Annotated in this window: 121 protein-coding genes, 2 pseudogenes and 1 riboswitch (2 of these 124 cut by a window edge); of the genes and pseudogenes, 6 read left to right on the top strand and 117 right to left on the bottom strand. The window is 47.7% G+C overall.

Features of this window, described 5'->3' with window-relative positions:
- The 61 genes from rseP to smc all read right to left on the bottom strand — a co-directional run.
- Positions 1-119: the start of an RIP metalloprotease RseP gene (gene rseP, locus BW42_RS02610; RefSeq protein WP_035407059.1), read on the bottom strand. Its footprint begins 1123 nt before the window's first position; 119 of the gene's 1242 nt are visible here — the first part of the coding sequence; its start codon is at positions 117-119; its stop codon lies beyond the left edge, outside the window.
- A gap of 14 nt (positions 120-133) precedes the next feature.
- Positions 134-1288, bottom strand: a complete 1155-nt coding sequence (locus BW42_RS02605; RefSeq protein ID WP_035407056.1) for a 1-deoxy-D-xylulose-5-phosphate reductoisomerase — start codon at positions 1286-1288, stop codon at positions 134-136.
- Between the two features lie 14 nt (positions 1289-1302).
- Positions 1303-2103, bottom strand: coding sequence for a phosphatidate cytidylyltransferase (locus BW42_RS02600; protein ID WP_035407053.1), 801 nt, complete (start codon positions 2101-2103; stop codon positions 1303-1305).
- Between the two features lie 19 nt (positions 2104-2122).
- Entirely contained in the window at positions 2123-2863 is a 741-nt protein-coding gene (locus BW42_RS02595) for an isoprenyl transferase (protein WP_035407050.1), read from the bottom strand.
- A gap of 79 nt (positions 2864-2942) precedes the next feature.
- A complete protein-coding gene (gene frr, locus BW42_RS02590) occupies positions 2943-3500 on the bottom strand; it encodes a ribosome recycling factor (protein ID WP_023468691.1) in 558 nt (185 codons plus the stop codon).
- Position 3501: 1 nt separating this feature from the next.
- Positions 3502-4221: a UMP kinase gene (gene pyrH / locus BW42_RS02585; RefSeq protein WP_029342047.1), complete on the bottom strand. Its 720-nt coding sequence runs from the start codon at positions 4219-4221 to the stop codon at positions 3502-3504.
- 111 nt (positions 4222-4332) lie between these two features.
- Entirely contained in the window at positions 4333-5214 is an 882-nt protein-coding gene (gene tsf / locus BW42_RS02580; protein ID WP_023468693.1) for a translation elongation factor Ts, read from the bottom strand.
- An 82-nt stretch (positions 5215-5296) separates the two neighbouring features.
- Positions 5297-6031: a 30S ribosomal protein S2 gene (gene rpsB / locus BW42_RS02575; RefSeq protein WP_012370721.1), complete on the bottom strand. Its 735-nt coding sequence runs from the start codon at positions 6029-6031 to the stop codon at positions 5297-5299.
- 129 nt (positions 6032-6160) lie between these two features.
- Positions 6161-6589 carry a hypothetical protein gene (locus tag BW42_RS02570; RefSeq protein ID WP_035407047.1) on the bottom strand — a complete coding sequence of 143 codons (429 nt, stop codon included), beginning with the start codon at positions 6587-6589 and terminating at the stop codon, positions 6161-6163.
- A gap of 11 nt (positions 6590-6600) precedes the next feature.
- The gene (locus BW42_RS02565) at positions 6601-7374 is read right to left on the bottom strand and encodes a FliA/WhiG family RNA polymerase sigma factor (RefSeq protein ID WP_035407044.1); all 774 of its coding nucleotides are present in this window, start codon (positions 7372-7374) and stop codon (positions 6601-6603) included.
- A gap of 13 nt (positions 7375-7387) precedes the next feature.
- Positions 7388-7870, bottom strand: coding sequence for a chemotaxis protein CheD (locus BW42_RS02560; RefSeq protein ID WP_035407042.1), 483 nt, complete (start codon positions 7868-7870; stop codon positions 7388-7390).
- Complete coding sequence (locus BW42_RS02555) at positions 7863-8471, bottom strand: chemotaxis protein CheC (RefSeq protein WP_035407039.1); 609 nt, start codon at positions 8469-8471, stop codon at positions 7863-7865. Before BW42_RS02555 ends, BW42_RS02560 begins: the two co-directional genes overlap by 8 nt.
- Positions 8464-8892: a chemotaxis protein CheW gene (locus tag BW42_RS02550; protein WP_035407036.1), complete on the bottom strand. Its 429-nt coding sequence runs from the start codon at positions 8890-8892 to the stop codon at positions 8464-8466. Before BW42_RS02550 ends, BW42_RS02555 begins: the two co-directional genes overlap by 8 nt.
- An 11-nt stretch (positions 8893-8903) precedes the next feature.
- A complete protein-coding gene (locus tag BW42_RS02545; protein WP_035407033.1) occupies positions 8904-10907 on the bottom strand; it encodes a chemotaxis protein CheA in 2004 nt (667 codons plus the stop codon).
- A 21-nt stretch (positions 10908-10928) separates the two neighbouring features.
- Complete coding sequence (locus BW42_RS02540; RefSeq protein ID WP_052018993.1) at positions 10929-11783, bottom strand: MinD/ParA family protein; 855 nt, start codon at positions 11781-11783, stop codon at positions 10929-10931.
- Positions 11780-12823 carry a flagellar biosynthesis protein FlhF gene (locus BW42_RS02535; protein ID WP_035407027.1) on the bottom strand — a complete coding sequence of 348 codons (1044 nt, stop codon included), beginning with the start codon at positions 12821-12823 and terminating at the stop codon, positions 11780-11782. The genes BW42_RS02540 and BW42_RS02535 overlap by 4 nt, the downstream gene beginning before the upstream one ends.
- Before the next feature lie 3 nt (positions 12824-12826).
- Positions 12827-14851, bottom strand: a complete 2025-nt coding sequence (gene flhA / locus BW42_RS02530) for a flagellar biosynthesis protein FlhA (RefSeq protein ID WP_035407024.1) — start codon at positions 14849-14851, stop codon at positions 12827-12829.
- Between the two features lie 14 nt (positions 14852-14865).
- Positions 14866-15957, bottom strand: a complete 1092-nt coding sequence (gene flhB / locus BW42_RS02525; RefSeq protein WP_035407021.1) for a flagellar biosynthesis protein FlhB — start codon at positions 15955-15957, stop codon at positions 14866-14868.
- A 4-nt stretch (positions 15958-15961) separates the two neighbouring features.
- Positions 15962-16729: a flagellar biosynthetic protein FliR gene (gene fliR / locus BW42_RS02520; RefSeq protein ID WP_035407018.1), complete on the bottom strand. Its 768-nt coding sequence runs from the start codon at positions 16727-16729 to the stop codon at positions 15962-15964.
- Positions 16726-16998: a flagellar biosynthesis protein FliQ gene (fliQ, locus tag BW42_RS02515; protein WP_023468705.1), complete on the bottom strand. Its 273-nt coding sequence runs from the start codon at positions 16996-16998 to the stop codon at positions 16726-16728. The genes fliR and fliQ overlap by 4 nt, the downstream gene beginning before the upstream one ends.
- Positions 16999-17009: 11 nt before the next feature.
- Positions 17010-17678: a flagellar type III secretion system pore protein FliP gene (fliP, locus tag BW42_RS02510; protein ID WP_035407016.1), complete on the bottom strand. Its 669-nt coding sequence runs from the start codon at positions 17676-17678 to the stop codon at positions 17010-17012.
- Positions 17675-18166, bottom strand: coding sequence for a flagellar biosynthetic protein FliO (locus BW42_RS02505; RefSeq protein WP_035407011.1), 492 nt, complete (start codon positions 18164-18166; stop codon positions 17675-17677). The genes fliP and BW42_RS02505 overlap by 4 nt, the downstream gene beginning before the upstream one ends.
- On the bottom strand, positions 18163-18528 hold the full coding sequence (locus BW42_RS02500; protein ID WP_035407009.1) for a response regulator: 366 nt from the start codon (positions 18526-18528) through the stop codon (positions 18163-18165). The genes BW42_RS02505 and BW42_RS02500 overlap by 4 nt, the downstream gene beginning before the upstream one ends.
- A 12-nt stretch (positions 18529-18540) precedes the next feature.
- Complete coding sequence (fliY, locus tag BW42_RS02495) at positions 18541-19659, bottom strand: flagellar motor switch phosphatase FliY (protein ID WP_035407007.1); 1119 nt, start codon at positions 19657-19659, stop codon at positions 18541-18543.
- Position 19660: 1 nt separating this feature from the next.
- Positions 19661-20644: a flagellar motor switch protein FliM gene (gene fliM, locus BW42_RS02490; RefSeq protein ID WP_029342065.1), complete on the bottom strand. Its 984-nt coding sequence runs from the start codon at positions 20642-20644 to the stop codon at positions 19661-19663.
- A 9-nt stretch (positions 20645-20653) separates the two neighbouring features.
- Positions 20654-21103 (bottom strand): flagellar basal body-associated FliL family protein, encoded by a 450-nt coding sequence (locus BW42_RS02485; protein WP_035407004.1) that lies wholly within the window; start codon positions 21101-21103, stop codon positions 20654-20656.
- A complete protein-coding gene (locus tag BW42_RS02480) occupies positions 21078-21314 on the bottom strand; it encodes a flagellar FlbD family protein (protein WP_035407001.1) in 237 nt (78 codons plus the stop codon). The genes BW42_RS02485 and BW42_RS02480 overlap by 26 nt, the downstream gene beginning before the upstream one ends.
- Entirely contained in the window at positions 21311-22162 is an 852-nt protein-coding gene (gene flgG / locus BW42_RS02475) for a flagellar basal body rod protein FlgG (RefSeq protein ID WP_035406998.1), read from the bottom strand. The genes BW42_RS02480 and flgG overlap by 4 nt, the downstream gene beginning before the upstream one ends.
- A complete protein-coding gene (locus tag BW42_RS02470) occupies positions 22162-22632 on the bottom strand; it encodes a flagellar hook capping FlgD N-terminal domain-containing protein (protein WP_035406995.1) in 471 nt (156 codons plus the stop codon). The genes flgG and BW42_RS02470 overlap by 1 nt, the downstream gene beginning before the upstream one ends.
- A complete protein-coding gene (locus tag BW42_RS02465) occupies positions 22625-23743 on the bottom strand; it encodes a flagellar hook-length control protein FliK (RefSeq protein ID WP_035406992.1) in 1119 nt (372 codons plus the stop codon). The genes BW42_RS02470 and BW42_RS02465 overlap by 8 nt, the downstream gene beginning before the upstream one ends.
- A 13-nt stretch (positions 23744-23756) precedes the next feature.
- The gene (locus BW42_RS02460; RefSeq protein ID WP_035406989.1) at positions 23757-24299 is read right to left on the bottom strand and encodes a MotE family protein; all 543 of its coding nucleotides are present in this window, start codon (positions 24297-24299) and stop codon (positions 23757-23759) included.
- Positions 24296-24730 (bottom strand): flagellar export protein FliJ, encoded by a 435-nt coding sequence (locus tag BW42_RS02455; protein WP_035406985.1) that lies wholly within the window; start codon positions 24728-24730, stop codon positions 24296-24298. Before BW42_RS02455 ends, BW42_RS02460 begins: the two co-directional genes overlap by 4 nt.
- Positions 24731-24742: 12 nt before the next feature.
- The gene (gene fliI / locus BW42_RS02450) at positions 24743-26038 is read right to left on the bottom strand and encodes a flagellar protein export ATPase FliI (protein ID WP_231496888.1); all 1296 of its coding nucleotides are present in this window, start codon (positions 26036-26038) and stop codon (positions 24743-24745) included.
- A 10-nt stretch (positions 26039-26048) separates the two neighbouring features.
- Positions 26049-26774, bottom strand: a complete 726-nt coding sequence (locus tag BW42_RS02445; RefSeq protein WP_035406981.1) for a FliH/SctL family protein — start codon at positions 26772-26774, stop codon at positions 26049-26051.
- Entirely contained in the window at positions 26758-27765 is a 1008-nt protein-coding gene (gene fliG / locus BW42_RS02440; protein WP_035406978.1) for a flagellar motor switch protein FliG, read from the bottom strand. Before fliG ends, BW42_RS02445 begins: the two co-directional genes overlap by 17 nt.
- Positions 27766-27769: 4 nt before the next feature.
- Complete coding sequence (gene fliF / locus BW42_RS02435; protein WP_035406976.1) at positions 27770-29338, bottom strand: flagellar basal-body MS-ring/collar protein FliF; 1569 nt, start codon at positions 29336-29338, stop codon at positions 27770-27772.
- Positions 29339-29366: 28 nt separating this feature from the next.
- On the bottom strand, positions 29367-29654 hold the full coding sequence (fliE, locus tag BW42_RS02430) for a flagellar hook-basal body complex protein FliE (protein WP_035406973.1): 288 nt from the start codon (positions 29652-29654) through the stop codon (positions 29367-29369).
- A gap of 17 nt (positions 29655-29671) precedes the next feature.
- Positions 29672-30070: a flagellar basal body rod protein FlgC gene (gene flgC, locus BW42_RS02425; protein WP_035406970.1), complete on the bottom strand. Its 399-nt coding sequence runs from the start codon at positions 30068-30070 to the stop codon at positions 29672-29674.
- Positions 30071-30073: 3 nt separating this feature from the next.
- A complete protein-coding gene (flgB, locus tag BW42_RS02420; protein ID WP_035406967.1) occupies positions 30074-30436 on the bottom strand; it encodes a flagellar basal body rod protein FlgB in 363 nt (120 codons plus the stop codon).
- Between the two features lie 251 nt (positions 30437-30687).
- Entirely contained in the window at positions 30688-31467 is a 780-nt protein-coding gene (gene codY, locus BW42_RS02415; protein ID WP_023468725.1) for a GTP-sensing pleiotropic transcriptional regulator CodY, read from the bottom strand.
- 16 nt (positions 31468-31483) lie between these two features.
- Positions 31484-32857: an ATP-dependent protease ATPase subunit HslU gene (gene hslU / locus BW42_RS02410; protein WP_035406964.1), complete on the bottom strand. Its 1374-nt coding sequence runs from the start codon at positions 32855-32857 to the stop codon at positions 31484-31486.
- Positions 32850-33401 carry an ATP-dependent protease subunit HslV gene (gene hslV, locus BW42_RS02405; protein ID WP_023468727.1) on the bottom strand — a complete coding sequence of 184 codons (552 nt, stop codon included), beginning with the start codon at positions 33399-33401 and terminating at the stop codon, positions 32850-32852. Before hslV ends, hslU begins: the two co-directional genes overlap by 8 nt.
- A 14-nt stretch (positions 33402-33415) precedes the next feature.
- Positions 33416-34321, bottom strand: coding sequence for a tyrosine recombinase XerC (locus tag BW42_RS02400; RefSeq protein ID WP_231496840.1), 906 nt, complete (start codon positions 34319-34321; stop codon positions 33416-33418).
- Between the two features lie 145 nt (positions 34322-34466).
- On the bottom strand, positions 34467-35771 hold the full coding sequence (gene trmFO / locus BW42_RS02395) for an FADH(2)-oxidizing methylenetetrahydrofolate--tRNA-(uracil(54)-C(5))-methyltransferase TrmFO (protein WP_023468729.1): 1305 nt from the start codon (positions 35769-35771) through the stop codon (positions 34467-34469).
- 3 nt (positions 35772-35774) lie between these two features.
- The gene (topA, locus tag BW42_RS02390) at positions 35775-37871 is read right to left on the bottom strand and encodes a type I DNA topoisomerase (RefSeq protein WP_035406961.1); all 2097 of its coding nucleotides are present in this window, start codon (positions 37869-37871) and stop codon (positions 35775-35777) included.
- Between the two features lie 47 nt (positions 37872-37918).
- A complete protein-coding gene (gene dprA, locus BW42_RS02385) occupies positions 37919-38746 on the bottom strand; it encodes a DNA-processing protein DprA (protein ID WP_035406959.1) in 828 nt (275 codons plus the stop codon).
- An 82-nt stretch (positions 38747-38828) separates the two neighbouring features.
- Complete coding sequence (gene sucD, locus BW42_RS02380) at positions 38829-39746, bottom strand: succinate--CoA ligase subunit alpha (protein ID WP_035406957.1); 918 nt, start codon at positions 39744-39746, stop codon at positions 38829-38831.
- Between the two features lie 13 nt (positions 39747-39759).
- Positions 39760-40920 (bottom strand): ADP-forming succinate--CoA ligase subunit beta, encoded by a 1161-nt coding sequence (sucC, locus tag BW42_RS02375; RefSeq protein WP_023468732.1) that lies wholly within the window; start codon positions 40918-40920, stop codon positions 39760-39762.
- An 87-nt stretch (positions 40921-41007) separates the two neighbouring features.
- Positions 41008-41268: an EscU/YscU/HrcU family type III secretion system export apparatus switch protein gene (locus BW42_RS02370; protein WP_035406955.1), complete on the bottom strand. Its 261-nt coding sequence runs from the start codon at positions 41266-41268 to the stop codon at positions 41008-41010.
- Positions 41265-42131, bottom strand: coding sequence for a flagellar hook-length control protein FliK (locus tag BW42_RS02365; RefSeq protein ID WP_035406953.1), 867 nt, complete (start codon positions 42129-42131; stop codon positions 41265-41267). Before BW42_RS02365 ends, BW42_RS02370 begins: the two co-directional genes overlap by 4 nt.
- Positions 42132-42143: 12 nt before the next feature.
- A complete protein-coding gene (locus BW42_RS02360) occupies positions 42144-42896 on the bottom strand; it encodes a ribonuclease HII (RefSeq protein WP_035406951.1) in 753 nt (250 codons plus the stop codon).
- Positions 42897-42947: 51 nt separating this feature from the next.
- A complete protein-coding gene (gene ylqF / locus BW42_RS02355; RefSeq protein WP_035409511.1) occupies positions 42948-43811 on the bottom strand; it encodes a ribosome biogenesis GTPase YlqF in 864 nt (287 codons plus the stop codon).
- Positions 43812-43958: 147 nt separating this feature from the next.
- Entirely contained in the window at positions 43959-44498 is a 540-nt protein-coding gene (gene lepB, locus BW42_RS02350; RefSeq protein ID WP_035406947.1) for a signal peptidase I, read from the bottom strand.
- A 104-nt stretch (positions 44499-44602) separates the two neighbouring features.
- A complete protein-coding gene (gene rplS, locus BW42_RS02345; protein ID WP_023468738.1) occupies positions 44603-44956 on the bottom strand; it encodes a 50S ribosomal protein L19 in 354 nt (117 codons plus the stop codon).
- Positions 44957-45068: 112 nt separating this feature from the next.
- Positions 45069-45797 (bottom strand): tRNA (guanosine(37)-N1)-methyltransferase TrmD, encoded by a 729-nt coding sequence (trmD, locus tag BW42_RS02340; RefSeq protein WP_035406944.1) that lies wholly within the window; start codon positions 45795-45797, stop codon positions 45069-45071.
- On the bottom strand, positions 45794-46303 hold the full coding sequence (rimM, locus tag BW42_RS02335) for a ribosome maturation factor RimM (RefSeq protein ID WP_035406941.1): 510 nt from the start codon (positions 46301-46303) through the stop codon (positions 45794-45796). The genes trmD and rimM overlap by 4 nt, the downstream gene beginning before the upstream one ends.
- 61 nt (positions 46304-46364) lie before the next feature.
- The gene (gene rpsP, locus BW42_RS02330; RefSeq protein ID WP_023468741.1) at positions 46365-46640 is read right to left on the bottom strand and encodes a 30S ribosomal protein S16; all 276 of its coding nucleotides are present in this window, start codon (positions 46638-46640) and stop codon (positions 46365-46367) included.
- Positions 46641-46733: 93 nt separating this feature from the next.
- Positions 46734-48083: a signal recognition particle protein gene (gene ffh, locus BW42_RS02325; RefSeq protein WP_023468742.1), complete on the bottom strand. Its 1350-nt coding sequence runs from the start codon at positions 48081-48083 to the stop codon at positions 46734-46736.
- A gap of 12 nt (positions 48084-48095) precedes the next feature.
- On the bottom strand, positions 48096-48416 hold the full coding sequence (locus BW42_RS02320) for a putative DNA-binding protein (protein ID WP_023468743.1): 321 nt from the start codon (positions 48414-48416) through the stop codon (positions 48096-48098).
- Positions 48417-48515: 99 nt separating this feature from the next.
- Complete coding sequence (gene ftsY / locus BW42_RS02315) at positions 48516-49520, bottom strand: signal recognition particle-docking protein FtsY (protein ID WP_035406938.1); 1005 nt, start codon at positions 49518-49520, stop codon at positions 48516-48518.
- A complete protein-coding gene (gene smc, locus BW42_RS02310) occupies positions 49517-53080 on the bottom strand; it encodes a chromosome segregation protein SMC (protein ID WP_035406935.1) in 3564 nt (1187 codons plus the stop codon). Before smc ends, ftsY begins: the two co-directional genes overlap by 4 nt.
- Positions 53081-53206: 126 nt before the next feature.
- Here smc and BW42_RS02305 point away from each other — a divergent pair, with 126 nt between their 5' ends.
- Positions 53207-53407, top strand: coding sequence for a DUF1128 family protein (locus tag BW42_RS02305; protein ID WP_023468746.1), 201 nt, complete (start codon positions 53207-53209; stop codon positions 53405-53407).
- Positions 53408-53477: 70 nt separating this feature from the next.
- Here the strand turns inward: BW42_RS02305 and rnc are convergent, their stop codons facing one another.
- From rnc to BW42_RS02250, 11 genes are all read right to left on the bottom strand, one after another.
- Positions 53478-54248 carry a ribonuclease III gene (gene rnc, locus BW42_RS02300; RefSeq protein ID WP_035406932.1) on the bottom strand — a complete coding sequence of 257 codons (771 nt, stop codon included), beginning with the start codon at positions 54246-54248 and terminating at the stop codon, positions 53478-53480.
- Between the two features lie 56 nt (positions 54249-54304).
- A complete protein-coding gene (acpP, locus tag BW42_RS02295; RefSeq protein ID WP_029342095.1) occupies positions 54305-54544 on the bottom strand; it encodes an acyl carrier protein in 240 nt (79 codons plus the stop codon).
- A 70-nt stretch (positions 54545-54614) separates the two neighbouring features.
- The gene (gene fabG / locus BW42_RS02290) at positions 54615-55346 is read right to left on the bottom strand and encodes a 3-oxoacyl-[acyl-carrier-protein] reductase (RefSeq protein WP_035406929.1); all 732 of its coding nucleotides are present in this window, start codon (positions 55344-55346) and stop codon (positions 54615-54617) included.
- On the bottom strand, positions 55343-56263 hold the full coding sequence (gene fabD, locus BW42_RS02285) for an ACP S-malonyltransferase (protein WP_035406924.1): 921 nt from the start codon (positions 56261-56263) through the stop codon (positions 55343-55345). The genes fabG and fabD overlap by 4 nt, the downstream gene beginning before the upstream one ends.
- 16 nt (positions 56264-56279) lie before the next feature.
- A complete protein-coding gene (plsX, locus tag BW42_RS02280) occupies positions 56280-57275 on the bottom strand; it encodes a phosphate acyltransferase PlsX (protein ID WP_035406922.1) in 996 nt (331 codons plus the stop codon).
- Positions 57272-57841, bottom strand: coding sequence for a transcription factor FapR (fapR, locus tag BW42_RS02275; protein ID WP_035406919.1), 570 nt, complete (start codon positions 57839-57841; stop codon positions 57272-57274). Before fapR ends, plsX begins: the two co-directional genes overlap by 4 nt.
- Before the next feature lie 85 nt (positions 57842-57926).
- Positions 57927-59957, bottom strand: coding sequence for an ATP-dependent DNA helicase RecG (gene recG / locus BW42_RS02270; RefSeq protein ID WP_035406916.1), 2031 nt, complete (start codon positions 59955-59957; stop codon positions 57927-57929).
- Positions 59941-60837, bottom strand: a complete 897-nt coding sequence (gene sdaAA, locus BW42_RS02265) for an L-serine ammonia-lyase, iron-sulfur-dependent, subunit alpha (RefSeq protein WP_035406913.1) — start codon at positions 60835-60837, stop codon at positions 59941-59943. Before sdaAA ends, recG begins: the two co-directional genes overlap by 17 nt.
- A 4-nt stretch (positions 60838-60841) precedes the next feature.
- Complete coding sequence (gene sdaAB / locus BW42_RS02260) at positions 60842-61504, bottom strand: L-serine ammonia-lyase, iron-sulfur-dependent subunit beta (protein WP_035406910.1); 663 nt, start codon at positions 61502-61504, stop codon at positions 60842-60844.
- Positions 61505-61604: 100 nt separating this feature from the next.
- Entirely contained in the window at positions 61605-63278 is a 1674-nt protein-coding gene (locus BW42_RS02255; protein ID WP_369792026.1) for a DAK2 domain-containing protein, read from the bottom strand.
- Between the two features lie 25 nt (positions 63279-63303).
- Positions 63304-63666 carry an Asp23/Gls24 family envelope stress response protein gene (locus tag BW42_RS02250; protein ID WP_023468757.1) on the bottom strand — a complete coding sequence of 121 codons (363 nt, stop codon included), beginning with the start codon at positions 63664-63666 and terminating at the stop codon, positions 63304-63306.
- A gap of 283 nt (positions 63667-63949) precedes the next feature.
- Between BW42_RS02250 and rpmB the strand changes: the two genes are divergently transcribed.
- Together rpmB and BW42_RS02240 are read left to right on the top strand one after the other, a co-directional pair.
- On the top strand, positions 63950-64138 hold the full coding sequence (rpmB, locus tag BW42_RS02245; protein WP_023468758.1) for a 50S ribosomal protein L28: 189 nt from the start codon (positions 63950-63952) through the stop codon (positions 64136-64138).
- A 140-nt stretch (positions 64139-64278) separates the two neighbouring features.
- A complete protein-coding gene (locus BW42_RS02240; protein ID WP_035406904.1) occupies positions 64279-65682 on the top strand; it encodes an amino acid permease in 1404 nt (467 codons plus the stop codon).
- A 55-nt stretch (positions 65683-65737) separates the two neighbouring features.
- Here BW42_RS02240 and BW42_RS02235 read toward each other — a convergent pair whose 3' ends face one another.
- From BW42_RS02235 to gmk, 13 genes and pseudogenes are all read right to left on the bottom strand, one after another.
- Positions 65738-66340 carry a thiamine diphosphokinase gene (locus BW42_RS02235; protein WP_035406900.1) on the bottom strand — a complete coding sequence of 201 codons (603 nt, stop codon included), beginning with the start codon at positions 66338-66340 and terminating at the stop codon, positions 65738-65740.
- A gap of 1 nt (position 66341) precedes the next feature.
- Positions 66342-66902: an energy-coupled thiamine transporter ThiT gene (gene thiT / locus BW42_RS02230; protein ID WP_035406897.1), complete on the bottom strand. Its 561-nt coding sequence runs from the start codon at positions 66900-66902 to the stop codon at positions 66342-66344.
- A 60-nt stretch (positions 66903-66962) separates the two neighbouring features.
- Positions 66963-67072: riboswitch (TPP riboswitch) on the bottom strand.
- Between the two features lie 22 nt (positions 67073-67094).
- Positions 67095-67751: a ribulose-phosphate 3-epimerase gene (rpe, locus tag BW42_RS02225; protein ID WP_035406894.1), complete on the bottom strand. Its 657-nt coding sequence runs from the start codon at positions 67749-67751 to the stop codon at positions 67095-67097.
- Between the two features lie 2 nt (positions 67752-67753).
- Positions 67754-68659: a ribosome small subunit-dependent GTPase A gene (gene rsgA, locus BW42_RS02220; RefSeq protein WP_035406891.1), complete on the bottom strand. Its 906-nt coding sequence runs from the start codon at positions 68657-68659 to the stop codon at positions 67754-67756.
- 25 nt (positions 68660-68684) lie between these two features.
- Positions 68685-70619 carry a Stk1 family PASTA domain-containing Ser/Thr kinase gene (gene pknB / locus BW42_RS02215; protein WP_035406889.1) on the bottom strand — a complete coding sequence of 645 codons (1935 nt, stop codon included), beginning with the start codon at positions 70617-70619 and terminating at the stop codon, positions 68685-68687.
- 2 nt (positions 70620-70621) lie between these two features.
- Positions 70622-71356: a Stp1/IreP family PP2C-type Ser/Thr phosphatase gene (locus BW42_RS02210; protein ID WP_035406886.1), complete on the bottom strand. Its 735-nt coding sequence runs from the start codon at positions 71354-71356 to the stop codon at positions 70622-70624.
- 18 nt (positions 71357-71374) lie between these two features.
- Complete coding sequence (rsmB, locus tag BW42_RS02205) at positions 71375-72706, bottom strand: 16S rRNA (cytosine(967)-C(5))-methyltransferase RsmB (protein WP_035406883.1); 1332 nt, start codon at positions 72704-72706, stop codon at positions 71375-71377.
- Positions 72703-73623 carry a methionyl-tRNA formyltransferase gene (fmt, locus tag BW42_RS02200; RefSeq protein ID WP_035409509.1) on the bottom strand — a complete coding sequence of 307 codons (921 nt, stop codon included), beginning with the start codon at positions 73621-73623 and terminating at the stop codon, positions 72703-72705. The genes rsmB and fmt overlap by 4 nt, the downstream gene beginning before the upstream one ends.
- A 24-nt stretch (positions 73624-73647) precedes the next feature.
- Positions 73648-74085, bottom strand: a pseudogene (def, locus tag BW42_RS16505) (peptide deformylase); the annotation flags it as partial.
- Between the two features lie 9 nt (positions 74086-74094).
- Positions 74095-76419: a primosomal protein N' gene (priA, locus tag BW42_RS02190; RefSeq protein WP_035406880.1), complete on the bottom strand. Its 2325-nt coding sequence runs from the start codon at positions 76417-76419 to the stop codon at positions 74095-74097.
- A complete protein-coding gene (coaBC, locus tag BW42_RS02185; protein WP_035406877.1) occupies positions 76416-77606 on the bottom strand; it encodes a bifunctional phosphopantothenoylcysteine decarboxylase/phosphopantothenate--cysteine ligase CoaBC in 1191 nt (396 codons plus the stop codon). Before coaBC ends, priA begins: the two co-directional genes overlap by 4 nt.
- A gap of 56 nt (positions 77607-77662) precedes the next feature.
- Positions 77663-77866: a DNA-directed RNA polymerase subunit omega gene (gene rpoZ / locus BW42_RS02180; RefSeq protein WP_029342114.1), complete on the bottom strand. Its 204-nt coding sequence runs from the start codon at positions 77864-77866 to the stop codon at positions 77663-77665.
- 1 nt (position 77867) lies between these two features.
- Positions 77868-78485: a guanylate kinase gene (gene gmk, locus BW42_RS02175; RefSeq protein WP_174316772.1), complete on the bottom strand. Its 618-nt coding sequence runs from the start codon at positions 78483-78485 to the stop codon at positions 77868-77870.
- Between the two features lie 168 nt (positions 78486-78653).
- Between gmk and BW42_RS02170 the strand changes: the two genes are divergently transcribed.
- On the top strand, positions 78654-80345 hold the full coding sequence (locus BW42_RS02170) for an NFACT family protein (RefSeq protein WP_035406875.1): 1692 nt from the start codon (positions 78654-78656) through the stop codon (positions 80343-80345).
- A gap of 63 nt (positions 80346-80408) precedes the next feature.
- Here BW42_RS02170 and BW42_RS02165 read toward each other — a convergent pair whose 3' ends face one another.
- The 4 genes from BW42_RS02165 to BW42_RS16500 all read right to left on the bottom strand — a co-directional run bounded on the left by BW42_RS02165 (position 80409) and on the right by BW42_RS16500 (position 83234).
- Entirely contained in the window at positions 80409-81320 is a 912-nt protein-coding gene (locus BW42_RS02165) for an aromatic acid exporter family protein (RefSeq protein ID WP_035406871.1), read from the bottom strand.
- Positions 81317-82219 (bottom strand): hypothetical protein, encoded by a 903-nt coding sequence (locus BW42_RS02160; protein ID WP_035406868.1) that lies wholly within the window; start codon positions 82217-82219, stop codon positions 81317-81319. Before BW42_RS02160 ends, BW42_RS02165 begins: the two co-directional genes overlap by 4 nt.
- A gap of 204 nt (positions 82220-82423) precedes the next feature.
- Entirely contained in the window at positions 82424-83113 is a 690-nt protein-coding gene (locus tag BW42_RS02155) for a metal-dependent hydrolase (protein WP_035406865.1), read from the bottom strand.
- A 19-nt stretch (positions 83114-83132) separates the two neighbouring features.
- A complete protein-coding gene (locus tag BW42_RS16500) occupies positions 83133-83234 on the bottom strand; it encodes a winged helix-turn-helix transcriptional regulator (RefSeq protein WP_231496886.1) in 102 nt (33 codons plus the stop codon).
- A gap of 315 nt (positions 83235-83549) precedes the next feature.
- On the opposite strand from BW42_RS16500, the pseudogene BW42_RS02145 reads away from it, so the two are divergent.
- Together BW42_RS02145 and BW42_RS02140 are read left to right on the top strand one after the other, a co-directional pair.
- Positions 83550-84012: pseudogene (locus BW42_RS02145) on the top strand (VOC family protein).
- A 29-nt stretch (positions 84013-84041) separates the two neighbouring features.
- Positions 84042-85013 carry a zinc-binding dehydrogenase gene (locus BW42_RS02140; protein ID WP_035406862.1) on the top strand — a complete coding sequence of 324 codons (972 nt, stop codon included), beginning with the start codon at positions 84042-84044 and terminating at the stop codon, positions 85011-85013.
- A 111-nt stretch (positions 85014-85124) separates the two neighbouring features.
- Here BW42_RS02140 and BW42_RS02135 read toward each other — a convergent pair whose 3' ends face one another.
- From BW42_RS02135 to BW42_RS02000, 28 genes are all read right to left on the bottom strand, one after another.
- Complete coding sequence (locus tag BW42_RS02135; RefSeq protein ID WP_035406859.1) at positions 85125-85934, bottom strand: GNAT family N-acetyltransferase; 810 nt, start codon at positions 85932-85934, stop codon at positions 85125-85127.
- Between the two features lie 81 nt (positions 85935-86015).
- A complete protein-coding gene (gene pyrE, locus BW42_RS02130; RefSeq protein WP_369792029.1) occupies positions 86016-86657 on the bottom strand; it encodes an orotate phosphoribosyltransferase in 642 nt (213 codons plus the stop codon).
- The gene (gene pyrF / locus BW42_RS02125; protein WP_035406852.1) at positions 86645-87346 is read right to left on the bottom strand and encodes an orotidine-5'-phosphate decarboxylase; all 702 of its coding nucleotides are present in this window, start codon (positions 87344-87346) and stop codon (positions 86645-86647) included. The genes pyrE and pyrF overlap by 13 nt, the downstream gene beginning before the upstream one ends.
- Entirely contained in the window at positions 87321-88250 is a 930-nt protein-coding gene (locus BW42_RS02120) for a dihydroorotate dehydrogenase (RefSeq protein WP_035409507.1), read from the bottom strand. The genes pyrF and BW42_RS02120 overlap by 26 nt, the downstream gene beginning before the upstream one ends.
- Positions 88250-88981: a dihydroorotate dehydrogenase gene (locus tag BW42_RS02115; protein ID WP_035406850.1), complete on the bottom strand. Its 732-nt coding sequence runs from the start codon at positions 88979-88981 to the stop codon at positions 88250-88252. The genes BW42_RS02120 and BW42_RS02115 overlap by 1 nt, the downstream gene beginning before the upstream one ends.
- Positions 88978-92187 carry a carbamoyl-phosphate synthase large subunit gene (gene carB / locus BW42_RS02110; RefSeq protein ID WP_035406847.1) on the bottom strand — a complete coding sequence of 1070 codons (3210 nt, stop codon included), beginning with the start codon at positions 92185-92187 and terminating at the stop codon, positions 88978-88980. The genes BW42_RS02115 and carB overlap by 4 nt, the downstream gene beginning before the upstream one ends.
- The gene (locus tag BW42_RS02105; RefSeq protein WP_035406843.1) at positions 92180-93268 is read right to left on the bottom strand and encodes a carbamoyl phosphate synthase small subunit; all 1089 of its coding nucleotides are present in this window, start codon (positions 93266-93268) and stop codon (positions 92180-92182) included. Before BW42_RS02105 ends, carB begins: the two co-directional genes overlap by 8 nt.
- Complete coding sequence (locus tag BW42_RS02100) at positions 93261-94532, bottom strand: dihydroorotase (protein WP_035406840.1); 1272 nt, start codon at positions 94530-94532, stop codon at positions 93261-93263. Before BW42_RS02100 ends, BW42_RS02105 begins: the two co-directional genes overlap by 8 nt.
- The gene (locus BW42_RS02095) at positions 94516-95451 is read right to left on the bottom strand and encodes an aspartate carbamoyltransferase catalytic subunit (protein ID WP_035406837.1); all 936 of its coding nucleotides are present in this window, start codon (positions 95449-95451) and stop codon (positions 94516-94518) included. The genes BW42_RS02100 and BW42_RS02095 overlap by 17 nt, the downstream gene beginning before the upstream one ends.
- Positions 95452-95571: 120 nt before the next feature.
- Entirely contained in the window at positions 95572-96894 is a 1323-nt protein-coding gene (locus tag BW42_RS02090; RefSeq protein ID WP_035406834.1) for a uracil-xanthine permease family protein, read from the bottom strand.
- 51 nt (positions 96895-96945) lie between these two features.
- Positions 96946-97476: a bifunctional pyr operon transcriptional regulator/uracil phosphoribosyltransferase PyrR gene (gene pyrR / locus BW42_RS02085; RefSeq protein ID WP_035409506.1), complete on the bottom strand. Its 531-nt coding sequence runs from the start codon at positions 97474-97476 to the stop codon at positions 96946-96948.
- 248 nt (positions 97477-97724) lie between these two features.
- Complete coding sequence (locus tag BW42_RS02080; protein ID WP_035406831.1) at positions 97725-98648, bottom strand: RluA family pseudouridine synthase; 924 nt, start codon at positions 98646-98648, stop codon at positions 97725-97727.
- Positions 98645-99121: a signal peptidase II gene (gene lspA / locus BW42_RS02075; RefSeq protein ID WP_035406828.1), complete on the bottom strand. Its 477-nt coding sequence runs from the start codon at positions 99119-99121 to the stop codon at positions 98645-98647. The genes BW42_RS02080 and lspA overlap by 4 nt, the downstream gene beginning before the upstream one ends.
- Positions 99122-99193: 72 nt before the next feature.
- On the bottom strand, positions 99194-101929 hold the full coding sequence (ileS, locus tag BW42_RS02070; protein WP_035406825.1) for an isoleucine--tRNA ligase: 2736 nt from the start codon (positions 101927-101929) through the stop codon (positions 99194-99196).
- A gap of 298 nt (positions 101930-102227) precedes the next feature.
- Positions 102228-102749, bottom strand: coding sequence for a DivIVA domain-containing protein (locus BW42_RS02065; protein ID WP_023468794.1), 522 nt, complete (start codon positions 102747-102749; stop codon positions 102228-102230).
- A 24-nt stretch (positions 102750-102773) separates the two neighbouring features.
- Complete coding sequence (locus tag BW42_RS02060; protein ID WP_035406822.1) at positions 102774-103544, bottom strand: RNA-binding protein; 771 nt, start codon at positions 103542-103544, stop codon at positions 102774-102776.
- Positions 103541-103816: a YggT family protein gene (locus tag BW42_RS02055; protein WP_035406819.1), complete on the bottom strand. Its 276-nt coding sequence runs from the start codon at positions 103814-103816 to the stop codon at positions 103541-103543. Before BW42_RS02055 ends, BW42_RS02060 begins: the two co-directional genes overlap by 4 nt.
- A gap of 2 nt (positions 103817-103818) precedes the next feature.
- A complete protein-coding gene (locus BW42_RS02050) occupies positions 103819-104145 on the bottom strand; it encodes a cell division protein SepF (RefSeq protein ID WP_231496839.1) in 327 nt (108 codons plus the stop codon).
- Positions 104146-104338: 193 nt separating this feature from the next.
- Complete coding sequence (locus BW42_RS02045; RefSeq protein ID WP_035406814.1) at positions 104339-105010, bottom strand: YggS family pyridoxal phosphate-dependent enzyme; 672 nt, start codon at positions 105008-105010, stop codon at positions 104339-104341.
- Positions 104997-105773 (bottom strand): peptidoglycan editing factor PgeF, encoded by a 777-nt coding sequence (gene pgeF, locus BW42_RS02040; protein WP_035406811.1) that lies wholly within the window; start codon positions 105771-105773, stop codon positions 104997-104999. Before pgeF ends, BW42_RS02045 begins: the two co-directional genes overlap by 14 nt.
- 84 nt (positions 105774-105857) lie before the next feature.
- Positions 105858-107012: a cell division protein FtsZ gene (gene ftsZ / locus BW42_RS02035; protein WP_029342137.1), complete on the bottom strand. Its 1155-nt coding sequence runs from the start codon at positions 107010-107012 to the stop codon at positions 105858-105860.
- A gap of 48 nt (positions 107013-107060) precedes the next feature.
- Entirely contained in the window at positions 107061-108365 is a 1305-nt protein-coding gene (gene ftsA / locus BW42_RS02030; RefSeq protein WP_035406809.1) for a cell division protein FtsA, read from the bottom strand.
- Positions 108366-108594: 229 nt separating this feature from the next.
- The gene (locus tag BW42_RS02025) at positions 108595-109374 is read right to left on the bottom strand and encodes a cell division protein FtsQ/DivIB (RefSeq protein WP_035406806.1); all 780 of its coding nucleotides are present in this window, start codon (positions 109372-109374) and stop codon (positions 108595-108597) included.
- Positions 109375-109434: 60 nt separating this feature from the next.
- Positions 109435-110529, bottom strand: a complete 1095-nt coding sequence (murG, locus tag BW42_RS02020; protein ID WP_035406803.1) for an undecaprenyldiphospho-muramoylpentapeptide beta-N-acetylglucosaminyltransferase — start codon at positions 110527-110529, stop codon at positions 109435-109437.
- Positions 110526-111872 carry a UDP-N-acetylmuramoyl-L-alanine--D-glutamate ligase gene (gene murD, locus BW42_RS02015; protein WP_035406801.1) on the bottom strand — a complete coding sequence of 449 codons (1347 nt, stop codon included), beginning with the start codon at positions 111870-111872 and terminating at the stop codon, positions 110526-110528. The genes murG and murD overlap by 4 nt, the downstream gene beginning before the upstream one ends.
- A gap of 33 nt (positions 111873-111905) precedes the next feature.
- On the bottom strand, positions 111906-112868 hold the full coding sequence (gene mraY, locus BW42_RS02010) for a phospho-N-acetylmuramoyl-pentapeptide-transferase (protein WP_035406797.1): 963 nt from the start codon (positions 112866-112868) through the stop codon (positions 111906-111908).
- Between the two features lie 22 nt (positions 112869-112890).
- Positions 112891-114210, bottom strand: a complete 1320-nt coding sequence (gene murF / locus BW42_RS02005) for a UDP-N-acetylmuramoyl-tripeptide--D-alanyl-D-alanine ligase (protein WP_035406794.1) — start codon at positions 114208-114210, stop codon at positions 112891-112893.
- Positions 114211-114318: 108 nt separating this feature from the next.
- Positions 114319-115343, bottom strand: the 3' portion of a protein-coding gene (locus BW42_RS02000; protein WP_231496838.1) for a penicillin-binding protein. Its footprint extends 988 nt past the window's final position; 1025 of the gene's 2013 nt are visible here — the last part of the coding sequence; its start codon lies off the right edge, out of view; the stop codon is at positions 114319-114321.

The raw sequence follows: 115343 nt of genomic DNA, 5'->3' as shown, positions 1-115343 counted from the left end.
AATCCAATCGCGAATTCCCGACAGAGAATACCTGCCCGTTTCGCCATCACGAGATGACCCCATTCATGGACGGCGACGAGTACACCGAACATCAGCACGATTGAAATAAAGGTCGTCATTACTTATCCCATCCTTAGTTAGCGAATGTAAGAGACGATACGAACTCACGCGCCCATCGATCAGCCTCAAGGATTTGATCCAAGGAAGGCTCCTCGATAAGTTCATGAGCTTGAAGCGCCGCCTCAACGCTCGCTTCGATTTCTAAAAAGCGAATGTCTCCTTTTAAGAAGCGATCCACCGCTTGTTCGTTCGCAGCATTGAGTACTGATGGCATCGATCCGCCGGCTTGACCTGCTTCAAAAGCAAGTCGCAACAACGGATAACGCTCAAATGAAGCATCAGCAAAGTGTAGGCGTCCGATTTCCTTTAAGTTTAACCGTTCTCCCCCTTGAATTTCAAGGCGGGACGGATATGTAAGAGCGTACTGAATCGGTTCTCGCATGTCAGGCATACCAAGTTGTGCCATGACCGCACCATCGTTGAATTCGACCATCGAGTGGATGATGGATTCACGGTGAATGACGACATCGATATCTGCATAATCGACATCAAATAACCAATGTGCTTCAATGACTTCGAACCCTTTGTTCATCATTGTCGCAGAATCAATCGTGATTTTTGCTCCCATCGACCAGTTTGGATGCGCTAGTGCTTGTTCGACCGTAACATTCGCTAACTCATCCCGCGTTTGGTCGCGGAAGCTACCACCTGAAGCCGTCAAGATGATTTGACGCACATCTTCACGACGTTCCCCGTTTAAGCATTGGAAAATCGCCGCATGTTCACTGTCAACTGGTAAGATCGTCACGTTTTTCTCACGTGCCAACTTCATGACAAGATGACCTGCCGTGACGAGTGTCTCCTTATTCGCAAGACCAATCGTCTTACCCGCCTCGATTGCAGCAAGCGTTGGACGTAAGCCAACAGCTCCTACGACCGCTGTAATGACCGTATCGACTTCGGGATGCGTCACGACATCAAGCAATTTTTCTTCACCGACAACGATCGTTGGCTGATAAGTCAAGTGTTGCTCGAGTTCTTGACGTGTCGTCTCATCTTGGACGCCGACAAGCATCGGTTGCAGACGGTTCAACCACGGTATGGCGACCGTCGTGTTTCGACCAAATGCAAAACTCGTCAATTCAAAAAGGTCTGGATTAGCCGCAATGACATCGAGCGTCTGCGTACCAATCGATCCTGTACCACCGATGATACTGATTTTCTTCATAATGAAGTGCCTCCTCAAGCAAAGATATCAAGTACGACGAGGACCGTAAAGACGATCATCATGCTGTCGAACCGATCTAGAATACCACCATGACCCGGTAGTAACGTTCCAGAATCTTTCACACCATAATGGCGTTTGTAAGCAGACTGGACCAAGTCACCAAGTTGCCCAACGACGGCAACGATGATGGCAAGGACAATGACTTTCCCAAAACCGACTGTCGGTTCGATACCTTCAAATACGACACCGAGTAAGATGGCAAGCAGTACGCCACCGACTGCCCCTTCGATCGTTTTGTTGGGACTGATCGACGGCCACAGTTTATTCTTACCGAATCGTTTCCCGACGAAGTAAGCGCCTGAATCCGTGAACCAGATCAAGAGGATAATCAACAGTGACCACGTTAATCCGTGTTCGAGTAAGCGGATATAGGCGAATGATGCAAAACCGACACCGACATACACGGCCGTCAGCAGTAAAAACGCAACATCATCGAACGTAAAGACATTTTTTGAGAATACGTTCCAGAAGAGACCGATCAATAAAATGATCATTGCCCAAGCGATTGGCGAAAGTCCGATCGGAAGCGTCTGATCGACTGCTTCTTCATAAATACCAACGAAAGGCAATAACGTCCCAATACCAAACAGAATCCGAGGAACGCGTGAGCCGCTCCATTGTCGCATCCGAACGAGCTCGGTATATCCGAGAAGCGTTAAGATTGCCATAAATGCTAAAAAGGGAAGTCCGCCGAGATACAGAAGTGCCAAAAAGATAGCACCAGCCCATATCCCTGTGATGATTCGAGTTTTCATAAGCTAGTTCCTCATTTAATCAGACGCCACCGAATCGGCGTGTCCGTTGATTGTAATCTTCAATTGCTGCTAAGAAAGCATTTCGGCGAAATTCTGGCCACAAGACGTCTGTGAAATAAAACTCCGCATATGCCGCTTGCCAAAGTAAAAAGTTCGATAACCGTTGTTCCCCACTCGTTCGAATGACGAAATCGACGTCGGTTACGGATCCTGTCATCAACTCGCGTTCAATCGTCTCCGTTGTAATCGCATCCGGTGACAGTGTTCCTGCCTGAACCTGTTCGCCCAGTTTTTGCATGACTTGAACGAGTTCATCGCGTCCTCCATAATTCAGAGCGAAAATCAGACGAAGTCCTGTATTATGTTGCGTATCCAGTTTCGCTTGTTCCACTGCCTCACGTGTGAAATGAGGGAGGCGTGATACTTCTCCTGCTACCTCGACTTTAACATTTTGCGCGTCTAACTCTTTTAAATCCGACTCTAAGAATTGCGCCGGCAGCTTCATGAGAAAACTCACTTCTTCTTCCGGACGCGTCCAATTCTCCGTCGAGAAAGCATATAATGTCAGACTCTTAATGCCGAGTTCATTTGCAACCCGAACGACTTCACGAATCGATTTCATACCTTCGCGATGTCCCATGATACGCGGAAGTCCGCGTTTTTGTGCCCATCTACCGTTTCCGTCCATGATGATAGCGACATGCTCTGGTACCCGATCATAGGTTTCGGTTTCTTTCGTCTGATTCAACCATTGAAACATCCGCACTTCCTCCTCTCTCAATTATGAAGAAAGGGACTCTTCGTGTGACAAAGAGTCCCCCCCATGACGATCCGTCGCGTCATACTTCCATGATTTCTTGTTCTTTTTCCGTTGCCGTCTGATCAAGTTGTTTAACGAACTTGTCTGTCAACGTCTGAACATCTTCTGTGTATCCACGCAGATCATCTTCTGTCAATGCACCATCTTTTTCTTGTTTCTTTAACTGCTCGTTCGTATCACGACGAATATTACGGAGGGCAACTTTACCTTCTTCCGTATACTTCTTGACGAGTTTGACGAGTTCCTTCCGGCGCTCTTCCGTTAATGGTGGAATCGCAAGACGGATGACCGTACCATCAGACGACGGCGCAAGACCAAGATCAGCACGTTGAATCGCTTTTTCGATTTCGCTGACCATTGATTTATCCCAAGGAGTGATCAAGATCAGACGTGCTTCTGGTGTGTTGACGTTCGCTACTTGATTGAGCGGTGTCGGTGAACCGTAGTATTCGACTTGAACGGGATCCAAAATCGCAACGTTTGCACGACCTGCGCGGAGCGTCGCAAGTTCTTTCTTAAGTGAAAGATGTGCTTTCTCCATCCGTTCTTCGGCTTGTTTTAAGATTTCTTTTGACATATTATTTCCCCCTTACGATTGTCCCGATTTCGTCACCGATGACGACACGTTTGATGTTACCTTCTTCCATCAACGAGAAGACGATGAGCGGGATGTCATTGTCCATACAAAGTGAAGTTGCTGTAGAATCCATAACTTGAAGTCCATCTTTTAAGACGTCCAAGTAAGAGAGCGTCTCGAATTTCTTCGCTTCTGGATCAACATTCGGGTCAGCTGAGTACACACCATCGACGTTGTTTTTCGCCATTAAGATGACCTCTGCTTCGATTTCAGCTGCACGAAGAGCAGCTGTCGTATCTGTCGAGAAGTACGGGTTCCCTGTACCTGCTGCAAAGATGACGACGCGTCCTTTTTCAAGGTGACGCATCGCACGGCGGCGGATGTACGGTTCTGCTACTTGGCGCATCTCGATAGATGTTTGGACGCGTGTCTCGACACCTACATCTTCCAAGCTGTCTTGAAGCGCAAGCGAGTTCATGACTGTCGCTAACATCCCCATATAATCGGCGTTGGCCCGGTCCATCCCAAGTTCTGCACCTGTTTTGCCACGCCAAATGTTTCCAGCTCCGACGACGACCGCTACTTCAACGTTCAGTTCAACTAATTCGCGAATCTGTTCCGAGATAGATTTGACGATGACAGGATTGATTCCAAACCCTTGATCTCCTGCGAGCGCTTCTCCGCTCAATTTTAACACAATCCGGTTATATTTCGGTTGCATGACTATGTCCCCCTTGCTAAATTCCGTAAAAAAGGAACACGAACCACTTCCACACGAAAGTGGATTGAAGCATACGTGTTCCTTCTCTTGTCATCAGGATGATCCCGATTCTTATTTTTTAAGTTGGTTCATAACTTCTTCAGCGAAGTTCTCTTCGCGTTTTTCCATACCTTCTCCAACTTCGAAGCGTACGAATGACACGACTTTACCGCCTTTAGACTCTACATATTTACCAACTTTGAAGTCTGGATCTTTGACGAACGTTTGATCGACAAGGCAGATTTCCTCGAAGAACTTGTTCATACGACCAACGATCATTTTTTCAACGATGTTAGCTGGTTTTCCTTCGTTCAATGCTTGCTCAGTGAGGACTTTTTCTTCACGTGCTTTTTCTTCTTCTGTGACAGAAGTACGGTCAACGTAAAGTGGACGTGCTGCTGCGATGTGCATTGCAACGTCTTTTGCAACTGTTTCGTCTGTCGTACCTTCGATGACGACAACTGAACCGATGCGTCCACCCATGTGGAGGTAAGAACCGAAGACTGCATCATCTGCTTTTGTGAAGAGCGCTACACGACGGAGTGAGATTTTCTCTCCGATTGTTGAAGCTTCTTCTGAGATGTATGTGTCGATTGTTTTACCTGCTTCATATTCAGAAGCAAGAGCCGCTTCAGCTGTTTCTGAACCGTTACGGAGAACAGCGTCTGCGATGTTTTGAACGAGCGTTTGGAAACGTTCGTTTTTTGCAACGAAGTCTGTTTCTGAGTTGATTTCGACGAGTGCCGCTTTGTTGCCATCAACTGCAACTGCAGTCAATCCTTCAGCTGCGATACGATCGCCTTTTGCTGCTGCTTTAGCGATTCCTTTTTCACGCAAGAAATCTACTGCTGCATTCATATCACCGTCAGTTTCAACGAGTGCTTTTTTGCAGTCGAGCATACCTGCACCTGTTTTTTCACGAAGTTCTTTAACCATTGCTGCTGTAATAGCCATTCGATATTCCTCCTTATAACATCCTTATTTTCAAAAAAAAGGTGATAAAAGGTCGATTCCCTTTATCACCTGGCATCACGAATTACTCAGCGTCTGCTACTACTTCTTCAGTAGTTTCAGGTGCTACGTTATCTTCGCCTTGTTTAACTTCGAGGATTGCGTCAGCCATTTTACCAGTGAGCAATTTGACTGCACGGATCGCATCGTCGTTCGCTGGGATGACGTAGTCGATTTCGTCTGGATCACAGTTAGTATCAACAATCGCAACGATTGGGATGTTGAGTTTGTGTGCTTCTGCAATCGCGATACGCTCTTTGCGTGGGTCAACGATGAAGAGTGCATCCGGAACGCCTGGCATATCTTTGATACCGCCAAGGAATTTCTCAAGACGAGTCATTTCTTTTTTAAGAATGATGACTTCTTTTTTAGGAAGAACTTCGAATGTACCGTTCTCTTCCATTTTTTCGAGTTGTTTCAAACGGTTGATACGTTTTTTGATTGTAGAGAAGTTCGTGAGAGTTCCACCTAACCAACGTTCGTTGATGAAGTATTGACCTGCACGGATCGCTTCTTCTTTCACAGTGTCTTGAGCTTGTTTTTTCGTACCAACGAAAAGAACGTTTCCGCCTTCAGACGCTACTTCACGGATGAAGTTATATGCTTCGTCTACTTTTTTGACCGTTTTTTGAAGGTCGATGATGTAGATTCCGTTCCGTTCTGTGAAGATGTATTTTGCCATTTTTGGGTTCCAACGGCGTGTTTGGTGACCGAAGTGTACACCAGCTTCTAACAATTGTTTCATCGAGATTACTGCCATGATGAATTCCTCCTTTTGGGTTTTGGATGTCCTCCGCGATGATCGTCTGTCCAGCTAACCTATTAAAGGCACCGCAGCTGGCGATACATGCGTGCGTAATTAACACCGTAGACTAATATAGCATAAAGATTACCGAGGGGCAACCTTCGTTTGATGAGAAAGTTTAGCAATCAAAGCCACCTCGCCGGTCCCCCGATTCAAAGATCGTGCAAGCGTCTCAAGATCTGCTCCTTCTCGTAGCGCCTGCTTGATATCCGTTAACGATGGTTCCTTTGAAACGGACCGTTCGACTTCGACGGTTTCTGGCTTCTCATTTGTAGCAACCTGCACTATTTGTAAAGACGCATCCGGTACTTGATCAACGGGTTCGGTTGTCTCATATATAGATGTATCCGTCATGGCGTTGACGTGCTCCATGAAATGTAATAACACTTGTTCCGTCTCGTTTTTTTCGCGTTCTAAATGTGTGATCCGGTCTTTGAGCGCCGCCTGCTGACGAAATAAAACTAGCAGGGCATAACAGACGAGTGCAGCTAATAAGATATAAACGACAGTCATAATTCTCCCTTTCACATGGCGACACGATCTGCTAAATAGGCACTTCCGAGCGCATTTTTCAACTTACGAAGCGCTTTGGAATGGATTTGCGAAATACGGGAAGTCGAGAGTCCGAGAACTTCACCAATTTCAGTAAGCGTCAATTCCTCATAGTAGAACAAAGAAACGACAAGTTGTTCTTTTTCTGATAACCCTTCGACTTCCTCTGCCAGTTTAGCAATCAACTCACGCATTAACAACATATCTTCTGGTGTAGCGGTATCCGGATCAAGATAGGAGACGGTCATCGCTTTTCCCTCATCTTGTAACGTGACTGCTTCATCGATCGATAATACATTCGCGAAATAACTTTCTGCTAACGCACCCTTGACCTCGTCTGGTGTCATATTGACGATAGAAGAGACTTCTTCTATCGTCGGCGTCCGTTGCAAGGATTGTTCTAGGATCTCGACAGCTGCCTCGACCCGCTTTGCTTTTTCGCGTAAGGAACGTGGTAACCAATCGATTTTACGAAGCCCATCTAAAATAGCTCCTCGAATCCGAAAGGCGGCATACGTGTCGAATTTATTATTATGATTTTGATCGAATTTTTGAAGCGCATCGTACAATCCCATCATCCCTAAACTTTTCAACTCGTCTCGATCGACACTTTTAGGCAATGTCGCACTTAAACGCTGAACGTGGTATTGAACAAGTGGTTCATAATTGTGAAGTAACAGGTCTGCCACCGCAATATCGCGTGTGGTCAGCCATCGATCCCAAAGTTGTTGTAATTCCTCACGCATGACCATTCCTCCTCTAGATTTCCAGCGTCCCGACATTCACCGTCCGGATGACGAGACGCCCTGATTGTGAGTGGAACTCGATCGTTCGTCCATTCGTGCCGCCAACATCTTCAGCAACGAGTGGAATTTTGACTTGTTGAAGCATTGCTTTGACCGCAGCGATGTTTCGCTCACCGATCCGCATTGATTCATGTTCATATTTAAATTGAAACATCTGAGCCCCACCAGCAATCTTCGCACGTAATCGGATGGCACCACTTGCTCGAAGTTGGCGGGCTACTTCTAGAATTGCCGTATCGGCAAACTTCCCGACTTCAAGCTCCCGATTCCGACTGATAGCTGAATCAGGTAACATGACATGCGCCATACTCGATAACCCTTGTTCCAGGTCGTAGATGACAACGCCTACACACGATCCAAGACCTGCCGTTCGTAAAATGACGGGGTGCTTACTGATGGCGTACTCCGCAATGCCAATCCGTACGATTTCATCCATTCATGTCCACACCCAATCGTTCAAAGACCGTCTGAAAGGCGTTAGCTTCAGGCAACAAAAGTAAATGTCCGGTCAAATCGTTTCCTGCACTAGACAAGTGCGTGTCAATATAGACAGCCATATTTCCAGGAGTCGTTGATTCAAGTAAGGCTACTTCAAGTAACGCACCTACCATATCAAACGCCGATGCAGGAACACTGACATGTAACGATAAGTTAAGCCAATCGGAGATAGCCCGAGCATACGCTCCTATTAAAATATTCCCAATTTCTTCCCATGCGGAAACCCCCATTTCGTGGGACTCGGAAAAAAAGTGGAATTCCGTCTGCATCAATTGACTCACAAGTTTTTCTGCATCGCGTAGTGGCATCAAAAAGAGTAACGTGGCTTGAATGTCTCCAGAAAAACGTAATAATGCACCAGCAGTATACGTCTCAGCTCCTCCACTTCGCTCGACGATCGTCGTGAAATCCTCCAGCTCAGCGGAAGGGACTTCGATCTCAATCGGCTGTCCGAGTAAAGTAGAAAGTGCCGTTGCCGCGTGACCGGCTCCAATGTTGCCGACTTCTCTCAAGATGTCACGTTCGTTTGGGTTAAGCATGAACAATGTCCTCAAATAAGCGATTCGGTTCAATCAACGAGAACAATTGCTGATCGCCTTTGGCGACTGCAGTCAAATATGAGGCATCCTCCTGCTTTTGTTCACTGAGCGGTTCAATGCGAACATCCGTTGATTCGACGACTTCGTTTGCCCGGTCGACGATGAATCCAGCATCTCCATGCTCTAAAGTGGCGATGATGATGCGTGTCTCTTCTGTCTCTTTCGCTAACTCGAATCCAAGACGAGCACGCAAATCAATCACGGGCGTAACGACACCGCGTAAATTGATGACTCCTTTGACATAAGATGCAGCGTTCGGAATCCGCGTGATCGGGATGAGCCGTTCGATTGAACGAACAGACTGTACATCAATACCGTATGCATTATCTTCTAATTGAAAAACAACCCATTTTTGTTCCATCTTCGTTCCCCTCACTTCCGTAATAGTGCATTGCTGTCAATGATCAACGCGACTTGCCCGTCTCCAAGAATCGTCGCACCAGAAATGGCACGGATTCCTTCAAGATAACTGCCAAGTGGTTTCATGACGATCTCTTGTTGACCAATCAATTCAGATACAATCAAACCAGCTAATTTTTCACCACTCCGGACGACGACGACCGAATAGGCTTCTGCCTCATGTTGCGGCAACCCATAAACCTCATTTAACGAAATAAGCGGAACCAACTGCCCACGGAAATCAAATACTTTTTCCCGGTGTGCTTGTAGAATGGCTGATTTACGTAAAGAGGTTGTTTCGATGATGGCAGTCAATGGAATCGCATACGTCTCTTGTCCGAGTTCTACGAGCATGGCTGAGATGATCGATAGCGTCAGTGGTAAACTGATTCGGAAAATCGTTCCTTCTCCTCGACGTGTCTCGACGAACACTTCTCCGCCCAGTGACTCGATCTTCGATTTGACGACATCGAGACCAACACCACGACCAGACAAGTCGGTGACTTCTTCTGCCGTTGAGAAACCAGGTGCAAATAACAGCATCGAAGCCTCTTCCATCGTTAATTGCATTGCTTCTTCTTCCGTGATCAATCCTTTTTCAATCGCGATCCGTGTGACACGTTCGTGATTGATACCGGCTCCATCATCTTCAATCTCGATGAAGACCCGGTTTCCTGAGTGATAAGCACGTAGCGAAAGATTTCCTTCGACCGGCTTATTTGCTAAAATACGTTCTGCCTTGTTCTCAATCCCATGATCAATGGCATTTCGGATCAAGTGGACGAGCGGATCACCGATCTCATCGATAACTGTACGGTCAAGTTCCGTCTCGGCACCCGTAATGTGTAATTTGATATGTTTTCCGACATCTTTCGAAACGGAACGCACCATTCTTGGGAATCGGTTGAACACTTGTTCGATCGGCATCATCCGTAACGTTAGGACGAGCGATTGCAATTCATTCGTACCTCGTTTGATCCGTTCGACCGTATCTGTCAATTCAGGTGAGCTGACTTCTGCTGCAATACGCTCCAAACGTCCGCGATCGATGATGAACTCTTCGAACAGGTTCATCAAACGATCGATTCGCTCGAGGTTAACACGAATCGTTTTCGAAGCGACAGGCGCAGATATGTCTGTCTGGTCGGATGATTCCGGTGAAGCTACTGATGCAGAGACAGATGTCGGCACAGGAACTTCCTGCGGCAGTGTGGACGTCGCCACCTCCGCTTCAGGTGTTGTCTCGAATGTGTCGATCGTTACTGTCGCAACTTCGGATACAGAAGCAATCGCTTCTTGAATCGTCACCTGATCTTGTTGCGTCACGAACAAGACTGAGAACGTCGTCTCAAAATGCTCCTGCTCCAGTTCATCAGATGTCGGGTTCGATAAGATGACATCTCCGAGTTGTTGTAAACGATCAAACACCATATAAACGCGTGCCGCTTTTAAGATGACGTCCGCCGAGAGTTCGACGTGGACGATATACGCTTGATAACCGGATGCAATCGATTGTTTGACGACTGCCTCCGAGTAAACGTCGCACTCAAAGGTTTGTGAAGCAACTATAGGTGTAACTGGAACGATTTCTTCTTGCTCGGGACGAATGAACTGCTGTAAACGTCTCACTGTTTCAGTGACGTCAAGCTTTCCTTTCCCACCTCGACTGATGTCTTCTACCATCGTCTCTAGTTGCTCGGCGGCTACGAAGAGAACATCGATCAGTTCAGCAGTAGCAGGTTGTTTTTTCGATCTGACTAAATCAAGGGCACTCTCCATCTCGTGCGTTAAATCAGCGATTGCGTCGTATCCCATCGTTCCTGCCATTCCTTTTAACGTATGGGCAGAACGGAAAATTTGATCGATGACCGCCTCGTCGTCTAGCCGCTCCTCAAAAACTAATAAGCTTGTATTGATTGCTTGTAAATGCTCCATCGACTCATCGAGGAACAACCCTACATATTCATTTAAGTCCATGACTGATACCCTCCTTTAATCTTAACGGACATGATCTTTTCTTTTTTTCAGACGATGTAACAATCGATCTAAAAACTTCCGTTCCTTGACTTGTACACCTGTTAACGATGTCGTGATGTGATCGAGCCGCCAACTGACGTCGCTCGTTCGATCCATCAAATAAAATGGCATCTGTGCCTTGACTGCTTTAACGACTGTCGGATCTTCTGGTAAAAAACCGGTAAAGCGAAGAGGTTTTTGCAAAAACTGTTGGCTGACAAGTGCTAATCGATCAAACGTTTCAAGCGCTTCCCCACCATTCGTCGCCCGATTGACGACAACGGAAATCGGAAGATCCGTCGCATGATGGTGTGCCAGTTTGACAAACGCATATCCGTCCATGATCGAAGTCGGCTCTGGCGTGACAATCAACCATGCTTCGTCTGCACTACTGATGAAATCAAATGTCTGATGATTCGCACCGGCTCCTAAATCGAGTAACACATAGTCATATTCATAGAAAAATTGGAACTCCCGTAGAAGGAACATCACGTCTTCCTTCGTCAGATTCGTCAATTCTGCAAAACCACTTCCGCCATGAATGAAATGAAGAGACGGAGACTGTTCCACGATTGCGTGCTGGAGTGATTCTCGTCGTTTGACGCATTCCATTAAAGATGACTTCGACGATTTACCGAATAGAATCCCGATGTTCGCCATTCCAATATCAAGATCAATCAAAAGCACTCGTTTTTCTTGCAACGATAATGCCACGCCAAGATTCACCGCGACATTCGTTTTTCCGACGCCACCTTTTCCACTCACGATGGCAATCGTCTTCGTTTCCTTGACGGTCACTTTAGATCGTAAGACACGTGCTTGATCTTCTCGCATCATCTCATCCCTCTCTCGACAATCATTCGGGATAACTCATCCGCCGTAGCGAACGTGATGTCTTCCGGCACTTCTTGCCCCGTCGTCACACAATAGATCGGCAACTTCGTCTCGGTCGCGAGTCCGAATATCGACCAGAGTTCACTTGTTTCATCTGCTTTCGAAAAGACGATTCCGGATAAAGGAATCTTGCCGAAACGGTCGTGGATTTGTAATAAATCTCGGTATTTCGAGGTCAAACTAAGAACCAAAAATACATCCGTATCCGCAAAATCATGCCGACTTCGTAACTGCTCCACATACGCTTCGTCTAAGAAATTTCGCCCCGCTGTATCGACAAGTACGATGTCACACGATGCTAACGCCTGCTTGGCTCGTTCGAAATCATCCAAGTCATATGCGACATGAATCGGAATGCCTAATATGTCTGCATATGTTTTTAATTGTTCAATCGCTGAGATCCGGTATGTATCGGTCGTGATGAGTCCAACTCGTTGATTTTTAATGAGAGCATGGTGAGCAGCAAGCTTAGCGATGGTCGTTGTCTTTCCGACACCAGTCGGTCCTGTCAACATGACATACCGTGCAGTCGACGGTGTGACGCGTAATGACGCTTTCACTTCTTCCGTCAAGAGATCCGTTAACTCCGTTTGTTGTGTTTGATAATACGCAGTCAATAACCGTTCGTGTAATCGTTCAGATACCTGCTGTAACGCTGGTTCAGCCAGTAACGGCGCATAATGTCGCAATTCTTTTGGCAATGGTCGCTCGCCGACCGTAACAATCGTCGGACGCACTGGTACTGGTTGGATAATTTCCACAACCTCCTGTCGACTCGTTGCTTGCTTCGAGACGACAGGTTCGCTTGAGACATGTTCATCCACCGATGCAACCAATTCCACTTTTTTCTTCGCAAATAAACCAAAGAATCCGCCCACTTTGATGTGGCGAGTATTTAATATAATGGCATCGTTCCCGAGTTCGCGTTTGATCCGTTCCATGGCCTCGCTAACAGAATCCGCCGTGACTTTTTTGACTATCATCTCTTAAATCACCCCAATACTCTTGACTTCGATCGTCGGCATTAATTCGTTATAGGACAAAATCGGAATATCTGGAAAATAGCGTTCTGTCAATTGACGAACGAACATCCGGATACTTGGAGAAGTCAGGATGATCGGATGCGCCCCGTATCGTTCGAATTCCATTGCTCGCTCTTGCAACGTCTCGATGAAACGTGTCGCCTTTTCGGGATCAAGCGCTAAATAATTACCGAACTCAGTCTTTTGGATGGCCGACTGGATATCCAGTTCCATCTCACTTGAGATCGTCACGACGTGCAAGACATCTCCTTGCATGACCTGTTCCGTAATTTGACGCGATAAGGATTGACGAACATATTCCGCGAGCAATTCGCTGTCTTTCGTCACAGCTGCATAGTCTGCGAGCGTTTCGAAAATCAATGGTAGATTTCGAATCGAGACTTTTTCTTTTAGTAATTGAACGAATACTTTTTGAAGTTCACCGATCGATAACAGCTGTGGTGTGACTTCTTCGACTAGAATCGGATGCGATTCCTTCAAATGGTCGACCAATTGTTTCGTCTCTTCTCGTCCGAGTAATTCAGCGGCATGTTTCTTCAAGAGCTCCGTCAAATGTGTCGCGACGACAGATGGTGGATCAACGACCGTATACCCTGACATCTCTGCTCGACTACGTGTCTGTTCATCAATCCAGAGTGCTGGCATACCAAAGGCTGGTTCGACCGTTTCGATACCTCGAATTTCTGGATCATCGACACCTGGGCTCATCGCTAAGTAATGATCCAGTAAAAGCTCACCACTTGCCATCTCACTTCCGCGAATCTTGATTCGATACTGGTTCGGGGATAACTGCAGATGATCGCGAATCCGAACGGTCGGTAGAACGAATCCAAGTTCAAGCGCTAGTTGCCGACGAATCATGACGACACGATCGAGTAAATCGCCGCCTTGGGCTTCATCAGCGAGTGGAATCAATCCGTAACCGAATTCGAATTCAATCGTATCGACATTGAGTAAGGAAATGACTGATTCGCTTGATCGTAAGTTTTCACTCGGTGCTTCTTCAACCGCAACTTCTTCTTGCATCGTCTTCGTCGTCTGCTTCATCCGCCAAGCGAAGAAGCCGAACAGGATTGCAATCGGCATCGTGACGTAATCGGGAATCGCCGTGAACAATCCGAGTAAGAAGATCGCCCCAGCTGCGATTCCGACAAGTAAAGGTGTCCGTGCCAATTGACCGATGACATCTTCACCGAGGTTTCCGTCTGAAGTCGAGCGCGTGACGATGATCCCGGTCGCCACCGAAATTAAAAGGGCTGGAATCTGACTGACAAGTCCGTCTCCGACCGTCAGTAACGTATACAGTTTGACTGAGTCCGCCATCGGTAAACCTTGCTGAACGACACCGATGATCATACCGAAGATTAAATTGATGATGACGATGATGATCCCGGCGATCGCATCTCCTTTAACGAACTTCGAGGCACCATCCATCGCACCGTAAAAGTCTGCTTCAGATTGGATTTTTTGGCGGCGGGTCCGAGCTTGTAATTCATCGATCATACCGGAATTCAAATCGGCGTCGATTGCCATCTGTTTCCCTGGCATCGCATCAAGCGTAAAACGTGCCGACACTTCTGAGACCCGTTCCGAACCCTTCGTGATGACGAGGAACTGGATTAAGACGAGAATCAAGAATACGACGAAGCCGACGAGGGCATTTCCGCCGACGACGAAATCACCAAATGCTTCAATGACTTCGCCACCGTTTCCGTTTGACAGGATTGCCCGTGTCGTCGAAACGTTAAGCGCAAGACGAAACAAGGTAACGATCAATAACAATGTTGGAAAGACAGAAAACTCTAGTGCCTCTTTGGCATTCATCGCAACGAGCAATACCATCAAGGCAATGAGAATATTGATGATGATTAAAAAATCGAGCATGATAGCGGGCAGTGGAATGACGAGCATGAAGACGATCATGATGACGCCTAGCAGGACCGTTAAATCTCTTGTTGATATACTCATGATGCTTCATCCTTTCATTTTGCTTGTTTCAGTTGATAGACAAAGGCGAGTGTTTCAGCGAGCGCCTGATAGAACGTTTCATCCACTGCCATACCAATTTCTGATTGAGCGAACAACGCCCGCGCGAGCGGACGGTTTTCAACAATCGGGACCTCAGCTGCTGTCGCCTTCTCCCGAATCCGGAACGCGACAGCATCTACGCCTTTTGCAACGACGATCGGTGCCATATGTTTACCGTCATCGTATTGGATCGCTACCGCATAATGGGTCGGGTTCGTGATAACGACGTCGGCATTTGGTATTTCTTGCATCATCCGCCGCATCGCCATCTCCCGTTGTTGTTGTTTAATCTTTCCTTTGATTTGAGGGTCACCCTCTGTGTTTTTATGCTCATCCTTTAAATCCTGCTTACTCATTCGGATCGACTTCTCGAAATCAAATTTCTGATAGGCAAAATCAAGAATGGCTAATGCAATCAAGGCGATACTGACCGATAAACCGAGTAAAAATGTTAAATGACCAATGATAGCTAACGCATCGCCAATCGGTTCCGAGGTCAATCTCGAGATCTCGACCTTGTTGTTCCATAAGACTGTTCCACTTGTTACACCGATCACCAGCAATTTAAAGACCGATTTCAAAAACTCGACAAGTGCTTTGACGCTCACGATCCGTTTGACGCCTTGAAGCGGATTGATCCGGTCCAGTTTCGGCTGAATCGCCTCACCGCTTAAGAGCACACCGATTTGGACGAAGTTTCCGAGAATACCAATCACGACCGCTGTTAAAAAGAAAGGTGCGACTAAAATCCCCATTTGCATCAGCATCTCGATGAGAATCTGTTCAACTCGTCCTTCTTCAACCGCTTGCAGGACTTGACTAGCACTAAGACCATCTTGCAGGACGAGAACGAAACGCCGTCCTAGAAACGGACCAAAAAAATAGAGGACGAGAAACATGGCGAACAACATGAAACTGCTTGTTAAATCTGCTGATTTTGCGACTTGTCCCTTCTTACGGGAGTCATCCCGCTTTCGAGGTGTCGCCTTTTCCGTCTTTTCACCAGCGAAATACTGAAGATCAAGGCGTAATCGATATGAATGCATGTCCTCAACCTCCTAGTAATCGAATGGCATCTGCAAGTACATCCTGCAACAACGGAACGAATCGACCGATTCCTGTGATCGTTGCACCTGCTAATAAAAATAGAATCACATATCCCATCAGCAGTTTGACGGAAAAACCAATCGCGAAAATGTTGAACTGAGGTGCCGTCTTCGCGAGGAATCCGAGTGCGAGATCCACTAAAAATAGGGAAACGACAAGTGGCATCGCCATTTGTAACGCAGTTAACATGGCAAGCCCAACGACCCGAATGACAAGACTCATCCCAGCGTCGCCCGATACCGCAAGCAGACTGCCCGGCGGAAAGATTTGAAAACTCGTGTAGATTCCGTCAAGCAGGATTAAATGCATATCAGAAGCGAGTAGAACAAGTAACGTCAACATGTAATAAAATCTTCCGACGATCGGTGACTGTCCACCAAACATCGGGTCATAAGCGGAAGCCATCGCGAGACCCATCTGCAAATCGATGATCGAACCGGCAATTTGTGGCGCATACAATAAAAAACTAGCAAGTAAACCAAGCGCTAGACCCACTAAAACTTCCGTTCCCATCCGAAAGAAAAAATCGAAGTCTTCTACTCGAACGTCTGTCTTTACAGCGTAACTCGCAAAGTAAGCAAGACCGGCCGCAAGCGCTAATTTATGTTGCGCTGGTAATTGCTTTGAGGAAAACAATGGAGCCGCGACAAGAAAACCGACGATTCGTCCAAAGACGAGCAAAAAAACACTCAGGAAAGATAGTAACGTCATTTGCGGGAAACCTCAGCGATTTGCTTAAATAAGTCAATCGTAAAGGTCTGTAATTCCTGCATGATCCATGGTCCGAAAAAAACGAGTGCTAAAAATACGGCAACGATCTTTGGAACGAACGATAGCGTCTGTTCCTGAATCTGTGTCGTCGCCTGCAAAATACTGACGAGCAGACCGACGACGAGCGAGACCAGTAATAAGGGAGCTGATACTTTTAGTAATGTCCAGACAGCAGAGCTTGCCAACTGAATAATCATTTCTTGAGTCATCTTCTCTCCCCCTAACGCATACTGACGAGCAGTGATTCAACGATCAGGTGCCAGCCATCGACTAAAATAAATAACAAAAGTTTAAACGGTAAGGCAATCATGACCGGCGGTAACATCATCATCCCCATCGACATCAAGACACTCGAGACGACCATATCAATGACAAGGAATGGAATGAAGATCATGAATCCGATTTGAAAAGCCGTCTTTAATTCACTAATCGCATATGCTGGAACGAGTGCGACGAGTGGGATATCTTCAATCTTTTTCGGTTTTTCATAATTGCCGTATTTTAAGAACAACTCTAAATCATTCGTTCGCGTGTGTTTCGACATGAATCGCTTCATCGTATCCCCAGCTTTATCAAATGCCTCATCTTGACTGATTTTATCTGCCATATACGGTTTCAAGGCTGTCGTGTTCAATTCTGATAAAACGGGTGACATGACGAACAGCGTGATGAACAGTGCCAGTCCAACGAGTAGCTGGTTCGGCGGCGTTTGTTGTGTTCCAAGGGCAGAACGGACAAAAGACAACACGACGACGACACGCGTAAAACAAGTCATCAAGATCAGTAATGAAGGGGCTAACGACAATAATGTCAGCAATACGAGTAGTTTGATCGATGTCGCCGTTCCTGAAGGAGTATCAAGTGAGATTAGATTTTCAATCGTGTTCATGAGCGTCCTCGATTCTTTTGCAATTGTTCGAGTTGTTGTTTGAATGTCTCAAGAAACGGTGAAGATCCCGTTTTAGATGAAGACTCTTCAAGATCCATCGGCTCATATCCCTCTAAATCATCAAGTGTATCTAACAACTGTACGTTCTCTCCAACACCTACGACATAAATCCTGTCCTGCACCTTCACTAACTGGACGGATCGATCCTTTCCTAGTGGTACACCACCTAGGTGAGTCAATCGACCAGAATGTCTCACACCTCGTGTCCGTTCATGAATGAATCGTGTCACAAGGATGAATCCGCCGATCAAAACGACGAGAACGACGACTCCTTTGAAGATAGTCAACGCCATGGAAGGACTCTCATCGACTTGCTGAGTCGTTGGTGTATCGCTCTGAGTTGGATTCAATTTTTCTTCGACTGTTTCCGCTTGCACAGGAAGCGCAAGCAGAAACAGGAGACAAATCAGCAAAGTCACTTTTTTCATGACGAGACAGTTTTCGAGACCGCTTCAAGCACGCGATCCGCTTGGAACGGTTTAACGATGAAATCTTTTGCACCTGCTTGAATCGCATCGATGACCATCGACTGTTGCCCCATCGCTGAACACATGATGACTTTAGCGGCAGGGTTAAATGCTTTGATTTCTTTAAGCGCAGAGATTCCGTCCATTTCAGGCATCGTAATGTCTAGCGTGACGAGGTCCGGTGTCAATTCCTTGTACTTAGAGACCGCTTCTCGTCCGTTTTCTGCTTCACCGACGACATCATAGCCGTTCTTCGATAAGATTTCCTTGATCATCATCCGCATGAAAGCGGCGTCGTCTACGATTAATACTTTTGCACTCATATTAGTTCCTCCTTAGAACATCCGAAGACGTTCTTTTGTATTTACGATTTCTGTAATGCGTACACCGAAGTTTTCTTCGATGACGACCACTTCACCTGTTGCGATCAATGTATTGTTGACGAGAACGTCAACCGGTTCTCCTGCCAGTTTATCCAGCTCAATCACGGAACCTTGTGTCAATTCCAATATGTCACGAACGGAGCGACGTGTCCGTCCTAACTCAACCGTGACGTTCAACGGAACGTCATATAACATCCCAATATTTCCTGGCGTACCCTCTACTTCCATCTCACCTAATTGGCTGAATTGAACCGGACTGACACCGACTGGCGTTGCTTTCGGTTCAGGTGATGCAACTGTAGTTTGTTGTGCCATTGCTGGCGCCGATGGTGGTGATGGTGATGGTTGTGCTTGCTCCGTTACTTGTGGTGCAGGCTCTGCTTGTTGAGTCGTACTCGCGCTAAAGAGTTTTTGAATCAATTGTTTCGAGAAGTCCAGTGGTGCTAATTGAACGATTTTTGAATCGATCATCGTGCCAATCTTAAGATCAAACTCGATGATGACCATGTTCTCCCAAAGAGAAAAGCTATCGACGATACTCTTATCTTGAGAAAAGTCGAAGATTTCAACTGCTGGCGGCGAAATATCGATTCGCATCGAGAATACAGTCGACATCGAGGTAGCAGCTGCTCCCATCATCTGGTTCATCGCTTCCTGTACGGCAGATAGAGCAATCGGGTCCATCTCCAGTGACTCGTCGATGACGCCATCGCCTCCCATCATCAGGTTCGCGATGACGGAAGCATCTCGCTGTGTCAGGATCAGGACGTTTTCTCCTTTGAATCCTTCCGTATAACCGACACGTAGCGCGACGTGCGGAATCGGATAACGACTGCGTAATTCTTCCATGGAGATCATTCGGACGTGCGGTGTCGTAATCTCTACTTTTTGATTCAACAATGCCGATAAGGCCGTTGCCGAATTACCAAGTGAGATATTTCCGACCTCCCCTAATGCATCAATCTCCATGTCATCTAGTATTTCCTTTACGTCTGGCTCTTGCGGTTCATCGGTGGATGGCGTTCCGCGTAATAACGCATCGATTTCATCTTGCGAAAGCATATCGCTCATGTTATTCCTCCTCAATTCGTTGTAAGACTTGCAAAGCGAGGTGTTTCCCGTTTAATCCCGGTCGCGCCTTGAACATCTTCCGGTCGTCGACGAATACATCGACGGCATCCGAGGCTCGTGTCTTCAGGGATAAACAATCGCCTACTTCGAGGTGTAACAATTCACCAAACGAAAGCTCTGTTTGGCCGAGCACTGCTTTTAAATCGACGACGGAACTCATCAACTGCGTTTGCATGTGTTCAGACTCTTGATTATCTGCTGTCGTTCGCTTTTCTTGTTGCATCCAATAATGACTTGATAATTTCGGAAGAACGGATTCAAGGGTCACGAACGGCAAGCAGACATTCAACGTACCGCTCACTTCTCCGACCGTTACGTAAATCGAGACGAGAATGACTGTCTCATTTGGAGAGACCAGTTGCAGAAACTGCGGATTGATTTCCAAATCATCGTATTCCGCTTCGACTTCTGTTACCGACTCCCAAGCCGCCCCGTATTGAACAAAGGCACGCTTGAACAGTTGTGTTAGTATACGTGTCTCGATTTCCGTCAAATTCTCGATCTTGTTCATTCCTTCACCTGGTCCCCCAAGTAAACGATCGAGCATCGCATAGGCGATGTTCGGATTGACTTCAAATAAGACTTTTCCATCGAGCGGATGAAGATTCACTAGATTAATCAACGTCATGTTCGGAATGGAATGAATGAATTCATCATACGGAAGTTGTTCGACCGTATTAACCGTGAACTGAACATATGTCCGAAGTTGTGCAGAAAAATGTGTCGTCAAGACTCGGGCGAACTGTTCATGAATACGCGTCAAATTCCGTAATTGATCTTTTGAGAAACGGAGTGCTCGTTTAAAGTCATAGACCTTGACTCGACGCTGCTCCTCTTGACTTCGGATTTCCTCGACTTCCATATCTCCGCTTGAAATGGCTGATAGCAAGGCATCGATTTCATGTTGGGATAATACTTCGCTCATGCTGCCACCTCACTGGATGATTTTTTTCGTCGTGTAGACACGCTGGACATCGCCTTCTTGGATGAGCTTTTTGAATTGCATCCGTAACCGCTCTTCAAGCTTCTCCATATCCGCTTTTGAGTCTAAGTCCGACTTTTTCATAGCCGAAAGGTCACCCAAGATGATGTTATTGATTTGAAACTTTCGTAATTCTAAATCGTCACGCGTTGCTTGATCATCGGTGACGATCGTGAACTGGACATTTAAGAAACGTTCGTCAGCGATGTTCGTTGTCAAGTCGTCCGTTTGCAGACTTCGTGCATCAAGTTCTTCACCTGTCGGTTGTTCAACTTTTGCTTCCGTCGTGTCATTTGCTAAAAAATAATTCATGATCATGTATCCTGCCCCGATCATCAATGCTGCAACAATGATCATGATCAAGGGGATTTTCAGTTTACTCTTCTTCTTTTCCTCGGCCATCTTCGAGCCTCCTTACACTGTTCAAGCCCGCTAATCCGATTTGTTGATAAAAAGCGATTGCGATTGCTTTGACCTCTTCCATTGATTCCTTCACGACATAAATCTGTCCTCCGATGAGTTGAATCGTCGTATCCGGTGTAGAACGGACGGATTCGATCAACACGGCGTTCAGTACGAGTGGTGCGTTACGTAACGTCGTTAACGTGATCATCGTTTCAAATTGACCAGTTCCTCAAGAACCTGGTCCGATGTCGTGATAATTCGCGTATTCGCCTGGAAACCACGTTGAGCAATGATCATCTCCGTGAATTCTTCTGATAAGTCGACGTTCGACATCTCAAGCGTTCCCGACGTCAACTGTCCCATTCCGTTCAAGCTCGGTGTTCCGAGTACCGGTGGACCTGAGTTCTGTGATGCGGCGAATACGTTGACACCTGATTTTTCTAGACCACCCGGGTTAGCAAAGTTCGCGATCGTGATATAACCGACGTTTTGCAATGCTCCCGTCGTATCGACGTAAGTGACGAGACCGTCTTTACCAATCGATAAGTTACGTGCATCCGTTGGTACTTTTAGTTTTTGGAATCCTGCACCACCTGCTTCCGGGAGTGGTACTGGCGGAGTACCGTTTGCAGCTGCTTGTGTCCCGGTACCGATTAAGTAGTTTCCGTCACCTGTAACTAAGTTTCCATCAAGATCCGTATAGAAGTTACCTGAACGGGTATAACGAATCCCTTCCGCCGTGACGACCTGGAAGAATCCTTCCCCAGAGATCCCGACATCGAGGACGCGACCTGTATTCTGAAGCGCACCTTGGTTATACACATTATCGACTGTTGACATCGATGCTCCAAGACCGACCTGTTTCGGGTTCGTCCCACCGACATTGCCGCCTGCACCAGATGATGAGCCGACCGATTGACTGACGAGGTCTTTAAACGTCACCCGTCCTTTTTTATAACCGAACGTGTTGACGTTCGCGATGTTATTCCCGACGACATCCAGTTTTGTCTGGAAGTTCTTAAGCCCACTGATTCCTGAATACATTGAACGTAACATTATTTTTCCTCCTTTGATTGAATCTGCGTCAACTCGTAAACACTGATCTGTTTTCCGTTCGATAGTTCGGCCATGATATCCAGCCCATCCCGTTTTACACTAACGACACTGGCTGTCTCTTCGACGGTGGTCGTCTGCTCAGCACCTGAAGCATCCGTCGTCTTCGACTCCGCTTCATAACTGACTTTTTTACCAATCAGATTGCTGTAGGACAGCAATGCTGTTGCATGTTGGTTCAAAACCATCGTATCCATCGTCTTCCCGATTGCTTGCATCTGTTCCAGCGAAGAAAACTGGGCCATTTGAGCGATGAAATCCTTGTCTTCCATCGGTGCTGTTGGATCCTGATTCGAAAGCTGGGCAATCAGAATTTTCATGAACATATCCTTATCCATCGCTTTATTCGTCGGTACCTGTGATTTTTCAGGAAGCTGGTATGAACTACTATCCGTTTTGATTGCGTCAGTCATCGTCTTCCTCCTCTTCTTCGTCTACTGGAACGGGTGTCTCTTGATACGGTGACTCATGCTCCTGCTGATCACGTGTGAAAGATTGTTGGAACTCCCGCGCACTCGAAGCAATCATCCCCGTCTCGATCTTTACGACTGGTGTCTGTTGATGCAAGACGGTTTGTAATTTCCCAAGTTGTTGCTCGATTGATTGTTTTGCTTGCTCGGTGCTCGCAAATAGTTTGACAGTCAATGCCCCTTCTTTACGATCGAGTTGAACGACAACCTCACCAAGTTGCTCTGGGTACAGGCGAATCGACAATCGTGTGGACCCATCCGCACCTTTTATGAATGGTGCTTGCTGCAGTGCGGCTTCAATCCGTTGTTGAATCTGTTCTGAGACAGGTAGCGGCACTGGACGAATCGTTTGCAACGGAGTGCCTCTGTAAATCGGCATACTCATCGGAGGCGGTGCGGCTTTTCCTTCTGGATCAACGGGCATGGTCGCTTTTCGCATGAGTGAAGCGAATGCTAACGGAAGCGGTGTTTTTCCTTTTGCCTGCTCGGCTACAGCTACAGTGTCCGGCTTGATCGTTTCGACAACAGAACCAGTTTGCGGGAGTGTCTGTTTCACTGGCATCGCAGAAACCACTCCGTCCATTGTTGAAACTGGCGACTGCTTTAACATGTTCGTGTCATAATCTTTTACTTTGATCGTATCATTCGTCATTGTCTGCAAGACGAACTGTTGAAGTGATGGTGGCAATTGATCGAACTGACCTTTCGCCTGCTCCATATTTCCTTCGAGCAATTGTTTGACGAACGCTAGAAGTTGCTCCATTTTCTTTGGGTCTTGTTTTAACGCCTCTACTTCTGGTTGTTTCAGTAAGGAGAGAATCTCATCCGGCTGGTCTACAAGTTGTTGCATCCAGTCCGGTAAGGGTTGCGTCTCCGTTTCCGGCTCGAGTGTCATCGCATCCGCTGAGACTGATGACGGTAACGCCGTCGGCAGTTTTGTCAGATAATCAAGTAATGAGGCGAATTGACCACCAACCGTAGTCATCTCTCCTTTTTTTCCTGATCCTGTATTTAAGGTCGGGAAGGATGGTTGTGTTACTTCCGTCATGTTCATCAGGCTTCCCTCCTTACTTCGTCGCGAGTAACTGTGTCAAGGCGGCTGCTTTCTTAGCATCCATCTTGGCAATGATCGCCGCCTGTTGTTCCGCATCGATGTCCTCGATGATTGGTACGACTTCGGTCGGACTGAGTTCATTTAAAATCAGCGCAGCATCCTTTGGTGCCATTTCAGCATATACATCCGTCACGGATGCTGTTTTTTTCTTCGTCGATTTTGTTTGATCCGTTGTTTGCGCAGGTGTCTGTTTTAACTGATCCCTCTCAGCAATCAAACGTTCAACTTCCTGCTCTTTCGCTTTTAAGGTATCCGATTGTTCCTTACTTTGATTGCGTAATTTTTTGATTTCTTGATTCGCTACTTTCAGACGACGTTCGAGTTCTGCTGATGGATTCGCCTGATTCGTAGTCGTTTTTTCGGTTGCGAACGGTAAGGATAGTAGTGGACGTCCATTCGCATAATTCAATACGAAATAAGCCGTCAACAAGATTAAAATCAAAGGAATGACCAATAAAGGTAAAATCCACCCTTTTGATGTTTTATTTTCACTCATATCATCCGTCCTCTTCCAAACTGTAACAATGCCAGTTCATCTAATTGATTTTGTTCCGTCAATGCTTCGATTCGTTTCGTTTCGACTGTATGATTCTCTTGGAGACGACTAAATTTCTTCTCTTCGATTAACGCTCGTTCGAGTGCTTCTTGTGTACGTTCGTAACGATTTTTCGATTGTGTCACGTACAATTGCTGTCGTTCGATTTCCTGCTTCACGACATCCCGAGCGCGTTCTCGATATTGCGAAGACGTCAGTTCCACGACGCCAATCTCATCTTGTGCCTTCAGAAAGGACTCATATCGAACGAGCAGATGATATAATTTTTCGACTTCAAGCTCATATTGCTTTTTATGAAGGCTCAGTTCTTTAGCGACGCGATCCTTCTCCGCTTCAGCTAAAGGAATGATTCGTTCATAGATCGTCTTCATCATTCGTCCTCCTTACTGAATCGTTGCCATGAGTTGATGACAAGCCGCTTCGAAATCACTGTCTTCATGAATTTGTTGTTTCAAGAAACGAATCAGCTCCGGATATGTATCGACGGCACGGTCAATTTCCGGGTTCGTTCCTGTTTTGTATGCTCCGATATTGATTAAGTCCTCCGAATCGAGATACGTCGATAACAATTGTCGAAATGCGACAGCAGCGGTCTTTTGTTCAGATGTCGTAATTTGATTCATGACACGGCTGATGGACCGTAAGACATGAATCGCTGGGAACTGCCCTTTGTTCGCAAGGTTACGATCCAGAACGAAGTGACCGTCTAAGATCCCTCGTACGGCGTCGGCGATTGGTTCATTCATGTCGTCTCCATCGACGAGGACTGTGTAGAAAGCAGTAATCGAACCGTCTTGTGTTTTCCCGCTCCGTTCAAGTAGCTGAGGAAGCAGAGCGAATACGCTTGGTGTATATCCTTTCGACGCAGGGGGTTCACCTGTTGCAAGACCGATTTCCCGCTGTGCCATCGCAAAACGAGTAACTGAGTCCATCACCAAGACCACATTTTTCCCTTGATCTCGAAAATATTCAGCGATTGCCGTTGCCGTATAGGCACCTTTTAGACGAACAAGTGGAGGTTGATCGCTCGTTGCTACGACTAAAATAGATCGTTTCATCCCCTCTTCACCAAGTTCTGCCTCTACAAATTCCTTGACTTCACGTCCTCGTTCACCAATCAAAGCGATGACATTGATGTCTGCTGTCGATCGTTTCGCGATCATCCCGAGTAATGTCGATTTTCCGACACCTGATCCTGCGAACAAACCCACACGTTGTCCTTGACCGACTGTCAACAGTCCATCAATGGCACGGATGCCAGTCGAGAGAACATCACTGATGCGAGGACGTTCGAGTGGACTAGGTGGTTTACGAACGATCGATGTCGTGCGTAAATTTTCTAATGACTCACCATCTAGTGGTCTTCCTAGACCATCAAGCACCTTACCAATCAGTTCGTTCCCTACTGGAACGTGGAGTGGTTTTCCTGTCGCAAGAACAATCGAGCCTGGAGCAATCGATGTCGTTTCACCGTATGGCATGAGTAGGACATGCCCTTCTCTAAATCCGACGACTTCTGCTTCGATTGTCTGACGTTGTTGGATTTGGATTAAACACCGCTCACCGATTGCCACTGCTGTCGGTCCTCGCGATTCGATCATCAACCCGATCACTTGGACGACCTTACCAGAGTGCTGTACAAGTTCTTCTGAGCGAATTTCTCGAACCGCGGCCTGCATCGCATTGAGATTAAACATGATGTAAAACCTCATTGATTTTGGTTTGCAATGCTTCAAAGCCACTGGTTAAACCGCCAGTGATCGCTCCATTCTCCGAATCAATCCGATAATCACGTGCCTTTAACGCTGGATCAAATCGCAATTGAATCGTTGCGTTGGCACCTAGAACGCCTTGTAGTCGTTCTTCAAGTAACACGACCCGTTCAAAATCCGCCGGTGACGCATAGATGATGATTTTTTCACGATCTCGGAACTGAATGATCAATTGATGTAACAATTGGTATAACGCTTCTTCCTCTTCATCATGTAACTGTTCTAAAAATTGATGTGTCACTTGGAGTCCGAGGACACATAATTCATGTTCTAGTCGCATCAATCGTTCTTGACTCTGCTCTTCTAGGCGATCAGCAAACGAATTCGTTTTGGCAATCTGCTCTTCAAACGTTGCTTGTCCTTCCGCATGTCCTGTTTCAAATCCAGCTTGATACCCTTGTTGACGTGCTTCTTCTAACGCTTGAAGGCGTTCTTGCTCGAACTGCTGTTGACGCTGTTCGAAATCTAGGAGCATCGCCTGTCGAAGGCGCTCTAACTCAGCGTGTCCTTCTGCCATCTTCTCTTCGTAGAATGTATCTGGAACGATCGTAGGCTCTTCCTGACTGGTCCGAACCTGCACGAGCGTTCGCTCCTGTCGTTCAATTACTGCTTGTCTCTTGATGACGTTAGACAACAATATCATCTCCTCCACCACGAGCAACGACGATCTCACCCATGTCCTCTAAGCGGCGGATGATTCCGACGATTCGACTTTGAGCTTCTTCGACGTCTCGGAGACGCACAGGACCCATGAATTCCATGTCCTCTTTGAACGACTCGACCATCCGTTGTGACATGTTGCGATAGACCATGTCTTTGACATCGTCTGACGATACTTTGAGTGCCAATAGTAAATCCTCGTTTGAGACTTCGCGAATGATTCGCTGTATCGCCCGCGCATCGAGTGTGACGATGTCTTCGAAGACGAACATCCGTTTTTTGATTTCTTCCGCAAGTTCTGGATCCTGAATCTCGAGCGTATCGAGAATCGTTCGTTCCGTTGTGCGGTCGACGCCATTTAATACTTGAACGACAGCCTCGATGCCTCCCGATTGAGCAAAATCTTGCATCCCTGCTTGTGATAGATTCCGTTCAAGAATTTGTTCTACCTCGCTGATGATTTCCGGATTCATCCGGTCCATCGTCGCAATCCGTCTTGCTACATCGGACTGTGCTTCTGCCGGGAGCTCCGAGAGAATCTGACCTGATTTTGCAGGATCGAGATGGGCAAGAACAAGTGCGATCGTTTGTGGATGTTCATTTTGAATGAAGTTCAGAAGCTGTTTCGGATCTGCCTTGCGTGCAAACTCAAACGGACGGACTTGTAACGTCGACGTCAGGCGATAGATGAGTTCCATCGCTTTTTCTTCGCCAAGTGCTTTTTCAAGGACAGATTTAGCAAATCCGATTCCACCTTGCGTGATATAGTTCTGCGCCATCGCTAGTTCATGAAACTCATCAAGGACGACTAACTTCTCTTCTGGATCAATCCGTTTCATGCTAGAGATTTGAAGGGTTAACCATTCCATCTCTTCTTCCGATAAATGTTTATATACACTGGCAGCGACTTCAGGACCTAACGAAATCATGAGAATCGCAGCCTTTTCACGACTGTTCATTTCTAGCTTCTTCATCTCATCAATCCTCCGCTAACCAAGTACGTAATAATTTTGCGAACTCATCCGGATTAGACGCGGCGAGTTTCTCAAGCTGTTTGCGTTTGACTGCACCATCGCTTGTATCTTCTGTTGAGAGTTCAGGAATTTCGGTTTCGATCGGCGTCCATTCCTCAAGTTCTTCGATTTCATTCGCTCTCCGTCGACGCATGAGGAGAATGACTGCTCCAATGACGAGGATTGCTGCACCACCAAGTGCGAACCATACCCACATCGGTGTCGCCGTCGTCGTTTTCGTCGCCGTCGTTGTTTTAGCGAACGGTCGAGACATGACAACGACTTTATTAGCAAGTTCTGCATCCGTCAGCGTCGTTTTCGCATCCGTCTTCGTTAACGACGTCCGGATGATGGAATACATCATCGTTTGTAAATCCGTCTGTAATTGCGGATCGATTTGATTTTGACCTTTTGGCGGCTCGACGATGATTTGAATTCCTAAATCCCGAATTTCATAAGGAGCACCTGTAATCTGTTTCGTGATGCGATTGACTTCATAGTTGATGATGTCGTGCGTCTTCTCACTCGTATCACCGGTCGTTCCAGTACCTGCTGGGAAGTTCGTCGTCTCATTTTGTCCCGTACCTGCTGTTCCGGCATTCGCAGACCCTGTATACGCCTCTGCTACTTTTTCTGCCGATGTGACAATCCCTTCGATTTTATCGGGATCTACTGGTTCAACAAGCTTTTGTTCTTCCTGACGTTTCGTGACATCGACATCTGCCGTAACCGAAACGAGCGCTTTTTGTGGACCGAGAACGACAGACAACATTTGTTGAATCTGTTTACGTAAATCGTTTTCCGTCGTTTTTTTCAGCGCCATCGGATCTGTCCCGCCCGCTGTTTGCGTAGCGTTACCTGGCTCGTAGTACGTAAAGTACTGATCCATGATCGTAATATTTTCTTCTTTTAAGTTCGGGATACTCTTTGCAATCAGATGGTAAAGACCTTGGACTGTTTGATTGTTCAGATTACTACCCGCACTAGAAGTCAAGACGACAGAAACCGTTGAAGATTCTTTTTCATCGGAGAGAAAGACGCTCTTTTCTGGAAGAGTAATCATGACTTTTGCAGACTCAATCCCGTTAACTTGTGTAATCAAGTTTTCAAGTTCTGTCTGCATCGTATCGCGTTCAAGAATATTCATTTCTTTATCTGTCGTACCAAATCCAGCATTCTCACTAAAGAAGGAATAATCAATCTGACCAGACTTCGGAATACCTGCCGTTGCTAATTCGACTTTCAAGTTTTCCACGTTTGCTTCCGGAACGAGAATCGTCACACCGTTTGCTGAGCTGACGACTTCCGACGCGATTCCATCCTCATTTAGCTTTTCTGTTACTTGCCCTGCCTCTTGAGGTGACAATTTCGAATAAAGTGGCGTCATCGTTGGTTTAGATAACCAGATAATGGCGACAATCAACGCTGCTAAAACGACGACGATGCTTCCAAGAATCATCGCTTTTTTCGCAAGTGACCACTCTTTCCATGTCGTATTCATAGCTCCGAATCGAGCTTTTATTCGTTCGTTCATTCAACATCTCCCACGCTTTCCTTAACAGTCACAGTTGCATACGCATCATTTCTTGGTATGCTTCGATGCCTTTGTTTCGGACTTCAAGGGCGAGTTGCATAGAAAGCGATGCCTCTTCTGTTTTAATCATGATGTTATGTAGATCCGTCGTCTTCCCTGTCGCTAGGTCGACACGCGCTTGAGATGAGGCTTGCTGTGTTGCATTCAGTCCGTTCATCGCCTCGCTGAGCACCTCACTGAAATCACTTGGTGTCGTCTTCGCGATTGTCTGAGTGGGTAAGACCATTTGCATGTTTTGAATAGGTTGAATTGCCATCCCGTCATCTCCTCTATTTATTTACCGATCTCCATCGCTTTGACGAGCATCGCTTTTGTTGCATTTAAGGCCGTTACGTTCGCTTCGTAAGAACGTGTCGCTCCCATCATGTCGACCATTTCTTTCAATAGATCGACATTCGGCATCTTGACGTATCCAAGTTCATCCGCATCTGGATGCGTCGGATTATATTCTAATTTGAACGGTTCAGGATCTTTCTTCAATTCGCTGACCGTGACCCCATTAGCAGTTTCTTTTAAAACAGCAAGTTTCCTCGCATAGGGTTGCCATTGACCGTTGACAAGCTCACCACGTGTCGTCTGAGCATTGGCGATGTTTGCTGAGACAGTATCCAGTCGTAAACGCTGGGCAGTAAGCCCAGACGCAGATGTATGAAAGCCATTGAACATACTCATCGATTATTTTCCTCCCCGGATGACAGACTGGATACCCGAGAACTTACGATTTAATTGCTCCACGAGCGCCTCATACTCAATTTGATTGCGTGATAATTCAGACATCTCAAGATCGATATCAACACCGTTTCCATCATTACGCATCGTATTTGGTCGATCGACGATACTACCGGTCGTTCCGATTGTTGCATGACGTTTTAGGCTCATCTTCATCTCTGAATCGAGAACATCTCCAAACGCCACTCGCTTCGCCTTATAACCCGGTGTATCGACATTCGCGATATTTTTAGCAATAACTTCTTGTGCCATGACCGTTCGATTGACGGCTTGCGTCATCAAACTGTAGTCAGACCCTAACCAATTCATGTTCTTTCCTCCACTCATGGAACTAGTATTCGAATTTGCGACAAATATTAAGTCATTAGTAACACATCTGAAATAATTGAAACAAATAGGTCAATGTTTGAAAAGAAGTTTTTTGAAAAATAGGGTAATGAGATGCTAATATTCTGTTTTTTATTCCCTTTTCTTATAAAAATGATAAATAATACCTAGTCAAACAAAAGAGACCTAGTACTTTACTAGGTCTCTTATTTATTAATAGCCATTTTCTATTTTTAGTTTGATTTAATTCGCTCTAATTCATATAGGAAGTTATCATTTAAGATTTTAATATACGTTCCCTTCATACCAAGCGAACGTGACTCGATGACTCCTGCACTTTCGAGTTTACGAAGTGCATTGACGATAACAGAACGCGTAATACCAACACGATCGGCAATTTTTGAAGCGACAAGTAGTCCTTCATTACCCTCGAGTTCTTCAAAGATATGTTCGATTGCTTCGAGTTCTGAATAAGATAACGAATTGATCGCCATCTGAACGACTGCTTTCTTACGTGCCTTGTCTTCCGCTTCATGAGCCTTCTCACGAAGGATTTCCATCCCAACGACTGTCGCCCCATACTCTGCAAGCACGAGGTCTTCTTCGTTGAAGTCTTCCACCATACGGCCTAGGACAAGCGTACCAAGGCGTTCTCCACCACCGATGATTGGTACGATCGTCGTTTTCGACGTTTCGAACGTATCACGGTTGTCGACTGGGAATGCTGTGTGCTCGCTATCGATGGCAATGTTTGCTGTCGTTTCAGTGACGTTAAATAGTTTTTTCGTGTAATCTTCCGGGAATTGGCGTTCTTCCAAGAAACCACGGACCCGGTCATTTTCGATTTGTTGCTTAATTGCGATACCTAGTAACTTACCGCGTCGACTTACGATGAATGTGTTCGATTCCATGACTTCGCTGAGCCGATCAGCCATGACCTTGAAATCAACATGTGTGCTTGCTTCTTGTTGTAACATCGTATTCAGCTTCCGCGTTTTCGCCAATAAATTCATTTTTTCTTCCTCCACTTTATAAGATGAACTGACTTAAGTCTCGATCATCTGCTACTTTTCCAACACGATCCGTCACGTATTGTGGCGTGATCGTTACATCCGTTTCAGGCATGTCTGCTGCTTCGAAGGATAATTCTTCAAGTACGCGCTCCATGATCGTATACAAGCGCCGCGCTCCGATATTATCCGTCTCATCGTTTACCTGTGCAGCAATCCGTGCAATTTCACGAATGGCCTCTTCTGTAAAGGTGACATGAACGTGCTCTGCCCCTAGTAATGCTTTATATTGTTTGAGTAATGCTTGATTCGGTTCAGTTAAAATTTTAACAAAGTCATCTTCCGTCAAACTGTCGAGTTCGACACGGATCGGGAAACGACCTTGGAGTTCAGGAATTAGATCAGACGGTTTCGCCATATGGAATGCACCGGCAGCGATAAACAAGATATGATCCGTCTTGACTGGTCCATATTTCGTGACGATCGTCGATCCCTCAACGATCGGCAAAATATCTCGTTGAACACCTTCTCGTGAAACACCTGCTGAATCATGTCCCTTTGTCGCAATCTTATCAATCTCATCAACGAAAATGATGCCCATTTGTTCTGCACGGCGGACCGCTTCGTCATGAACTTCATTTAAGTCAAGCAATCGTTCCGCTTCTTCTGCGGTCAAAATCGGACGTGCTTCTTTAACCGTGAGCTGGCGCTTCTTCGTTTTCTTCGGCATGACTTGTCCAAGCATATCCTGAAGATTTGCGAGCCCCTCCATGCCTTGTTGTCCGGAGAATAAATCAACTTGACGTTCTTCAACATCGACCTCGATCATTCGATCTTCGAGTTGACCTGTCAGCAATTGCTGACGGAGTAGCGAACGATCAGCTGTTGCTTCCGATGTATCTGGCTCTTGCTGCTTTTGGTTCCCACCGAACAACATCTCAAACGGATTCGTTCCACCCCCGAGACCAGATGACGCTTTTTTGCCAGACAACGCATCAACGATTCGTTCGTTCGCCACTGCCTCCGCCCGATCTTTAAGCGCTTCTTTTTTCTCATCTTTGACAAGACGTAGAGACGCTTCCACAAGATCTCGTACCATCGATTCTACGTCGCGACCGACATATCCTACTTCCGTGAACTTCGTCGCTTCGATTTTGACGAACGGCGCTCGGACGAGTTTCGCGAGACGTCGCGCAATCTCTGTTTTTCCGACACCGGTAGGTCCGATCATCAGGATATTTTTTGGCGTGACTTCATCCCGCATCGATGCATCGAGTAATTGTCGACGGTATCGATTACGTAAAGCGATCGCCACCGCACGTTTAGCATCAGCTTGTCCGATGACATGTTCATTCAACTTCTCGACGATTTGTCTTGGCGTCAATTCATGCATGGTCATTGCCTCCGATCGTTTCTAAGATGATTTGATCGTTCGTAAAGACACAGAGTTCTCCAGCCGTCTCAAGCGCCGCACGAGCGATTTCTTCTGCCGTGAGATGACTTGCGTGTCGAGCTAACGCACGACCTGCAGCAAGCGCATAATTACCACCTGAACCGATCGCAAGAATGCCGTCATCCGGTTCGATGACTTCTCCGTTTCCGGATACAAGTAATAGATGTGTTCCATCCATGACGAGTAAGAGTGCTTCTAGTTGACGCAACATCTTATCGCCTCGCCATTCCTTCGCCAGTTCAACAGCTGCCCGTTGTAAGTTCCCGTTATACATTTCAAGCTTCGCTTCGAATTTTTCAAAGAGTGTAAACGCGTCCGCGACACTTCCAGCAAATCCGGCAATGACTTTGCCACCATAGAGGCGCCGTACTTTTTTCGCACTTTTCTTCATGATGACTTGGTTTCCGAAAGTCACCTGTCCGTCTCCACTCATCGCGGATTGTCCGTTATGTTGAATCGCAAAAATCGTCGTTGCATGAAACATCAATGTTTCCTCCCTTAGGCACGAGGATGTGCTTGTTGATAAACATGTCGTAATCGTTCCGTTGTTACGTGTGTATACTGACCGGTCGTCGAAAGAGATGCATGTCCAAGTAGCTCCTGGACCGCTCGCAAATCGGCTCCTCTTTCTAGCAGATCCGTCGCGAAACTATGACGAAGCGCATGGGGTGTCACATGTTTCCCAACGAGTTGTTCCCCTTTTTTCATGATTTTCCGAATCGCATCCGTCGTCAATCGACGTCCTGAATGAGACAAGAACAATGCTTGCTCATGACCTGCAACTGGATCTCGTGATGGTAAGTACAGTTCTAATGCATCTTTCGCAAAGGTTCCAATTGGCGCAATGCGCTCTTTCCCACCTTTTCCATACACATGGACGTAGGAATGATCAGTTGCGAGATCACGAAGATCCAGTTGAACGACCTCGCTGACTCGCATACCCGTCGCATATAAAAGTTCCACTAACGCGACATTCCGGTTACCAAGCGTATCACTCGATCGAAATGCATCGAGGAAACGTTCATATTCCGTTGGGACAAGGAATGTCGGAAGTCCTTGTTGTCGTTTTGGTGCTTTTAATCCATCAAATGGATTAGGTTCATCGGTGTCACGTGTCAAAAAACGACCAAATTGTTTGAGGCAGGAAACTTTTTGCGCAATCGTTGCTCGCGCCAGCTCCTGATCGTAAAGAGCATACAAATAACGCCGTGCACTTGCCAATTCAATCGATCGTAATTGATGATCGCGGCAAAAAGCGGCGTATTGTCGAAGTGTTTGATCATAAGAGCGACCTGTATTCGGAGATAATTGACGTTCAATATGAACATACCGCATGAAATCTTCTAGCAGTCGCTCAAAAGCAGTGTCTATCCCCATGAATGCGCCCCCTTCTGACCATTTCATTCTCGAATCGCCCTTAGCATAGCACAGACCAAGTAGTCTGACAATAGACCAAAAACCGAAAAATTAACGAAATTATCACGCTTTTATGACAAATTAAGAAATGGGGAGAAAGAGCGCTGAATCACGCCTTTCTCCCCATCAACAATCACATATCCGTGAAATCTTTGATCGCTTCAAGCGCTCGCTCTGCATAGAGCGCATACTTCTCTGGTTTTTTCATCCGAACCGGGTGACCGACAAGTGCCGGAACCAAACCGAAGTTGGCATTCATTGGCTGGAAATTTTTCCCCTCCGTCGTCGTGATGTAATGCGACATTGCACCCATCATCGTCTCTTGCGGGAATGTAACCGGTTCTGCCTCGTTAACAAGACGCGCCGCATTGATTCCGGCAGTCAAGCCGGATGCTGCTGACTCGACGTATCCTTCGACCCCTGTCATTTGACCAGCAAAGAACAAGTCGTCACGCGTACGTGTTTGATACGTCGGTTTCAACAAGTTCGGTGAGTTGACGAACGTGTTCCGATGCATAACACCATAACGGACGATTTCTGCATTTTCAAGACCTGGAATCAAACGAATGATCCGCTTTTGTTCGCCCCATTTTAAATGTGTCTGGAAGCCGACGAGATTAAACAGTGTCCCTGCTGAATTGTCTTGACGCAGTTGAACGACAGCATATGGTCGTTTTCCTGTTTTCGGATCTTCGAGTCCGACTGGCTTCATTGGTCCGAATAAGAGCGTTTTCGGACCACGAGAAGCGAGTACTTCAAAAGGCATGCATCCTTCGAAGTAAATCTCTTTTTCGAATTCCTTCAACGGAACGACTTCCGCATTGATTAGCTCGTCATAGAAGAGTTGGAATTCTTCTTCCGTCATTGGGCAATTCAAGTAGGCAGCTTCTCCTTTATCGTAACGCGATTTTAGGTACACCTTCTCACGATCGATTGTATCCCCGTCGAGAATCGGTGCCGCTGCATCGAAGAAGTACAGGTAATCTTCGCCTGTGAATTGTTTAAGTGATTCCGATAATGCCGCACTCGTCAACGGACCCGTCGCAACGATCGTCGGACCATCTGGAATCGCTTCGATTTCTTCATGGTGGACTGTAACGTTCGGATGGTTTTTCAACGTTTCTGTCACGTATCCTGCGAAGTCATGCCGATCGACAGCAAGTGCTCCACCTGCTGGGACGCTCGCTAAGTCTGCTGCTTTCATGATCAAGGAATCGAGCTGACGCATTTCTTCCTTTAATACACCGACTGCGTTCGTCAGCTGATTTGCCCGAAGTGAGTTCGAACAGACGAGTTCTGCGAATTGGTCTGTATGGTGCGCGGGTGTCTGTTTGACTGGCCGCATTTCATATAAATCTACTTGTACGCCGCGTTTTGCAAGTTGCCATGCTGCTTCAGAACCTGCAAGTCCAGCGCCGATTACCGTTACACGTTTCAACGGTCATTCCTCCTCTTGCTCCTGATCGATGCGTGTTTCATGATGTCCACAAGATGTACATTCTACTTTCACACCGTTCTTGATTTTCTTTTGTACCATCATACTGCTACATACCGGACATGGTTCTTCGACCGGTTTATCCCACGAAACGAACTCACATTCCGGATAGTTCGAACAACCGTAGAACAAACGTCCTTTTTTACTTCGTCGTTCGACGATATCACCGGTTCCACATGTCGGACACTTCACACCAATCTCGACTTGGATCGGTTTCGTGTTACGACACTCTGGGAAATTCGAGCACGCCATGAACTTACCATAACGTCCCATCTTTATGACCATCGGATGACCACAGACTTCACAATCTTCTCCAGCTGGTTCATCTTTGATTTCAATCTTCTCGATCTCTGCTTCCGCTCGTGTCAGACGTTTCGCAAAGGATTTATAGATTGGATCGACGACTTCCGTCCACTGCATGTCGCCTTTTTCGATCGCATCGAGTAGAGCTTCCATGTCTGCCGTGAACTGGACGGTGATGAACTCTTGGAAATAGTCGCTGATCATATCGATGACGAGTTCACCAAGTTCCGTTGGTAAGAATTTCTTCTCTTCAAGCGTCACGTAACCCCGTTTTTGAATCGTATCGAGTGTCGGCGCATACGTCGACGGACGACCAATTCCGAGTTCTTCCATCGCCCGGACAAGACGCGCTTCCGTATAACGTGGTGGTGGTTGAGTAAAGTGTTGCTTCGGTTCGATTGCTGATTGTTTCAACTCTTCCCCTTTATCAAGTGGAGGAAGTAATCCTTCCTTGACGTCGGTGACGGCCTCATCATCGGTATCTTCGATGTAAACCTTCATGAAGCCTGGGAATTTAACAGTTGATCCGTTCGCACGGAACATAACATCGTTCGAGACAAGGTCGATTTTGACGGTATCGAGAATTGCTGGCGCCATCTGACTTGCGACGAATCGTTCCCAGATCAGTTTATATAAACGGAATTGGTCACGCGATAGATACGATTTAACGAGTTGTGGTTCACGCATTGTCGAAGTCGGGCGAACCGCTTCGTGCGCATCCTGTGAGTTCGCTGATTTTTTTTCTTTGCGTTTTTCACTTGCGATGTATTCTTTTCCATACGCCTGCTCGATGAACCCGTGTGCTTCGAGGTTCGCCGATTCAGACGTCCGTGTTGAATCGGTACGCATATACGTGATCAAACCGACCGTACCTTCTTTTCCGATCTCGATTCCTTCGTATAGCTGTTGTGCGATCATCATTGTCTTCTTCGCTCGGAAATTCAGTTTACGTGCTGCTTCCTGTTGCAAAGAACTAGTCGTAAACGGTAACGCTGGATTCCGTTTCCGCTCTTTTTTCGTGACGGAATCAACTGTAAAGTCTTCTGAGAGTTGATTCAAGATTTGATCGACTTCTTCTTGCGAATGAAGTTCACGTTTCTTACCATCCACTCCGTAGAAGTTTGCTTCGAGCTTTTCACCGTTTGCATCGAGTTCGAGTTTGATCGTCCAGTATTCTTCTGGCATGAACGCATTGATTTCTTGTTCCCGGTCGATAATCATCTTTACGGCAACCGATTGTACACGTCCTGCAGATAAACCTTTTTTGATCTTCTTCCATAATAACGGACTCATGCTATAACCAACAAGGCGGTCCAAGATACGACGTGCTTGCTGTGCATCCACAAGATCATAATTGAGCTTGCGTGGTCGCTTAAACGAATCCTTGATGGCATCTTTCGTGATTTCATTGAAAACGACGCGGCACTCTGTTGATTCATCAACGCCTAATGCTTTGGCTAAATGCCATGCGATCGCTTCCCCTTCACGGTCGGGGTCGGCTGCGAGATAGATTTTTTGTGCTTTTTTCGCAGCTGTCTTGAGTTCTTTTAAGACCGGACCTTTACCACGGATCGTGATATATTTCGGTTCATAGTCATGTTCGACGTCGACTCCCATTTGGCTTTTCGGCAAGTCAATGACGTGCCCCATCGACGCTTTCACGGTATAGTTGGATCCGAGATAACGTTTAATGGTTTTTGCCTTAGCGGGTGACTCGACGATTACTAGATATTTTGCCATTGCAATCGCTCCCTATTAGAGGCGTACTCGTATTTTAATCTCACTTATCATAGTAGTCTCGATTCCCATTTGTCAACGTTCAGCCGAATAGTTTTTGAAACTTCTTCCGGATCAAGGAGTGGAATCGCTCCTTCTGCGATCAATTGATTCGTTCCGGCAAAGAACGTTTCAGTCGGACACCCCGGTAAACAATAGACATCTTTTCCTTGATCGAGTGCGTGACTTGCTGTGTTCATCGTACCACTTCGTTTTGCTGCCTCGACGATGATCAACGACGAGGACAAGCCGGCAATAATCCGATTTCGTTCTAGAAATTGAAATTTTTGAATGGGTGTGCCAGGTGGATATTCGGAGAGAAGAAGACCATTCGAGAAGATACGTTCAAAAAGAGCAGCATGGGAAGTAGGATATAGACGATCAAGTCCGCCGGCCAGAACCGCAATCGTTGTCTGTTGATGTTTTAAGGATAGACGATGGACGAGGGCATCGATGCCATATGCGCCTCCGGAAACGGTGGCGAGATCTGGATGAAAGAAGGGTTGTAGAAAATGCATGCGGGAAAGGTGTTGCGGTGAGGGAGTTCGACTACCGATGATACTGATGCGTGGAAGAGTTAGGCGGGACGGATCACCGCGGTAAAAGAGGGCATAGATAGGTTGAGGAATCGTCAGTAGTACGGTTGGAAACAGTGGATCTCCTTTAACTAGAATCGACTCTTCGATCCGATCAAGTTGCAGTGCTTGTTCATATCGTTTTCGAAGCCGATTTGAAACGGGTAATTCATGACTTGGAACGATTCCGAACCGTTCAATCAATTGAACAATCGGATACGGTACCTGACACATGGCGAAGCGGACATACAGTTCTCGATTCATGAGATCAACGCTCCTTCTTTAAGCTTCTTATTTATATAGAAGAAAGCCGTCCTGATTTGATCAGGACAGCTCTTTTTTTGATTTATTTGACTGTGCTGTTCGTCACGCACTCGTCATAGATCCCTGCTTCTTTGATGACACGGATTAACGTCTCACCAATGACAGCTGGTGTTTCTGCCACTTCAATTCCGTTTGCACGGAGTGTCTTGATTTTTTCAGCAGCTGTTCCTTTACCGCCGGAAATGATCGCACCTGCGTGACCCATCCGTTTACCGGCAGGAGCCGTTTGACCACCAATGAAACCGATGACTGGCTTCGTCATGTTCGCTTTGACCCACTCAGCCGCTTCTTCTTCCGCTGTTCCACCGATTTCACCTAACATGATGACGGCTTTTGTTTCTGGATCTTCATTGAACGCTTTTAGTGTATCGATGAAGTCTGTTCCATTGACTGGGTCGCCCCCGATACCGACAGCTGTCGATTGACCGATGCCTGCCGTCGTCAATTGATGAACGGCTTCATACGTCAACGTTCCAGAACGCGAAACGATTCCGACATGTCCCGGTGTATGGATGTATCCTGGCATGATACCAAGTTTTGCGACACCTGGAGTGATGACGCCTGGACAGTTTGGTCCGATAAGACGAACTGGCTTGCCCTCAAGGTAACGTTTTACTTTAACCATATCAAGGACTGGAATACCTTCCGTGATACAGATGATTAATGCGATGTTCGCATCTGCTGCTTCCATGATCGCATCTGCTGCGAATGCTGGTGGCACGTAGATAATCGATGCGTTCGCACCTGTTTTGTCGACCGCTTGTGCGACCGTATCGAAGACAGGAACACCACCAAGTACTTCCGTACCGCCTTTTCCTGGTGTGACACCACCTACGAGGTTTGTTCCGTAGTCGATCATCTGTTCACCATGGAACATCCCTTGATTACCTGTAATCCCTTGAATAATGACTTTCGTCGATTCGTTCACCCAAATACTCATCTTTAGCTCCCCCTTACTTCACGAGCGCAGCAATTTTTTCTGCGCCGTCTGCCATTGATGTAGCTGCTGTAATCGCTAGACCTGAATCTTTGAGAATTTGTTTTCCTGCATCAACATTCGTCCCTTCAAGACGAACGACGAGCGGCAATTCGAGACCGACTTCTTTTGTCGCCGCAACGATACCTTCTGCGATGACGTCACATTTCATGATTCCACCGAAAATGTTAACGAAAATCCCTTTAACGTTCTCATCCGACAAGATCAGTTTGAAGGCTTCTGTTACCTTCTCCTTCGTCGCACCACCACCGACATCAAGGAAGTTCGCAGGATCACCACTGAAGTGTTTGATGATATCCATCGTTGCCATGGCAAGACCAGCACCATTGACGAGGCAGCCGATATTTCCATCGAGCGCGATGTAGTTCAAATCACTCTTCGATGCTTCGACTTCGCGTGGATCTTCTTCTGTTTCATCACGTAACGCCACGATGTCCGCATGACGATATAATGCGTTCGAGTCGAAGTTCAACTTCGCGTCCAGCGCGAGAACTTCGCCATCCTTCGTCGTAACGAGTGGGTTAATTTCTGCGATCGAACAATCCTTGTCGACGAAGAAATTATAAAGTTTCGTGACCATACCGACGAACTTGTTGACGAGCTTCACAGGAACACCCATTGCGAACGCAAGTTTACGCGCTTGGAATCCTTGAAGACCAACTGCAGGATCGACGACTTCTTTAATGATTTTTTCCGGTGTCGCTTCCGCCACCTCTTCGATGTCCATACCACCTTCGCTTGATCCCATGATGACGACACGTCCTGTCACACGATCAAGTACGATTCCAAGATAGTATTCTTTATCAATCGCACAGCCTTCTTCTACGAGAAGACGTTGAACGACTTTTCCTTCGGGACCTGTTTGGTGCGTGACGAGCGTTTTGCCGAGTAACTCCGTCGCATATTCCTTCACTTCTTCTTGCGATTTCGCAAGCTTGACGCCACCTGCTTTACCGCGTCCCCCCGCGTGAATTTGAGCTTTGACGACTTTAATCGGGCCTGACAATTGTTCTGATGCATCGACCGCCTCTTCGACGGTGAAGGCTGCGATTCCGTTTGGTACGGGTACCCCGTACGAACGAAGTAATTCTTTTGCCTGATACTCATGTACATTCATGAAAAAATCCCCCTTAACCCCTTTAGTTTCGGCTCTTTCATTGTAGTTAAAATTGGAAGCGCTGTCTATCGTTATCGACCGAAAGCTTTATTTTTTCAGAATTCCATCTTGATCAAGACGATATAAAAAGGCGAATAATTCGGCAATGACACCATATAGTTCTTCTGGGATCTGTTCTGATACTTGAACAGCATCCAGTAACGTCATCAGCGTTTCGTCCTGCCGGATCGGAATATCGTGCTTTAATGCCTCTTCTAAAATCCGTTCCGCGATATGTTCTGATCCCTTAGCGACGACTTTCGGCGCATGCATTTGTTCTTCGTATGATAGAGCAATCGCTTTTTTCATATATGGAGATCCACCCTTCCATTACGCGTCGAGATATCATGTGGTATGCGTTCTTTCGTCTGCTCGATCCAATCGAATCGCCTCAACGCATAGCCCTGTTCCTCGAGTCGTGCTTGAATCTGAGGCGTATAGGCTTGCATGAACGTATCGACGTGCGCATTTGGATGAAAGACGGAGATCGAAACGTTCCGGTCTACGATCAAGACATCAATTGCGACCTCACCAAGCGTCGGTAATTGTAAGTATAAGACGATACGGGCATGATTTGGATCAAACGTTCGTTCGAACGGTGCTTCCATCATGAGATCAACATCTTCGAAAGGTCCGAATTGAGGTAATTGAAATAAATATACTCCTTTTCCTACTTCATTTGTTGCTTGAACGAGTTGTTGCGCTAAAATTTGATCACTCGTCTTTCGATCAAGCGATCGACCTGCCTCGTCGCCCTTTGCCAATTGAACGAGTTCAGTAAGAGCGTGTTTTAACTGCTTCGCTTCTCCTTCCGTCACAGGTTGACCGATTTGCCTTAGTATTTCCCGTGTTTCCGCAGTCGGTACCGTCTGGCGCTGTAAAAAGGAATCGAGTAACTGGGGTAATGCTGATTTTTGCGGGACAGACTCAGTCGAGATGATTTTTAAGACCGGTTGTCCTTCTGCTGAAACGACTTGAAAGCGATACATGCTCCCTTCTTTTAGTTCAGCCGTCGTCCCTGCCGTCAAGACGCGTTGACCGACCTGTAGTTCCATTAATCCGTCCGGCAACAGTTTTAAGACTTTGCCGACGATGTTTGCGCCTTCCCGTAACGGTAAGTTCGCATGATCGATGATTTTAAATGGTAGTAAGGCACGATGTTCGATGTGCATGCTCGATCCCTCCTAGAGACGTTCTTTGACAGGACGGAATGTTTTTCGGTGAATCGGTGTGACGCCCAGTGTATCAAGTGCTTGTAAATGCGTCGCAGTCCCGTAACCTGCGTGTGTTTCAAATCCGTATCCCGGATACTCGATCGCGTATTGTTCCATCATCACATCTCGTGTCTCTTTTGCGACGACGCTTGCTGCAGCGATGGAGACACTTCTCGCATCTCCTTTGATGAGAGAGAGTTGTGGTGTGTCGTCGTCGAGTGTCATCGCATCAACCAGCAAGGCATCAGGTTTGAGTTGACGAACCGCGACTTGCATTGCCCGTTTCGATGCTTGATAGATGTTGATCTCGTCAATTTCAGCTGGTTCGATGATGCCGACCGCAATCTCTGCAACGTCTTGTAGGTGTTTAAATGCCGCTTGTCGTTGTATTTTACTCATTTGTTTTGAATCCGTTAGGCCTGGATGATAGAACCCTTCTGGTAAGATGACAGCTGCCGCGACGACTGGACCAGCAAGCGGTCCCCGTCCCACTTCATCCACTCCGGCAATCCGTCTATATCCTTGCTGATGATACTGTTCTTCGAACGTGAACCGCTCCTTGAAATCGATCCGTTGTTGCTCTTCGAGGGCAAATCGTCGTTCTGTCTGACGAAACAGTGTATGCACCCCTTTTCGCGCGTCCGATGCGAGTTCCTGCTTCAATTGTGAAAACTCCTCGATCGTGATGTTGTGTAGACGTTCCTTTAATTCCGTAATCTTCATCTGTTTCGCTCCTTTGAAAAAAACTTGGACATCGAAGGATGTCCAAGTCCGTTATGCATGCGTTTCCCATTCTTCCACTGTTTCGAGCGTCACACGCCCTAGCTTTTCCGTCCGTAGTTCATGCAGAAGCATTTCACTCGTCCGTTCGAAATCGACGTAGCCACCTGAAACGAATCCGCGCTTTTTACCGATGGCTTCGAGTACATCAACCGCTTCTCCTGATACTTCGTCGAGACGATAACGCTCACGTAACTGCTCTGGATAACGCGTCTTTAGCTCACGAAGGGCAAACAGCGCAATATCATCGATGTTTAAGATATCATCCTTGATCGCTCCTGTCGCTGCCAACCGATACCCGACGACTTGATCGTCGAACTTCGGCCAGAGGATACCTGGTGTATCGAGTAATTCCATCTCGCCTGTCTTCATCTTGATCCATTGCTGGCGTTTCGTCACACCTGGGCGGTCACCCGTGATCGCGATGTTCCGACCGGCGAGTCGATTGATGAGTGTCGACTTCCCAACGTTTGGAATGCCGATGATCAAGGCACGAATCGCACTCGGATTCCGACCTTTCTCCCGCATTCGTGCATGTTTTTCTTTCATTAGTCGTAAAGCACCTTCATGAATTTGATTCAATCCTTTATTGTGCTTCGCGTCAACCGCGACGACATCAACACCATCTGCCCGTAATGCGTGCATCCACTGTTCTGTCACTCGTTTGTCCGCCATATCCGCTTTGTTGAGGACGATCAATCGTGGCTTACCTGCCGTGATTTGTTCGACCATCGGGTTACGGCTCGACATTGGAAGACGTGCATCGACAAGTTCGATCACGACATCGATCAACTTTAATTTTTCTGTAACTTCCCGCCGTGCTTTGGCCATGTGACCGGGGAACCATTGAATCGTCATATCCTTCACCTCGTTCATATATTCCTGGACTTCTTGCTGATCATACGATACTTGAAAAAACATCCACTCTCTAGTATACGCAACTTAAGACAAGAAAAGAAGATGAGGTACTTACTTTTCACGGTAAGCGTCTCATCTTCTTTCGTTTTAATCGACAGAGCGTACATCATTGAATGGATAGAATACGAAGTTCGTCGTTCCGACGATTTGATCCTCATCCACAAAACCGATATCACGACTATCTTTTGAATTTTGACGATTATCTCCCATGACGAATACTTTCCCTTTTGGAACAGTCGTTTTTCCTGTCCGTTCCTCAAGTGTAAAGTCCTCCGTCAATGGAACACCATTCATCTGAGCTTTGTACTCTTTTAAATACGGTTCAGCTACTTTCTTATCGTTGACGTACAACGTATCGTCTTTATAATACATCGTATCTCCCGGAACAGCGATCACTCGTTTGATATAGTCGCGTGTTTCCGTTGCATGAAAGACGACGATATCGCCTCTTTCTGGTTCATTAAAATAATACGGAATCTTATTGACGATCATCCGATCCGCATTGTGTAAGGTCGGCATCATCGATTCCCCATCGACGATGACGGGTACGAACAGGAACGTTCGAATGATGAACGCGATGACAAGCGCTACGACGAGCGCTTTTACCCAACTGAATAACTCCTTCACGAATTCCACTCCCTTGATTAACGCAATTTCTTCCTATGGACTAGTATACGCATAAACAACAAAAAAAAGAAGCTTGTCCGGAGACAAGCCACTTTTTCACATGATTAACGACGAATTTCTTTAATACGCGCCGCTTTACCACGAAGGTTACGGAGGTAGTAAAGTTTCGCACGACGGACTTTACCGTAGCGAACAACTTCGATTTGTGCAACACGTGGTGAGTGGAGCGGGAAAGCACGCTCAACGCCAACTCCGTAAGAAATTTTACGGACTGTGAATGTTTCACTGATGCCGCCACCGTGACGTTTGATGACTACGCCTTCGAAGAGCTGAATACGCTCACGCGTACCCTCGACGACTTTAACGTGTACACGGACTGTATCCCCAGGACGGAACGCAGGGACGTCTGACTTGATTTGTTCTTGTGTAAGTTCACGGAACAATTGTTGTGTGTTCATGAATGATTTCTCCTTTTTTCACCAATGTTCTTATCTTCATTTGCTTTCAGCATCCGACAGCGGAACATCGTTAATGGGTGGCTTTTGCCACATGTTTTAACTTATCATAGATTCAATCGTTTGACAATCCTGAAATCGATTCTAAATAAAGACGATCATCCTCGGTTAATGGAGCATCAGCCAACAGATCCGGACGACGCTCAAATGTCCGCTTCAGCGACTGTTCCCGTCGCCATTTTGCAATCCGGGCATGGTTGCCTGATAACAAGACGTCGGGTACCTGGTATCCGGCATATTCAGCAGGACGTGTATAGTGTGGATATTCAAGAAGTCCCGTCGAAAAGGAATCATCTTCATGACTCTCAGACGCACCGAGGACATCCGGTAAGAGGCGGACGACAGCGTCAATCATTGTCATCGCAGCCAGTTCCCCTCCCGTCAAGACGAAGTCCCCAAGCGAGACCTCATCCGTTACAAGGTGATCATGAATCCGCTGATCAAATCCTTCGTAATGACCACATAGGAAGACCAGTTCTTCTTCTTGTGCCCACTCTTCTGCCATCCGTTGCGAAAAACGTTTACCGGTCGGTGTCATGACGATGATTCGTCGTTTTCCTTCCGGCAGACTCGCCATCGCGTCGAAGACGGGTTGAGGGGTCAACAGCATGCCTGCTCCTCCACCATACGGATAATCATCGACTTTACCATGACGATTCGTCGAGAAGTCTCGAAAATTGATTGTTTCAAGACTGACGCGTTCATCATCTTGCGCTCGTTTGACTATTGAATGATCGAGCGCTGAAAACATTTCCGGAAACAACGTCAACACTCGGATGTTCATTCTTCAATCAATCCTGGAAGCGGTGTGATTTGGATACGTTTTTGCTCGACATCGACGGAAGCAACGACTTGCTCGATATACGGGATCAGGACATCCTTTTTCCCATCGCGTTTGATCGTCCAGACGTCGTTTGCGCCTGTTTCAAGAATGTCGGATACGACTCCGATTTTCGTCTCACCGTCATAAACCGTACAACCGATGATCTCATGATAGTAAAATTCATGCTCGTCTAAGTCTTGTAAATCTTCTGCGTGGACATAGAGTTTCAATCCTTTATACTTCTCGACGTCATTGATATGGTGCATCCCTTTGAACGTCACCATGATGAATTGTTTGTGTTTTCGGTAACTACTGATTGTCACCGGTGTGTACGTTCCGTCAGATCCAAGAAAAACTTCCTTCCCGACTTTAAAGCGTTCCTCCGGAAAATCCGTGCTCGCGAGTAACTTTAATTCACCTTTTAGACCATGTGTATTGGCGATTTTCGCAATTTCCAACCATTCCATTCATTTCACTTCCTTTCTTGAATTAAAAAAGGAGGTAAGCTTTTGCTCACCTCCTAACGTCTTACTTCGCGAGTTTCGCGTTGTGGAATTTCTCCATGATACCAGCTTGTGAGAAGAGGTTACGAACTGTGTCCGAAGGTTTAGCACCTTCAGAGAGCCATTTAAGAGCTAGCTCTTCGTTGATTTTAACTTCTGCTTCTGGTTTAGCAACTGGATTGTAGTATCCGATTTGCTCGATGAAACGACCATCACGTGGTGCACGTGAGTCTGCTACTACCACACGGTAGAAAGGTGATTTTTTTGCGCCCATGCGCTTAAGACGAATTTTAACTGCCATTCGTAAGTCCCTCCAAATAATAGATGATTTTTTCGTTTAGTCAAATTGACAACTTCATTAGTATACAACGTTACAGCAAAAGAGAAAAGACTTTTAAAAGAATGGAAGGCCAAAGCCTTTCTTTTTCCCTTTGCCCATCTGTCCGGAAAATTGTTTCATCATTTTCCGCATGTCTTCGAACTGTTTAATGAGACGGTTGACTTCTTGGATACTGCGTCCGCTACCACGGGCAATCCGCTTCCGACGACTCGCATTCAAGATTTCAGGTTCAGTCCGCTCTCGTTTCGTCATCGATTGGATAATCGCTTCGACATACACGAGTTGCTTCTCATCGATTTGGGCGTTTTTCAACCCCTTCATCTTCCCTTTACCTGCCCCAGGGATCATTCCCAACAGTTCGTCGAGTGGACCCATCTGTTTCACTTGCTGCAACTGCTCGATGAAATCATCGAATGTAAACGATGCATCGCGCATTTTGCTTTCTAACTCTTTGGCACGCGTAGCGTCCATTTGTGACTCTGCTTTTTCAATCAGTGTCAGCATGTCTCCCATGCCTAGAATCCGAGACGCCATCCGCTCGGGATAGAATGGTTCGATGGCATCGAGCTTCTCTCCAAGACCGACGAATTTAATCGGTGCTCCGGTGACTGCCTTGATGGAGAGTGCTGCACCACCTCGCGTATCTCCGTCGAGCTTCGTCAGAACAACCCCCGTCACGCCAAGCTTCTCGTTGAAGCTTTCTGCGACGTTGACGGCGTCCTGACCCGTCATCGAATCGACGACAAGGAAGATTTCATGCGGTTTGGCGATCTCTTTAACATCAACGAGTTCCTGCATTAGTTCCTCATCGACGTGCAGACGACCTGCCGTATCGATCAACACGATATCGTGATGATGCTCTTTTGCATAATCGAGTGCACCGGTAACGATTTCTTGCGGACTGACCTGATCTCCCATTGAGAAGACCGGCAACTCCAATTGTTTCCCGAGTGTCTCTAATTGTTTGATTGCTGCCGGACGATAAATATCCGCCGCAACAAGCAAAGGACTACGATTATGTTTTTTACGTAAATGATTGGCAAGCTTACCCGTTGTCGTTGTTTTACCTGCCCCTTGCAGACCTGTCATCATGATGACGGTCGGAGGACGGTTCGCAAGCGTCAATGGTGACACTTCCGCACCCATCAGATTCGTCAATTCATCATGGACGATCTTGACGACTTGTTGCCCTGGCGTCAAAGATGTCATGACGTCCTGTCCGACGGCACGTTCCTTTACATCATTTACGAATTGTTTGACGACCTTGAAGTTGACGTCGGCTTCAAGTAGCGCTAAGCGAACTTCGCGCATCATCTCTTTGACGTCTGCTTCAGAAATCTTACCTTTACCTCGCATTTTAGCGAGACTGGCTTGAAGCCGTTCCGATAATCCTTCGAATGCCATTAAGAATGCCTCCTACTCTAATTGCTCCAATGTCTCAATGATCACTAGGGCTTCACCCGGAAGGTCGCATTGCTTCAGCTGATCGAGTAACTGCTTTCGCCGTTCGTGTTTCTTGAACAGGGATAGTCGTTCTTCATACTGCTCGAGCATGGCTTCCGTGCGTTTTATGTTGTCGTAGACTGCTTGTCGGCTGACTTCAAACTCATCGGCGATCTCACCTAAGGAAAAGTCATCTAAGTAATAGAGTGACATGTAATTCCGTTGTTTTGGCGTCAAAAGCTCCTGATAAAAGTCAATCAGATAGTTCATCCGGTTCGTTTTATCAAGTGTCATCCGAGCACCTCCGCAATGTTAAGTGAAATTCCTTTACAGATAGTATAGTACAGCCCTCACAGTGTGTTGTCAAGTTTTTTTCTTTACATGAAACGTCGCTTATTCTGCGCTTTCTTCCGTGTCAACGTTTTCTTTTTCTTCAAAGACATCACCGAACAATCCATACACGAATTGTTCTGCATCAAACGGTTGTAAATCATCGATTTTTTCACCAAGACCAACGAACTTGACCGGGAGGTTCAATTCGTTCTTGATCGCAAGGACGATTCCACCTTTTGCCGTTCCATCAAGCTTCGTCAAGACGATCCCGCTGACGTTCGTCGCTTGTTTGAAGGCTTTCGCCTGCACCATCGCGTTTTGTCCTGTCGTCGCGTCAAGCGCCAGCAATACTTCGTGAGGAGCGCCTGGAATTTCACGTTCGATGACACGTTTGACCTTTTCAAGTTCGTTCATCAGGTTGACCTTGTTTTGAAGGCGTCCTGCCGTATCGCAAATCAGGACATCGACCTTACGTGCTTTAGCTGCTTGGACAGCGTCGTAAACAACAGCGGCCGGATCCGATCCTTCTCCTTGACGGATGACCGGTACACCGGAGCGTTCGCCCCAGACTTGCAGTTGATCGATTGCACCCGCACGGAACGTATCACCCGCTGCTAACATGACGCTCTTGCCTTCTTGTTTCAAGCGGTTCGCAAGTTTCCCGATCGTCGTCGTCTTCCCGACCCCATTAACACCGACGAAGAGAATGACGTTCAGCTCATGATCGAGATCGAGTGCTGTCTCTTCCTCTTCAACTAACATCTTCGCGACGACTTCAACGAGGACATCACGTACTTCTTTTGGATCCTTGACGTTACGTCGTTTAACTTCTGTCTTTAACTCCTCGACCAAATCCATTGTCGTCGTCACGCCGACGTCGGCTTGAATCAATACTTCCTCTAATTCTTCGAAGAAATCCTCATCGACTTCGCGGAAACGATAGACGAGATCATTGACGGCACTTGCCAGTCCATCGCGTGTCTTTGTCAGTCCTTGTGTGAATTTCGTCGTGACTTCTTGCGTCGAAGTCGTCAAGCGGTCTTTCAGTTTTTTAAAGAAACTCATTGTTTAATCTCCTTTGGTTCTTCACTTAATGTACGTCGTGCCTCTTCTAGTTTAACGGATAACACTTCAGATATCCCGTTTTGCTGCATCGTGACGCCGTACAAGACGTCTGCCGCCTCCATCGTTCCTTTCCGATGGGTGATGATGACGAACTGTGTCTCGCGCGCTAGCTGATGGACAAATTCGCCGAATCGCGCGACGTTCGCTTCATCAAGTGCCGCCTCGACTTCATCGAGGACACAGAATGGGACAGGACGGGTCTTTAGAATCGCGAACAAGAGAGCGATCGCCGTCAAGGCACGCTCTCCACCTGACAAGAGCGACAAATTTTGTAGCTTTTTGCCTGGCGGTTTCGCGACGATATCGATTCCGCTCGTCAGTAGATCAGTCGGATCGACGAGTACAAGGTCGGCTTCTCCACCCCCGAACAACTCCCGGAACGTTTCTCGGAAATGCTCACGGACGGCATCATACGTTTGTCGGAACAATCGAATGACTTCCCGGTCCATCTCTTCAATGACACCATAGAGATCCGTTTTAGCGGCGACGAGATCATCTCGTTGCGCCGATAGGAACGTAAACCGTTCATCGACTTCCGCGAATTCTTCGATTGCACCGATATTGACGATGCCGATTTCTTCGAGTTGACGCTTGAGCAGATGAATTTCCTCTTTCGCCTCATCATACGATTGATCGAGCGGAGCGATCAACTCGAGCAGTAATCCCATCTCTTCCAGCATTTCTTGTCTTGTCTCAAGGCGTGTACTCGTTTTCCCTTGTGAGAGTCGTAATTGCTCAAGTGCCTGTTTCGTCGTTTGTTGATCGTCCTTCGTCTTCGCTTCGCGAATTCGAATTAAGCGCAAGGATTCTGCCTGCACTTGAATCCGTTGTCCAATCGCGACAATTTCGGTCTCGACCCGCTTCTGCTCCTGTTCCTGTTCACGCTGCTCGCCGTGCAAGGCATCGATTTTCGCTTCATCGAAGCCTTCAAGGACATGACGCAAGTCACGGCGTTTATGACCACGTTCAAGCTTCGCGTGACTGACCTGTTCCGTCAGACGCTCGATATCTTGCGTGAGTTGCGCTTGTTTCATTTGAATCGTCCGCTCTTCAAGAACTGCTTCTGCTTGTTCCTTCTTCAGTTCGTCCATCGTGACGGCACCACGAGCTTGAGCATCCTTAAGACGATCAAGTGCTTGTCTGAGCTCTGTTTGACGTTCCGTCCATTTCGCGATCTCGACTTCTGACATTTCGATGATACGGCGTGCTTCCTGTTCTTGTTCGAGCACACGTGCCATCTGCCGATCTTCAACCGATAATTCGGATGTCATGACGGCGAGGTGACGCTTCGCATCTGCCAACGTATCCCGCGATTGCTCGAGTTGTCCTTGTAATTCTTGAATCGTTTCTGTCCGCGTCCGAGCAGTAGCATCAAGCGTCTGAATCGCCGCTCTTAGATCTTCCAAGCGGCGCATCTGCTCCCGAATGACCGCTTGCCCTCGCGTCAGTCCCTCTTTTAACTCGTCGAGCTCGCGCGATTGACTGAACAATGGTGTGCCTTTTTTCCGACTTCCGCCGGTCATCGTTCCACCGACGTTGACGACATCTCCTTCGAGCGTGACGAGACGATAGCGATGTCCTGTCGAACGGGCAATTTGGTTCGCTTGTTCAAGTGATTCGACGACGAGTGTCGTACCGAGTAAGTTCATCTTTAATTTCGTCAGCGTCTCGTCTGTCGTCACAAGATCACTTGCGATCCCGACGAATCCAGACATCCCCCCGACTTGTTCTCGCACCGAACGGTTGACTTCACGTGTTTGGAGTGAGGCGAGCGGCATGAACGTCGCTCGACCGGCATTTAAGCGTCGCAGTTCCTGGATTAGACGACGTCCTGTCGCATCGGTATCAACGACGATGTTTTGCATTGCCCCACCAAGCGCCGTCTCGATTGCCGCTTCAAATCGCGCAGGGACCGAAATCAACTCCGCGACCGCTCCGTGAATACCTGGGTAATGATCTCGTTGTTTTAATATCGTCTTAACGGCACCGAAATAACCGCTATAGTCGGCTTTGACGGATTCAAGAAATTCAATCCGATCTTCCGTCTTATGACGACGTCGCTCTAAATCCGCAACGGACTGTTCAACTTGGCGTAACGCATGTTGTTGTTCGTCTCGCGCTGCGAGTGCCGTTGCCTCTTCCTCAGTCACTTGATCTAATTCTGTCCGGATCGAAGCAACGTCCGCTTCTAATCGAGCGACGTCTTCCTCAAGTTGACGACGGGTCGACTGCTTCGTACCGCTATCCACCGTAAAGGAACGTTGTTGTTCTTCTGCCTGCATGAGATCTTGCTTCGCCCGATTATAGGCATTATTCGTCGCAGCCAATCGGCTCGCCACTTCAAAGGCTTCCGAACGTAATGCTTCGGCTTCCTTATCAAAATCACGATCAGTTTGTGTCAACGCTTGATCAGCTCGTTCTCGCTCAGCCGTAATCCGTTTTGCTTCCTGATCGACTTCTGCTTGGCGTTCCTGTAAAGCGGTTAGTTCGAGTTCTAGTTCCTTGACGCGTTCTTCGACGATCGCGACCTCTTGTTCGAGTCGCTCTTTCGTCTCGGTCCCGTGTTTTTCACGTTCTTTCGCTAGGTTAAGGGCACCTTGGATCTCAACAAGTCGCGTCGAGACATGTCGAAGTTGCTCCTGCAAAGCGTTTTCTTGTTGTCGTTCTTCTTCAAGCGTCGCTTCTTGTTTCTCCCGGGACACGACGGTCTCTTCGTGAGTTGTCTTTTGAGATGCAAGACGTTCTTCACATTGTGCGATATCACGCGCCAGTGTTTCGAGCTCCGTCTGATACGTCGTGATTTCATGCGCCAAGATGCCACGTTCCAGTACATCATGCCGTTCTCGAGCGACGAGATACTCTTTCGCAAGCGCCGCTTGTTCACGTAACGGCTCGATTCGTCCACCAAGTTCATATAAAATATCATCGACACGCGATAGATTCGCTTCCGTATCACTTAATTTCCGCTCGGCTTGCTTTTTGCGATGACGATACTTCAAGACGCCTGCTGCTTCCTCGATGACAGCACGGCGTTCTTCCGGTTTACCGGAGATGACTTGTTCAACTCGCCCTTGTCCGATGATCGCAAAAGCATCACGCGACAAGCCTGTGTCCATGAACAAATCAAGGACATCCTTCAGGCGACATGGTTTTTTATTTAAAAAATAATCGCTATCGCCATTACGGCTGACACGACGTGTAACACTGATCTCCTGATAAGGTAACGCGACCGTTCCCGACTCGTTATCTAAGACGAGCGTCACTTCTGCAAATTGTTTTCGGTGTTCAGACAAACTGCCGGCAAAAATGACGTCTTCCATCTTCGCCCCACGTAGTGACTTCGCAGATTGTTCTCCGAGCACCCAACGGACAGCGTCCGATATATTTGATTTTCCACTTCCGTTCGGTCCGACGACTGCCGTGACACCCGGAAGGAATTCTAGTTCAGTTCGATTGGCAAATGATTTGAAGCCATTGATTTCAATTCGTTTTAAGTACATCTTGATCACCCGTATGTTTAAATTTCTTTTGAATTTCTTTCAGTTTACCATAGCCGAAACGCTAGCAACATGATAGGTTTTAAGGTAGTATCATGCGAAACAAGAAGAAGAGGAGCGAATAACACGATGACGATTGAACAAATGATTGAAGCAATCTTAGATAAATTGAATATCATCAACAAAGGGGTCATTAAAGCAGAACAGTTCGATGGCTCAAAAAATGAGGACTTAAAAGAGATTTATGAGTTCGTCATGATGCGAGACTCGCTATCACTTGCAGAGGTCGACGCGATCGTCGACGAACTGAAATCCCTTAAGACTGTTTAATCGAGTAAGCACCACACGATAAAAGCCGATCATCTCTTGTGCGTTCGAGAGATGGTCGGCCTTTTGTTGCTTAAAACTGTTTTTTTAATTCAAGTAAGGCTTGTTTTGCCGCCTGTTGTTCTGCCTCTTTTTTCGAACGCCCCGTTCCAATCCCTTCGAGCTCATCCGCGACTTGAACACGAGAGATGAACTCCCGACTATGCGCCGGACCGCGTTCCTCTATAATTTCATATTCGATGACACCTAAGCCGACACGTTGAATCGCTTCCTGTAATTGACTCTTGAAATCTGTCTGTTCTTCGAAAAAGCCTGTCGCCACTTTCGGAAAAACCGCTTCGGCGAGGAATCGTTCGGCTGCTTCGATGCCTTGGTCAAGATACAAGGCGCCAATGAAGGATTCGAAGACATCCGCAAGTAAGGCTGGACGATTCCGACCACCGGTCAGTTCTTCCCCCTTACCTAACAGAATCATATCAGAAAACTGATAGTGATTCGCAAATTGGACGAGTGACGGTTCACAGACGATCGCCGCTCGCAATTTCGTTAATTCCCCCTCGGAACGTTCCGGGTAGTGTTCGAATAGATAGCGTGACACCGTCAACTCTAAGACAGCGTCCCCTAAAAATTCTAGGCGTTCGTTATCCCCTTCCGACTCACGTTGTTCATTGACGAACGAAGAGTGCGTGAAGGCTTGTTTCAATAGCTCAACATTAGAAAACCTGATATTCAGACGCTCTTGTAACGCTTCGAATTTTTGCTCGATCTGAGCGAGCGTCCGAGCATCCTTGCGTCGTTTTACATAGGGTCCTTTTCGGACACGACGTCCTTTTTGATTCGTCATAGTTCCTCCTAAACAGCTAAAGCCCACCGCAAATTGCGGTGGGTCAGCTTCAATGATCAGACTTGTGTTTCGATGTAGTTGACGACATCGCCGACAGTCTTCAAGTTTTCTGCTTGCTCATCTTCGATCGTGATTTCGAACTTGTCTTCTAAGTCCATGACGAGTTCCATGACTTCAAGAGAGTCAGCTCCGAGGTCGTCTTTGAACGACTTATCAAGTGTGATTTCACTTTGTTCTTTACCTAATTTTTCTGCGATTGCTTCTTGTACGTCTACTAAGATTTGTTCTTTTGTCATTTTAAAATCCCTCCATGAGTTGAGTATATAAGATGATTGCCGATTTGGCAAAGTACTACCGTTAGTTGTGTTACATTGTCATGCCGCCATCGACGGCTAGAGTTTGACCTGTGATGTATCGTGCTTCATCTGAAGCAATGAAACTGACGAGTGAAGCGATATCGTCGGTTTGACCGAAGCGTTTCAACGGAATTTGCCCGAGTGACAGGTTCCGCTGTTCTTCTGTCAATTCATCCGTCATGTCCGTCTCGATGAAGCCTGGACAGATGGCATTGACTGTGACGCCCTTACTAGCGAGTTCACGTGCGACGGATTTCGTCAGCCCGATCAGACCCGCTTTCGCTGCGACATAGTTCGCTTGCCCTGGATTTCCGGAAATACCGACGACTGATGCGATGTTGATGATACGACCGCTTGTTTTTAACAAAGGACGTGTCGCGGCTTGCGTGACAAGAAACGCCCCTTTCAGGTTCGTATCGATGACGGCATCGAAATCCGCTTCCTTCATGCGCATTAGCAAACCATCACGCGTAATGCCGGCATTATTGACGACACAATCCAGTTGACCGAACGCATCAATCGTTTGTTTGATCATCTGTTTGACAGCATCCGCTTCAGCGACATTCGCTTGAATCGCGAGTGCCTCACCGCCTGCTTCCTTGATTTCACGGACGACAGCTTCCGCCTTGTCCGTGCTTCCTGCATAGTTGACGACGACACGGAAACCATCTGTTGCCAATCGCTTCGCGATGGCAGCTCCGATGCCGCGTGACGCGCCAGTGACGAGTGCTACTTTACTCAACGAATTCCCTCCGCTTCCAATTGCTCAAGTGTCGTGATGCTGATGATCTTCGCATCTTTTTTGATTCGTTTCACGAGACCGCTCAGCGGAGATGATGGACCGAACTCGATGAATGTATCCGCACCCTCTTCGATTAAACGCTCGACGCATGATTCGAACCGGACCGGCGAATAGAGCTGTTGAACGAGCAAACGAATCAATTCGTCTGGTTGATCATGGAACGAACTGTCGACGTTCGAGATGAATTTCGTCTTCGCCGCTTCAAACGGTGACGAGACGAGAATATCTTCGAATCGTGGTGCGAATGGTGTCATGAGCGACGAATGGAACGCACCCGAGACATCAAGTGGTAAGACTCGTTTTGCTCCGAGCTCTTTCAACTTCGCTGTGGCAGATTCGACCGCCGCGATTTGTCCAGAGATGACGAATTGTCCAGGGCAGTTGTAGTTGGCGATTTGAACGATTTCTCCCGTTGCCGCAATTGATTCAACTGCGTGATGGGCTGCCTCGACATCATTCATGCCAATGACTGCTGCCATCGTTCCACCCGTGACTTGATTCATGAGTTTTCCGCGTTCGCGGACGAGATAGACGGCTTCAGACGGTGTGATGACAGAAGCTGCGACGAGCGCGCTATATTCTCCAACACTGTGTCCGAGTACGAAATCAGGTGTATGTCCTTGTGCTGCGTACTGCTGTGCGAGTAATGCACTGTGTGCGACGATGGCTGGTTGAGCGATATCCGTCGCTTTCAATTCATCCTTCGTCCCTGTCGTCATCAGCGTCGTCAGATCCAGACCAATTCGCGTTCCGAGGTCAGCGAGTGCTTGGCGTGTCTCGTCTTGCGTGATGAGCGTCTGTCCCATTCCAGGCGTCTGTGACCCTTGTCCCGGAAACATCCAAACTGTTTTCCCCATCTCGTCTCACTCCTTCTTAACGTGCTTCAGTTGCTTTCGCCTGAACGATTTTGGCAACGACTTCTTGTTCGACCATCTTTTCAGCTTGAACGAGCGCTCTGCTGAATGCATAGGCATTACTTGATCCATGCGCCTTGATGACCGGAGCCGCAATACCGAATAGTCCGGCACCACCATATTCTTCATAGGCGAGCAACTGCTTCATTTTTTTCAACTTCGGTTTAAGTACGAGAGCGGCGAGCTTTGATGTCCACGAGCTCATGAATTGTTCTTTCATGACACCCATGATCATACTGGCTGCCCCTTCAGTACTCTTAAGTAACGTGTTGCCGGCAAAACCTTCCGTAACGATGACATCGACGTCACCGCTCATCGCTTCTCTCGCCTCGACGTTCCCAACGAAATGAATCGGTGCTGTCTCAAGTAGCGGATACGTTTCCTTCGTCAATGCATTCCCTTTACCGGCTTCTGATCCGATATTCAGGAGCCCGACTTTAGGACGTGTGATACCGCGAACTTGTTCTGCGTAGACAGACCCCATGATGGCATAATCGAGCAAATGCTCTGCCTTCGCATCCGGGTTGGCGCCGACATCTAAGATGACGACACCCTTCCCATTACGTGTCGGGAAAGTCGGGGCCAGTGCAGGACGGTCAACTCCTTCGATCCGACCGATGACGAACAATCCGGCAGTCATGAGCGCTCCCGTGTTGCCTGCTGAAATCAAGGCATCTGCTTCTCCTGATTTCACCAGGTTTGCAGCCACAACGAGTGAGCTATCTTTCTTGCGGCGAATGGCACGTACCGGTTCATCTTCTCCGGTGATGACGGATGCTGCGTGGACGATCGTCACGCGCGGATCCTCGATTGTGTATGAGCGTAACTTCAACTCATCTCCGACTAGTCGGATATCGATGTTGTCGTTTGGACGTTCTGCCAGATAGGCAACGACCCCTTCTACGATGGCACGGGGTGCATGGTCGCCCCCCATGGCGTCAACTGCTAAAATCATTTCGATTCCTCCTTACTACTTCGATACACTGTGAATTCGCCGATAAAGACACATTCTTCACCGACATAACTCTCTACCGTGATGTCAGAACGCCCATCTTGGCGATGGGAACTGACGAATGCCTTCGCGACGACGCGTTCTCCGACGTGGACGGAGCGTGTGAACTGAACGTTCGCACGGGTCGTTAACGCGAGTTCATCATCGATGAGCGCAATCGCAAGCGAGTTCGCCTGTGCGAACAAGATATGTCCACGGGCGATTGCATTTCGACTAAACGCATGTTCCGGCAAAACCTCAAGGATTGAGATGGCAGATGTATCAAGTTTCAGGTCAATCATATCACCAATGACTTCATTTTCAGTCAACGTACGCACATCATCCAGGCGTTCAGTCGCGACATGTTTAATTCGCTCCCGTAATTCCGGAATTTTTAATTCCATCCGGTCCAGACGAATCGTCTGGATACTGACACGAAATCGTGTCGCCAGCGCTTCATCCGTGATGAACGGATTTTGCTCGATCGTCTGTAATAATTCTTGTTGTCTCTGTTTTTTAGGTACCCGCATGTACGTTCCTCCCACAAGAAGGATGACTACTATTATTACCTGGTACTAACAGTAGTATATATCCCTTGTTGTTCACTTTCAAGTATTATTCGATTCTTTCTCCTTCAAGAAGCCCTTGCCGTTCGATATATTCACGTAAGACATCGTATTCCGGCGCTTGCCAAAAAGCATCCGATCGCAGTAATCGGACTGCATCTTGTCGGGCCGTTTCCATGACTTGAATATCAAGTGCTGGATCGGTTAAGACGAATCTCGGTAATCCACTTTGTTCGGTACCAAAGAAATTTCCGGCTCCGCGCAGTTTCAAATCCTTTTCCGCTAGCTTGAAGCCATCGTTCGTCTCCGTCATCGTCTTAATCCGTTCTTTTCCGGTATCGGAAGAGGGATCAGCAATTAGAATACAGTACGACTGAGCATCGCCTCGTCCGACGCGTCCTCTTAATTGATGTAATTGAGCTAGCCCAAAGCGTTCTGCATCATGAATGACGATGATCGATGCATTCGGAACGTTCACGCCGACCTCGACGACCGTCGTCGAAACAAGAATTTGAACGGTGTTGTCCTTGAACGCCTGCATGACCTCGTCTTTTTCTGAAGAAGTCAAGCGCCCATGCATCAAACCGACATGATAGGGCTTGAACCGCTCGGTCAATGTCGCATGTAATTCGATCGCATTTTGAACTTCGAGTGATTCGGATTCCTCGATCAATGGCGTGATGACGTAGGCTTGTCGACCTTGCGACAATTCTTTCTCGACGAACCCGAAAACGCGTTCCATCTGTTGCGGTTTCGCCCAGTAGGTCTCGATTTCCTTTCGTCCCGCCGGCATCTCATCGATGATCGAAACATCCATATCTCCAAAGACCGATATCGCAAGCGTACGCGGAATCGGTGTCGCTGTCATATATAATACATCTGCCTGTTCGGCTTTCGCGCGCAATCGTTTCCGTTGTTCGACACCGAAGCGATGTTGTTCATCGGTGATGACGAGGTGTAATGCCTTGAACTGGACGGTGTCTTGAATCAGCGCATGTGTTCCGACCAAGACGTCGATTTCTCCTGTTGCGAGAGCTTCTAGCAAGTGCGCGCGCGCTTTTCCTTTGACGGAACTCGTCAGCAGACCGACACGAATCCCAAGTGGTTCAAGCAATGGGGCGAGCGACGCTGCATGCTGTTCCGCTAAAATTTCGGTCGGCACCATCAAAGCGCCTTGTCTTCCCGCACGAACCGTCGCGAACAAGGCGATGGCAGCGATGACGGTCTTCCCGCTTCCGACATCCCCTTGCAGCAACCGATTCATTCGTTCGCCGCGACCGATGTCGTCTAGGATCTCTTTTGTCACACGTTGCTGGGCACCTGTCAGCGGAAACGGCAGGCTCTTGATGAAATTCGCGATATCCGTTTCATGTAAAGGCAAGGCCATCCCTCGACCTTTCCGTCGTCCAAGACGTAACGCCTGTAATTTCAGTTGGAAATAGAGGCACTCCTCGTAGACATAACTGCGACGAGCAGCCGTCAACTCTTGTCGATTCGTTGGGAAATGAAGCGACTTCAACATCGTCATCCGGTCTTGCAACCGATACGTCTTCCGGATGCTATCCGGGATTCGTTCAGCTAATGCCTCAGTCTCCTTGAACGCCAAGTCGACGACGCGTCGGAATGTCTTCATCCGCATGTCACCCCGGAGCGAGTAGACTGGTGTCAATTCGCCTTCGATTGCCCCGAATTGCAATTCCGTCGCAGAGATCGTCATCCGGTGTAAATCCCACTTGCCACTGACCGTCACTTCTGCTCCGAGTTGCAATTGGTCTTTGTAGAATGCCCGGTTGAACATCGTTACGGTCACACTATACCGTTCTTCAACGAGCAGACGGAACGTTAAACGATTCTTTCCTTTGCCATAATAGCGCACAAGTGGTTCAGACTGGACTTGACCCGTGAACTTGACTTTATCCTCATGGATTGCTTCCGTTAGACTTCCCGTCACGAAGTCGTCATAACGAAACGGGACGTGCTCGAGCACGTCCGCAACGGTGAGAATATTCATCTCTTCTAGTTTTTTCGCCAAATCCCGTCCGACACCTTTTAATGTCTTGACGTCACGTGATGGATTCATTCGATAACTCTCCGAAGATTTTCGCTTCGAGCCAGCGACCCGTCGGCGTATTCGCGAGTCCACCTTTTGCTGTCTCGCGAAGCGCAGACGGCATCATCTGACCAATCTCATGCATGGCTGAGATGACTTCATCACACGGAATCCGTGACGTGATTCCTGCGAGTGCCATGTCGGCAGCGACAACAGCATTCGCCCCGCCCATCGCATTGCGTTTCACGCATGGCACTTCGACGAGTCCTGCGACAGGATCACAGACGAGTCCGAGCATGTTCTTCAGTGCGATCGCAAAGGCATGTGCTGACTGATCCGGTGTTCCGCCCGCCATCTCAACGATGGCAGCAGCTGCCATCGCTGTTGCTGAACCAACTTCTGCCTGACAGCCACCAGCCGCTCCGGAGATCGACGCATTGTTCGCGACGACGAAGCCGAACGCACCGGATGTGAATAAGAAGCGTAGCATTTGCTCACGCGTTGGGTTTAAGCGATCTTTGACCGCAAATAACGTACCTGGCACGACGCCGGCACTCCCTGCCGTTGGTGTCGCACAAATTTTTCCCATCGCAGCATTGACTTCATTCGTTCCGATTGCTTTACTAACGGCGTCCAGTAATAAATCACCGGATAATCCTTTACCTGAAGCACGGTACCGCTGGAGTAAGACAGCATCTCCACCAGTTAAACCTGTCACCGATTGCACACCGTCGCCATCAAGTGAACGAGCGACCGCATCTTCCATCACTTGTAGGTTTCGTTCCATCATCGCATAGACTTCATCTCGCTCCAAATGACGAACCGTCATCTCTTGTTCGATCATGACTTCCGAAATTGGAATATTTCGTTCCGTCGCGATGGCGACGAGTTCTTTAACGGATTTGAACATTTCTTCACTCTCCCATCATGACGGCACGCTCGACTTGAGGTAACCGATCGATTTCTTCTAACACATCTGCCGTAATCCGGTCATCAATCTCAATTGCCATGAGTGCTTGTTTTCCTTTTTCGTGCCGTGATACTTCCATATGCCCGATGTTGATTTCGTAATCAGCCAAAATGCTCGTCACAGCTGCAATTGCTCCGAACCGGTCATGGTGCAAGACGACAAGTGCCGGTCCCCCACCGGACAAACGAAGCGGTACGCCATTTAATTCCGTGATTTCAATCGTTCCCCCACCAATTGAAATACCGACCAATTCAAACTCTTCTACTCCATTCGTCAAATGGACACGAGCCGTATTCGGATGATCCGTCAACGCTTCACTCGTCTCGAAATGAATCTCAATCCCTTTCGACTTCGCGATATCGATCGATTGCGGAATCCGGTCGTCAAACGTATCGTATCCGAGAACACCGCCGATGATGGCGACATCCGTTCCATGTCCACGATACGTATCAGCGAATGAACCGTAAAACGTGATGTGGATGACAGTAGGCGTTTCCCCGAATAATTTACCCGCCATCAATCCAATCCGTGCAGCCCCTGCTGTATGCGAGCTCGATGGACCAACCATGACTGGTCCGATGATGTCAAAGACGCTACGATATTTCATTTCTTTTCCCCTCTCTATGAAACAAACGAAATCCCACCTCTATTATCGCAGATGGTGGGATTCGTGAAAAGGCTAGTCGCCCTTTTTCAGTATGATGGTTTTATTCGACGCTTAAAATGTACGAATAAAGTGGTTGTTTGCCGTCGTGGACTTCCACTTCAGCATCCGGATTAACCGATTCGATGTACGCGACGAGGTCGTCGACTTCTTCTGTCGAAACGCCTTCACCGTAAAGAACTGTGATGATTTCGTCGTCCTCTGTGACGAGTGTATCGACCAGTTTCTTGACAGCACCAAGACTCGAAGTGTCCGTAGCAACGATTTGTTTTTCAGCAATCGCCATGTGATCGTCTTTCTTGATTTCAACACCATCAATATTCGTATCACGAACGGCATATGTGACTTGACCCGACTTCACAGCTGCGATCGCATCCTCCATGTGTGCTTCGTTCTCTTCAACAGTCGCTTCCGGATTATAGACGATCGTCGCCGCCAAACCTTGTGGGACTGTCTTTGATTTCACGACAGTTACGCCACAATTCGCAACAGAAGCTGCTTGTTCAGCGGCCATGATGATGTTCGAGTTGTTCGGATAAACATAGACATGTTCAGCGTGTGCATCCTCGATCGCCTTGACGATGTCTTCCGTTGACGGGTTCATCGTTTGTCCGCCTTCGATGACGACACTGACACCGAGTGATTTAAAGAGTTCACTGATACCTTCACCCATTGCGACTGTCACGAGGGCTGCTTTCACTTTTGTCTTCGGTGCAGCGACTGGAGTGACTTGGTTCGCGCCCTCTTCTTCGAGGATCGTCGAGTGTTGTTGACGCATATTTTCAATCTTAACAGCAACGAGCTCACCGAAACGTTGTCCTTTTGTGATGACTTCTCCTGGCGTTTCAACGTGGACGTGAACTTTAAGGAGCTCTTCGTCCGCGACGACGAGCAACGAATCACCGAATTCCGCTAATTCGTTCCGGAATGCTTCTTCACTGAACGGCGCATTTGCTAACTTGTCATCTTGGAAGCGAACCATGATTTCCGTACAGTAGCCGTAATGGATCTCTTCTGTCGACATGAAGCTTTGAGCCGATTTATGATGCTCTGCTTCGACGAGTGCTTCCATGACTGGCGCATGTGGCTTATCAAGTTCTTTTCCTTCGAGTGTCGCGAGGAATCCTTCATAGATACAGACGAGACCTTGACCACCTGAATCAACGACACCAACTTCTTTTAATACAGGAAGAAGGTCAGGAGTTCCGTCAAGCGATACTTTCGATGCTTCGACGAGTTGACGCATCAACTCTAAGAAATCCGTCGTCGTTTCAGATTGTGCGATAGCAGCGACAGCTGTCTCACGGGCAACTGTCAAGATCGTTCCTTCGACCGGTTTCATGACTGCTTTGTATGCTGTATCGACACCTTTTTGTAACGCATCAGCGAACTCTTTCGTATCAATCGTTGCTTTTCCTTCGATTGATTTCGAGAATCCACGGAACAATTGACTTAAGATGACGCCAGAGTTTCCGCGCGCCCCCATCAATAATCCACGTGCGAAGACGTTTGCGACTTCCGATACAGAATCCGAAGTGGACTTACCTGCTTCTTTTGCACCTGAAGTCATCGTCAAATTCATGTTCGTTCCCGTATCACCATCTGGCACAGGGAAGACGTTCAATGAATCGACGAAATCTGCGTTTTGATAGAGATTCGCCGCGCCATTTTGAATCATCTTGACTAACTGCGCTCCTGTTAAACGATCTACACTCACTAAAGTTTCCTCCTCTATTCCCGCCTTAGACATTCGTCAAGCGGACTCCTTGGACAAAGATGTTCACAGATGTCACGTCAAGACCTAGTGCCTGACTGAGCGTGTATTTCACGCGACTCTGTACGTTGTTCGCCACCTCTGAGATTTTCGTTCCATAGCTTACGATGATATGCATATCGATATGGACCTGCTCTGAAGCCTGTCGAACGATGACACCGCGTGCAAAGTTCTCACGTTTTAAGAGTTCAGCAAGACCATCCTTGATTTGAGACTGGGATGCCATACCAACGACACCAAAACATTCCATTGCTGCGCCGCCCGCAAGTTGCGCGACGACATCATTATCTACATCAATCTTTCCATAGGTCGTTTTCATCTCGATCGCCACCTGAGTAGCCCCCTTTGAATATTGTATTCTTCTCATAATTCTACTATAAGGACCTACTATTGAAAAGTCGCCGTACTGACTATACAATGAATAAGTGAAAAATAGTAGCGGTCAAATGAACTTTTACCATCATCCTCATCCATTATTTTAAATTTCGAGGTTGTCTGTCAAGTTTTTTTCTTGTCAGCTACTTTTTTTATGTTGCAACCGCCCTGACACCATGCTAAGATAGCAAAGTGTCTATTAGGACGAACGCAAAACAACATAAAAGGAGGCGGAACGCATGGCACGTAAATGCTACGTTACTGGGAAATCGCCAAAGTCGGGTAACAACCGTTCACACGCATTGAACAAAACAAAACGTACTTGGGGAGTCAACGTACAAAAAGTACGTATCCTCGTCGACGGTAAGCCGAAAAAGGTTTGGGTTTCAGCTCGAGCTCTTAAATCAGGTAAAGTCGAACGCGTATAAGGCGCAACCACCGGATGGGAATCTTCCCTTCCGGTTTTTTTATGCCCTCATTTATTTTTCTCATAAACTAATTGTCGCTTTTATTGAAAACGCTTACAATAGGAACGTACTTTATTTTGTCAGAATTGGGGGAAGTCATCATGCAACTCAAACGAGAGATGACGAGTCGACACCTGTTCATGATTTCACTCGGCGGAATCATCGGAACAGGCTTATTTTTAGGGTCAGGGTTAACGATTTCACAAGCAGGACCTCTCGGGGCGGTCCTCAGTTACATCGTGGGTGGGACCATCATGTATCTGACGATGTTATGTCTAGGAGAATTAGCGGTCTATCTGCCGGTCTCGGGGTCATTTCAGACCTATACGACCCGCTTCATCGGACCAGGAATCGGCTTTGCCGTCGGTTGGATTTATTGGCTCGGCTGGGCCGTGACGGTGGCACTCGAAATCACAGCTGCCGGCAGTTTGATGGATCGCTGGTTTCCGAATGTACCCGTTGTCGTCTGGTGTACCATCTTTACGGTCTTGTTGTTCGGTCTGAACGCCGTCTCCGCCAAAGCATTCGGTGAAGCCGAATTCTGGTTCTCGAGTTTGAAGGTCCTCGCGATCCTGTTCTTCATCATTCTAGGTGGCGCTGCCTGGTTCGGCTGGTTACCGATGGAAGCAGATCGCCCAACATCGTTATTTGCGAACTTTACGGCAAGCGGTTGGTTTCCGAACGGGATTCTCGGTGTCTTGACGACGATGATTGCCGTCAACTTCGCCTTCCAAGGAACGGAATTGATCGGTGTTGCGGCTGGGGAGTCCGACACGCCCGAAAAATCGATTCCAAAAGCGATCCGCAATACAGTCTGGCGGACGTTCATCTTCTTCGTCTTATCGATTACGATCGTTGGTGCATTAATTCCGTATGAAACAGCTGGCGGAATCAGCAGTCCGTTCATCATGGTCTTTGATGCGATCGGTATTCCGTACGCTGCTGATTTGATGAACATCGTCGTCTTGACGGCACTATTGTCCGTCGGAAACTCCGGATTATATGCGGCGACTCGGATGTTATGGGCAATGGCGCAAGAAGGGATGATTTCAAAGAAATTATCTTACGTCAATGCACGTGGTGTGCCGATGCGGGCGTTGCTCTTTACGATGATGTTCGCGATGTTATCGCTTCTGACCGCATTTTTCGCAGAAGATACCGTCTTCATTTGGCTCTTGTCCTTAGCCGGACTCGGGGCTCAAGTCGGCTGGATTTCAATCTCTGCTTCGCAGCTTGCATTTCGTCGTCAGTTCGTCCGAAACGGACACGATGTATCCGAACTGAAATTTAAGACACCACTCTATCCGGTGTTACCACTGATTTCGTTGACACTTAACGTCGTCGTCCTCGTCAGTCTTGCGTTTCAAGCGGATCAACGAATCGCTCTATACATCGGTGTTCCTTTCTTCCTTGTCATGTGGGGAAGTTATCATCTCTTCGTCAAAGGAAAACATCTATCCGCTCAAAGCGACATCCGTGTCGCCCCTTCTCAACTCGAAGAATAATTTCATCTAAAAAGAGGCCGCGGAGTCATCCACGGCCTCTTTTTGTATGATTGTTCTATTCCTTAAGCGTCCGCATCATCAATAGTTCTCCTTGATGGAGCTCTACCTTCGCTTCTGACGTACTCCATTCATTACTGACGGTCAAGGAACCTCCGACCGGTACTGGATGTGTATCAAGTGGATATTTGACTCCGGATAAGCTTAAAGTCGATGGTACGAGTGGAATGAACGAAAGATAATGATAGCTTTCGGCTTCGACTGCATACGTTCCCTCAGCCAAGTATCGTACCTCTTCTCGTTTCGTCACGAGTCGTGCCTCTGGGTATCGCTTCAATAGATATACATTTTGGACGGTCATGTCGAGCCGCCCACCTGTCGCCCCGATAATGAAGGTATCCTCAAACTGTTTCTTCTCTGAAACTGTACGAAGTGCCAGTTCGAGATCCGTTTCATCTTTCTCGGCCGGATGAACGATTGCCCCTTCAGGTACATAACCAAGCGAATCAAAATCACCAATCGTCAGGTCGCATGTCAGCCCAAACAATTCAATCGTCTGAACACCACCGTCGACACCGACGATAAAGTCACCTGGCTGACAAAACGTCCGTAAATCCGGCACTTCTTCTTGAGGACCGGCGCACACGAGAATCGTCCGCATCTCAGACGCCTCGTGCTGAATAACGTAGTAAACGTGGCGCAGTTGTAAAGAGGAGACCCGCGACGACACCGCATAAAACATAAGATGGTACCATGTATGTCGCGTTATAAACTAATGAATATGGCACGACTGGACCTTCTGCATATTTCGCGAAGAACACGATTCCGCTGATGACATGACAGATATAACGGAGTCCTGCGCCTAATAACGTCGCCAGGAGAACGAACGCCATCAAGCTTTTCTTTTGTCCATTGCGTGCGGCTAGTCTGACTTGACGCGCGAACAGACCACTTAATCCGACGACACCATACGCAATCGTATAGTCAAGCATCGGTTGAACGATCGTCAAGACTTGTGGAGCGAACATCAATTGAATCGTACCGACAAGCGCTCCCGTGACGACCCCTCCGACGACCCCGTGGCGAAATGCCATGACGAAGATCGGTAACATCGCTAAGCTGATCGAGCCACCTTGTGGCATTTTGAATGGAATCAGTAAATCAAAGACGACTCCGAGACTGGCGAAGATGGCAATTTCCATCATCATTTGTAACCGTTTCATGCTATTTTCCTCCTTCATTGTACGAGAGGACGCAAAAAGGCAGTACGACGAACGCCGTACTGCCTGCGTGCGCCACATCCCTACGTCCGTTTGAACGGAACAGGTTCGAAGGGTTAAAGTCTAAAAGACTCCTCTCAGCCGCTTTTCAAGCGACACCCCTTGCGGTCATCATATTTCGTTTTCTCGTTCTTATTATACGGCAGCCCCTTGACGAATGCTAGTGATCGCTTCCGCATAATCTGGTGCATTGTAGATTGCTGATCCCGCGACAAGAACGTTCGCACCGTTTTCGATACAAAGTTTTGCTGTTGCCGGGTTGACGCCACCATCAATCTCGATTTCAAATGTCAGATCACGATCTGCTTTCATTTGTGCAAGTGATGCGAGTTTTGGCATGACACTCTCGATGAAGGCTTGTCCACCAAAGCCCGGATTGACCGTCATCAATAAGACCATATCGACATCCTCAAGGACGTGTTCAATCGTTGATAATGGCGTGTGAGGATTCAAGACGACCCCTGCTTTTGCACCAGCTAGCTTGATTTGTTGTAAAACACGATGGACGTGGTTCGTCGCTTCGACGTGGAACGTCACGATATCTGCCCCTGCCTTAATGAAATCTTCAACGAAACGTTCTGGCTGGTCAATCATTAAATGGACATCAAGGACCATATCCGTCTTTTGACGTAAACTGCTGAGCACAGGTAGTCCAAACGAGATATTCGGTACGAACTGACCATCCATGACATCGAAATGGATATAGTCCGCGCCTGCTGCCTCGACTGCTTTGACATCACGCTCAAGATTCGCAAAATCTGCTGATAAGATAGATGGTGCAATTTTAATCATCTTCAATACCTCCGGGCTCGATTCTTGATTTCGTCTATAAACATACCATAGTTCTCATAACGAGAGGACATGATTTCTTGTGCTTCGACGGCTTCCTTGACGGCACATCCGGGTTCATTCAAGTGCAAACATCCTCGATACTTACATTCGTCCTGTACAGCCACGAATTCAGGAAAACTCCACCGTACATCCTCGATTTCCATATCATACGGAAAATCAAGGTTCGAGAAACCTGGTGTATCAGCAATCAAGCCTTCGGCAAGTGGCATCAACGTGACGTGACGTGTCGTATGCCGTCCACGTCCGAGTGATTTCGAAATCGCACTCGTCTCTAAGTCGAGTGTTGGTTCAAGTGCGTTCAAGAGCGAACTTTTCCCAACACCGGATTGTCCGGCAAGAACGCTCGTTTTCCCGGCCAGTAACGGACGGACTTGTTCAACACCTGTCAATGTCTCACTTGATGTCTCGATGACCGTATAACCAATCTTCCGGTAAGCGGCAATTGCCTCTCTAACTGCAGGACCTTTGACATCATCAAGCAAGTCCATCTTCGTTAACAGGATGACGGGTTGGATTTCCTTCGCTTCGATCAAGACGAGGAAACGATCGAGCAAGTGCGCTGAAAAATCAGGTTCTGCAGCCGAGACGACAAGCAACGCTTGATCGATATTCGCGACAGGCGGGCGTACTAAAAAGTTGTCCCGCTCCTTCACTTCGAGAATATACCCGGTCTCACTTTCGATATGAAGAACGACTTCGTCTCCAACGACTGGACTGATGCCGCGTTTTCGGAAATTCCCTCTTGCCCGTGAACGGACCTCTCCTTCTGGTGTCATGACATCATAAAAGCCACCCTGCAGGCGTATGATCGTTCCTTCTCGATTCTCTTCGATGCGTTGTTCCGTCATCCTATGCACTCCTTTTTCATCACATTCACTGTGCGTCTTTTGCTTGATTGTACGTGATGGTTTTTGAACGATACACCGTATCGTCTTTATAAATCGTAATCTTGCCTTCTTCTCCCGGATCAATCGTCACCGGCACGTCGAATGTCTCATCTTGGTCAATTGATTCCTCGATGACGGTCCGCTTCCCTTTCGCATCTTCCGTCTCAATCCGGATGACTTGTTTCGGTGGTTCCTCGTCCTCGTTCTCGCTGACCGCGTCATAGACGACCTTTTCAGGGAACGTCGCTGTCAACGTTTTTTCTTCCTCACCTTTTGAGATGAAGACCGTCACGGAGTCGTTCGGTTCGACTTGAGTCCCTGCTTGTGGGAATTGACGGATAACTTGATCGAGTTTCACGTCGCTAGAAAATTCTTGCTCGAACGTTCCATCGAGCCCTTTTTCGTCCAGGTAGGCTTTTGCTTCGTCACTCGATAAGTTCGTCAAATCCTTCAACTCGAAAGAAGATGTTCCTTCCGAGACGGTGATCGTAATCGTTTGTTCTTTCGCGATGACCTCCGTACCAGCCGAGATCGATTGCCGGATCACATTACCTCGCTCGATTTCATCCGACTTTTCACGTTCGACCTCGACTTTAGCAAATCCAGCTTCTTTTAACGTCGCAATTGCTTCTTTTTCAACATCATCCGTTACATCTGGCACTTCGACCGGAGCACTGCCGGTTGAGACGACCAAATTGACTGTTGAGCCCTTTTTCACCTGCGCGTTTTCACGCGGTGTCTGACTGATCACGTCTCCTTCATCGACCGTATCACTGTTTCGTTCTGTCGTCTCGACAACAAATCCAAGTTTCTCAAGCTTCGTTTCCGCTTCATCTCCATCCGTTTTGACGACGGACGGTACCGTAACGGTAGGATCCGGCCACATCGCAAACGTCGTAGCCGCTCCACCGAGTAATACAAGTAATAATAGGATGACCCACCAGCGTTTTTTCTTTTTCTTTTCTGACGGTTTCGGTTGAACGGTCGTGACGACAGGTGTGTCCGGTTCCGCTTTTGATTCTTCTGGCACTTGTACAGGTGATAAGACCATCGTCTTTTCCATCTCATCCTCTTCTGCACCTCGGATGCCTTCACTTGCTCGTTCGTCAGACAACGCCGTCACCATATCTGCCTTAAAGGCTGCGACGGACTGCTGACGGTCATGCGGTGCTTTTGCGAGCGCCTGCATGATACAGTTCTCAAGCGCTTGTGGCACTTTCGGATTCAAGACGGATGGACGACGCGGTGTATCTTGCAGATGCTTCAAAGCGATCGCAACCGGTGAATCACCTTCAAACGGGACTTGTCCTGTCACAAGTTCGTATAAGACAGCACCAAGCGAATAGATATCCGACTTCTCATCGGCAAATTTACCTTTAGCTTGTTCTGGCGAGAAGTAATGGACAGACCCAAGGACCGACATCGTATGCGTCAGAGTCGCATTCGACATCGCCACAGCGATTCCGAAATCCGTTACTTTGACGGTACCATCCTCTCGAATCAACATGTTTTGCGGTTTGATATCGCGATGGATGATTCGGTGTGCATGGGCATGATCGATCGCATCACAAATTTGAGCGATGATATCGACGGCCTGCGGCACAGGTAATGCTTGATTTTCACAAAATGTCTTTAATGTCATACCATCGATATACTCCATGACGATGTAATAGATGGCATCTTCTTCGCCTACATCATAGACGGCAACGATGTTTGGATGATTCAAGCTGGTAGCAGCATGCGCTTCACGTTCGAATCGACGAATGAACTGTTCGTCATGCGAAAATTCAGTCCGTAAAATCTTAATGGCAACATGACGCTTTAAAATCTCATCATAGGCTTGATAGACATTCGCCATCCCGCCACTTCCAACTAGCCGTTCTATGCGGTAGCGGTCATTTAATCGATTTCCGTATCGCATATTCAGACCCTCTTTCTTTCTTTGAACCGGATGGCGGCAATCGTAATATTATCCGCGCCTCCTCGAGCATTCGCTTCTTTCACCAATTGTCCGACGATCTCATCAAGCGGATCATCCCGTAAGATGATTTGTTCAATGACACCATCTGGCACTTCATCGGTCAACCCGTCGCTACACACAAGGACGAGGTCATAGTCTGGAGCATCTCTTACTTGAATGTCGACTTCGACCGTTTCGTTCGAGCCGACCGATCGTGTGATGACATTTTTACGTGGATGATTTTCGACTTCCTCGTCCGAAAGCTCTCCCATTTGTCGTAACATGTTGACGTAAGAATGATCATCCGTCAATTGTTTTAACGCCGTACCTTCAAGAGCATAGACCCTACTGTCTCCAACATGACCGATGACGAGCAAATCCTCGACCCAGCACACACAGGCAATGGTCGTTCCGACGATCGCAAGTTGTTCTTCTTTTGAAAACTGAAGAATCCGGGCATTCGCTTCGGCTACACGTTGTTCTATCCATTCGGACAATTCCATCGGGCGATTTGGCATGAGGGAAAAGGATGCTTCAAATACCTCGCGAACGATCGCACTTGCGATATCGCCAGCAGCGTGACCTCCCATACCATCCGCAACGACAGCAAGACCACGTTCAGCGTTCCCGATGAGTAATACCGTATCCTCATTTTTAGTCCTGACTTTCCCAGTGGTCGAAAGGTGAGCTAACTCCATGACAGTCCTCCGTTCGTATCAATCTTCTCGTTTCTTAAACGCGGCAATGTAGAAGCCATCCGTTCCGACTGTCGTCGGTAACAACTTGAGTTCTGCTCGATTCCCAATCAGATGTCGCACGGATTCTGGCATGCGTTCCGCGAAAGATGCATCAAAGTCAAAACCCTGATCGAGAATGAACGCTGTCTGCTCCTCGTTTTCGGTCGGATCAATCGTACAAGTCGAATAGACGAAGATTCCACCTTTTTTAACGAGTGGTAAGACAGATGTCAAGATGTCTCGTTGAATTTTTGGGAGTTGCTCGAGTTGTTCTGGACGTTTCGTCCATTTGATATCCGGTTTTCTCCGAATGACACCAAGTCCTGAACAAGGTGCATCGACAAGAATCCGGTCAAAGGATTCGCTTTCGAAGCGTTCCCCTGCTTTACGGGCATCTAACGCTTCTGCTCGAACAGTCGTAAGACCTAATCGTGTCGCTTGCTGTTCAATCAATTTAATCTTATGTGGATGAAGATCAAGTGCCTGTAGTGTACCCGTCGTCAAACCTTCAGCAATATGCATCGCTTTCCCACCAGGTGCGGCACAGCTGTCGAGTACATGATCGGATGCTTCTGCACCAAGCGCACGGGCGACGAGCATTGAGCTCTCATCCTGAAGAGAAAGATACCCACGGTCAATCAGATCAGTTTTTTGGACGCTTCCTCGTTCGATTTCGAGACCGTCCGGCGCGACCGTAGATGGTTTTGCCGTCACACCTTGATCGAGTAGAAGCTCGATTGCTTCCTCCCGCGTCGTTTTCGTGCGATTGATGCGGACCGTGACCGGTGCCGGTGTGTTATTTAATTGACAGATCTGAAGCGTTTCTTCCGGACCAAACAGTTCGATCCAACGTTCGACGAGCCACTGCGGGTGACTCGTTTCAATGCTGATTCGTTTTGCAGCAGGCTCAATTTCAGCGAAATGAGGCATTCCCGCCCGTAATACATTCCGTAGCACTCCGTTGACAACTTTCGAGACATGGACTTTCCCACGTTTTTTAGCAATTTCAACGGCTTCATGAATGACGGCATGATCCGGTACACGATCGAGATAAAACAACTGATAGACACTCATTCTTAACAATGGGCGCATGAATGGATCAAGTTTTTTCTGTTTCGCTAAATATGGTTCTAAAATATAATCAAGCGTCAATTCACGACTGAGCGTCCCGTAAACGAGTTCCGTGAACAAGCCGACATCTGACGCCGAGATGGCGCGTTTTTCAAGCATTTGGTGGACCGTAATTGTTGAGAAGGCGCCACCTTGTCCGATTTTCATCAGTGTCGTTACTGCTGCGTCGCGTACATTCATGCGTTCTCACCTACTTGTTGTCCGAGTTCAAGCGATTGACCAATCCCGCGCATGAACGTGGCACCATCCATCCGTTTTTTGCCGGACGGCTGTAAGTCGATCAGCTTCAACGCTGTTTCGGAACCTGTCGCGATGACGGGACCATCCGCTTCTAATGCGATGATTTCACCCGGTCGTCCCGTTCCTGAGACTTTCGTTGCGAAAAAGACTTTTAAGCGATCGTTCCCAAGCATCGTATACGTACTCGGGAATGGATTCATCCCACGAATTTGATCGTAGAGTGTCTCACCCGGTAGCGTAAAATCAAGTCGTTCCCGCTCACGTGAAATGTTCGGCGCAAATGTCGCTTCTTCCTCGACTTGTGCTTCCGGTGTCAATTCACCTGCTAACAGACGTGGTAACGTTTCAAGTAACAGGCGCGCTCCTGCGTCCGCTAACTTCTCAAACATCGAACCGGCTGTATCGTTCTCTTCGATTGGAACGATGATTTTTGACAACATATCACCTGCGTCTAGCCGATCGACCATATACATGATCGTCACACCTGTCTCTTTTTCTCCATCGATGATCGCTTGATGAATCGGTGCACCGCCACGATATTTCGGTAAGAGTGACGCATGGACGTTGATCGCCCCAAAACGTGGTGCTTCGAGAATAGCGGTCGGGACGATCTGACCGTAAGCTGCCGTGATAATGAGATCTGGTTTTAAATCGAGAACATCTTGATAATCCTCTCGAATTCGTTTCGGTTGCAACACAGGAATGTCGTGTTCCATCGCGACGAGTTTTACAGGCGTCGGTTTGACTTCCCGTTTTCGTCCGACTGGTTTATCTGGTTGTGAGACGACACCGACGACGTCATACCCAGCATCGATGACTTCACGCAGCGTTCCTGCCGCAAACTCAGGCGTACCCATGAAAACGACGCGCGGTTTTTCTTGCTCGACGAGTTTATCCGTGAACAGGACACCATCTAAATGATCCATCTCGTGTTGGATGGCACGTGCAAAAAAACCGTTTGCTTTGATTTTAACCGTCCGCCCAAGACGATCTTGAGACTTGACGACGATTCGGTCGAACCGTTCAACCGGTCCGAAGATGCCCGGCATACTGAGACATCCTTCATCATCGATTTGCGAACCGTCCGCTTCGATGATTTCCGGGTTGATCAGCTCGATTGGTCCCGTCTCATCATCGGTATGAACGACGGCTACACGAATCGGCTGGTTGATTTGCGGTGCGGCTAAACCAACCCCGTCATATTCGTACATCGTATCGAACATCCGGTCGATCATTTTACCGAGTTTTTTATCAAACTTCGTGACAGGTTCACACACCTGTCGTAATACATCATTTGGTACTTCTACTACTTTATACATACAGACACCTCACATGAATACAAATGGATTCAAGTCAATCGCGACTTGTGTTTTTGATTTTTGACGACGGGATAAGATATCACGGAGATGTGTCCGGACATCCTCCTGTCCTTTATGTTTAATTAAGACCTGTTGCCGGTACATATTTTTGAGTCGAGCGAGTGGTGCATCAAACGGTCCATTGACGACTAAATCCTCAGATTCAAAGGCACGAAGCTCGGAAGCGATTTGCTGCGCTTCTGCTTGTGCTTCGAGCGGATGCGCTGCTGAAACTGTAATCAGACCAAGGAACCAAAATGGTGGATGCCCACCGAGCTTTCGCAATTGCATCTCTCGCTTATAAAACGTTTCGAAATCATGCTGTTTGGCCGTTTGAATGACGTAATGCTCCGGGTTGTAAGTCTGGATAATTGACTGACCAGCGAGTTGACCCCGTCCGGCACGACCCGACACTTGGGTGATCAACTGAAACGTGCGCTCACTTGCTCGAAAATCCGGAATACCAAGCGTCGCATCGGCAGCAATCACTCCGACGAGTGTAACGTTCGGAAAGTCGAGACCTTTTGCGATCATCTGTGTTCCGAGCAGAATGTTTCCTTCCTTGCGTTCAAAGGCATCGAGTAATTTCTCATGCGCACCTTTACGCGACGTCGTATCCTGATCCATCCGGATGATTCGCGCCTCCGGAATCAAGTGTGCCAATTCTTCCTCAATCTTTTGCGTACCCGTTCCGAACTGACGAATTTTCGTCGATTCACAGGACGGACAAGTTTTCGGCATTGCGGCTTCAAACCCACAGTAGTGGCATTTCAAGCGATCTTCATGTTGGTGATAGGTTAAATTCACGGCACAATGCGGACATTGTAGCGTCTCCCCGCAATCCCGACATAAGACGAAGGTCGTATATCCGCGACGGTTCAGGAGTAAGACGGTCTGTTCCCCACGTTCGATGCGTTCTTTGATGCCTTCGACTAGCGCGAGGCTGAACGGCGTACGATTGCCCCGTTCGAGTTCCTTACGCATATCAACGATGTCGACTGGAGGCAGTTCCCCACCGAATCGTTCACGAAGCGGTAAGTAACGATAAACCCCTTTTTGTGCCCGTGCATACGTCTCGAGTAACGGTGTTGCACTTCCGAGCACGACGGGACAACGATGATAGGCTGCCCGCCATTTTGCGACGTCGCGCGTATGATAGCGCGGATTCTCTTCCTGCTTATAAGTTGTTTCATGTTCTTCATCGAGAATGATGATTCCGATGTTCGTCAGCGGCGCAAACACAGCAGACCGTGCACCGACGACGACATCGACCTCGCCTTGGGCGATTTTGCGCCACTCATCATACTTTTCTCCGAGCGATAGACCGCTATGCAAGACAGCGACCCGTTCTCCGAAACGGCGTTTAAACCGTTTGACCATCATCGGCGTCAGACTGATCTCTGGGACGAGCAAGATCGCTTGTCTACCGCGTTCGAGTTGTGCATGAATCGATTCAAGATACACTTCCGTCTTACCGCTTCCTGTTACGCCATGTAACAAAAACGTTCCGGTCTCAGCTTCAGCCGTAATCGCCGAGACAGCTTCCTGTTGCTTTTCCGTCAAAGAGGACGGCACAAAGATGTCTTGGACGAGATGTTCATAAGGATTTCGCCGAACATCGATCGTCTCGACTTGAATGATGCTCTTTTTCTCGAGGGCGTTCAACGTCGCGCTCGTTGCGCCCGTTGCCTGCTTGACTTCACTCCAAAGCGCATCCGGAAATTCTTGAATATACGAGTAAAGTGCCGCTTGTTGGCTCGCTTGTTTCGTAAAAGTTGCTTGCTCCTCTAGAAGACGAATCCGTTTATCGATCTTAGACGTCTTTTTCTCGCGAATGACCGGTTGAAGCGTCACGTCAGCTTGTTTCGCCGCTGTTAAGACGATTTGTTGGACTTCCGTTGGCAATTGACTCATTTTCTTGCCATGATATGCCCGAAGTGGGCCCGACTCGACTATGACCAGTTTATCATAACTCACCTTTAAGGCAGCCGGCAGCATCGCAAGCAATGCCGTCGCTTGAAAACACAAAGTCGTTTCCGATAGATACGCCGATAACTCGAGTAATTCCTGTGTATAGGTCGGGGTCTCATCTAAGACACGGACGATCGATTTGACGTTCGTCAGATCAGACGTTGCTTTCGTTCCGACGACGATTCCAAGCAACGCCCGTGGACCAAATGGTACTTCGACGCGCATACCGGGAACGATCAGCTCTTGCCAGAGTTCTGGAACGGCATAATCGAACGGACGATCGACCGTTGCTGCTGCGACGTCAACGATGACTTCGGCTATCATGCCAATGCCTCCGCGAATTGGCGCATGAGCGATTTGGCGAGCGTCGATTTCAATTGTTGATCGTATCGCGTAACGGAATCGTTCTTTCCAAAAACGACGACTTCATTTTCATCACTGACGAATCCGATATCAGATCGTGACACATCATTCGCGACAATGAAATCGGCTTTCTTTCGGACGAGTTTTTGTTTAGCGAACGTCTCGACATCCGTCGTCTCAGCCGCAAATCCGACTAATAGCTGATGTTGTTTCTGCTCACCAAGCGTCTTCAGAATATCGGTCGTCTCTTCGAGTTCAATTCGAAGTGGTCCGTGGATTTTTTTCTGCTTCTGATCGTACTGGATAGACGGTCGATAGTCAGCTACGGCAGCGGACATGATGACGATGTCTTGCGTTTCATAATCACGTAACATGGCTTCAAGCATCTCTTCTCCTGATTCAACAGCAATAGTCGCTATCCCGGTCGGTAATCCGATCCGAAGTGGTCCATGGACGAGCGTGACATCGGCACCTGCGTCTCTTGCCGCCTCTGCTAGTGCAATTCCTGTCTTTCCGGAAGAATCATTCGTCAAGTAACGAACCGGATCAATCCGTTCCACGGTCGGTCCCGCACTGATCAAGACTTTTCGTCCGGCTAGATACTTCTCTTCAAAGAACGTTGAGAGTGTTGCGACTAAGTCTTCCGGTTCAGGTAAACGACCTTTCCCGACCCAACCACATGCGAGATTTCCGACTCCCGGTGCAATCACCTGGACACCGTCCTGCTTCAGTTGTTCGATGTTGCGGACTGTCGCCGGATGTTCGAGCATGTTGACATTCATCGCTGGTGCGACGATGACGGGACATGTCGCTGCAAGGATCGTCGTCGTGATGAAATCATCCGCGATCCCGTGCGCGAGTTTTGCAATTAAATTCGCGGTCGCTGGTGCGACGACGATCAGGTCCGCTTCGTCCGCTAAATCGATATGGGCGATCTTTGACGGATCATGCTCGATGAAGACGTCATCATAGACCGCTTTTCGCGTCAGTGCTTCAAACGTCGTCTTACCGACGAATTGTTGCGCATTACGCGTCATCGCGACTTGAACATGTGCGCCTGCTTGAACAAGCTTTGAAGCGAGTGCTGCTGATTTGTAGGAAGCGATTCCACCGCCGACACACAGTAGAATGTTTCGGTTGGTTAACATGTAGGTGTCCTCCTTATTGAAAAAAACAGCCACGATGACAAGTGGCTGCTTCAAAATTAGTCTTGCGGTTGGTTCGTGACGGATACTTCTTCGAAATAAAGCTCTTCTAAAGCTTTCCCGACCGGTTTATGCGATTTTGGGTTCGTGACTTTCACGCGTTTCCCGTCTTGGATTTGACGCGCACGCTTAGCGGCAACTGTAACGATTGTATATTTCGACGGTACTTTCTTTTGAAGCTTATCAACTGATGGATATAACATATCACTTAACCTCCATGGCTTTTTTATATAGGGACGCGACACGTTCCCGACTGCAATGTTCCGCTGTGACGATCGCTTGGATCCGGTCACAGGCTTTATGAATTTCGTCGTTCGTCACGACATAGTCATAGGCATCCATCATCTCGATCTCTTCCTTAGCGACGAGAAGACGTTGCTTAATGACTTCCTCCGATTCCGTTCCACGCCCTACGAGGCGGTTCCGTAATTCTTGGAGGCTTGGAGGTGCAAGGAATAAGAAGACAGCTTCCGGAAAATGTTCTTTGACCTGCATGGCCCCTTGAACTTCGATTTCGAGAATGACGTCTTTTCCTTCATCTAGGATCTGGTTCACCCATTCGACAGGTGTTCCATAGTAGTTCCCTACGAATTCAGCATATTCCAAGAGTTGATTGTTCGCAATCATCTCTTCGAATTCTTCACGCGATTTAAAGAAATAGTGGACACCATCTACTTCTCCTTCACGCGGTTGGCGCGTCGTACAGGATACCGAGTAATGCAGATCGTTATCCTGATCTTCGCGCAAGGCACGACAGACCGTTCCCTTTCCGACACCACTTGGACCAGATAATACGAGTAATAAGCCACGCTCTTTGAAAATCACTTCAAAACCCCTCCATCTCACAAACTTCACATTGTTTCATATTAGCAGTAGAGATAGGAAGTTCGCAAGTCATCTTTTTTAGCTCGACTGCTTTATCATACCATAACGATGCCATTTCTGTTACCTTTAGAAAGTGAGAACGAAATCAAGAAAGAAGGTAATCGTATGGCTTTTGACGGATTGATGACGACACGCGTCGTCAAAGAACTCCAACCGCTCGTCGGAGGACGGATCAATAAGGTATACCAACCATATACATTGGATTTAGTATTCCAGGTCCGGGCCGAGCGAAAAAACGTATTGTTGCTCGCCTCTGCGAATGCCATGTATGCACGGATGCACATTACGTCGGAAGCGGTCAGCAACCCGAGTGAACCCCCACTCTTCTGTATGATGCTTCGCAAGCATGTCGAAGGCGGATTCATCGAATCGATCGAACAACTCGAACGCGACCGGATCATTGTCTTACGTGTCCGTTCCCGCAACGAACTTGGCGATGAGGAAGCGAAAAAAATCTATGTCGAGTTGATGGGACGACACTCGAACATCATTTTGACCGATGGACAAGATAAGATCCTCGATGCGATCAAACACTTACCACTCAGTCAAAATACATTCCGGACGATCATGCCAGGGATGACCTATCAACTTCCACCAGCACAGGATAAAGTGGATCCACTCACAGGAGATATCGAAAAGGCACTCCACCGAATCGACTGGAACGCTGGGAAACTGGATCGCCAGTTACTTGGTCTCTTCAGTGGTCTGTCTCCACAAATTGCTAAGGAAGTCGTCACGCGGGCAGGTCTTGCGAACCGGACGAATCTTGCTACCGCTTTCCAGGACGTCTTAAAAGAACTAAACGGTCCTTATGTATTGCAACGGATGGAAGGCGGCAAGGAACGCTTTGCACCGGTCCGCTTAACGGAAGGTTCAATCATTGACGAAAAGACGTTCGCGACGAGTGGTCAAGTCCTCGACGCATTCTTCCATCAAAAAGCAAACCGCGATCGTGTCAAACAACAAGCGGCCGATCTCGAACGGTTCATCAAGAGTGAGTACGATAAGAATATCTTAAAGCGCTCAAAACTCGAAAAAGATTTAGAAGCGACGTTACGAATGGATGAATGGAAGCATAAAGGAGAACTGCTGACGACTTATCTCTATCAGCTCGAACGCGGGATGAAGGAAGCAACCGTCGTCGATTACTATGATCCAGACGGTGCTGAAATCACGATCTCGCTTGATCCCCGCTTCTCGCCAAACGAGAACGCACAGCGTTATTACAAACGGTATAACAAATTAAAAACCGCCAAAGTCGAAGTCGCGCGCCAGCTTGAGAAGAACCAAGCCGAGATTGCGTACTTCGAAGGTTTGCTTGCCCAACTCGATGTCGCATCCCCGGAAGATATCCGGGAAATGCGCGAGGAACTCGTCGAAGAAGGTTATCTGCGCGAACGACAAAAGAAGAAAAAGAAACCACAACTCCCACAACTCGAAGAATATCGTTCTTCGACCGGCCTTCCATTCTTCGTCGGAAAGAACAATAAACAAAATGATTACGCGACGTTCAAGTTTGGACGTCGGTCCGATACGTGGTTACACACGAAGGATATCCCAGGATCGCACGTCATCATTCAAAGTGATGCACCGGATGAGACAACGTTAAAAGAAGCAGCGATTGTTGCCGCCTACTACTCGAAAGCACGTGAATCGAGCCAAGTCCCGGTCGATTTTACGGAGTTACGATATGTCAAAAAACCGAGTGGTGCAAAACCCGGCTTCGTCATCTATACGGATCAAACGACACTTTACGTCACACCTGATCCAGATGTCGTCCAATCCTTACGTCAATGACGCTACACAAAAAAGCGCTGTTTTTCCTAAATATCACTTAGGAGAGACAGCGCTTTTTCATCTTCACTTCATTTTTTCTAACTGTTCCCGGTAATCGAGCAAATGCCCATGGATGATATCCTTCGCCTCGCTTAATTCTTGATCGAATGAGAACATCGCTTGTTTTCGTTCGTGGGAGAAGATGACATCGTAATGATGGCTGAGTAAGAAATCAATTTCCTGGCCGAGCGTCTTTTCCTGTTCTTCTGTCATCGGGATATCCCGATGACTGGCAATGCTTTCAAGCAAGACGAGCAACTTGTCTTCAAGATCGACAAGCTCCTTCAGTCGGATGAACGCTTCACTTTGACCGCTTGCCATCAATGGATATTTTTGATCTTCTTGAAGCATCAACATCATTTCTTCATGTTTGAGAATTTGTTTCCGAACGGCAAGCAGCCTCGTATCATCTTGCACAAGACTCCGCCAATCTTCCATCAACTGTTGCGTCGTTTTTTTGACAAGCAAGAGTAAACGATCCTCATAATGTGGCGGGAAGACGATGTAATTGATGAGGACAGCAGATAACACACCGACGACAGTCAACAACGAACGTGATAATGCATAGTGGACGTAGTCGGCGGTCGGACTCTCGAACATCAACACGATGGCAAAGGCCGCGAACGTCGACATATCCGTTCTTCCAATCATCGAATTAAGGACGAGCGAGACAATTACGGCGAGTCCAATCGTCAGCGGATTCGCCCCAAGTGTCGCAACAATCGCAAGACCACACATTAATCCAAGTACTGTTCCGAAAATCCGGTTGAAGACGATTTTAAACGACCGATGAATCGTCGGTTGCATGGCAACAATTGCTGCGACAGCCCCCATTCCCGAATAAATATCGAACACATACCAGGAGATACTAAGCGCAAGAGCTACCGCGATACCGGTCTTGACCGTTCGTAGTCCAATCCGAAACTTTAATTTCACTCGAGCGTCACCTGCCCGACTTCACTATTGACTGTCACTTCCGGTTTTTCTTGTTTCGACAGTTCATAAATTGTCTCATCCTTATTCTTTTGTTTCGTATATCGGTCAGAGGCTTTAATATCGCCTCCTGTGTCAATCGTAATCGTACCGGCTGATTTATTTGGTTTTAGCTTCGTCGCGCCGTCAATCGTTGTGACGTCGAGACTCAACTTCGCCACATATTCCGCAAGAGAAACACTTTCACCTGTCACTTGCGCATGGACGGCATCCATCTCTTTGATGGAAATCGCACGTGTTGCATTCAGTGTAATCTCATCGCCTTTTACTTTATCGAGACTCATCGCTTCTCCGTCCATCTCGATCGTTTTTGCGTAGATGCCCATTCCTTTAAGTGTTCCAGCATCGACATCGACACGGTTCATATAACTCGGTAGTCCCACTTGAATCGTATAGTCTGCTGTTTTTTCGCTCGGACGATTGCCGAGTCGAGACAGCCAACCATCTCGTCCTGTCACCGTTACCGTATTCGTCGATGTACTGATTTTCAGTCGTTTTCCACTCGATGCACTATCGACGAGTTTGATTTGGACGTTTCCGTCTGTGCTTCGAACGAATTGTACCGTTGCGTGCGGTGCCTCGATAGCGAGAGACTTATAGCGATTCGTCGTCTTGAATGTTTCGCCGCGCGATAACAATTCCGTTGAGACGAGCAATGTAATCGAATAGATGACGACAAGTCCGAGAACGACACCACCGTATAAATAAAGCGGTCGCTTCACTGGTCCTTTTTCTCCAATGCGGTTCAACCGTGCATCCATCTTTTGTTTTTGTTTATTTTTTAAGCGTGTGAACGACGATTGTTTTCGTTTCCGCACACTCCTACTGTTATGCTCTTCCATGTCAGTCCCTCCATCTCATGTCTACCATTATTCCGAATATCTGAATCGGCTGTCAACAGCCCCTTCTTATCATAGAAGAAGTTCACCGTTTCGCCATCGGGCGGAAGAAGGAAGCATAATCGGATGAACTACAGATATTCCAGAAGAATAATCGACAAAAAGGAGAGGAACCTTGACGTTTCCTCTCCTTTGCTTAAGAACGGATTATAATTCGAGTGACTCGCCGATCGCGAGTAAATGACCAGTTTGACCTTGCGCTTCAATTTGTTCACAGAATGCGTTCGCATCTTGTTTGATTAAATCAAATGTATCGTAGTGGATCGGTACGACTGCTTTCGCTTGCAACATATCTGCAGCGATCAACGCATCATCCGGACCCATCGTGAAGTTATCACCGATCGGTAAGAAGGCTAAATCGATTTCGTGATGGGCGCCATAAAGGGCTAAATCCCCGAACAGTGCCGTATCGCCTGCGTGATAGATTTCTTTGCCTTCGATTGTCAGCAAGAATCCAGCCGGCATCCCCATATACGTAATGGTTTGTTTCTCTTCATCGATGATGCTTGATGAATGGAATGCCTGTGTCATCTTTACTTTACCAAACGAGAATTCAAACTGTCCGCCAAGGTTCATCGGGTGGACATTCAATCCTTTGAAGCTTAAATACGTTGCCAACTCATGCGTAGCGATGATCGTCGCCCCCGTTGCTTTCGCGATCCGCTCTGCATCAAGCATATGATCGGCATGCGCATGCGTCAAAAGAATGAAGTCCGCCTTGACGTCATCGGGATTCGTCGTCGCTTTATCGTTACCACTAAAGAAGGGATCGATGACGAGATGGTGACCATTCGTTTCAATCGTTACTGTTGACTGTCCATGATAAGTTAGCTTCATCTAGTTCACTGCCTCTCGATTAGGATTCGGATAATTGATTCCCTTCCCCCCATGCACATAAACCTTTCATGACCGGTTGTAGTGTAAATGACGCCTCTGTCAATTTGTATTCGACGTGCAGAACGGCTTCATCATACTCAATCTGCTCAATTATTTTGAGTCGTTCAAGTTCCTACAACTGATCAGTCGAGACTTTCCGAGAAATCCCGGGAATGGCACGTTGTAACTTAAAAATATTTCGTATCTTTCTCTAACGTGCAATATAATTGTGAACGCCATTTTCCGCCGATGATGGCGAGCTCCCGATTGACCGGAAATTGTTCAGTCGACATGTTGTTCTCTCCCCCAAAGTCGTTACTTCAAAGTGCGTACTATGAAATGGAGTGTAGCGCAGGTTAAAGTATGCTTAAATCATTTTGCAAAAAGAGTGTTAGACATGACGTATCCATATAATTTTTCGCACATCGGTCTTTCCGTGCCGAATCTCGACGAAGCTGTTCGTTTTTATCAAGAGATGAAGGACTGGTATATTATCATGGAACCATTTGATGTCCTCGAAGATGATTCTACCATCGGTGTCATGTACACAGACGTCTTTGGTACATGATGGGACAAGTTCCGGATCGCCCACATGGCGTCAGATGATCGCATCGACATCGAGTTGTTTGAATTCCCGAACAATGAACAATCCGAGAGTAATTGCGAATTCCTGAAACAGGTATCTTGCATTATACGGTTCAAGGCCCAGATGTCGAAGGGTTCGTCGAAAAAATCGTCCTCACGGCGGTAAACAACGGATGTCGATCTGCGAATACTATCCAGGAGACAAACCTTACCGGATAGTCTACTGTGAGGATCCATTTGGTAATCTCGTCGAAATTTACTCTCACTCATATTAACTCACGTATTCGAAAGGAGCTTATTAAACATGAAAGCATGGTTAAACCACTCAGGTACAGCCATTGATCAATGGACATTCGAAGAGGTCAAGACACCGACGCCAGGAGAAGGACAAGCCTTGATTCGCGTCAAGACGGTCGCACTGAATCCCGTCGACTATAAGGCAACCAAAAATCCAGCTTGGACGTTCCCGCATATTCCGGGCGTTGACCTAGCGGGTGTCGTCGAACAAATCGGACCCGGCGCAGAAGTGAAAATCGGCGATCGTGTAGCGATTCATACGAACCTGCAACGCGATGGTGCTTTTGCTGAATACGTACTTGTTGATACACGTGCTCTTGCCCCGATTCCAGAAGACGTCTCATTCGCTGAAGCCGCTGCGATTCTTTGCGCAGGCATGACAGCTTATGAAGCGATCGTCCAAAAGATGAATACGACAGGTAAAGAGACGATTCTCATCCATGCTGGTGCAGGTGGTGTGGGTGGCATCGGCATTCAACTCGCAAAACGCCTGGGTCTTAAGGTCGCGACGACTGCTTCGACGGAAAACCATGAGTGGGTCAAGCGACTCGGTGCCGATCTTGCCATCGACTACAAAAAAGAAAATGTAACCGAGGTCATTCGCGATTGGACGAATGATCGCGGCGCTGACTTGATTTTCAATACGGTCGGTCGAAATGAAGCAACAGCAGATCTCGGACGTCTTGCCTTCTCGGGTCAACTCGCCTTCATCGCCGGCGGTCCTGATCAATCGGTCGTCAAGCCGTTCACGCTCTCCCCTTCGATCCATGAAGTAGCACTTGCGGCTGCTTATGCAAGCGAAGATGACCGCGCGATCCGAAACCTTGGTCATATGGCAAGTGAATTATTACAACTGGTCGCAACGAAAGAACTCGATCCACTCGTCACAGAGGAGATTCCAGCAGCGGACATCGTCAAAGGATTACAACGTCTATCTGAACGTCACGTCCGTGGTAAAATCATCGCTAAATTTAACTAATACTTGCCGCGGCACAAAACAGCCGACTGTCCTTAGATAATAGGACGGTCGGCTGCTGTCGTACTCTATTTTTTAATTCCTGAACGTTGACTGAAAAAGCATCAGCCATGTTCACCGGTAGCGTTCTTGTTTTTTGATATGTAAGGATCGTCCGACTAACTCGAAACCGACATGCTGATAGATTTTATTCGCTGTCTGGTTCGACCAATCGGTATAGAGCGTCACGACCGGATAAGACTGTAGGAGGTGTTCAGATAGTTTTGCGACAAGATAAGAAGCATATCCATTCCCACGTAGTTTTTTCGGCGTATAGACGTAAGAAATCGTAATCCCAGTTTGCGTGGGACGTGTCGCTGCCGCCATCGCGACGAGCGTATTTCCGCTAAACAATCCGAACAAGCTTCCTTGCTGAATGTGTCGCGTCATTGACTGATGGAGTTGCGTAAGCTGTCGATCAGATGGACGCGTTTCGACCTCATATAAAAATCCGGACGCAAATTCTAAGGCTTGTTGTCCTTCATCGTTCGAAACCGGTCGGAAGACGACGTTCTCCGGAACATGTGGCATCTCGACCTTCGTCAATGCATACATCCCTTGTTCCATATGTACCTCATACATGGAATGTGGGAGTAAAAGCGGCGCTAAGATGGCCTGTTCTCCGACGAATCCTGGACTATCCAGAATTCGCGCAAGCTTTCGAATCCCTTCTTGCGAGAACATATCCCCTGCGACGATGACTTGCTCCGGTATCGTTTGCAATATGACGAGACGATGATCGCCTTCTTGTGCCGTTGCCATCAAGAGCGGTTCATCCCCACGTTCTAATATACCTAGAATCAACTGATGCGTATCTGGACGTTCAAGCAGAAACGGGAGGACGACCATTTTGAATTGTTCATAATCACGATAATGCGTCACCATAGTCGACGACCTCCTTTATTTCTATAGTGTACCAAATCATGCACTAGAAATCGTAGGTCGTCCGACGGAATCTATCTGTTTTTACACGTTTGCGGTAAAACGTTCGCTCCAAGCAACTGGGTCCTTCGACCAATCTGCCAATTGTTCCTGTTCTTCTACCGTGATATCCCCTTGTTGTTGTGCCGTTTCGAGTAACGCTTCGAACGTCAGTAATGCATCCGCGTCAATCTTCGCGTCTCGGAGATTGTTCTTCAAGCGTTCCATCCCGTAAGAGAAAATCGCTTGAATCCGAATGACGTTCGCTCCCTTTGCTTGGAGTGCTTCCGCTGCCTCGATCGCAGACATCCCCGTTGATAATAAGTCTTCGATGACGACGACGCGTTGGCCTGGTTGAATAACACCTTCGATTTGATTACCTTTCCCGTGTTTCTTACTGCCACTACGCACGTAGACCATCGGTAACCCTAATCGTTCCGCGACGAATGCCGCGTGAGGAATACCTGCTGTCGCTGTTCCGGCAACGACTTCGATTCCTAAATCCTTCACTTTCTCAGCGAGGGCATCGGCAATCAAAGAGCGGACTTTTGGGTACGAAAGTGTCAACCGATTATCGCAATAGATCGGAGAACGGAGCCCACTCGCCCACGTATACGGATCGTTTGGAGATAACGTGACGGCTTTGATACGGAGTAATGCATTTGCAATTGGATTTACCATGATAATTGCCCCTTCCATTCTTCGAGTAACGCCTGATAGACCTGTTCTGGTTGTTTGGCACGTGTAATCGGGCGACCAATTACTAAATCCGTCGCTCCATTTCGACGCGCATCAAGAACGGTCGCGACTCGCTTTTGATCATCTGCTTCATTACTAGAAGGACGAATACCTGGTGTGACAAAACGGAAGTCCGTTCGGCAAACTTCGATTAGTTCAGGAAGATCGAGCGCCGAACAGACGATACCATCTAGTCCGGCTGCTTCTGCCAGTTGCGCATACTCACGAACGACTGCTGGCATCGCTCCTTCAACCTTTAAGTCGCGTAACATCGCTTCATCCGTCGATGTCAACTGCGTCACGCCGATTAGTTGTGTCTTAGCATTCGTTTCACGAAGTCCTTCTCGCGCTGCGATCATCATCTCTTTCCCACCGGCAACATGGACGTTCGTCAATTCAACACCTAATTGCCCGATGATGCGCATCGTCCGGCGCGCCGTCTCTGGAATGTCATGGACTTTGACATCGAGGAATACAGCGTGCCCACGCTCGACGAGTTTTTGGACGAACGATCCCCCTGCAGCATAAAATAATTCCATCCCAACTTTTACGGCTGGTCGTGTCTCTTCGAACTGTTCGAGGAACGAAAACGCTTCTGCTTCGGTCGGAAAATCAAGCGCGATGTAAAGTTGATTCATATGCTTTCCCCCTGATGTCTAAAATATGGTCGATGCCGAGTTCATCCATGCGATCCGGTAACTGCTGGATTAATTCTTGACAGATATATGGATTGACGAAGTTTGCGGTACCGACGGCAACAGCGGAAGCCCCAGCGTATATCATTTCTAAGACGTCATCGACTTCCATCACGCCACCCATCCCGATAATAGGAATCGAGACAGCTTGTGCGACATCATGAATCATCCGAATCGCGACTGGCTTGATGGATGGACCGGATAATCCACCAATCCGGTTGGCAAGGATTGGCTGTCCCGTTCGGACATCGATTCGCATCCCAACGAGTGTGTTGATCATCGTCAGCCCGTCTGCACCTGCTGCTTCGACGGCACGTGCCATCTCGACGATTGAAGTGACATTCGGTGAAAGCTTAACGTAAACCGGTTTGGTCGAGACCTGTTTGACTCGACGCGTTAATTCAGCGGCAAGCAACGGATCCGTTCCGAACTGGATTCCACCTGATTTGACGTTCGGACAGGAGATATTTAATTCCAATGCATGAATGCCAGGGTGACGGCTCATTTTTTCTGCGACAAGCTCATACTCTTCTGGTGTCGATCCGGCGACATTCGCAATGATTGCTGTATCAAACGTCTCAAGGAACGGTAGTTTTTTCGTTAAGATACCATCGACACCCGGATTTTGGAGACCGATTGCATTCAACATCCCCATTCCACTCTCCGCGACACGCGGCGTCGAATTTCCGTAACGTTCTTCGCCCGTCGCTGCTTTAATCATGATTGCCCCAAGCTCTGATAGATCATATAACTTCGCGTATTCCTCACCGAATCCAAAACATCCAGATGCCGGCATGATCGGGTTTTTCAAGGAAAGTCCCGGCAACTCGACACGTAATCGTTCCATCATAATACGACCTCCTCTGCCCGAAAGACTGGACCATCGGAACAAGTCTTGACGTACCCGCCTGTTGGTGTTTTACAGACACAGGCAAAACAAGCACCGATGCCACACCCCATTCGATTTTCGATGGAGAGATACTTATGCTCAATCGGTTGTTGCTGGAGTGACCGCAACATCGGCTCTGGTCCGCAAGCGAGTAACACATCATAGCTTTCCGGATGTAAGGCAACCGTAACGAACCCTTTCATTCCATGCGTTCCATCAACCGTCGTGACCGTCGTCTTACCAAGCGCTTGGAATTCCGCTTCGTAAAAGACACTCGTTGCCGTATCAAATCCTAGAATCGCTTCACACGTCACACCACGCGCGACAAGTTGGCGCATCGTCTCATACAGCGGCGGTACCCCAATCCCTCCACCAACGAGAACGACCCGTTGATCTCGGTTGATGGCCTCGATCGGAAAACCGTTTCCGAGTGGTCCGAGGGCATCGATTTTGTCGTCGGGACGCAAGGAAGCTAGTTCTGCTGTCCCTTGTCCGATTTCTTTAAAGAGAAACGTAATCAGATCACGATCGACCCGAGCAATCGAGATCGGTCGGCGTAAGAGTGGACCGACGCGTAGATGCATGAATCGCCCCGGCGCAATGTCCTGCGGTTGCTCGAGGCGACAGACGAGTTCTGTCGCGCCTTGAGCTACCGTTCGTCGAGAGACGACCGTCAAGAGTTGCTTCATTGGATCACCACTTTCTTTTCGTGTGTGAAGGCTTGAATCGCACTCGCTTCGAACGAGCGACTCTCGATGACGCGTAGAATCGCTTCCGCCGTATCGAGTGATGTTAGACAAACGACTTGATTCTCCGCTGCTGCCCGGCGAATGATGAAGCCGTCTTTCGTGACTTGTGAGTCGCGACTCATCGTATTGATGACATACTCGATCTCCCCTTTTTCAATCACGTCGAGCATCGATTCGGAAGACGAGTCGATTTTACCGACCGTCTGAACCGGTAACCCTTGCTCCGTCAAGTACGCTGCCGTTCCTTCCGTCGCAAGCAACGTGAATCCAAGTGAGGCAAAGCGTCGTGCGAGATCCGTCATTTCTGCTTTGTCCGGGTCTGCGACCGTCAAGAGAACACGACCGTGTTCTGGAATCGCCATCCCTGAAGCAAGCAATCCTTTGTAGAGTGCTTTTTCAAGTGTTCGGTCTGTTCCGATGACTTCTCCGGTCGATTTCATTTCCGGTCCGAGCGTCGGGTCGACTTCTTTAAGCTTCGCAAACGAGAAGACCGGTACTTTGACCGAGACGAGCGATTCTTCCGGTAGGACACCACTTGTTAACCCGTAAGAAGCGAGCGTTTCACCGAGAATGATGTCCGTCGCGAGCCGCGCGACCGGAAGTCCCGTCACTTTCGAGATGAATGGCACCGTCCGGCTGGCACGCGGATTGACTTCAAGAACATAGAGTGCGCCGTCCGCATAGACGAACTGGATGTTGAGCAATCCTTTGATGCCGAATGCTTTGGCGATTCGTGTCGTGTAGTCGACGATCCGGTCCTTGATGTCTTGGGAGACACGTTGTGGCGGATAAACTCCAATCGAGTCACCTGAGTGAACACCGGCACGTTCGATATGCTCCATGATGCCTGGAATGACGACATCTGTTCCATCACAGATCGCGTCGACTTCGAGTTCGATTCCTGTCAGGTAACGGTCGACGAGGACCGGTCGTTCCGGTGAGGCGATGACCGCGTGTTTCATGTAATGTTCCAGTTCTTCTTGTGCATAGACGATTTCCATTGCTCGACCGCCGAGGACATACGATGGACGAACGAGGACCGGGTAACCGAGTGACGCTGCTGCCGTGACCGCTTCTTCGACCGTGACGGCCGTTTTACCTGGGGGCTGTGGAATGTCGAGCGCCGTCAACGCTGCTTCGAACTGTTTTCGGTCCTCTGCCCGGTCTAAATCCTCAAGCGATGTCCCGAGGATTTTTACACCTTCTGCTGCTAATGACTCAGCTAAGTTGATTGCTGTCTGGCCACCGAACTGGACGATGACACCGAGCGGACGTTCATTTCGGATGACTTCGAGGACATCCTCCGTCGTTAATGGTTCAAAGTAGAGTCGATCGGAAATCGAGAAGTCGGTCGACACGGTTTCCGGATTGTTGTTGACGATAATTGCTTCATAGCCAGCTTGACGAATCGCTTGAATCGAATGGACTGTCGCATAGTCGAACTCGACTCCTTGACCAATCCGGATCGGACCCGATCCTAAGACGAGGATCGAAGAACGATTCGTCGCGATTGCCTCATTTTCGCGTTCGTATGTTCCATAGTAATACGGTGTATCAGAAGCGAACTCTGCCGCACACGTATCGACCATTTTATACACTGGATGAATCGCTTGCGCTTCACGCATCCGGCGAATCTCTGTTTCCGTTTGTCCTGTGATCCGGGCGAGCATTGGGTCACTGAATCCATACCGCTTCACATGAAGTAGCAGTTCAGGTGTCAAACCGGTAGCGACCGATTGCTCAAGTTGCCAAATGTGCTGTAGCTTTTCGAGGAATAAGCGATCAATTGCCGTCCAAGCATGAATCTGTTCGACGCTATAGCCGCGGACAAAACCAGCGTATAAGGCGAAAAGTCGATCATCTGTCGCCTGGCGAATCGCTTGTTGCAAAGCATCATCTGCCATTTCGATGAAGCGTGGCATGTACAAATCCGCTGTACCGATTTCAAGCGAACGAACGGCTTTCAGTAATGCCTCTTCCATCGTCCGCCCCATTGCCATAACCTCACCGGTCGCCTTCATCTGTGTCCCGAGCGTCCGATCTGCCGTTTCGAATTTATCGAACGGCCAGCGCGGAATTTTGGCGACAACATAATCGAGTGCCGGTTCGAACGAAGCAAAGCTCGTCTCGGTGATCGGGTTCTTTAATTCAGATAAGGCATACCCGACGGCAATCTTTGCAGCAAGTTTTGCGATCGGATAACCGGTCGCTTTTGAAGCAAGTGCGGACGAGCGGGAAACACGTGGATTGACTTCGATGACATAGTAGTCAAAGCTCGTCGGATCTAGCGCGAACTGGATGTTACATCCACCTTCGATACCGAGTGCGCGAATGATATCGAGCGAGACGTTACGTAGCAGTTGATAATCGCGATCCGATAACGTTTGCGTCGGAGCAAAGACGATCGAGTCTCCGGTATGAACACCGACCGGATCGAAGTTTTCCATCGCACAGACGATGATGGCTTGGTTCGTTGCATCACGCATGACTTCAAATTCGACCTCTTTCATCCCAGCAATTGATTTTTCAAGGAGTACTTGTGTTGCCGGACTTGCCTTGAGTCCCCCTTCGACGATTCGCGTGAACTCTTCCGGTGTATGGGCGATTCCACCACCCGTTCCTCCGAGTGTATATGCTGGACGGATGATGATTGGTAGACCAATCTGTTGTCGGAATTGTTGTGCTTCTTCGAGCGAATGCACGATTTCACTATCCGGTACGCCATGTCCGCGTCTAAACATCAGTTGACGGAACAAATCACGATCTTCTGCCTCTTCGATTGCTGATAATTTCGTTCCGAGCAACTCGACATTGTATTCAGCTAGGACACCAAGACGATCTAGTTCAACAGCCAAGTTCAGACCCGTCTGACCGCCAAGTGTCGCAAGTAAGGCGTCTGGTCGTTCCTTCCGGATGATCCGCGAAACGAACTCTGCTTGAAGAGGCTCGATGTAGACACGATCAGCAACTGTTGGATCTGTCATGATTGTCGCTGGATTCGAGTTGACGAGGATGACTTCATATCCTTCTTCCTTTAAGGCTTGACACGCTTGTGTTCCTGCGTAGTCGAATTCAGCGGCTTGTCCGATTACGATTGGACCGGACCCGATAACGAGAATCTTCTGGATATCTTGACGTTTAGGCATGAGAGACCTCCTGTTGTTTCGTGATTTCTTCTAAAAACTGTTGGAATAGACCGTTCGCATCCATTGGACCGGGTGATGCTTCCGGATGATACTGGACGGAGAAGACGGATGCTGACGTATGACGGATGCCTTCGACCGTTCCATCGTTGATTGCGAGATGCGTTACTTCAAGCACTGTATGTTGCAATGATTGTTCATCGACGGCATATCCATGGTTTTGCGACGTGATGTCGACGCGACCTGTCCGGATATCTTGGACGGGATGATTCGCACCCCGGTGACCGAATGGCAGTTTGAACGTATCCGCGCCATGTGCTAGTGCAATCAACTGGTGCCCAAGACAAATTCCGAAGATGACGACTTTCCCTGTCAATTCTTGAATCAGCGGAATCGCTGTCGGGACATCCTTTGGGTTCCCTGGTCCGTTCGACAGCATCACACCGTCTGGACGATAGCGTAAGACTTCCGTTGCGCTCACGTCGTATGGTACGACGACAACTTCACAGCCGCGTTTGACAAGTTCGCGGACGATTCCGAGCTTCGCTCCGAAGTCGACGAGAACGATTCGTGGTCCAGCTCCTGGGATGATATACGCCCGTTCCGTTGAAGCACGTTTGACTTGATTCGTCTCGATTGGTGCATCTTGCAGGTGGCTTAATTCCTCTTCTAGGTCGAACTCTCCATCAACGAGTCGGCCGCGCATGACGCCTTTCGAGCGGATATGTCGTGTTAACTGTCGCGTATCGATTCCACTTAATCCTGGAATATCAAGATCTCGAAGAGCTGCATCGAGCGACATCTCACTCCGGAAGTTCGACGGTGTTTGGCAATGTTCGCGGACAATCAATGCTTTAGCGAGTGGACGCGTCGTTTCATAGTCTTCTCGATTGACTCCGTAATTGCCGATCAACGGATTCGTCAGCACGATCATCTGATCACAGTAAGATGGATCCGATAGCATCTCTTGATAACCAGTCATTCCGGTTTGGAAGACGACCTCTCCTGTTGTTGTCGTGTCCGATCCAAACGCCGTTCCTTCAAACGTCATACCATCCTCTAACACCAGTGTCCGTTTACGCATGTGCTATGTCCTCCTTGAATACGATTTCTCCCTTGACGAGCGTCATGACCGGGAATCCTTTTAACCGTTCTCCTGCGAACGGTGTGTTCTTACCTTTTGAACGGAACCGTTCCGGTGAAACCGTCCGCTCCGTCTCTAGATCAAGCAGGACTAAGTCTGCTTCCGCTCCCACTTCGAGTTTCCCGTAAGGTAGTTCAAAAATCGCTGCTGCCTTGTCCGTCAAATTCCGAATCAGTGTCTCAAGTGTCATCTTGTCTTCAGCGACAAGCTTCGTATAGAGGAGCGGGAATGCTGTCTCGAATCCTGTGATGCCAAACGGGGCGCGTTCGATACCGAGTGCCTTCTCTTCTGCTGCATGAGGAGCGTGATCCGTTGCGATGCAATCAATCGTTCCGTCTGCTAATCCTTCGAGCAATGCTTGGCGATCTGCCTCACTCCGCAGTGGTGGATTCATTTTAAAGTTCGGATCCTGATTCGATATGTCTTCATCGATCAATACAAGATGGTGCGGTGTGACTTCTGCTGTCACTCGGATCCCTGCTCGTTTGGCGTCACGAATGACGCGAACGGATTCTTTCGTCGAGACATGACAGACGTGATAATGACAGCCGGTTTCTTCTGCAATCAGGACATCACGTGCGATGTGGATACTCTCAGCAAGCGATGGAATACCTTGCAAACCTTCCCGTCGACTGTAGTTTCCTTCGTGCACACATCCTGCTTTTAACGAATCATCTTCGCAGTGGGCAACAATCGTCTTCCCGAGCCGTGCTGCTTGTTGCATTGCCGTTCGCATGACGGCTGCCGTCTGGACCCCGACACCATCATCCGTGAATGCCACGGCATCCGTTAATTGATCGAACGCGACGAGTTCTTGTCCGAGTTGATTTTTTGAAATCGCCGCGTAAGGCAAAACCCGGACAGATGCCGTCTCTTCAATCTTTTGGAACAATGCATCAAGTGTTTGACGATCGTCCGGTACGGGACGCGTATTCGGCATCGGACAAATCGTCGTAAATCCACCAGCTGCCGCAGCTGCCGTACCTGTCGCAATTGTCTCCTTATGTTCGCCGCCCGGTTCCCGCAGGTGGACATGGATGTCGACGAATCCTGGTGCAACGAATAATCCGGAAGCATCGATGACCGTTTCCCCAACTTGCGGTATTGCTGCTAAGTCCGTGATTTTTCCAGCTTCGATTCGAATATCCCCTGTTCGAACTTGTCCAGCCTCGTACCATCTCGCATTTTCAATTCGTGTTGTCATCTGCATCGTCTCCTTTGATTGTTTTCATCGAAAAGCACCATTCCAGAATCGCCATTCGCGCAAAGACACCATTTTTCATCTGTTCAAAAATCCGCGATTGCGGGTGTTCGACGAGTTCGTCGGCAATCTCGACTCCGCGATTGACCGGTGCCGGATGTAGGACGATCGCTGAAGGTTTCAGTCGATTCATCCGCTCATGCGTCAATCCATGTGTGACGTGATAGACATCTGGATCAAACCGTGTCGTTCCGTCATGCCGTTCGTGCTGGACTCGAAGCAACATCAAGATGTCACACTGTTCAACTGCTTCGTCCATTGAAAGATACGGTATTCCCATCGCTTCGTCATACCATTCGCGTGGCCCTGATCCATAGACGATGGCCCCAAGTCGTTTTAAGATATCGGCATTCGACCGAGCGACACGACTATGTTGTAAATCCCCACAGATGACGACTACTTTTCCTACAATCGTTCCAAACGTCTCGACCATCGTCATCAAATCAAGCAAGGACTGCGATGGATGCTGTCCGCTCCCGTCTCCTGCATTGATGATCGGAATATCGAGTGTCTGAATCAATTCTTCATAATAACCGGTGTCACCGTGACGAATGACCAATCCATCGGCGCCAATCGCTTCGAGTGTTTTGCACGTATCGTGTAACGTCTCCCCTTTTTGCACGGATGACGTCGCTGTTTCAAACGGCAGTAGATGCATGTTCAAGCGATGCTCTGCCATTTCAAAGGAAGAGCGTGTCCGCGTCGAGTTTTCAAAAAACAGATTGACGAGTGTCTTGTCGGAAAAGTCTGGTGCCGGTTCGCCTTGTTTAAAAGCGAGACTACGTTCAATCAACGAATTGATCTCCGTTATGGATAAGCTTTCTAAATTGACGAAATGTCGGGTTTGCAAGATCGTTTTCATGTATTTCACTCCTTCAGGTCATGAAAAAGGCGCACCTTCTAAGTGAAGGTGCGCCGAAAGAAGACAGAGGAGTCCCTGCATCTTTTCATGGCCTTCACTTTATCGTTCTCTCGGAACGTCTTAAAAGTTGTTCGCTACAGATTGAGTTGTAGAGTTTTCCGTTGTTTCAGCTGTTTCTTCGACCTGTTCCGTCGTTTTCGGAAGGATCAGATTCAGGATGATCCCAAGAATCGTCGCCAGTGCCATACCTTCGAGGGAGAAGTTCCCGATTTTCAAGGCGGCCCCTCCGATTCCCGTGACAAGAATGACAGCTGTGATCGTCAAGTTCCGTTTATCAGCAAGGTCGATCTTACTTTCCGTCAGTGTCCGGAGACCGTTTGACGCGATGACTCCGAATAAGAGAATACTGATGCCACCCATGACTGGTGTAGGAATCGTCTTGATGAATCCTTCGACATATCCGAAGAATCCGAAGCTGATAGCAAGAACCGCTGCCCCACCTAGGACGAAGACACTGTAAACCCGTGTGATCGACATGACGCCGTTGTTCTCACCGTACGTCGTAACCGGTGGTCCACCAAGCATCGAAGCGACTGTCTTCGCGATTCCGTCGCCAAGTACTGTCCGGTGCATCCCTGGATCAAGGAGCGTCTCGCGCCCAATGATCCGTGATGTCACTTTTTGTTCGCCGATGTGCTCCGTCAGTGTGACGAGCGTCACGGGAACGATCAGAAGCAAGGCAGCTGTATTCCATGATGGTGTGTAATTCAAGAACGGAATCGTGAAGTCCGGCACGTGGAAGAACGTTGCCTGTTGAAGTGGTTTGAAGTCAATGATTCCGACCGATGCCGCAACGAGATAACCGACCGTGATTCCGAACAGGATCGGAATCGTGCTCCACATTCCTTTTAAATACGTCATTGCGAGAAGTGTGACACCGAGCGTGACCATCGCGACGAGGAAGTAAAGTCCGTTGTACTTACCGTCCGCTCCGTTCATCGCCATGTTGACAGCGGTCGGGGCAAGCGATAACCCGATAACCATGATGACCGGACCGATGACAACAGGCGGGAGCAAGCGAAGCAACCAAGCAGCCCCCGTGTAACGGATGAGAAGTGAGACAAGTCCGTAGACGAGTCCAGCGACCATTCCGCCGATTAAGGCGTCCTCGACACCCCACCGTTCACTGACGGCGATGATCGGGGCAATGTAGGCAAAACTAGAACCAAGATATGTGGGTACTTTGAAGCGAGTGACGGCGAGGAAAATCAGTGTGCCGACTCCGCTTGCGACGAGTGCAACCGATGTGTTGAGTCCCGTTAAGAGTGGGACGAGCACGGTCGCACCAAACATCGCGAAGACGTGTTGTAGGCTGAGCATCAGCCAATTTAGAGGGTGAGTAGGTACTTCTTGTACATCAAGTACTGCGGCATGTTTTGCCATATGGATGACTCCCTTTCTGGTCTCTCTGGACCACCTTAAAGGTTTTGATTTTTAGCGTTTAATAAATACTTGATCGGCTTCGTCGACTTCAGCGAGCGCGACGACGACTTGCTCGTCACGTGACGTCGGAACGTTCTTGCCGATGAAATCTGGACGGATCGGTAACTCTCGATGCCCACGATCGACGAGGACAGCGAGTTGAATCATACTCGGTCTTCCGTGGTCGACGAGTGCGTCCATCGCGGCACGGACGGTGCGTCCTGTGTAGAGGACATCGTCAACGAGGACGACGATTTTTCCGGTAATGTCTTCCGGTAGATCAGATCCTTTTATTTCTGGCTCTAAACTTCGCTTTGACAAGTCATCTCGGTACATTGAGATGTCGACGACACCGAGTAAGACCGGCTTTCCTTCGATCTGTTCGATCCGCTTCGCAAGGCGGCGCGCGAGTGTCTCACCACGCGTCTTGATTCCGACGATCATTAAATCAGCAATACCTTTGTTACGTTCGATGATTTCATGGGCGATCCGTGTCAGTGCGCGTCCAATCGCGGCTTCATCTAAGATGACGGCTGGTTTCATAGTTTCTCCTTTCATACAAAAGACCTTCTGCGGAAATCCGCAGAAGGTCATCGAAGACAGAATCATGGCATACGTCTTGTATGCATGCCTACGCACGTTTGTGGTAGGTTCTCCCTTTCGCAGCCTCTCCGGACTCGATTAAAGGTGATACTAGTTTGGTAGGATCGTCGCTCGGACGACCGAAGTGTCAGTAGAGGATGTCTCGCATCGCTCTCTAGGTGATACTCTACCGTTTTATTAGAAAAACGTCAAGACTCTAATTCAAGTTTTTTCAGTTGACCAATCTCGAATGTCATCTCTTCTGGGAGTGGTGCTTCAAAACGCATCCATTCGCCTGTCCGTGGATGTTCGAAGCCGAGAACCGCAGCATGCAAGGCTTGACCATTCATTTTCATCGTCTTACGTGGACCATATTTCGGGTCACCGGCAAGCGGGAAACCGATATAACGCATGTGGACACGAATTTGGTGTGTCCGCCCTGTTTCGAGTTTACATTCCACGACTGTAAACCCTTCGTACCGATCGAGAACACGGAAATGGGTTACGGCAGTTTTTGAATTCTTATCCGTTACCGTCATCCGTTGACGATCGTTCTTATCGCGTCCGATCGGTGCTTCAATCGTTCCGAGCTCGTGCGGAATCTCACCGTGTACGAGCGCAATGTAGAGACGTTCCGTCGTTTTCTCTTTCAACTGATGCGCGAGTGATTCATGCGCTAAGTCGTTCTTAGCAACCATCAACAGACCAGACGTGTCCTTATCGATTCGGTGAACGATTCCTGGACGTTTGACACCATTAATGCCCGAGAGATCTTGACAATGATGTAATAAGGCATTGACGAGGGTCCCTGAGACATGACCTGCCGCTGGGTGGACGACCATTCCTTTTGGTTTGTTGACGACAATGACATCTGAGTCCTCGTAGACGACCTCAAGCGGGATATCTTCTGGTAAAATCTCAAGTTCTACCGCTTCCGGGATATGAACGGCAATCGATTCTGTTCCCGATAATTTATAGTTTGGTTTAACGACACGACCATCGACTTCGACGCGTCCCGCTTTTAACCATTCCTGTACTTGCGAACGCGACCATTCATTTTGTTCTGCGAGCCACTTATCAATGCGCCCTGTCGCTCCATCCGCTTGTACGGACCATGTTTCTACTTCATTCATTTATCCATCGTTCCTTTCTTAGTCAACCGTTCTTCGAACATGACGCTAATCAGCATCGTGATGACACCAAACGTCAAACAGACGTCTGCGACATTAAAGATCGGGAAATTATAGCCGAACGGGAAGAAGCGGAAGAAATCAACGACTTCTCCTCGAACCATTCGATCAATGAAATTTCCGATCGCACCACTAAGTAGTAGCGAGATACTCCAAGCAAATACCTTATTTTTCGTGCCTTCCTTGTAGAGGAAGTAAATCAATCCAATGACGACGATAATCGTGACGAAGAAGAAGAAACCGAATTTACCTTCGAGCATTCCCCATGCGGCGCCACGGTTCCGATACGAGTTGAGATAAAAGAAATCCGGAATGACTGTGATCGCTTGACCGATCGTCATATTTTGAACGACGATCCATTTCGTCAACTGGTCGATTCCAACGAGTAAAGCAGCAATCCCTAAGTAAAGCCACATCCTATTGTCCTCCGCATCCAAAAATAATGAGGGACGTCCTGCGAAGTCGCAGTCGCCCCTCCCTTTGTATCATTATAAAGAATTGACGACTTCAGTACAACGTGGGCAAAGCGTCGGATGAGCCGGATCTTGTCCGAGTTCTGTCGAATATGTCCAACAACGTTCACATTTTTCACCGTCAGCTTTTTGAACTGTAATACCAGTCGTCTCATACATCTTATCCGTTGTATCCACGAATTCGAGTTGTGAGACTTGGAGCAACTGCTCAAGATGATCAATCGTTTTAAGCAATGCTTTTGTTTCTTCCTTCGGTGCAAGCAAGAGTTTTGCTTCGAGTGTCTTACCGACGAGTTTCTCAACGCGTGCTTCCTCGAGTGCTTTTAAGACATCATCACGGAATGTCAGGAACGCGTTCCATTTCTCGATGAGAGCAAGTCCTTCTTCTGAGACTTCGACCGTTTCTGGAAGGTCCGTCAAGAAGATGCTCTTCGTCTCAACAGCTGGTACGAATTCCCATGCTTCGTCTGCCGTGTGTGGCAAGACAGGTGCCATCAATTGCAACAAGGCGACGACTGTATCATACATGACCGTCTGAACCGCACGACGCGATGTCGCGTCTGCTTTTTCGATATACAGGATATCTTTCGTGTAATCGAGGTAGAACGACGACAAATCAAGGACACAGAAGTTGTGGAGCAATTGATAGACCGACATGAAGTCGTACGCATCATAAGCCGCTTTTACTTTTCCAACAAGTTGGTCCAGTTTCGTACGCATGAAACGGTCTGACTCTGGTAAGTCTTCAAATGCGACTCGGTGCGTCGCAGGATCGAATTGATCCAAGTTTCCGAGAAGGAAACGAACCGTGTTCCGGATTTTACGATATGATTCTGAGACTTGTTTGAAGTTATCCATCGATGCCCGAACATCAGCTTGATAATCGACAGATGCCACCCACAAACGAAGGATCTCTGCTCCGAATTGTTGCATGACTTGGATTGGTGCAATCGTGTTACCAATCGATTTCGACATCTTGCGACCTTGACCATCCAGAACGAATCCGTGACTGACGACCGCTTTGTATGGTGCTTTCCCAGTCGTTGCGACGGCTGTCGATAGCGACGAGTTAAACCAACCACGGTATTGGTCAGAACCTTCAAGATAGAGATCCGCTGGACGTGTCAATTCAGGACGTGTCGCAAGGACACCGGCATGTGATGAACCAGAATCGAACCAGACATCCATGATGTCCGTTTCTTTTTTGAAGATACCGTTCGGACTTGCTGGATGTGTGAATCCTTCAGGAAGCAAGTCGACTGCTTCGCGCTCATACCAGACATTTGATCCGTGAGTTGCAAATAGATTCGCGATATGATCAATCGTTTCTGGTGTGACGATTTCCGTTCCATCTTCAGCGTAGAAGATTGGAAGTGGAACGCCCCAAGCACGTTGACGGGAGATGACCCAGTCGCCGCGGTCTTTGAACATGTTGTGGAGACGTGTTTCACCCCACTCTGGTACCCACTGGACACCTTTGATCTCATCAAGGATTTCTGCACGGAAGTCTTTGATTGAAGCGAACCACTGTGGCGTTGCCCGGAAGATGACCGGTTTTTTCGTCCGCCAGTCGTGTGGATACGAGTGTTTGATGAATGACAGTTTTAAGAGAGCGCCTGCTTCTTCGAGTGCGAGACCGATTTCTTTGTTCGCATCTTCATAGAACATGCCTTCGAATCCAGGAGCTTCTGCCGTCATGACACCTTTATCGTCAACTGGGCAGAGAACGTCAAGCCCGTATGCTTGACCAATACGGAAGTCATCTTCCCCGTGTCCTGGAGCTGTATGAACGACACCCGTCGCTTCAGCTGTAACGTGGTCGCCAAGCATGACGAGTGATTCACGGTCATAAAGCGGATGTTTCGCTTTCACGTACTCGAAGTCCGCACCGTTGAAGACACGTCCAATTGTCGCGTCTTCCCATCCGAGCGCTTCGATGACTTCTGGAACAAGTGTTTCCGCTACGATATATCCTTTTCCTTGATACTCGATCCGCGCATACGTCAATTCCGCACTGACAGAGATTCCAAGGTTCGCTGGGATCGTCCATGGAGTGGTCGTCCAGATGACGAAATGATCCGTCGGCTCAAGGATGTTTTTTCCATCCATGACTTGGAATGCGACATAGATCGCAGCTGACCGTTTGTCTTGATATTCGATTTCTGCTTCAGCTAGTGCTGATTCAGAAGACGGTGACCAATAGACCGGCTTTTTCCCTTTATAGATATAGCCTTTGTTCGCCATGTCCCCGAACAAACGAATTTGAGCTGCTTCAAATTCTGGTTGAAGCGTGATATATGGATTGTCATAGTCACCGAGAACACCGAGACGTTTGAATTGATCACGTTGGTGATCGACTTGTTCGAGCGCATATTTCGCACATAACTCACGGAATTCCGCGACCGTCATCGATTTGCGGTCAACACCTGCTTTTTGAAGTGCTGTCTCGATAGGCAAGCCATGTGTGTCCCAACCTGGTACGTAAGGGGACTGGAAGCCATTCATCGATTTGTAACGGACGATGATGTCTTTTAAGACTTTGTTTAATCCGTGACCCATGTGGATGTCACCGTTCGCATAAGGAGGACCATCGTGAAGAATGAACGTCGGTTTTCCAGCATTCTTTTCTTGGACCGCAGCATAGAGATTCATCTCTTCCCATCGTGCTTGCATATCCGGCTCACGTTTTGGCAAGTTGCCTCGCATTAAAAACTCCGTTTTCATCATCAATAAGGTTTCTTTGTAATCCATCTGACCATCTCTCACCTTTCGCTTTAAAAGTACAAAAAAAGCCAAGCTCATCCCTGAGATAGGGACGAGCTTGGCTGAACTCGCGGTACCACCCTACTAATCCTGCTCGTCTGTTCGACGACGCAGGACCGCTTAAGAACTCGCTAACGGGAGTGAACCGGCATGACTTACTGTTCGGAGAACGTTCAGTCATACACTCTAAGGGGATATCCCATCTCTTTCGTTGCTCGGGCTTCCACCATTTCCCGATTCGCTGTCAACTGTCCAAGATGCGACGTGTCCTTATCATTGATTTTATTTATACGACATCGTCGTCATTATACGCAACTGCTGGAACATCGTCAAGCGCTCCACGAGAAGAGAAATCAAATGCATCCCAGTCGTGGCTCGTCAATAATTCCATTTGAGCATCGATCAACACTTTGAAGCGATTGCGATAGAGCTCGATTTTCTTACGCATCTGTTCCACTTCGAAGTCCGTCCGTTGTGCCCGGCGTTGTGCCGCATCTTGCAATTGCTCTGCTTCGCGTTCTGCCTGTTTCAAGATCAAGCTTGCTTCTTTTGAAGCATTCGCTTTCACTTCTTCTGCCGCTTCCTGTGCGACAATAATCGATTTATTCAATGTTTCTTCCATCGAACTAAAGTAATCGACACGCGCTTGCATGTTTTGGATGACTTCCTGTTGTTGACGGTTCTCACGTAACAACAACTCAAAATCCTTGATGACCTGATCTAGGAATTCGTTCACTTCATCCTCGTCATAGCCGCGAAACTTTCGTGTGAACTCCTTATTATGAATATCGAGTGGCGTTAATGGCATGATGAATTCCTCCTCCGCATTTTTTTATCCTTTTAAAATACCGTATTGTAGTTTGATTCGATCCCGTTTCGTTGATCCGAGAATCGCAATCAGTTTAACGCGTCCCGTTCCACGTAAGGAAAGCAGATCCCCTTCTTCAAGCATGAAACTCACGTCATCGACTACCTTATAATTCACTTTACTTTCACCCTGTTTAATGAGCGTCTGTGCCTTTTGACGGGAGAAGCCGAGAATTTCACTGACGACCGTATCGAACCGAAGTGAGCTGACGAACCCGAGCGTCTCTTCCCACTCTTGTTCCTTCACTTTCAAGCGATCTTCTGCGTCTACGCGCGAAAGACGAATCTTCGTCTTACCTGCGCGTTCGACGTTTGCTTCGATATATGTCGCAACTTCGTCCGCGACAGCAAATTGCACTTGATCCTGGATGATGACGTCGCCGAACTTGGCACGCTTCAATCCGACGTTCAATAATGTACCGGTGACTTGACGATGAGATAGTTCAACGAATTTAGTAGGATAATGAATGCGATAAATGGAAATGTCAAAGTCATCCGCGTTGTATTCATAATAGTCTGGTGCGAGGATTGCTCGTTTACGTTCGGCGCCTTCGAAACCGCCCTCAAAAAAGAGGGCGCATTTCGAACCGACGAGTTCTTGTGTAATTTGCTGTTCACGAGGGTCTAGAAAATCCGTTAATTTAAACGTATACGTCGCTTCCACGTGATCAATCCAGTTCAAGACCGAATCGACGAATTCCCGCTCGCTTCCACGATAATGATCATATACACTCATACGAAGAAGATAGCTCGGATACCGGATTGTGCCAAGTTCAAGACGAGAAAGGCAACAATCGGCGAGATATCTAGCATGCCTCCGATAGGCGGGATAATACGACGGAAGGGTGCTAGGAATGGCTCGACCAACATCGCGAGCACTTGTCCGAATTTCGAATCACGGGCATTCGGGAACCAAGATAGCAGAATGTACACAATCATGACATAACTATAATATTGTAATAACGTACTTAATGTACGACCAATCGCGTACATCACTTGTGAATCCATACTTACCACCCCTTATGATTAATATCATCTTCTCCTAGGAGATTCGAGATGCTACCAGCCAACTCGACATTGTTTGGAACACAGAGGAGGGTATTCTGACTGATCGTCGTGATCGTTCCATCGAGAGCGAAAACGACACCAGATAAGAAGTTGATCATCTGTCGTGATTGATCTTTTGACATACGTTGCATATTGACGATGACAGCACGGTTCTGACGAAGATGTTCCCCAATCTCTTGGGCTTCGTTAAAGACACGTGGTTCACTCAAGATGACCTGCGATTTCGTTTTTTTCGTCGCATGTAGCGGCACGATATTCGATTGTCTCACGCTGTCCTCCTTTTGAGTAACACTTGGGGTAGATTCCTCGTAATACTCTTCGTACTCTTGTTGTGAAGCACCTCTACCTTTATTTATTGTAGCATCATTTTCATATTCGAGTTCATCTAAATCATCGCTGTTGCCGAGAAATAGATTTTGCATTTTTGATTTGAAACCCATATCCATTCTCCCTTCTTCTCGTTTAGGTGTGAACGAGCGTCGTCCCGACTCGGACGAACGTCGCCCCTTCTTCGATGGCAATCTCAAAATCCGATGACATCCCCATGGATAACTCTGTACATGGAGCATACGACAATTTTTTTGCCTTGACCTCTTCTTGCAATGTTTTTAATGACCGGAATACCTCACGTATACGCGTCGTGTCTTCCGTCAACGGTGCCATCGTCATCAGTCCGATGACACGAATCGCGGGATACTGACCGATTTCGTGTAAGAACGACGGTACATCCTCCGGTGCAATACCTTGCTTCGATTCTTCTCCCGAGATATTGACTTGAATGAAACAATCAATGATTCGGTTCGTTCGTTTATTGATCTCTTCTGCCAAATGAAGACGATCGAGCGAATGCAGCACATCAATGGCATCGATGATCTGACGAACTTTACGCGTCTGTAACGTGCCGATGAAGTGCCATGTACAGGCTGTACGTCCAAGTTCTGCTTGTTTTTCGAGCAGTCCATCCGGACGATTTTCTCCAAGATGCGTTACACCGGCCTCTAATAATTCAGAAGCAACTTGACTTGAGACTGATTTCGTCACGCCAATCAACTGTACCTGCTTTTTGGATGAACTCTTTTCACTCGCTTGTTTTATCCGTCGTGTAACCTCTTGTACATTTTCAAGAATTGACATCCAATGACTCCTTTACGATCAAACTCGCGAACCGACCGCCGTGGTCGCCGTGGCGATAAGAGAAGTAATCTTCTGCCTGACAATGTGTACATAGACCTGAGTCAAGGACATCACCCACTCCACAACGCTCAGCAAGCGCAGCATTTGTTTTTTGTAGCGATAACATCGCTTTTCCATCTTCCTTGCGTATGTAAGGAGACTCATCGAGTTCAAGTGCGTCGATCGCATCGATGACGGGTTGATCGACTTCGTAACAACAATCACGAATCGATGGACCAATGACCATCTGAATCGATGAGCGACTCGCACCTGCACGCTCCATTTGTTTGACTGTCTCTTCAACGATATTGCCAACAGTCCCCCGCCATCCAGCGTGCGTATTCGCGATGATTCCTGTCGTCGGATCACAGAAGACAAGCGGAACACAATCAGCGAAGAGCATCATCAGTAAGACATTCGAATCAGTCGTCACCAATCCATCTGTACCCGGAATCGCTGTTTCGTAATCCAGAGCGCCGCGTCCGGAGTCAAGTGTCGTCACCTGTTCAACCTGATTCCCATGGATTTGCTGCGCCCAAATTGAGTTCTCAAGAGATAGATCAAGCTGTCGAGCAATGACTTGTCGGTTCTGGATGACGCCGTCACGATCATCGTTGACATGTAATCCTAAGTTACCGTTTCCATGTGGTGCTGCAAACTTCGTCGTAAAGGCGGCACGTACGGTACCTGTTGGTGTATCCCATTTGATCCATTGTCCAAACATGTTGATGCCTCCTTCGATTTTAAAAAAAGAGGCGCCGCTTTCGCGACACCTCTTGGTTTAGCAGTCGTGTCACTGGAACATCGATCAACGATTATTCCGGCGAAGGAAAGATGGGATGTCCATCGTTTCTTCGACATCTGGCGCTTTAGCTGGTTCAGGATTTGAGCTGACAGGCGTCTCTTCGACTTGTGGTTTAGACTCCTCTGTTGGTGGTGGAGTCGCTTGTTTTTTCTTCAATAGGTTTTTCATCATCTCTTGTGCGGATGGAATTTCGAAGTCGAGTGGTTCGTTTTCGAATTCTGTCGCGATGACTGTGACGATGATTTCATCTTCTAGGTTATCATTGATGACCGAACCGAAGATCAAGTTAACTTCCTCATCTGCTGCACTTTGAACGATCTGTGCGGCTTCCGTTACTTCATACAAGCTGAGGTTCGCACTACCCGTGATGTTCATTAGAACACCTTTCGCGCCTTCGATTGATGTTTCAAGCAATGGACTTGAAATCGCTTTTTTAGCGGCTTCCGTCGCGCGATGTTCACCTGTTGCGACACCTACACCCATCAAAGCAGAACCTTTTTCAGTCATGATCGTCTTCACATCGGCGAAGTCGAGGTTGATTAGACCAGGAACGGCAATCAAGTCCGTGATACCCTGTACACCTTGACGTAAGACGTTATCCGCTTCTTTGAACGCTTCAAGCATCGGTGTGTTCCGATCGACGATTTCAAGCAACTTATCATTCGGGATGACGATCAACGTATCGACTTTTTCTTTGAAGTTCTGGACACCAGAAACAGCATGTTGCATCCGTTTACGTCCTTCGAACATGAATGGCTTTGTCACGACACCGACTGTCAATGCGCCAATTTCTTTTGAAATCTCAGCGATGACTGGAGCAGCTCCTGTTCCAGTTCCGCCACCCATACCGGCTGTGACGAAGACCATGTCAGCTCCTGAAAGGATTTCTGTTAATTGTTCACGGCTCTCTTCTGCCGCTTTTTTACCGATTTCCGGATTTGCACCCGCACCGAGACCACGTGTCAATTTTGCGCCGAGTTGTAATTTCACGTCAGCTTGTGACATGTTCAATGCCTGAGCGTCTGTGTTTACAGCGATGAACTCTACGCCTTGGACACCGTGTTCAATCATTCGGTTGACGGCGTTCGAACCGCCACCGCCTACACCGATGACCTTGATTTTTGCTACTTGGTCCATCATTTCATCAAAATGCAACATAAAAAGGGCCCCCTAATATTTTTTACTCATTGGATTTTTTTGTAGGCATTAACCAAAGAATTTCTCAAAGAAACTACTGAATGACTTTTTCTCTTTTGGAGGCTGTTCACGCGTTGGTCGTTCTTCACGAGCAGGTGATGCCTGTTCGTTCATGAGCAGTGCATCCTGCTCACGTCCGGATGCTACGACTTCTTTCTCTTCTGCCCGGTCGAAACCTGATTTCGATACGGCGCTTCTTGAGAGTACATAACGTAACATACCAGCTGCAACGGCATACTTCGGATGACGAATACCAAGACTAGCAGGCTGATAAACATTGACGCTCTGCTTGAAAATCCGTTTTCCGAGCTGATCGATGCCAGGTAGTGAAGAACTTCCACCACATAAGATCAAGCCGCTATTCATGTGAGCGTATCCCGCTTGCGTCATTCGTTTTTGAATCATCTCGAAGATTTCCTCAAGTCGCGCTTCTAAAACGAATCCGATCTCTGATTGTGGTTCGAAACGATGTTCCCCGTTGATCGTGACGTATGAGACTTTCTCCTCCGGATCACCGAGTGCTTCGAGTGCAACGCCGTATTCTTCTTTAGCGAGTTTCGCATCTTGGTATTTGCAGTTCATCTTGTACGTCAAATCACGTGTCAGATGATCTCCACCGTAAGGCAACGTCGTCGAGTAGACGAGATCGTTCTTTTCATAGATGGAAAGCGTCGTCGTCTCATGTCCGATATCGATGATCCCAACACCGAGTTCTAGTTCATCAATCGATGCTGCGATTCTAGATACCGCTAAACTCTCCAGCACATATCCAGCAAGCTCTAAACCAGCCCGTTCAATGGAACGTTTAATGCTATGTAGGATCGTCTTCGCTCCGATGATGAGCTTCCCTGTTACTTCGAGACGATAACCAATCATTCCTCTTGGATCAGTGATTTCTGTTTGCTGATCAACCGTAAACGTCTTCGGCAAGACATCAACTACACTGAGTTCATTTGGAATTCGCATGACCATCGCAGAATGCAAGACATCTTTCACATCATCATCCGTGATTTCATTGTCCTCACCTTTGATTGACGTCATCCCCTGGCAATCCTTGACTTGAATGTGCTCGCCCGAAATAGCGACATATACTTCACCAATTGGTTCACCAAGTGTACGTTCCACTTCTGTGACCGCTTGTTTAATGGCATGTACCGTTTGATCGATGTCAACGATGACACCTCGTTTAACACCCGCGGATGGTGCAGAACCTTCAGCAAGAACGTTCAGCGTTCCACCAAGTAGTTCACCGACGATGAGCTTCACCTCCGATGTCCCAATGTCGAGTGCGGCAATCGTACCTTTCGTTTCCATGGGAGTGACACCTCCACTTTCATAATACTAATCCTTTTTATTCCTAATTATATTCTAGGAATAGATCAGGCTTATTCTCGTTTAAGTCTACACTATATAAATACTTACGAAAAGAAGTTATTGCCCGTCTTAGCGTCCTAATAGATTACGATTTGATGACGATTCAAATAAAGGTCGACGAATGAAAACACATGTTTGTTTTTTTGTTCGTCAGCCCTTTACGAATCTTCTATTTTTTCCCTTTATATGGTTTGAAATAGATACCACCATCAATTGTAATTGTTCCTGTCTTTCCTTTTGGTAAGGCAGAAATGACCTTTACATATTCATTCAATGAATTGGAAAAGGCAGAAGTACTGAGCAAAACCGTATTCCCATCCGTCATGAACAACTTCAGACCACCTTTGTCAGTCTTATCATTAGCGACGATCTCGGATATCCGGCTCCGTACTTTCGGCTCGATTTTAACAAGCTCCTTCGTCAATCGATTTAGAGATTGATCGGTGAAGCCAGTCAGGATCGGAGCGTCAAACAATTCTTCCTTCGACTTACCGGGAATGATCGTTCCATCCGCAAGGACGATCCGGTCTCCCGGTTTATCTTTCGCATAGGCAATCTCTTTCTCTTCCGTCACCGTCACGCGATATTGGTGCAAAAATTGCTTTTGCATCGTTGCTTCTTGAATACCTGGGACCTTCTCAATCCGTTCAAGAACGTCTTCCTCTGACACATTAAAGGCATGTGTCTCTTTCACCTTGATCCCGGATGCTTGCAAAATATCCTCTGATTTCACATTGACGTTACCATCAACATCAAATCGAGCGACCCGGGAATAGCTTGACTGCAGATAAAAGACGACACCGACCAATAGACCAATCAAAATCAGGACATAAATGAGTCTTCGGTTAGCTTTTTTGCGACGTTGTTCACGGATATAAGGTATCTTATCCTCGAGACTGCGGACGTTCTTGTCCTCTTGCGGTCGTTCGACCGCTCTCCGTTCCCTCACGTCTCATTCCTCCTCTATACGTAACAGTTCATTTCCCTATCGGTCTTTTCCTGCAATAGTTTAGTTTTTTTGTCCTGTTAGTCGTAACAATTCATCAACTAAGTCTCGTGATGCATTCGGCATACCAAGCGCAAGTGCTGCTTCAGACATCTTTTGTTGTTGCGCCAATGCTTTTTCACATGCATCAAATAACCGTTCACCTGTCAGTTCTTGTTCACGAATCAATAGACTCGCACCTGTCTCGACGAGCGATGAGGCATTGACTTCTTGATGGTTTTCCGTCACGTAAGGACTTGGAATGAGGACACTCGGTAACCCAAGCGTCGTCAGTTCTGCTAATGTACTTGCTCCCGAACGCGAAATGACAAGTTGACTTGCTTTTAGGATGTTCGGTAAATCATATACAAATGGACGCAGTTGAATGCGTTCAGGTACTGAGCCAACGCGTGAAACAATCGTATCGTAATGAATCTGACCCGTAACGAAGAGGAGCGACCATCCGGCTTGTTCAACTTTCGGCATCATGTCGACGACTGCTTCATTGATGGCAGGCGCACCACGACTACCACCATAGATGACGACGAGTGGACGCCCTTCCTCGAAACCGAAACGTTGACGCTCTTCCGTTGGGTTGATTTGTAACTCCGCTACTTCAGAAGCGCGTGGGTTTCCGATCAGAACCGTCTTTGTTTCGTTTTTACCGAAGTGATGACCGGATCCTTTGAAGGATAATGCGACACGGTCCACATAACGCGCTAAAAATTTATTGGTGATACCGGGAAGACTGTTTTGTTCATGAACGAGTGTCTTAAAACCCATTTTTGCTGCCGTGTACAGAACAGGTCCACAGACGAACCCACCTGTACCGACGACAATATCCGGTTGGAACTGGCGCAGTAGTCGGCGAACCCGTCGGACACTCTTGACGAACCGGATACCCGTCTTGACGTTCTCGAACGACAGCGAACGACGGATGCCAGAGATCTCAATCGATTCAAATGGAATTCCTGCCCGACGGACGATATCCGCTTCGAGACCGTTTTCTGTTCCGATATAGAGGACCTCACACGGCATGCGTTCTTCGAGCTCTCGGATCATGGCAAGTGCCGGATAGATGTGACCACCTGTACCGCCACCAGAGACGACGATTTTCATACTGTTGTTCCCCCTACTTCATGTACGGCACGAACGAAATGATCGCCGCGCTCTTCATATGTCTTATACTGATCCCAACTTGCGGATGCTGGTGATAAAAGAATGATGTCTCCAGGTTGTGATACTTCAAACGCTACTTTCACGGCTTCATCCATCGTCTTGACGACCGTTGATGAATAGCCGTTTTCAGATGCAAGCGTTCCGAAGCGATGTCCGGTTTCTCCCAGTCCGATGACATGTTTGACGTGCTTCATCGCATCGAGTAGCGGTGTCAAATCCGCTCCACGCTCGAGCCCACCACATAACCAGATGATGTTTGTCGTGAATCCAGATAGGGCTGCTTCTGTCGCGACGTTATTCGTCGCTTTCGAATCGTTATAAACTTTTCGACCAGCAATTTCACCGACGAACTGTGTCCGGTGCTCTACTCCTCCGAATGTCCGTAGCACATGCTGGACATTCGCTAATGGTAAGTCGAATGGTTCGACGAGCGCTAAGGCCGCGAGGACGTTCTCAACATTGTGACCACCACCGAGAGCGAGTTCTTTGACGGGTAGAATACTCGATCCATTGATCGTCAACACATCATTCACTATTTCTGCATAAGCAGATTGACGACGTGAGAATAGGAGCGGCGTCACATTTGCTGTCTTACCGAGCTCGTTGACCGATGCATCATCAGCGTTCAAGATAAGCCGATCCGAAGATGCCATGTTTTTGAAAATCCGAGCTTTTGCTTCTCCGTATGATTCAAAATCACCATGATAATCGAGATGTGCCGGTGATAGATTTAAAAAGGCTGCTGTGTATGGTCGGAACTGATCGATCCCCATCAATTGAAAACTCGATAATTCAATGACGATGATGTCATCTCGTTTCGCCTGACGTGCGATTTCAATTGCCGGGAATCCAATGTTTCCTGCCAAATGCACACGTCGAGACCCTGTTTTCAACAATTCATGAACGAGTGTCGTCGTCGTCGTTTTCCCGTTTGATCCTGTGATAGCAATCCACGTCGCATCTGTTGCGTGATACGCCAGTTCCACCTCTGTCCAAACGGGAATGTTGCGTCTTAATGCTTCTTGTAACAATTCGATCTGATACGGAATCCCTGGATTCTTGACGATCAAATCGATGTCATCGAGTAGTGTAAGCGGATGCCCACCATAAACCGTTTGGACATCGAGTGATGCAAGCACTGCTTGATCACTCTCGGACGGTGTTTTCCCGTCATTCACTGTCACTTCTGCACCTACGCTCGCTAAATAACGAGCGGCTGCGATTCCACTTTTCGCCGTTCCGAGAACGAGCACCTTTTGATCATTCCATTGTCGTTGTTCCATTGTTGAATCGCTCACTTTCTCTCTTCGTTTTTATCACATAAATACGTAGGCGATGAATGCCATCAAACAGCTGATTCCTGCGAATGTACCGACAATCCGCCATTCGCTCCAACCAACCATTTCAAAATGGTGATGAATCGGACTCATTTTAAAGATACGTTTCCCTGTCGTCTTAAATGAGATGACTTGTAGAATGACAGATAGTGTCTCTACAACGAAGACAATGCCGATCAAGACAAGGAGAAGTTCTAGTTTTAGGACAATCGATAGACCTGCTAGTGCGGCACCGAGTGCAAGGGACCCTGTGTCGCCCATGAAGATTTTTGCTGGATGAGCATTGAATAAAAGGAATCCAATTAGGGCACCAACTGCTGAGAAGGCAAAACAAGCAGCACCCACTTCATCCGCGATGAACCAACTGTACAAACCGAAGAAGAGGAATGTCGGAATCGCCGTAAACGATACGAGACCGTCTAACCCGTCTGTCAAGTTGACAGCATTCGAGAATCCGACTAACCAGAACAAGGCAACGAACGGATAGATGATACCAAAATCAAGTTTGAAGTCTGTGAAGGGAATCGACAGATACGTCGCGTCACTCGTAAATCCACCACTCAACCAAACGAATAACAATCCGACGACGATTTGCCCAATCAGTTTTTGCTTCGAATTCAAGCCGAGATTACGCTTCTTGACGACTTTGATGTAGTCATCGATGAAACCAATCGCACCATATGCAAGTGTTAAAAAGAGTAACGATAACTGTGTCGTTGATAAATCACCCATGACGATTGCTCCAAGAACACTGACGATCATCGCGACGAGAATGACGATCCCGCCCATCGTTGGCGTTCCCGATTTGACCTGATGCCATTGAGGTCCTTCTTCCCGAATTTCCTGACCGAACTTCAATCGGTGTAGAAACGGAATTGCCTTTGGCATAACAAGTAGTACAACAAGAAATGCAAGAATAAGACTGATGAATAATGTGATCATAGCAGACACCCTTTTTCAAAAATTAGTTTTCGTTCAGATAGGTCAATATCCGTTCGAGCGCCATCCCACGTGACGCTTTCAATAAAACGATTGTTCGTTCTCCAAGCAGCGAACGCAATTGTTCAGCAGCATCCTCAACAGTTGCCGCAAATTGGATTTGGACGGATGGGTCGCTGATTCCTTCAGCAATCCACGCGCCTTTCTCCCCTACTAGAATAGCATGCGAGACCGGTAACGTAATCCGCTTTCCGACCGAGGCATGTAACAAGCGTTCCTGGTCTCCTAGTTCATACATATCGCCGAGCACGAGAACGCGCGTCGTATACCCTTCTAATGCAGTGATTGTCTCAATCGCTGCATTCATCGATGTCGGACTTGCGTTATAGGCATCGTTGATGACCGCCGTCTCCTCAAAGAGCAGTCGTTCCATCCGCATTGGTGTCAGTTCAACCGCGTCGAATCCTTCTTGGATCCGGGCATCCGTCACGCCAAGCGCGCGCGCTGTCGCAATCGCGTACGCTGCATTTCGGACTTGGTGTTTTCCTAACACAGGCAGATGAAAGGCAGTACCATCGTAAGCAAAGGCTGTTCCGAAAAATGTTGCTTCTGTCGTCTCGATCCGGTACGTATTCCCAATCTGATAACCGATTTTCTCCGCTTCGACTTCTGCTAGAAGTGGTTCATCCCCATCAACGAACAGATGACCTCCTGGTTTAAGACCAGACCGAATCTCAAGCTTTGCTTTGGCGATTCCACTACGTCCACCGACTTGCTCCGCATGGGATTCACCGATGTTCGTGACGAGCGCAATATCTGGTTCAGCAAGATTCGATAAGAATTCGATATCGCCAAAACCGTTCATCCCCATTTCCAGTACGGCGACTTCCGTGTCAGCCGGCATCATGAGAATCGTTAACGGCATCCCGATATCCGAATTGAAGTTCCCTTGTGTCTTATGTGTCTTGAACGTTGTCTTGAGTACACTTTCGACCATGTCTTTCGTCGATGTCTTGCCATTCGATCCAGTGATGGCAACGATTTTTGGCGCAATCCGCATTAAGTATTGTTTAGCGATCTCTTGCAAGGCAACCAGTGGTTCATCGACTTCTAAGAAAACGACATCGATGTCCGGTCGATCAATCCCTCTCTTCCATAAGGTGACGATCGCTCCTTGATTTTTTGCGCCTTCCAGGAAGCGATGACCATCGACGCGTGCTCCTTGAATTGGAACATAGAGACCATCTTCAAGATGTGCGCGTGAATCCGTTGCGAAGTGGCGGACGACCCGGTCGTCTCTGACATCAAGATGCAGCCACTCAGCAATTTGCGTAATTGTTAACATGATATATACCTCCATTCGATGACAGCAAAAGAGGACGAATGCAAAAGTCAACGAATGACTCCTGTTCGTCCTCGTCTTCCTGTAGAAATCAGGAAACTTGCCCCACCGTTATTCTTTAGGTTCAGCTAGTTCGACCGTCAACTTTCCATTTTCCTTCACTAGTGTACCAGTTCGAGCTGATTGTTTGGTTACAAAACCTTTACCGATGACATCGAGCTTCAAGTCATATAAGCTGACGAGCTTTTTGACGTCTCGCTGCGACCACCCCGTCAGATTCGGCATCTTAAATGTGTTCGCTGTCTTCAGCAAGACACGTTCTCCACTGACGAATTCTTGACCACGAGACGGAATCTGCGAAACGACCTCCGCTCCATCCCCAAGGATGATTGGAACAGCTTCTTGTTCTTTCGCCAAATCCGTTGCTTGTCGAGCGCTCTTCTTGATATAGCTCGGTGTAATCTTCGCTTTGACATCCACCGAATCTTTTTGCGTTTCCGGTTGAATGCTCCGGTACTGTAATGCTGTATTCATGACACTTTTGAACACCGGACTCATGATGAGTGGTCCTGAAACCGATGATTCATTTTTTGACGGACGATCGACCGCGATGTACATGATCAATTCCGGATCATCTTTTGGTGCCATGCCAATGAACGAGTGAATGAATTTTCCTTGAATGTATTTTCCGTTCTCAGAAATTTGAGCTGTACCGGTCTTACCGATGACACGGTAGTCTTTCAACTTGTACATTTGACCTGTTCCGATTTTACTGTTGACGACACCGTCCAGTGCATCCCGCGTCGCTTTGGCCGCCTCTGCCGAAATTGGCTTACCGACGACTTCTGTTTTCGCTCGGTACGGTGCTTTATCCGTATGATCAGCTTTTTGGATGATATGCGGTTTGACCATTTCACCGTCACCAGCAATTGCTGTTGCCCCTTGGAGCAATTGCATTGGTGTGACTGCAGTCGATTGTCCCCATGAAGTGATGAGCGCATTCAGCGGTTTTGACAAATCAGACTGACTGTTTACTTCTCCCGAGATGTCTATACCCGTTCGTTGGTCAAAATGAAACTTCTTAAAGTATTCTTTATACCGTTCGATCCCAAGTTTTTCTGCTGTCAACTTCGAGA

The sequence above is a fragment of the Exiguobacterium sp. RIT341 genome (genome assembly GCF_000632205.1).
Lineage (GTDB): Bacteria > Bacillota > Bacilli > Exiguobacteriales > Exiguobacteriaceae > Exiguobacterium_A.
This window is presented reverse-complemented; position numbering and strand designations above follow the sequence as displayed.

Coding starts and splice junctions, on each gene's coding strand:
- BW42_RS02595 (WP_035407050.1), bottom strand. CDS start 2,863: ATGTTTCAATGGTTGAATCAGACGAAAGAAACCGAAACCTATGATCGG.
- fliI (WP_231496888.1), bottom strand. CDS start 26,038: ATGCAGGCCGCGGTTCGAGAAATTCGCTCAGAAGAACTTGTACAGCAC.
- recG (WP_035406916.1), bottom strand. CDS start 59,957: ATGAATCCATCACGTGACGTCAAGACATTAAAAGGTGTCGGACGGGAT.
- BW42_RS02235 (WP_035406900.1), bottom strand. CDS start 66,340: ATGCGGACGATTCTCGTGTGCGCCGGTCCTCAAGAAGAAGTGCCGGAT.
- BW42_RS02155 (WP_035406865.1), bottom strand. CDS start 83,113: ATGAAGCTAACTTATCATGGACAGTCAACAGTAACGATTGAAACGAAT.
- ffh (WP_023468742.1), bottom strand. CDS start 48,083: ATGGCATTCGAAGGATTATCGGAACGGCTTCAAGCCAGTCTCGCTAAA.
- BW42_RS02365 (WP_035406953.1), bottom strand. CDS start 42,131: ATGCACATCGAACATCGTGCCTTACTACCATTTAAAATCATCGATCAT.
- BW42_RS02455 (WP_035406985.1), bottom strand. CDS start 24,730: ATGAAGACGATCTATGAACGAATCATTCCTTTAGCTGAAGCGGAGAAG.
- fliQ (WP_023468705.1), bottom strand. CDS start 16,998: ATGACTCAAGAAATGATTATTCAGTTGGCAAGCTCTGCTGTCTGGACA.
- BW42_RS02540 (WP_052018993.1), bottom strand. CDS start 11,783: ATGATGCGAGAAGATCAAGCACGTGTCTTACGATCTAAAGTGACCGTC.
- BW42_RS02320 (WP_023468743.1), bottom strand. CDS start 48,416: ATGACACTTGATAAAACGAACCGGATGAACTATCTGATTGACTTTTAT.
- BW42_RS02600 (WP_035407053.1), bottom strand. CDS start 2,103: ATGAAAACTCGAATCATCACAGGGATATGGGCTGGTGCTATCTTTTTG.
- sdaAB (WP_035406910.1), bottom strand. CDS start 61,504: ATGAAATATCGTAGCGTCTTTGACATCATCGGACCAGTCATGGTTGGT.
- BW42_RS02305 (WP_023468746.1), top strand. CDS start 53,207: ATGACGATTGAACAAATGATTGAAGCAATCTTAGATAAATTGAATATC.
- BW42_RS02460 (WP_035406989.1), bottom strand. CDS start 24,299: ATGAGTGAAAATAAAACATCAAAAGGGTGGATTTTACCTTTATTGGTC.
- sdaAA (WP_035406913.1), bottom strand. CDS start 60,837: ATGTTCAAATCCGTTAAAGAACTCGTCGCCATCGCGACGGAACGAAAT.
- murG (WP_035406803.1), bottom strand. CDS start 110,529: ATGAAAATCGTCGTCTCTGGTGGCGGTACAGGTGGTCACATCTATCCG.
- rsgA (WP_035406891.1), bottom strand. CDS start 68,659: ATGACGGAACAACGCATCGAAGAGAATCGAGAAGGAACGATCATACGC.
- fliE (WP_035406973.1), bottom strand. CDS start 29,654: ATGGCAATTCAACCTATTCAAAACATGCAAATGGTCTTACCCACTCAG.
- trmD (WP_035406944.1), bottom strand. CDS start 45,797: ATGAACATCCGAGTGTTGACGTTGTTTCCGGAAATGTTTTCAGCGCTC.
- thiT (WP_035406897.1), bottom strand. CDS start 66,902: ATGAAACGGTTACAAATGATGATGGAAATTGCCATCTTCGCCAGTCTC.
- BW42_RS02210 (WP_035406886.1), bottom strand. CDS start 71,356: ATGGAGTTAGCTCACCTTTCGACCACTGGGAAAGTCAGGACTAAAAAT.
- mraY (WP_035406797.1), bottom strand. CDS start 112,868: ATGATCACATTATTCATCAGTCTTATTCTTGCATTTCTTGTTGTACTA.
- flgG (WP_035406998.1), bottom strand. CDS start 22,162: ATGTTACGTTCAATGTATTCAGGAATCAGTGGGCTTAAGAACTTCCAG.
- fliM (WP_029342065.1), bottom strand. CDS start 20,644: ATGAGCGAAGTATTATCCCAACATGAAATCGATGCCTTGCTATCAGCC.
- pgeF (WP_035406811.1), bottom strand. CDS start 105,773: ATGTTTGGACAATGGATCAAATGGGATACACCAACAGGTACCGTACGT.
- BW42_RS02560 (WP_035407042.1), bottom strand. CDS start 7,870: ATGGATGAAATCGTACGGATTGGCATTGCGGAGTACGCCATCAGTAAG.
- hslU (WP_035406964.1), bottom strand. CDS start 32,857: ATGCATGAATTGACGCCAAGACAAATCGTCGAGAAGTTGAATGAACAT.
- BW42_RS02370 (WP_035406955.1), bottom strand. CDS start 41,268: ATGAAAAAAGCGATTGCTCTATCATACGAAGAACAAATGCATGCGCCG.
- BW42_RS02605 (WP_035407056.1), bottom strand. CDS start 1,288: ATGAAGAAAATCAGTATCATCGGTGGTACAGGATCGATTGGTACGCAG.
- BW42_RS02135 (WP_035406859.1), bottom strand. CDS start 85,934: ATGGTGACGCATTATCGTGATTATGAACAATTCAAAATGGTCGTCCTC.
- BW42_RS02105 (WP_035406843.1), bottom strand. CDS start 93,268: ATGCGTAAACGGACACTGGTGTTAGAGGATGGTATGACGTTTGAAGGA.
- codY (WP_023468725.1), bottom strand. CDS start 31,467: ATGAATTTATTGGCGAAAACGCGGAAGCTGAATACGATGTTACAACAA.
- BW42_RS02535 (WP_035407027.1), bottom strand. CDS start 12,823: ATGATAGTCAAAAAAGTCACGGCGGATTCTGTTAGCGAGGCCATGGAA.
- hslV (WP_023468727.1), bottom strand. CDS start 33,401: ATGTTTCATGCAACGACGATTTTTGCGATTCAACATAACGGACAATCC.
- murD (WP_035406801.1), bottom strand. CDS start 111,872: ATGGAACAACGACAATGGAATGATCAAAAGGTGCTCGTTCTCGGAACG.
- fapR (WP_035406919.1), bottom strand. CDS start 57,841: ATGCGGGTACCTAAAAAACAGAGACAACAAGAATTATTACAGACGATC.
- fliP (WP_035407016.1), bottom strand. CDS start 17,678: ATGAACACGATTGAAAATCTAATCTCACTTGATACTCCTTCAGGAACG.
- fliY (WP_035407007.1), bottom strand. CDS start 19,659: ATGAGCGATATGCTTTCGCAAGATGAAATCGATGCGTTATTACGCGGA.
- sucC (WP_023468732.1), bottom strand. CDS start 40,920: ATGAATGTACATGAGTATCAGGCAAAAGAATTACTTCGTTCGTACGGG.
- BW42_RS02095 (WP_035406837.1), bottom strand. CDS start 95,451: ATGAAAACGATCTTGCAAACCCGACATTTCGTCAATTTAGAAAGCTTA.
- BW42_RS02055 (WP_035406819.1), bottom strand. CDS start 103,816: ATGGATTCACAAGTGATGTACGCGATTGGTCGTACATTAAGTACGTTA.
- BW42_RS02470 (WP_035406995.1), bottom strand. CDS start 22,632: ATGACTGACGCAATCAAAACGGATAGTAGTTCATACCAGCTTCCTGAA.
- lspA (WP_035406828.1), bottom strand. CDS start 99,121: ATGTGGCTTTACTTAGGGATTGCTGCTTTACTCGTTGGAATCGACCAG.
- fliG (WP_035406978.1), bottom strand. CDS start 27,765: ATGAAGAAGCTAGAAATGAACAGTCGTGAAAAGGCTGCGATTCTCATG.
- rplS (WP_023468738.1), bottom strand. CDS start 44,956: ATGAACACACAACAATTGTTCCGTGAACTTACACAAGAACAAATCAAG.
- rpsB (WP_012370721.1), bottom strand. CDS start 6,031: ATGGCAGTAATCTCGATGAAACAATTGTTAGAAGCTGGTGTACACTTC.
- rimM (WP_035406941.1), bottom strand. CDS start 46,303: ATGGAATGGTTGGAAATTGCGAAAATCGCCAATACACATGGTCTAAAA.
- pknB (WP_035406889.1), bottom strand. CDS start 70,619: ATGCGATACGGAAATCGATTAAATGACCGCTACCGCATAGAACGGCTA.
- flgC (WP_035406970.1), bottom strand. CDS start 30,070: ATGAGTATGTTCAATGGCTTTCATACATCTGCGTCTGGGCTTACTGCC.
- BW42_RS02500 (WP_035407009.1), bottom strand. CDS start 18,528: ATGAGTGCAAAAGTATTAATCGTAGACGACGCCGCTTTCATGCGGATG.
- BW42_RS02045 (WP_035406814.1), bottom strand. CDS start 105,010: ATGTCAATTCTTGAAAATGTACAAGAGGTTACACGACGGATAAAACAA.
- BW42_RS02570 (WP_035407047.1), bottom strand. CDS start 6,589: ATGACTGTCGTTTATATCTTATTAGCTGCACTCGTCTGTTATGCCCTG.
- dprA (WP_035406959.1), bottom strand. CDS start 38,746: ATGAATCGAGAACTGTATGTCCGCTTCGCCATGTGTCAGGTACCGTAT.
- priA (WP_035406880.1), bottom strand. CDS start 76,419: ATGATAGCCGAAGTCATCGTTGACGTCGCAGCAGCAACGGTCGATCGT.
- fliF (WP_035406976.1), bottom strand. CDS start 29,338: ATGAACGAACGAATAAAAGCTCGATTCGGAGCTATGAATACGACATGG.
- plsX (WP_035406922.1), bottom strand. CDS start 57,275: ATGATTTTAGCAGTTGACGCCATGGGGGGCGACCATGCACCCCGTGCC.
- BW42_RS02400 (WP_231496840.1), bottom strand. CDS start 34,321: ATGAAATGGTCAGAAGGGGGCGCATTCATGGGGATAGACACTGCTTTT.
- BW42_RS02360 (WP_035406951.1), bottom strand. CDS start 42,896: ATGAAGATTACGGAATTAAAGGAACGTCTACACAACATCACGATCGAG.
- sucD (WP_035406957.1), bottom strand. CDS start 39,746: ATGAGTATTTGGGTGAACGAATCGACGAAAGTCATTATTCAAGGGATT.
- pyrH (WP_029342047.1), bottom strand. CDS start 4,221: ATGCAACCGAAATATAACCGGATTGTGTTAAAATTGAGCGGAGAAGCG.
- BW42_RS02565 (WP_035407044.1), bottom strand. CDS start 7,374: ATGCGTGAGGAATTACAACAACTTTGGGATCGATGGCTGACCACACGC.
- flhA (WP_035407024.1), bottom strand. CDS start 14,851: ATGAGTATATCAACAAGAGATTTAACGGTCCTGCTAGGCGTCATCATG.
- BW42_RS02240 (WP_035406904.1), top strand. CDS start 64,279: ATGCAACTCAAACGAGAGATGACGAGTCGACACCTGTTCATGATTTCA.
- ftsA (WP_035406809.1), bottom strand. CDS start 108,365: ATGGAAACGAAAGGTACGATTGCCGCACTCGACATTGGGACATCGGAG.
- BW42_RS02555 (WP_035407039.1), bottom strand. CDS start 8,471: ATGCTTAACCCAAACGAACGTGACATCTTGAGAGAAGTCGGCAACATT.
- carB (WP_035406847.1), bottom strand. CDS start 92,187: ATGCCTAAACGTCAAGATATCCAGAAGATTCTCGTTATCGGGTCCGGT.
- flgB (WP_035406967.1), bottom strand. CDS start 30,436: ATGAATTGGTTAGGGTCTGACTACAGTTTGATGACGCAAGCCGTCAAT.
- coaBC (WP_035406877.1), bottom strand. CDS start 77,606: ATGTTAACCAACCGAAACATTCTACTGTGTGTCGGCGGTGGAATCGCT.
- BW42_RS02065 (WP_023468794.1), bottom strand. CDS start 102,749: ATGCCATTAACGCCACTCGATATTCATAATAAGGAGTTCACACGAAAG.
- rpoZ (WP_029342114.1), bottom strand. CDS start 77,866: ATGTTATATCCATCAGTTGATAAGCTTCAAAAGAAAGTACCGTCGAAA.
- smc (WP_035406935.1), bottom strand. CDS start 53,080: ATGTACTTAAAACGAATTGAAATCAATGGCTTCAAATCATTTGCCAAT.
- fmt (WP_035409509.1), bottom strand. CDS start 73,623: ATGGGTACGCCTGAGTTTGCGGCAGGAACGCTGCGTGAAGTCATCGAT.
- rpsP (WP_023468741.1), bottom strand. CDS start 46,640: ATGGCAGTTAAAATTCGTCTTAAGCGCATGGGCGCAAAAAAATCACCT.
- BW42_RS02445 (WP_035406981.1), bottom strand. CDS start 26,774: ATGATATTGTTGTCTAACGTCATCAAGAGACAAGCAGTAATTGAACGA.
- rnc (WP_035406932.1), bottom strand. CDS start 54,248: ATGACGAATCAAAAAGGACGTCGTGTCCGAAAAGGACCCTATGTAAAA.
- BW42_RS02090 (WP_035406834.1), bottom strand. CDS start 96,894: ATGGCAAAACATGCCGCAGTACTTGATGTACAAGAAGTACCTACTCAC.
- ileS (WP_035406825.1), bottom strand. CDS start 101,929: ATGGATTACAAAGAAACCTTATTGATGATGAAAACGGAGTTTTTAATG.
- frr (WP_023468691.1), bottom strand. CDS start 3,500: ATGTCAAAAGAAATCTTAAAACAAGCCGAAGAACGGATGGAGAAAGCA.
- murF (WP_035406794.1), bottom strand. CDS start 114,210: ATGTTAACAATTACGCAAATTGCTGAGTGGCTGCATCTTGATGTCAGA.
- rpe (WP_035406894.1), bottom strand. CDS start 67,751: ATGATTAAAATTGCACCATCTATCTTATCAGCAGATTTTGCGAATCTT.
- fabD (WP_035406924.1), bottom strand. CDS start 56,263: ATGGGGAAAACAGTTTGGATGTTTCCGGGACAAGGGTCACAGACGCCT.
- BW42_RS02080 (WP_035406831.1), bottom strand. CDS start 98,648: ATGAATGAAGTAGAAACATGGTCCGTACAAGCGGATGGAGCGACAGGG.
- BW42_RS02115 (WP_035406850.1), bottom strand. CDS start 88,981: ATGAAGCAACTCTTGACGGTCGTCTCTCGACGAACGGTAGCTCAAGGC.
- BW42_RS02140 (WP_035406862.1), top strand. CDS start 84,042: ATGAAAGCATGGTTAAACCACTCAGGTACAGCCATTGATCAATGGACA.
- BW42_RS02505 (WP_035407011.1), bottom strand. CDS start 18,166: ATGAAAAAAGTGACTTTGCTGATTTGTCTCCTGTTTCTGCTTGCGCTT.
- fliR (WP_035407018.1), bottom strand. CDS start 16,729: ATGACGTTACTATCTTTCCTGAGTGTTTTTTTGCTCGTCTTTGGACGA.
- BW42_RS02160 (WP_035406868.1), bottom strand. CDS start 82,219: ATGGAAGAGCATAACAGTAGGAGTGTGCGGAAACGAAAACAATCGTCG.
- BW42_RS02550 (WP_035407036.1), bottom strand. CDS start 8,892: ATGGAACAAAAATGGGTTGTTTTTCAATTAGAAGATAATGCATACGGT.
- BW42_RS02060 (WP_035406822.1), bottom strand. CDS start 103,544: ATGAGTGTATATGATCATTATCGTGGAAGCGAGCGGGAATTCGTCGAT.
- flhB (WP_035407021.1), bottom strand. CDS start 15,957: ATGCATTCATATCGATTACGCCTTGATCTTCAGTATTTCGCTGGTGAA.
- BW42_RS02480 (WP_035407001.1), bottom strand. CDS start 21,314: ATGATCACGTTAACGACGTTACGTAACGCACCACTCGTACTGAACGCC.
- BW42_RS02120 (WP_035409507.1), bottom strand. CDS start 88,250: ATGGAACGATTACGTGTCGAGTTGCCGGGACTTTCCTTGAAAAACCCG.
- BW42_RS02485 (WP_035407004.1), bottom strand. CDS start 21,103: ATGGCCGAGGAAAAGAAGAAGAGTAAACTGAAAATCCCCTTGATCATG.
- ftsY (WP_035406938.1), bottom strand. CDS start 49,520: ATGAGTTTCTTTAAAAAACTGAAAGACCGCTTGACGACTTCGACGCAA.
- BW42_RS02170 (WP_035406875.1), top strand. CDS start 78,654: ATGGCTTTTGACGGATTGATGACGACACGCGTCGTCAAAGAACTCCAA.
- pyrF (WP_035406852.1), bottom strand. CDS start 87,346: ATGAATCAACTTTACATCGCGCTTGATTTTCCGACCGAAGCAGAAGCG.
- topA (WP_035406961.1), bottom strand. CDS start 37,871: ATGGCAAAATATCTAGTAATCGTCGAGTCACCCGCTAAGGCAAAAACC.
- ylqF (WP_035409511.1), bottom strand. CDS start 43,811: ATGACGATTCAATGGTTCCCCGGTCACATGGCCAAAGCACGGCGGGAA.
- BW42_RS02100 (WP_035406840.1), bottom strand. CDS start 94,532: ATGACAACACGAATTGAAAATGCGAGATGGTACGAGGCTGGACAAGTT.
- ftsZ (WP_029342137.1), bottom strand. CDS start 107,012: ATGTTGCATTTTGATGAAATGATGGACCAAGTAGCAAAAATCAAGGTC.
- BW42_RS02545 (WP_035407033.1), bottom strand. CDS start 10,907: ATGGACTTAAATGAATATGTAGGGTTGTTCCTCGATGAGTCGATGGAG.
- rpmB (WP_023468758.1), top strand. CDS start 63,950: ATGGCACGTAAATGCTACGTTACTGGGAAATCGCCAAAGTCGGGTAAC.
- pyrR (WP_035409506.1), bottom strand. CDS start 97,476: ATGAAACCAGCCGTCATCTTAGATGAAGCCGCGATTGGACGCGCACTG.
- rsmB (WP_035406883.1), bottom strand. CDS start 72,706: ATGAATGTACGCGACGCAGCAGTAACGACACTGATGAAAATCGGACAA.
- BW42_RS02465 (WP_035406992.1), bottom strand. CDS start 23,743: ATGAACATGACGGAAGTAACACAACCATCCTTCCCGACCTTAAATACA.
- acpP (WP_029342095.1), bottom strand. CDS start 54,544: ATGACAAAAGAACAAATCTTAGTAGACGTACAAGAAGCAATCGCAGAA.
- tsf (WP_023468693.1), bottom strand. CDS start 5,214: ATGGCTATTACAGCAGCAATGGTTAAAGAACTTCGTGAAAAAACAGGT.